General features: G+C 37.2%; 82 protein-coding genes. 35 read left to right on the top strand and 47 right to left on the bottom strand.

Annotation, left to right across the window (positions count from 1 at the left end; genetic code table 11):
• From D7V20_RS08410 to msrB, 3 genes are all read right to left on the bottom strand, one after another.
• Positions 1-745: AraC family ligand binding domain-containing protein (locus D7V20_RS08410; protein WP_213072504.1), on the bottom strand; the 745-nt coding region annotated here is incomplete at its 3' end.
• Between the two features lie 42 nt (positions 746-787).
• A complete protein-coding gene (locus tag D7V20_RS08405; protein WP_120383852.1) occupies positions 788-1270 on the bottom strand; it encodes a glutathione peroxidase in 483 nt (160 codons plus the stop codon).
• Complete coding sequence (gene msrB, locus D7V20_RS08400) at positions 1267-1686, bottom strand: peptide-methionine (R)-S-oxide reductase MsrB (RefSeq protein WP_120383851.1); 420 nt, start codon at positions 1684-1686, stop codon at positions 1267-1269. The genes D7V20_RS08405 and msrB overlap by 4 nt, the downstream gene beginning before the upstream one ends.
• 229 nt (positions 1687-1915) lie before the next feature.
• Here msrB and D7V20_RS08395 point away from each other — a divergent pair, with 229 nt between their 5' ends.
• The gene (locus D7V20_RS08395; RefSeq protein ID WP_120383850.1) at positions 1916-3346 is read left to right on the top strand and encodes a pyridoxal phosphate-dependent aminotransferase; all 1431 of its coding nucleotides are present in this window, start codon (positions 1916-1918) and stop codon (positions 3344-3346) included.
• Between the two features lie 417 nt (positions 3347-3763).
• Positions 3764-4822, top strand: a complete 1059-nt coding sequence (locus tag D7V20_RS08390; RefSeq protein WP_120383849.1) for a type II asparaginase — start codon at positions 3764-3766, stop codon at positions 4820-4822.
• A 100-nt stretch (positions 4823-4922) separates the two neighbouring features.
• Here the strand turns inward: D7V20_RS08390 and D7V20_RS08385 are convergent, their stop codons facing one another.
• Together D7V20_RS08385 and tsaD are read right to left on the bottom strand one after the other, a co-directional pair.
• Positions 4923-6275: an esterase-like activity of phytase family protein gene (locus D7V20_RS08385; protein WP_235831611.1), complete on the bottom strand. Its 1353-nt coding sequence runs from the start codon at positions 6273-6275 to the stop codon at positions 4923-4925.
• Positions 6276-6419: 144 nt separating this feature from the next.
• Positions 6420-7430, bottom strand: coding sequence for a tRNA (adenosine(37)-N6)-threonylcarbamoyltransferase complex transferase subunit TsaD (gene tsaD / locus D7V20_RS08380; RefSeq protein ID WP_120383848.1), 1011 nt, complete (start codon positions 7428-7430; stop codon positions 6420-6422).
• 146 nt (positions 7431-7576) lie between these two features.
• Between tsaD and rpsU the strand changes: the two genes are divergently transcribed.
• On the top strand, positions 7577-7792 hold the full coding sequence (rpsU, locus tag D7V20_RS08375; protein ID WP_001136722.1) for a 30S ribosomal protein S21: 216 nt from the start codon (positions 7577-7579) through the stop codon (positions 7790-7792).
• A 38-nt stretch (positions 7793-7830) separates the two neighbouring features.
• Positions 7831-8277 (top strand): GatB/YqeY domain-containing protein, encoded by a 447-nt coding sequence (locus D7V20_RS08370; RefSeq protein WP_120383847.1) that lies wholly within the window; start codon positions 7831-7833, stop codon positions 8275-8277.
• Between the two features lie 148 nt (positions 8278-8425).
• Here D7V20_RS08370 and D7V20_RS08365 read toward each other — a convergent pair whose 3' ends face one another.
• The 14 genes from D7V20_RS08365 to D7V20_RS08300 form a co-directional block, all read right to left on the bottom strand.
• A complete protein-coding gene (locus tag D7V20_RS08365; protein WP_120383858.1) occupies positions 8426-8992 on the bottom strand; it encodes a GNAT family N-acetyltransferase in 567 nt (188 codons plus the stop codon).
• A gap of 26 nt (positions 8993-9018) precedes the next feature.
• Positions 9019-9378, bottom strand: coding sequence for a hypothetical protein (locus D7V20_RS08360; RefSeq protein WP_120383846.1), 360 nt, complete (start codon positions 9376-9378; stop codon positions 9019-9021).
• Between the two features lie 106 nt (positions 9379-9484).
• Positions 9485-10930, bottom strand: a complete 1446-nt coding sequence (locus D7V20_RS08355) for a M48 family metalloprotease (protein ID WP_120383845.1) — start codon at positions 10928-10930, stop codon at positions 9485-9487.
• A gap of 94 nt (positions 10931-11024) precedes the next feature.
• Entirely contained in the window at positions 11025-11993 is a 969-nt protein-coding gene (locus D7V20_RS08350; protein WP_120383844.1) for a 2-hydroxyacid dehydrogenase, read from the bottom strand.
• 57 nt (positions 11994-12050) lie between these two features.
• Complete coding sequence (locus tag D7V20_RS08345; protein ID WP_235831610.1) at positions 12051-12845, bottom strand: hypothetical protein; 795 nt, start codon at positions 12843-12845, stop codon at positions 12051-12053.
• Between the two features lie 52 nt (positions 12846-12897).
• On the bottom strand, positions 12898-14787 hold the full coding sequence (locus D7V20_RS08340; protein ID WP_120383843.1) for a M48 family metalloprotease: 1890 nt from the start codon (positions 14785-14787) through the stop codon (positions 12898-12900).
• Between the two features lie 134 nt (positions 14788-14921).
• Positions 14922-16466: an amidophosphoribosyltransferase gene (gene purF, locus D7V20_RS08335; protein ID WP_120383842.1), complete on the bottom strand. Its 1545-nt coding sequence runs from the start codon at positions 16464-16466 to the stop codon at positions 14922-14924.
• 24 nt (positions 16467-16490) lie between these two features.
• A complete protein-coding gene (locus D7V20_RS08330) occupies positions 16491-17084 on the bottom strand; it encodes a CvpA family protein (protein WP_120383841.1) in 594 nt (197 codons plus the stop codon).
• 4 nt (positions 17085-17088) lie between these two features.
• Positions 17089-18093, bottom strand: a complete 1005-nt coding sequence (locus D7V20_RS08325) for a quinone-dependent dihydroorotate dehydrogenase (RefSeq protein ID WP_120383840.1) — start codon at positions 18091-18093, stop codon at positions 17089-17091.
• Between the two features lie 90 nt (positions 18094-18183).
• Positions 18184-18663, bottom strand: coding sequence for a type II secretion system protein GspM (gene gspM / locus D7V20_RS08320; RefSeq protein WP_120383839.1), 480 nt, complete (start codon positions 18661-18663; stop codon positions 18184-18186).
• A complete protein-coding gene (gene gspL / locus D7V20_RS08315) occupies positions 18663-19805 on the bottom strand; it encodes a type II secretion system protein GspL (RefSeq protein ID WP_120383838.1) in 1143 nt (380 codons plus the stop codon). Before gspL ends, gspM begins: the two co-directional genes overlap by 1 nt.
• A 38-nt stretch (positions 19806-19843) precedes the next feature.
• Positions 19844-20299 (bottom strand): phosphoglycerate mutase family protein, encoded by a 456-nt coding sequence (locus tag D7V20_RS08310; protein WP_120383837.1) that lies wholly within the window; start codon positions 20297-20299, stop codon positions 19844-19846.
• Between the two features lie 93 nt (positions 20300-20392).
• The gene (locus tag D7V20_RS08305) at positions 20393-21466 is read right to left on the bottom strand and encodes an NAD(P)H-dependent glycerol-3-phosphate dehydrogenase (protein WP_120383836.1); all 1074 of its coding nucleotides are present in this window, start codon (positions 21464-21466) and stop codon (positions 20393-20395) included.
• A gap of 75 nt (positions 21467-21541) precedes the next feature.
• Positions 21542-22117 (bottom strand): nitroreductase family protein, encoded by a 576-nt coding sequence (locus D7V20_RS08300; protein WP_120383835.1) that lies wholly within the window; start codon positions 22115-22117, stop codon positions 21542-21544.
• 233 nt (positions 22118-22350) lie between these two features.
• Here D7V20_RS08300 and D7V20_RS08295 point away from each other — a divergent pair, with 233 nt between their 5' ends.
• Positions 22351-22731: a putative periplasmic lipoprotein gene (locus tag D7V20_RS08295; RefSeq protein WP_120383856.1), complete on the top strand. Its 381-nt coding sequence runs from the start codon at positions 22351-22353 to the stop codon at positions 22729-22731.
• An 85-nt stretch (positions 22732-22816) separates the two neighbouring features.
• On the opposite strand, the gene rhlB is transcribed toward D7V20_RS08295, so the two are convergent.
• Together rhlB and D7V20_RS08285 are read right to left on the bottom strand one after the other, a co-directional pair.
• Positions 22817-23968, bottom strand: coding sequence for an ATP-dependent RNA helicase RhlB (gene rhlB, locus D7V20_RS08290; RefSeq protein ID WP_120383834.1), 1152 nt, complete (start codon positions 23966-23968; stop codon positions 22817-22819).
• A gap of 106 nt (positions 23969-24074) precedes the next feature.
• Positions 24075-24287 (bottom strand): cold-shock protein, encoded by a 213-nt coding sequence (locus D7V20_RS08285; RefSeq protein ID WP_004822370.1) that lies wholly within the window; start codon positions 24285-24287, stop codon positions 24075-24077.
• Positions 24288-24668: 381 nt separating this feature from the next.
• On the opposite strand from D7V20_RS08285, the gene D7V20_RS08280 reads away from it, so the two are divergent.
• The 7 genes from D7V20_RS08280 (at position 24669) to D7V20_RS08250 (ending at position 29041) form a co-directional block, all read left to right on the top strand.
• Positions 24669-24908, top strand: coding sequence for a sulfurtransferase TusA family protein (locus D7V20_RS08280; protein WP_120383833.1), 240 nt, complete (start codon positions 24669-24671; stop codon positions 24906-24908).
• A 138-nt stretch (positions 24909-25046) separates the two neighbouring features.
• A complete protein-coding gene (gene rpoH, locus D7V20_RS08275) occupies positions 25047-25916 on the top strand; it encodes an RNA polymerase sigma factor RpoH (RefSeq protein WP_120383832.1) in 870 nt (289 codons plus the stop codon).
• 149 nt (positions 25917-26065) lie between these two features.
• Positions 26066-26431 carry a DUF423 domain-containing protein gene (locus D7V20_RS08270; RefSeq protein ID WP_120383855.1) on the top strand — a complete coding sequence of 122 codons (366 nt, stop codon included), beginning with the start codon at positions 26066-26068 and terminating at the stop codon, positions 26429-26431.
• Between the two features lie 44 nt (positions 26432-26475).
• Positions 26476-26673, top strand: coding sequence for a sulfur carrier protein ThiS (thiS, locus tag D7V20_RS08265; protein WP_120383831.1), 198 nt, complete (start codon positions 26476-26478; stop codon positions 26671-26673).
• A gap of 14 nt (positions 26674-26687) precedes the next feature.
• Positions 26688-27473 carry a thiazole synthase gene (locus D7V20_RS08260; RefSeq protein WP_120383830.1) on the top strand — a complete coding sequence of 262 codons (786 nt, stop codon included), beginning with the start codon at positions 26688-26690 and terminating at the stop codon, positions 27471-27473.
• A 171-nt stretch (positions 27474-27644) separates the two neighbouring features.
• Complete coding sequence (locus D7V20_RS08255; RefSeq protein WP_120383829.1) at positions 27645-28340, top strand: hypothetical protein; 696 nt, start codon at positions 27645-27647, stop codon at positions 28338-28340.
• Entirely contained in the window at positions 28337-29041 is a 705-nt protein-coding gene (locus D7V20_RS08250; RefSeq protein ID WP_120383828.1) for a hypothetical protein, read from the top strand. Before D7V20_RS08255 ends, D7V20_RS08250 begins: the two co-directional genes overlap by 4 nt.
• Before the next feature lie 86 nt (positions 29042-29127).
• On the opposite strand, the gene D7V20_RS08245 is transcribed toward D7V20_RS08250, so the two are convergent.
• The 3 genes from D7V20_RS08245 to D7V20_RS08235 form a co-directional block, all read right to left on the bottom strand.
• Positions 29128-29448, bottom strand: a complete 321-nt coding sequence (locus tag D7V20_RS08245; protein WP_120383827.1) for a putative quinol monooxygenase — start codon at positions 29446-29448, stop codon at positions 29128-29130.
• Between the two features lie 60 nt (positions 29449-29508).
• Positions 29509-30090, bottom strand: a complete 582-nt coding sequence (locus D7V20_RS08240; protein WP_120383826.1) for an NAD(P)H-dependent oxidoreductase — start codon at positions 30088-30090, stop codon at positions 29509-29511.
• Between the two features lie 269 nt (positions 30091-30359).
• On the bottom strand, positions 30360-30971 hold the full coding sequence (locus D7V20_RS08235; protein ID WP_120383825.1) for a glutathione binding-like protein: 612 nt from the start codon (positions 30969-30971) through the stop codon (positions 30360-30362).
• 486 nt (positions 30972-31457) lie between these two features.
• Here D7V20_RS08235 and D7V20_RS08230 point away from each other — a divergent pair, with 486 nt between their 5' ends.
• The 3 genes from D7V20_RS08230 (at position 31458) to D7V20_RS08220 (ending at position 36117) form a co-directional block, all read left to right on the top strand.
• Positions 31458-32150: a LuxR C-terminal-related transcriptional regulator gene (locus D7V20_RS08230; protein ID WP_120383824.1), complete on the top strand. Its 693-nt coding sequence runs from the start codon at positions 31458-31460 to the stop codon at positions 32148-32150.
• Positions 32096-34042: a sensor histidine kinase gene (locus tag D7V20_RS08225; RefSeq protein WP_120383823.1), complete on the top strand. Its 1947-nt coding sequence runs from the start codon at positions 32096-32098 to the stop codon at positions 34040-34042. The genes D7V20_RS08230 and D7V20_RS08225 overlap by 55 nt, the downstream gene beginning before the upstream one ends.
• A gap of 161 nt (positions 34043-34203) precedes the next feature.
• Complete coding sequence (locus D7V20_RS08220; RefSeq protein WP_120383822.1) at positions 34204-36117, top strand: sensor histidine kinase; 1914 nt, start codon at positions 34204-34206, stop codon at positions 36115-36117.
• Positions 36118-36171: 54 nt separating this feature from the next.
• On the opposite strand, the gene D7V20_RS08215 is transcribed toward D7V20_RS08220, so the two are convergent.
• The gene (locus D7V20_RS08215) at positions 36172-38631 is read right to left on the bottom strand and encodes an ExeM/NucH family extracellular endonuclease (RefSeq protein ID WP_120383854.1); all 2460 of its coding nucleotides are present in this window, start codon (positions 38629-38631) and stop codon (positions 36172-36174) included.
• Positions 38632-38817: 186 nt separating this feature from the next.
• On the opposite strand from D7V20_RS08215, the gene trmB reads away from it, so the two are divergent.
• A complete protein-coding gene (gene trmB, locus D7V20_RS08210) occupies positions 38818-39537 on the top strand; it encodes a tRNA (guanosine(46)-N7)-methyltransferase TrmB (RefSeq protein ID WP_120383821.1) in 720 nt (239 codons plus the stop codon).
• Positions 39538-39611: 74 nt separating this feature from the next.
• Here the strand turns inward: trmB and D7V20_RS08205 are convergent, their stop codons facing one another.
• The 6 genes from D7V20_RS08205 to D7V20_RS08180 form a co-directional block, all read right to left on the bottom strand.
• Positions 39612-39965: a fatty acid desaturase gene (locus tag D7V20_RS08205; protein WP_235831609.1), complete on the bottom strand. Its 354-nt coding sequence runs from the start codon at positions 39963-39965 to the stop codon at positions 39612-39614.
• A gap of 33 nt (positions 39966-39998) precedes the next feature.
• Complete coding sequence (locus tag D7V20_RS08200) at positions 39999-40778, bottom strand: Rossmann-like and DUF2520 domain-containing protein (protein ID WP_120383820.1); 780 nt, start codon at positions 40776-40778, stop codon at positions 39999-40001.
• A 222-nt stretch (positions 40779-41000) separates the two neighbouring features.
• Entirely contained in the window at positions 41001-42545 is a 1545-nt protein-coding gene (locus D7V20_RS08195) for an OmpA family protein (RefSeq protein WP_120383819.1), read from the bottom strand.
• Between the two features lie 189 nt (positions 42546-42734).
• Positions 42735-43970, bottom strand: coding sequence for a dihydroorotase (locus tag D7V20_RS08190; protein WP_120383818.1), 1236 nt, complete (start codon positions 43968-43970; stop codon positions 42735-42737).
• 16 nt (positions 43971-43986) lie between these two features.
• Positions 43987-45003: an aspartate carbamoyltransferase catalytic subunit gene (locus D7V20_RS08185; protein ID WP_120383817.1), complete on the bottom strand. Its 1017-nt coding sequence runs from the start codon at positions 45001-45003 to the stop codon at positions 43987-43989.
• Positions 45004-45191: 188 nt separating this feature from the next.
• Entirely contained in the window at positions 45192-45551 is a 360-nt protein-coding gene (locus tag D7V20_RS08180; RefSeq protein ID WP_120383816.1) for a hypothetical protein, read from the bottom strand.
• A gap of 472 nt (positions 45552-46023) precedes the next feature.
• On the opposite strand from D7V20_RS08180, the gene rlmKL reads away from it, so the two are divergent.
• The gene (rlmKL, locus tag D7V20_RS08175; protein ID WP_120383815.1) at positions 46024-48228 is read left to right on the top strand and encodes a bifunctional 23S rRNA (guanine(2069)-N(7))-methyltransferase RlmK/23S rRNA (guanine(2445)-N(2))-methyltransferase RlmL; all 2205 of its coding nucleotides are present in this window, start codon (positions 46024-46026) and stop codon (positions 48226-48228) included.
• On the opposite strand, the gene D7V20_RS08170 is transcribed toward rlmKL, so the two are convergent.
• The 7 genes from D7V20_RS08170 to epsC all read right to left on the bottom strand — a co-directional run bounded on the left by D7V20_RS08170 (position 48225) and on the right by epsC (position 55632).
• The gene (locus tag D7V20_RS08170) at positions 48225-48698 is read right to left on the bottom strand and encodes a hypothetical protein (RefSeq protein ID WP_120383814.1); all 474 of its coding nucleotides are present in this window, start codon (positions 48696-48698) and stop codon (positions 48225-48227) included. The genes rlmKL and D7V20_RS08170 overlap by 4 nt on opposite strands.
• Positions 48699-49206: 508 nt before the next feature.
• Positions 49207-49554, bottom strand: coding sequence for a hypothetical protein (locus D7V20_RS08165; RefSeq protein ID WP_120383813.1), 348 nt, complete (start codon positions 49552-49554; stop codon positions 49207-49209).
• Between the two features lie 303 nt (positions 49555-49857).
• The gene (locus D7V20_RS08155) at positions 49858-50199 is read right to left on the bottom strand and encodes a hypothetical protein (protein ID WP_120383812.1); all 342 of its coding nucleotides are present in this window, start codon (positions 50197-50199) and stop codon (positions 49858-49860) included.
• Positions 50200-50949, bottom strand: coding sequence for a hypothetical protein (locus D7V20_RS08150; RefSeq protein WP_120383811.1), 750 nt, complete (start codon positions 50947-50949; stop codon positions 50200-50202).
• Complete coding sequence (locus D7V20_RS08145; RefSeq protein WP_120383810.1) at positions 50943-51461, bottom strand: PAAR domain-containing protein; 519 nt, start codon at positions 51459-51461, stop codon at positions 50943-50945. The genes D7V20_RS08150 and D7V20_RS08145 overlap by 7 nt, the downstream gene beginning before the upstream one ends.
• A 276-nt stretch (positions 51462-51737) precedes the next feature.
• Complete coding sequence (gene clpB, locus D7V20_RS08140) at positions 51738-54317, bottom strand: ATP-dependent chaperone ClpB (protein ID WP_120383809.1); 2580 nt, start codon at positions 54315-54317, stop codon at positions 51738-51740.
• Between the two features lie 406 nt (positions 54318-54723).
• On the bottom strand, positions 54724-55632 hold the full coding sequence (epsC, locus tag D7V20_RS08135; RefSeq protein ID WP_120383808.1) for a serine O-acetyltransferase EpsC: 909 nt from the start codon (positions 55630-55632) through the stop codon (positions 54724-54726).
• A 329-nt stretch (positions 55633-55961) separates the two neighbouring features.
• Here epsC and D7V20_RS08130 point away from each other — a divergent pair, with 329 nt between their 5' ends.
• The 3 genes from D7V20_RS08130 (at position 55962) to D7V20_RS08120 (ending at position 59571) form a co-directional block, all read left to right on the top strand.
• Entirely contained in the window at positions 55962-56450 is a 489-nt protein-coding gene (locus D7V20_RS08130; protein WP_120383807.1) for a rhodanese-like domain-containing protein, read from the top strand.
• A 177-nt stretch (positions 56451-56627) separates the two neighbouring features.
• On the top strand, positions 56628-57560 hold the full coding sequence (locus tag D7V20_RS08125) for a family 2A encapsulin nanocompartment shell protein (protein ID WP_120383806.1): 933 nt from the start codon (positions 56628-56630) through the stop codon (positions 57558-57560).
• Entirely contained in the window at positions 57535-59571 is a 2037-nt protein-coding gene (locus D7V20_RS08120; protein WP_120383805.1) for a family 2A encapsulin nanocompartment cargo protein cysteine desulfurase, read from the top strand. Before D7V20_RS08125 ends, D7V20_RS08120 begins: the two co-directional genes overlap by 26 nt.
• Before the next feature lie 227 nt (positions 59572-59798).
• On the opposite strand, the gene ppsR is transcribed toward D7V20_RS08120, so the two are convergent.
• The gene (gene ppsR, locus D7V20_RS08115) at positions 59799-60635 is read right to left on the bottom strand and encodes a posphoenolpyruvate synthetase regulatory kinase/phosphorylase PpsR (protein WP_120383804.1); all 837 of its coding nucleotides are present in this window, start codon (positions 60633-60635) and stop codon (positions 59799-59801) included.
• A gap of 155 nt (positions 60636-60790) precedes the next feature.
• Here ppsR and ppsA point away from each other — a divergent pair, with 155 nt between their 5' ends.
• The 9 genes from ppsA to D7V20_RS08070 all read left to right on the top strand — a co-directional run bounded on the left by ppsA (position 60791) and on the right by D7V20_RS08070 (position 72194).
• Entirely contained in the window at positions 60791-63169 is a 2379-nt protein-coding gene (gene ppsA, locus D7V20_RS08110; RefSeq protein ID WP_120383803.1) for a phosphoenolpyruvate synthase, read from the top strand.
• An 88-nt stretch (positions 63170-63257) separates the two neighbouring features.
• Positions 63258-64022 (top strand): RDD family protein, encoded by a 765-nt coding sequence (locus D7V20_RS08105; RefSeq protein WP_120383802.1) that lies wholly within the window; start codon positions 63258-63260, stop codon positions 64020-64022.
• A 304-nt stretch (positions 64023-64326) separates the two neighbouring features.
• Positions 64327-65388 carry a ubiquinol oxidase subunit II gene (gene cyoA, locus D7V20_RS08100; protein WP_120383801.1) on the top strand — a complete coding sequence of 354 codons (1062 nt, stop codon included), beginning with the start codon at positions 64327-64329 and terminating at the stop codon, positions 65386-65388.
• Positions 65389-65391: 3 nt separating this feature from the next.
• Positions 65392-67383: a cytochrome o ubiquinol oxidase subunit I gene (gene cyoB, locus D7V20_RS08095; RefSeq protein ID WP_120383800.1), complete on the top strand. Its 1992-nt coding sequence runs from the start codon at positions 65392-65394 to the stop codon at positions 67381-67383.
• Positions 67384-67387: 4 nt separating this feature from the next.
• Positions 67388-68008, top strand: coding sequence for a cytochrome o ubiquinol oxidase subunit III (gene cyoC, locus D7V20_RS08090; RefSeq protein ID WP_120383799.1), 621 nt, complete (start codon positions 67388-67390; stop codon positions 68006-68008).
• A complete protein-coding gene (cyoD, locus tag D7V20_RS08085) occupies positions 68005-68331 on the top strand; it encodes a cytochrome o ubiquinol oxidase subunit IV (protein ID WP_171407784.1) in 327 nt (108 codons plus the stop codon). The genes cyoC and cyoD overlap by 4 nt, the downstream gene beginning before the upstream one ends.
• A 6-nt stretch (positions 68332-68337) precedes the next feature.
• The gene (gene cyoE / locus D7V20_RS08080; protein ID WP_120383797.1) at positions 68338-69216 is read left to right on the top strand and encodes a heme o synthase; all 879 of its coding nucleotides are present in this window, start codon (positions 68338-68340) and stop codon (positions 69214-69216) included.
• Positions 69217-69337: 121 nt separating this feature from the next.
• On the top strand, positions 69338-71440 hold the full coding sequence (locus D7V20_RS08075; RefSeq protein WP_120383796.1) for a hypothetical protein: 2103 nt from the start codon (positions 69338-69340) through the stop codon (positions 71438-71440).
• Between the two features lie 7 nt (positions 71441-71447).
• A complete protein-coding gene (locus tag D7V20_RS08070; RefSeq protein WP_120383795.1) occupies positions 71448-72194 on the top strand; it encodes a DUF3142 domain-containing protein in 747 nt (248 codons plus the stop codon).
• Positions 72195-72212: 18 nt separating this feature from the next.
• On the opposite strand, the gene D7V20_RS08065 is transcribed toward D7V20_RS08070, so the two are convergent.
• Positions 72213-72698: a hypothetical protein gene (locus D7V20_RS08065; protein WP_120383794.1), complete on the bottom strand. Its 486-nt coding sequence runs from the start codon at positions 72696-72698 to the stop codon at positions 72213-72215.
• A 281-nt stretch (positions 72699-72979) separates the two neighbouring features.
• On the opposite strand from D7V20_RS08065, the gene rpsF reads away from it, so the two are divergent.
• The 4 genes from rpsF (at position 72980) to dnaB (ending at position 75702) form a co-directional block, all read left to right on the top strand.
• The gene (gene rpsF, locus D7V20_RS08060) at positions 72980-73366 is read left to right on the top strand and encodes a 30S ribosomal protein S6 (RefSeq protein WP_010115947.1); all 387 of its coding nucleotides are present in this window, start codon (positions 72980-72982) and stop codon (positions 73364-73366) included.
• 11 nt (positions 73367-73377) lie between these two features.
• A complete protein-coding gene (gene rpsR / locus D7V20_RS08055) occupies positions 73378-73605 on the top strand; it encodes a 30S ribosomal protein S18 (protein WP_004719336.1) in 228 nt (75 codons plus the stop codon).
• 9 nt (positions 73606-73614) lie between these two features.
• Positions 73615-74061, top strand: coding sequence for a 50S ribosomal protein L9 (rplI, locus tag D7V20_RS08050; RefSeq protein ID WP_120383793.1), 447 nt, complete (start codon positions 73615-73617; stop codon positions 74059-74061).
• Positions 74062-74256: 195 nt separating this feature from the next.
• Entirely contained in the window at positions 74257-75702 is a 1446-nt protein-coding gene (gene dnaB, locus D7V20_RS08045; protein WP_120383792.1) for a replicative DNA helicase, read from the top strand.
• A gap of 45 nt (positions 75703-75747) precedes the next feature.
• Here dnaB and D7V20_RS08040 read toward each other — a convergent pair whose 3' ends face one another.
• On the bottom strand, positions 75748-76170 hold the full coding sequence (locus tag D7V20_RS08040) for a DUF4259 domain-containing protein (protein WP_120383791.1): 423 nt from the start codon (positions 76168-76170) through the stop codon (positions 75748-75750).
• A 298-nt stretch (positions 76171-76468) separates the two neighbouring features.
• Between D7V20_RS08040 and alr the strand changes: the two genes are divergently transcribed.
• Entirely contained in the window at positions 76469-77542 is a 1074-nt protein-coding gene (gene alr / locus D7V20_RS08035; protein ID WP_120383790.1) for an alanine racemase, read from the top strand.
• 45 nt (positions 77543-77587) lie between these two features.
• Here the strand turns inward: alr and D7V20_RS08030 are convergent, their stop codons facing one another.
• From D7V20_RS08030 to D7V20_RS08010, 5 genes are all read right to left on the bottom strand, one after another.
• Entirely contained in the window at positions 77588-78010 is a 423-nt protein-coding gene (locus tag D7V20_RS08030; RefSeq protein WP_120383789.1) for a BLUF domain-containing protein, read from the bottom strand.
• A gap of 133 nt (positions 78011-78143) precedes the next feature.
• Positions 78144-78878, bottom strand: a complete 735-nt coding sequence (locus D7V20_RS08025) for a proteasome-type protease (protein WP_120383788.1) — start codon at positions 78876-78878, stop codon at positions 78144-78146.
• A 107-nt stretch (positions 78879-78985) separates the two neighbouring features.
• The gene (locus D7V20_RS08020) at positions 78986-79765 is read right to left on the bottom strand and encodes a transglutaminase family protein (RefSeq protein WP_120383787.1); all 780 of its coding nucleotides are present in this window, start codon (positions 79763-79765) and stop codon (positions 78986-78988) included.
• Entirely contained in the window at positions 79762-80370 is a 609-nt protein-coding gene (locus D7V20_RS08015; protein ID WP_120383786.1) for an alpha-E domain-containing protein, read from the bottom strand. Before D7V20_RS08015 ends, D7V20_RS08020 begins: the two co-directional genes overlap by 4 nt.
• A gap of 79 nt (positions 80371-80449) precedes the next feature.
• Entirely contained in the window at positions 80450-81982 is a 1533-nt protein-coding gene (locus tag D7V20_RS08010) for a circularly permuted type 2 ATP-grasp protein (RefSeq protein ID WP_120383853.1), read from the bottom strand.
• A gap of 370 nt (positions 81983-82352) precedes the next feature.
• Between D7V20_RS08010 and D7V20_RS08005 the strand changes: the two genes are divergently transcribed.
• Positions 82353-83348 carry a helix-turn-helix transcriptional regulator gene (locus tag D7V20_RS08005; RefSeq protein ID WP_120383785.1) on the top strand — a complete coding sequence of 332 codons (996 nt, stop codon included), beginning with the start codon at positions 82353-82355 and terminating at the stop codon, positions 83346-83348.
• 407 nt (positions 83349-83755) lie between these two features.
• On the opposite strand, the gene D7V20_RS08000 is transcribed toward D7V20_RS08005, so the two are convergent.
• On the bottom strand, positions 83756-84090 hold a 335-nt coding region (locus D7V20_RS08000; RefSeq protein WP_120383784.1), incomplete at its 5' end, for a PoNe immunity protein domain-containing protein.

The following is an 84090-nucleotide window of genomic DNA, read 5'->3' as shown; positions in this document are numbered from 1 at the left end:
TCTTTTTGAGTAAATTTCGCGCATGATTTATTTTCTGATTGAGCTGATATGCATGCGGTGTTAATCCAAAATAGTGTTTAAATAAACGGATTAAAGTATATCGACTTATATTCATTTTTGCAGACAAAGACTGTAATGATAAATTTTCCATATCATCTTCAATACATTCAATGAATTTACATGAAAATTGCTGATAATAGTCTGAATGACTTATTTTCTCCCAGTCAAAACTGGGTAATAAAATACTCGTTAAAATTTCAATTAAATATTGTTCTTTATGAAGTGTAGAAATATTTTTATTAAATAACAGCGTATTCAAGTTGGTAAATGCTTGATAAAGTAATGGGCTATTGATGATACTTGGTTTCAACAGCGGAATTGGTGAATTAACCGTTAAAGAACTGATCATTTTTGGTTTAAGCATAATATCCTGCTCTAGCTCTTGCATAAGTTGAGTTAACCATTCTGCATCAAGATGCATCATTTGGTAACTCCAAGCTTGATTGGGCAATGGATTACATGAATGTTCTACATGTGCAGGAATGACAACAAGACTCCCCTTTTGTATCTTTTGGTCATTTATAAAAAAACTAGAAAAATGACTCATTCCACAATCAACCGCACCTATAGAAAATGTCGGATGGCTATGTGATTTATAGCAAATTCGGCTTTGGCATGCCCTACGTGTTTCAACATAGGGCATTTTTGAATCACTCCAAAACTCAACACTAGAATCTAAGGTCATTACATTCTCGTTGTAGATTTTGGAGCTTTAATGAAGTGATCATTAGCCTGCCAAAGCAGCTTCAATATCTTTTTCAATATCTTCTGGCTTTGTAGTAGGCGCATAGCGGTTAATCACATCACCTTTTTTATTAATTAAAAATTTAGTGAAATTCCACTTAATTCCATTACCTAATATGCCTTTACTGTTATTGGTTAGGTAGCGGAAAATCGCATGTGCTTCTGGGCCTTTTACATCAACTTTCGCAAACATTGGGAATTTAACCCCATAATTACGTTGGCAATATTCTCCAATTTGCTCATTTGAACCTGGATCTTGTCCCCCAAATTGGTTACAAGGAAAGCCAAGTACTTCAAAGCCTTGGTTATTATATTTTTCATAAAGCTTTTCTAAGCCTGCAAATTGGGGAGTAAATCCACATTTACTTGCAGTATTGACGATCAATAAAACTTTTCCTTCATAATCAGAAAAAGATTTATTTTCGCCTTCTAACAATTCAGCTTCAAATTGGTAAATATTAGTCATGGATAGGTTTCCTCATCGCCTTTTTCTTCTGTTTTTAAGTCTAAAGAAGCTGAATTTACGCAATAACGTAAACCCGTTGGTTGTGGGCCATCTTCAAAAACATGCCCTAAATGTGCATCGCAATGGTGGCAAATAATTTCCGTTCTTTGCATACCATGTGATGTGTCGTCGTGTTCTTCAACAACAGCAGAATTAATCGGTTTATAGAAGCTCGGCCAACCGCAACCACTGTCATATTTATTTTCTGAGGAGAATAATTCTGCACCACAACAACGGCAAACGTAAGTTCCATGCTGTTTGGTGTTCCAATATTTACCAGTAAAAGCGGGTTCTGTCCCCTTTTGTCGAGTTATCTTAAACTCTTCTGGTGTTAGTTCTCTTTGCCATTCTCGGTCTGTTTTATTGAGCTTTCCCATGATTACTTCCCTTTCTATCTTGCTATTTAAAATAGGATAATTCCATATTTACGTGATTCATCTTAAAATTTCTAGTCTTTCGTTAACAATTTACAAAAGATTAATAATTCCCATAAAAGCAAAAAGTAAGCAAATATATTAAAATTGGTAAGCAATTTTATTCATCCAATGCTTTTTTGTGAGCATATTTAATGTTACTCTTATTGGCATTCTTGCTTAGGATTAAAAAATGTCGCAAAAAAAGAGCGTTATTTTTAAACATCTACTGCCTGTGATTAAACAATATCAACAGGTAGGATATACGCATGAAAAAATTGTTGCTTTACTGAGAGATGAACATGATCTCGATCTTGTAACAACTGAAACATTTAAAAGTTATTTATATCGTTATGCAAAAGTGACCCCCACTCTTTCCGAGAACATCAAAATGCCGAACACTCTCCACACCCCACGCGAAATAAAAAAATCGTCTAAGCTCGAGCATGTTTGCTACGACATCCGTGGTCCTGTGTTACGCGCGGCCAATGAGATGGAAGAAGCCGGCCACAAGATTATTAAATTAAATATTGGAAATCCTGCCCCATTTGGTTTTGAAGCCCCTCAAGAGATTATTAATGATGTCGCTTTAAATTTACCGAATGCCGTAGGTTATACAGATTCTAAGGGAATTTTCCCTGCACGTAAGGCTATTTGCCAGTACTACCAGCAAAAAGGCATTTTAGATATGCACGTCAATGACGTGTATATTGGCAATGGTGTTTCTGAACTAATTGTGATGGCAATGCAAGGCTTATTGGATGATGGCGATGAAATGCTGGTTCCAATGCCTGATTATCCGCTATGGACTGCCGCAGTGAATCTTTCAGGTGGTACAGCGATTCATTATAAATGTGATGAAGAAAATGCTTGGTATCCAGATATTGCCGACATGGAAAGTAAAATCACCCCCAATACTCGCGGTGTGGTGATTATCAATCCTAATAACCCAACAGGTTCTGTTTATCCACGCCATGTACTTGAACAGATTGTTGCTTTGGCAAAAAAATATGATTTGATTTTATTTGCCGATGAAATTTACGACAAAATTATCTATGACGGTATTGAGCACGTTTCTGTAGCGGCATTGGCTGGTGATCAACTTTGTGTTTCTTTCAACGGTCTATCTAAAGCGTACCGAATCGCAGGTTATCGCTCAGGCTGGATGGCAATTACTGGTGATAAATCACGTGCTGTAGATTATATTGAAGGCTTAGACATGCTGGCTTCAATGCGTCTGTGTGCAAACCATCAAGCACAGTATGCGATTCAAACAGCACTCGGTGGCTATCAGTCTATTAATGACTTGATTCGTCCGGGCGGGCGTCTATATGAACAACGTAACATCGCATGGGAAATGTTAAATGATATTCCCGGTGTTTCATGCGTAAAACCTGAGGGGGCAATGTATTGTTTCCCAAAACTTGATCCTGAAATTTATCCAATTGAAGATGATGAAAAGTTTATGTTGGATTTTTTAAAGGCAGAAAAAGTTCTTCTTGTCCAAGGCACTGGTTTTAACTGGCCTACACCTGATCATTTCCGTGTGGTGTTCTTACCTGCCGAAAATGAATTACGTGAAGCAATGAACCGTTTAAGTCGCTTCTTGGCCAAAATTCGTTAAGAATTTAATCAGATTTAAGCTTCAAAATAAATCATATTCAAAGAAAGGCATTCAATTGGTTGAATGCCTTTTTATGTAAAATGACTTATAAATAACCTATTGAGAATATTTTGAAGCATAGTCAATCAATCCTCATCCATATGAATTTTCGTTTAATTTTTACACTATAAAGTATATTCACTCACACAATATTTGTTCTCTTGGTACACAGCTAAAATAATGAATACCTTTGCAATTCTGAATATTATTGATAAACATACCATTTAAAATTTCAAAGTCGCCACATTATAAATTTCAATGATTATTTAAAAAAACACATTTTCAAATCGGTATAGGCAAATCAAGACACTTTATATTAAGTTAAAAGTGGAACAAAAATTGCTTAAAACGGCAATAGATTTCTTTTAAGGATGATTTATGAAAAAAACATTTACGGCTCTCGCTCTTTCTATCGGTTTAATCTTACCTATCGCATCATTTGCTAAAAGTAATGTTGTTGTGGTTGCGACTGGTGGAACAATCGCAGGAGCTGGTGCAAGTTCAACCAACAGTGCAACCTATACCGCGGCTAAAGTTCCAGTGGATGCGCTACTCAATGCTGTACCCCAAATTCAAAACCTTGCCAATGTGACAGGTGTACAAGCCTTACAAGTTGCATCTGAAAGTATTACAGATAAAGAGTTACTCACGATTGCTCGTAAGGTCAATGAATTGGTTAAAAAGCCTGACGTCAATGGCGTTGTGATTACTCACGGAACAGATACTTTAGAAGAAACGGCTTATTTTTTAAGCTTAACTGTTCACACAGATAAACCAATTGTCGTGGTCGGTTCGATGCGTCCACCTTCAGCGCTTTCTGCTGATGGCCCTTTGAATTTGTACAGTGCGGTTGCATTAGCAGCTGCTGACAGTGCAAAAGGCAAAGGGGTTTTTGTGCTGATGAATGATGACATTTTTGCAGCACGAGATGTATCAAAAACCATCAATATTCATACGGATGCTTTTGTAAGCCAATGGGGTGCTTTAGGAACTTTAGTTGAGGGCAAGCCATACTGGTTTAGAAATGTCGCTAAACGATTTAACAATAACTCTGAATTTAATATTGAAAATATTCAGGGTGATGCATTGCCTTTAGTTCAAATTGTGTATGGTTCTGGCAACATGCTACCAGATGCATATTTAGCTTATGCAAAAGCAGGCGCTAAAGCGATTATTCATGCGGGAACAGGTAATGGTTCTGTTGCCAATTATATCGTACCGACATTGAATGAATTACAACAACAAGGCGTACAAATCATTCGCTCTTCACGTGTCCCACAAGGTTTTGTATTACGTAATGCTGAACAGCCTGATGACAAATATGGTTGGGTGGTTGCACACGATTTAAATCCTCAAAAAGCTAAACTTTTAGCGGCTTTAGCACTGACTAAAACCAAGGATGCCAAAGAAATTCAACGTATTTTCTGGGATTACTAAATCCTGATTGATTCAATTTATTTGGATTAAAAATACACAAAAACCGTTCATTAATCTGAACGGTTTTTTTATGCAACAGAAAAACCATTCGATAGCAAAACTATTCAATCGGTCTTAAATCTAAACCATTAATAATATAAAGCGTATTCGCGTCAATCACCTGCTGATCACGATCCAAATATTTTTGTTCAAGAACACCATCTGTTTCAGAAAAGGCATAGTCATCATCATTTAAAACGGCTAAATGCTGCTCATCAATGACCCACAAACCTTCAACCTTATCATGTGGATATTGTAATCGCTCAACCAAATCTACAACCAATGTTTTAGCGACAGGATAAATATGATATTGCGCAAGCCCTTGCCATCCTTTCTCCAAAACATATTGCTCTAAGGTTTGCCCCTCTATTAACAATCCTAAATACTCATCCTGTTTGAATTGTTCGGTTTCTTGCACAGACTCAAGCTCAGTGGCTTGCGTTAAATCAATTTTATAAACACGTTTGAAAGCGTTCGGATTATCTTTGTAGAAATCATCATCACGCTCTGAGACTAAAAAACTGTTGTTATTGAGTGCCACGATTGCGGTATTTGAGTGCACTGTTGTATTGGCTTCTTGACGATACAAATATTGTGAAGCCGCTTTTGTTTCAAGATCGATCACGACTATGCGTGTTACATCTGAATTGATTACTGATTTATTAGGATTACTCATTGTGGATTGCATAATACCAACCAGCTTTTTTTGATCTGGGGTAATGGTTAAGCCTTCCATTCCTCGATTTTGACGGCGATTGGCATATTCCAAAGGCAATAAATAACCCGATTTGCGACGATCATCTTGTGTATAAGCATTGATTCGATCTATTTCTATACCTTCAGCATTAAAATGCACGATATGCGGACCATATTCATCACTAACCCAAAAAGTACCATCTTTTAGTGCGACTAAGCCTTCCGAGTCTAGACCAAATTCGTCTGTTCCATTTTGCAAAATTTGACCATTTTGATCGTAAGCAATCTCTTTGGTTGCACCAAAATGTTGATTGGGTAAGCCTGTAATGGTTTTACCTGTCGGATCCTTGAGTAGAATTTCTTTTATTTTGTGAATAGTGCCATCTGTCTGTAGCTCAAACAAGCCAATCTTTGGGGTATAGCTTGGATCTAGAAATATTTTTCCATGATCCCCATTCACATCATAAGTTGTATTTGGCCCACGGTCTGTCAATGCATAAAATTGATGCTTTTCAGTTGGATGTGCTGAGATTTCCGAACCAAAACCACCACAATGAATTTCAATAAAATGACCCTGTTTTGCACCATCAGGAATATTGTGAATATTTAAAATGTCGTAAGGTAAACGAACACCATGTTTAAATTTTTTATAAAAATGATCAAATGAATGATTTCCAATTTCTTGCTGATTCATTTGATCCAATTCTGAATGTTTCATTGTTTACTCTAATTTAATTTTAATCTTTTCATCATATATAAATCTAAGCATAACCACACTGATACATTTGTGAATACATCTATAAAAAAAGAGGCTTTCGCCTCTTTTACACACTAATCCATTGATAAACACAAACTTTAAAAATCATTCAGGCTTAGTCAATTCGGTCATCGGCCAACGTGGTGTAGTCGTGACAGACAAACCATCCTTTTGCCCTGCTTTTAAACGCTGATACCCAGCAAATGCAATCATTGCACCATTATCAGTACATAAAGCAGGTTCAGCATAATAAACCGTGCCTTTAATCTTTGCCAAATCAGCTTCTAAACGCTCACGTAAACGTTTATTAGCACTCACACCACCTGCAATCACCAAACGTCTTAAGCCTGTTTGTTTTAAGGCTTTTATAGACTTTTTCACCAAAGTATCAACCAAGGCTTCTTGGAATGAAGCTGCAATATCTGCATCCCGTTGTTCTTCACCCAGTTTTTTTAATTGCACAGAGACTGCGGTTTTTAAACCACTAAAGGAAAAATCTAAACCTTGATGTAACATTGGACGTGGGAATTCAAAAGCTTGTTTATCACCTTGATCTGCTAATTTTGAAATATTTGGTCCACCCGGATAGGGTAACTTCAACATTTTAGCAACTTTATCAAAGGCTTCACCCGCCGCATCATCAATTGATTCACCAAGAATTTCATATTCACCAATACTGTGCGCTGCCATCAATTGTGTATGACCACCTGATACCAACAAAGCGACAAACGGAAATTCTGGTGGATGTGCAGATAAAAGTGGCGCAAGCATATGACCTTCCATATGATGCACCCCAATCGCAGGTTTATCCAATGCAAAAGCCAAAGTACGACCAAATAAAGCACCTGTCATCAGTGCGCCCATTAAACCTGGCCCTCGGGTATATGCAATTGCATCAATCTCAGATTTTTTTACATCACTTTGCTCAAGCAGTTGATTAATTAAAGGAATTAACTTACGCACATGATCACGTGATGCAAGCTCGGGAACAACACCACCATATTCTGCATGCAATTGAATTTGACTATAAAGCACCTGTCCTCTTAAGCCGACTTCACTATCATAGAGCGCCAATCCTGTTTCATCACATGAAGTTTCTAAGCCAAGAACGATCATTAAACTGCCTTTTACACATTTCAAAATATTGCTATCGACATTATAGACTTGTGGTATGAGATGTAAATGAGTAAAATACTGCACTTCACTTGTGATCTTGGGTAATTCGACCCGAGATCTTATCCATAACTTAATGAGGATTCTTCATGCCACAAGTTAAATTGAAAGAAGGCGAACCAGTTGACGTAGCTATCCGTCGTTTCAAACGTTCATGCGAAAAAGCGGGTGTTTTAGCAGACGTTCGTAAGCGCGAATTCTACGAAAAACCAACTCAAGAACGTAAACGTAAAAAAGCTGCTGCTGTTAAACGCTACCAAAAGAAATTGGCGCGCGAATCAGTACGTACTACTCGCCTTTACTAAGATTAATTTGTGATTGATTGACTCACTGGACAATATAAATGACTACTTTAAAAGACCAAATCACTGAAGTTTTGAAAGCAACTATGCGTGCTAAAGAAATGGATAAGTTAACGGTCATTCGTAGTCTACAGGCAGCAATCAAGCAAATCGAAGTCGATGAGCGCATAGAGCTTGATGATAGTCGAGTTCTTGCGGTCATTGAAAAGCAAGTCAAACAACGTAAAGAATCGATTAAAGCCTTTGAAGGTGCTAATCGACAAGACTTAGCTAGTAAGGAACAAGCCGAAGTTGAGGTTTTATCTCAATTTCTACCAGCAGCTATGACTGAGGAAGAACTTGATTCAATCATTGCGCAAACGATTACTGCGCAAGAAGCTACTAGCATGAAAGATATGGGTAAGGTGATGAATTCTCTACGTCCGATCATAGCCGGACGTGCCGATCCTGCACAAGTTTCTGCAAAAATTAAAGCAAAACTTGGCTAAGCCCTAAATTCTATCGTCTTTATTTGTTTGGTTTGGTCTGTTTAATTTTTCACATAAAACTATTTTGCAATAAAATGGTTTAGAACGATTAAATAGCCCAAATGATCTCAACACATTCCTTTATTCTCTAATCCCCTCACTATCTATTTTATTTATCTTTATTTTCAATCATATAAAAACAAATATCTCTCCATGTAGCATCTACGGGATTTTGTACAGACTGATATTCAATGTCTAATAATTGGAAATTTGCTCGCTCACATAAATGACGTGCTGAAACATTTTCCATATCCACATACGCTTTTAATTGTTTAAAAGACCACCTTATAAATAACGTATCCACAAACAAAGAAAGCGCCTGACGCATATAGCCCCGCCCTTGAAAATGAGCACTCCCCCAAAAACCGACAGAGGCTGTATTTTCACCCCAATTTATTTTATGAATATCAATTACACCAATAAAGGCATTATTTTCTTTTAAACGGATTGTGAATACAAAATTCTCATTCGTTAATAATGCAGCAATTCTTGAACGACAAAAAGCCTTTGATGCTTCTAAATCAGGCTCATCCAAAGCCCAAGGCAGACTGGCAGGGAATTTACGCAAATCATGTAATGTTTGTTTTATTGCGATATAAATATCTTTAGCATCAGATTCTTGAACAATACTGAGCACTATCTGTTCATTTTCAATTTGAAATTGTGTTAAATCCATAGGGTCATACATTTATGATTTTGCTTTTAGTGCAGATTACACTGAATATTATATTTTTTAAGAATCTGCATTTCAGGTGAAACCATGACTTTATCAATAATATTTTGCTTAGTCACAGACATGAGAGAGGGTGGTAAATCTGCACGATTTGCATCTGTGGTTTTATACATATCATCCACATATTTTTGGATCATTCCACAAAATTGAGACTGCTGTAGTGGACTAAATTGATTGGTTTGCGGATCCAAACTACGTAAAAAAAACTTCATGTCTGCATTGTATTGGTTTGAAATTCTTTCTACATCACGTACATAACGTTCAGACACACCTGCCATTATTTGACTTGAAGAGAAAACCAATACCATTGCCACAAAGATTTTTTTCATTTTTAATCAATTACATTCAACAAATATATCGCATAAATTCTAACTTTTTAATTTCAAAATAAACAGTTAAATTTGTTTAATTGCTCAATATTACAGATAAAGACACTTATATTTTTAACCGACGTTCTTGTTGCATCGTTTTTAATCGAACATCTATCTTAGCACTCATTGCATTGTTGTCTTTAGCCAAACGTTGCGCATGCAATAAAGACTTAATCGCATTTTCTTCATCTCCTGACCAATATTGAACTTCAGCTCGATTACGCAATACATTCACTGTTCGCATTGGATTGGTTTTATCCAAATTGGCAGCTTGCTGTAACAATTGCCATCCAGTGATATCACGATCATTTTTAAAAATAAAACGATTCACCAATTGCTCTGCTTCTTTGGGTTTATTTTGACGAATATATACTTCAGCCAATTTATAACTGAGTGCACGATTTTCAGGGGTAACTCTTTGTTTGGATATAATGGTTTGATATGCTTCATTGACTTTATTCTGCCCCAGATAAATATCAGTTTGTATCAATGTCGTTAGAGCATGTTCCGCATTAATCTTTTTAGCTAAATTAAGTTGAATTTGTGCATTGTTATAATCACCCTGTTTTAAATAAAACTCACTTAAAGCCAATATTCCCGCAAAATAATTTCGCTGTGCTAAAACCTGCAACTCTCGCTCATTGGTTTGATCTGATACCACAGCGGTATACCATTTGATGGTTTCAAATTCCTGCTGATCGTGACTATACGGCACTCGAGGGAATTGATTTGCACGTAATCTTGCTTCACTCATACGTTCTGTAGTCAGTGGATGGGTTAACCAAAAATCAGGCAGAAAACTTAAACGGCTTGTAGAACGATGCATTGTTTCAAAAAAATCTGCCATGCTTTCAGGGTTATAGCCTGCTCCATACATAAACTGCATACCAATACGATCAGCTTCACGCTCTTGATTACGGCTATAGCTCAGTTGCTTCCCCATCAATGCAGCTTGTGTTCCCATCATCACTGCCCCACCGACATCACCATCCGCCTTTGAAGCAATCACAGCCCCAGCAATAATACCTGCCAATGCAAGCAAGCTTTGCCCTTTAAAGTCCTCTTGCGAACGACTGTAATGACGTTGTGTAACATGCGCAATTTCATGCCCCATCACCCCTGCAACCTCATCCATTGTTTTAGAAGAAGTCACCATACCTGTATTGAGTGCAAATAAACCACCAGGTACTGCAAATGCATTAATTTGTGGGTCTTTGACAATAACTAAACCAATCGGTTGCCCAAGTTGGGTTTGACTAAGGATTTTAGAGAAAACCATCATAAACTGATCTTCTAACCACGGATCTTGCAAAATTGGGAGTTGATGTTGCACTTGACGATAAACTTTCTCACCAATCATTTTTTCTTTTTGTTGATCAATAAAACCTATACCACTTCCAATTTCAGGCACTTCAGTTTGTTGCGAAGTGCTCGAACCAAAGGAAAAGTCATCAGCTAAGCTTAACGAACTGCTTAAACAAAGGCACAGGCTAAGTAAAGTCTTCTTCAAAGGAATGCTCAATCATGGTTAACACATCGAATATAACATTGAATTTGGAACAAATTTGCAATGAAGTGTTATATTGTTTTAACCAAATTTAGCATCAATTAAAATTTGAATTGACCAAATATCGCGGGGTGCGATCTTCCAAAGCATCAATCAAATTTTGGTAAGCCAATTCAGCCATTTTCTTTCTTGTTTCAGCTGTCGCTGAACCAATATGCGGCAATGTCACAACATTATCGAGTTGAAATAATGGAGACTCTTGCAAAGGTTCTCGTTGGTAAACATCTAAACCTGCTGCAAAAATTTGCTTTTGTTGTAAAGCTTCAATCAATGCTTGCTCATCGACCACTGAACCACGTGCAATATTGATAAAGACTGCATGTTTTTGCATGAGCGCAAATTCTTTTTTACCCATTAGAGCCTGAGAATCCTGATTTAAATCCACAGCAACCACAACAAAATCAGACTGTTGCAGCAGTTCTTCCAAACTTTTATATTGTGCATTGAGTGGTTGCGCAATGTCTAATTTTTCACGGCGATTATGGTAAATAATATTCATATTAAAACCATAAAAACCACGCCGAGCAATTGCTGCGCCAATATTTCCTAAACCAATAACCCCTAAAGTTTTACCAAAAACATCCTGACCAAACTGAGCAGTTCCAACCGTACGCTTCCACTCACCCTGTTTAGTCCATTGATCTAAAGACGCTACTTTTCTAGCAGCACTCATGAGCAATGTAAATGCTAAATCCGCTGTCGATTCTGTTAAAACATGAGGTGTATTCGATAGCCAAATTTTCTTTTGATTTAAATATTGAACATCATAATTGTCATAGCCCACACTAACCGATGAAATAATTTTAAGTTTTTGTGCAGGTTCAAGATTAGATTCATTCAATAAACGTCCCGCACCTATCATTGCATCAGCATCTATAACCTCTTGGCGAATCTGTTGGTTAATATCACCCGCCTTAGGATTTAATACCACCACTTGATAACGGGATGCTAAACGTGCTTGAATTTCTTGATCAAATTGACTAAATACAATAACTTTTTTACGCATATCCCTTCTCTATCACTTTTAAAATACAGGCTTCTGAATAGCCTTAGCCTTAAATCCTTAATCCACTCTATTTTGCATAAATTGCCATAAGCGACGTTTTAAAACAGGCTGATCAATCATCTCTTGCAAACTTGCCAATTGAATCATATCTGTAGCTTGTACATGAGGAAGTTGCCCAAGGCAAATCACTTGACGTTCATTTTTCAAAGCATCAATAAAACCTTGAATATAAATATTGGCCCCTTTTCCATCTTGCAGTTGCAAGATTGGAAATGGCCACTTCAATTCATAATATTGCCCAACAACTGCGTGTTGAATATTTAGCCACAGTTTAAGTTGATCTGCTGTGAGTTGGGTACAATTCACAACAATCACACAACTTGTAATACAAAATGCTTGTATTTCGAATGGTGCTAATTGAATCGAAGGCTCTGTTTGATCATCAATTTTTTTAGGAATCTGGGCTAGGCTGGAAGTCTCATTTTGTTGTGTAATTTGAATATTGCTCTTCAATAAAGCAACTTCAGTATGTTCTATGATGCTGGTTTTATCTGCATGGATTGAATCTTGTCTGGTCGGCTGTTGAGTCGTTTGATTGTGCTGAATATGAGATAAATCAAACTCAACAACACCTTGCTCGAAAGAAGAAATCTCAGGAGCAATATCACGATATATATTATTTTGATACGGACGTGTTTGCACATCAGACCGTGGGATCCATAGGTCGATTCCCATGGCAGCCATTAGACTGCGCTGATGTTCTTGCAAATTCACACTCATCACGGATTCAATATATTCGATTTCAGCCAATATTTTAACGATCTTTTCACAGTTTTGCTGAGCTTCCAACAAGAAAATAGCCAAATGCTTTAAATTTATGCATAGATGTAGAGGAATAAATCAATCACATAATCATCACGCTATTTTTCTTATGCATTTGATCGACAATTTCAGCTGTCGTAAAACCAAAACGCCAGTACAATAACTCTAAAACATCCAATTCATCTTGAGTGATAATACGATCATTCCATAAACAAATTTCTGCCACGCCTAAAATACTTAAACGATCACGTAATAAAAGCCCTGCAATATCATTCAAAATCTCACCTAAATCTATAGGTTCATCTGAAATTTCTTCAAATAATTCTACTTCTGTCTTTGACAATACACGCTCTAGAATTTGATAACGCACTTCAAGCTGATTTGCACTGTTGATTTGCTGGACATGTAATAATGCATCAATTAAACGTACAATTTGTGGTTTCACTGTTTCTAGTGATGATGGCGTATGCATCGGTAGCAACTGTAGCTCTGATTTCACACGTTCAATTAATAATGCATCGAGTAGCCCAATTTCCCCATCTTCTTGAATAATCTTGGCAAGCTTAGTCACAAACTGCCTAGCACTCGTCGCAGGCATATTGCCTAAATTTTCACAAGCATCATGAAAAATCTGAATATGAAACCGACCATCAATATTTAACAATGAATCGACAATTGCACGACTCACTTCTGCATTAGATGGGATAAATTCACGATATTGACGAATCATTAAAATCGCTACCATCACTTCTCTAGAGCCTGTTGCTGTCTGCATCGCTCTCTGGATTAAATCAGGACGCTCAATTTGCCGACGCACTTCAGGATTTAATGGCTTAATCGCATCATTTAATGCAAAACTAATCGGTGATAAACGCAATAGTGGCAAAGGCTGCGGAGAAACCCACGGATTATACACTTCACCACTCGACTCCTCTAAAGGGCGCAATAAACTAAATAAAGGCTGATTACGTAACTTCTTTAAATTTTCCAGTTGTAAATCTTGTAATAATGTCGGATTTAACTCATAAATTCTGTCTTCAATACTCGGATGAATATTCAACCAACTTTGGGGACTGAGTGAATTGGCAAAACACATATGCGCAATCGCTTCCGAATATTCACTATGAATTTGTGAACCCGCATGGTGCACATAAATACGCAATAAAGTTTGCACATTGGCATTATTGAGCAGCAATCTTTTGGTTTTATAATCGTTATAAAAAGTACGCCCACCGAGGATAAAATATTTAGTTAAACGATTAACCAAGATTCCCATACTTCCGATTAACCAAATTACACCACCAACAGCAACAAAACTGGTTTCAAATTTATGCTGTGTACGATTGGAATAACGATTATAACCTTGCTTGGCAATCTTACTTCCTAACTGACTAAAAGTGGTTAAGCCACTATATAAAATTTTTAGTCGAGTATTTTCTTTGGCTTCACCAGATAAAATTTGATTAAACTCATGCCCCAACAATCCGTAAAGCTCTAATTCATCTAAATTTTGTAATGCACCCCAAGTCAAAATAATAACCGTATCGCGTGGATGAAAACCTGCTGTAAGTGCATTGACACCGACCTCATCAGGAAGCACATAAAGTGTTGGTGGTTCAATTTCAAAAGTCTTCGCCAGTTTATCCGCTAATTTTAATGCTACGCTTTCTTCTGGCGTACTTTCAATTTGACTTAAACGTCGTGCTCTTAATTGCTTTGCTAGAGAATGCCCACCTGAACGAAACACGTAGAACTCATAAGCGATTGACCAGCCAATTACAATCACCAATAACCCAACAAAAAAAGGGCTTAAATTATGCCAAAAGATAGATTGCTCAGGTTCGAAGTAATTAATCAATAAACCCAGAACGGTATTGAGTATAAAAATCGCCAAAATGACCGCCATGAAGCAAATGCTTGCAGTCCATAACATGTTCTTATTTTTAATCAAATAATGATTGACATCTTTCAATGTAAATTTCCTCATTACATTGTTAAACAATCATAAATGAAAAAAGCAGGAAATACCCGCTTTTTCAAAATGCTTTTTATTCAGACCAAACTAAAGCATGCGTAAAACACACTTTAGCTTGTTGAATCATTCAATTACATCTCTTCTTTAATACCGCTTAAATCAACAGATGCAGCATCGATATTGACATCGATATAACCATCTTTTTGTTTTTTCGCAGTATCACTTCGGCTTTGTTCAAGGTCTGTTAAATATTGCTCATCAATATCACCCGTCACATAAATACCATCAAATACAGAACAATCAAAATCCTGTACTTCAGGGATCTTCTTGGTGCGTACCGCAGCAATAAGATCATCCAAATCTTGGAAAATTAAACGATCTGCACCAATAATTTCTTGAATTTCATCTACGGTACGGTGTGATGCAATCAACTCAGCTTTTGCTGGCATATCAATACCATACACGTTTGGATATTTCACCATTGGCGCAGCTGAAGCAAAATACACTTTTTTAGCACCTGCATCACGTGCCATTTGAATGATTTCATTACACGTGGTACCACGTACAATTGAATCATCCACCAATAAAACATTCTTATCTTTAAACTCAAGTTCAACTGGGTTTAATTTTTGACGTACTGATTTTTTACGTTGCTGCTGACCTGGCATAATGAAGGTACGACCGATATAACGGTTCTTCATAAAGCCTTCGCGGAATTTAACGCCGAGAATATTGGCCAACTCTAAAGCTGAGGTACGACTGGTGTCTGGAATTGGAATCACAACATCAATATCATGCTGCTCACCCCATTCACGAAGGATTTTATGTGCCAAAGTTTCGCCCATTTTCAGACGTGCTTTGTATACAGATATTCCATCAATCGTTGCATCTGGGCGTGCAAAATAAACGTATTCAAAAATACATGGACGGTAACGAGGATTTTCAGCACATTGTTGCGAAAAGAAATTACCCTTTGCATCAATAAAGACTGCTTCGCCTGGTGCAATATCACGCTCAACTTTAAAACCTAAAGCCGTGATCGCTACAGACTCAGAAGCAATAACATATTCTTTCTCACCATTTTCAGTGATGCGTGAACCGTAAATCAGTGGGCGAATACCATTCGGATCACGAAAACCCACTAAACCATGTCCAGTGATCATAGCAACCACACCATAAGCACCTTTACAACGCTCATGTACACGTTTTACTGTATGAAAAATATCTTCAGGTGTAGGCGTTAACGATGCAGATTTTTGCAACTCATGTGCAAAAACATTTAACAATACTTCTGAGTCAGAGTCAGTATTCATATGACGCAAGTCAGTTTTGAATAAATCATCATGAATCTCAGCAGCATTGGTCAAGTTACCATTATGCGCTAGCGTGATCCCATAAGGGGAGTTTACATAAAATGGTTGTGCTTCAGCACTGCTTGACGATCCAGCAGTAGGATAGCGCACATGACCAATACCATAATTACCTAACAAAGCACGCATATGACGAGTATGGAATACATCACGTACCATACCATTGTCTTTTCTCAAAAACAGCCGCCCATTGTGGCAAGTCACGATCCCAGCTGCATCTTGCCCACGATGTTGTAACATCGTTAAAGCATCAAATAACATTTGGTTCACAGGTGATTTACCGGCTATACCAACGACTCCACACATAACTACCTCGCAGACCAGCTAGGACTAATAAAACGGATTCTTTGTTGAATGTGCTGATTGATCATCATTTTTTGAATTTGATGATGAATCAGAATCACCCATAGAAGTATCATCAGGACGATCTTCTGAATGTATATGATGCAATGCTTCATTGGCCGCATCTTTAGAAATTTCAGATGCTAAAGGCGCAAATGGCAATAAACTTTGGATAACTTTGGATTGTTTCCACGTTGGAGAGCTTTCAACCCAAGGCCCTATTCCCTGCATTGTTATGAGGACGATAAACAAACCTTTCAAGGTGCCTAATGCACTTCCTGCTAAACGATTGACGGGGCCAAGTTTTAAGGTTTTCAAAATTGAGTTGAGTAATGCTGTTACAAGCCATGTTAGAACAATAATCACCAAGACAATAAATGCAAATGCTGCAATTTTTTGCACGACAGGATCTTGACTGAGCGCAGACATGGAAGGCGCAATGATATTCGCATATTTCGCACCAACAATCAGTGCAAATATCCATCCTATCAAGTTCGCAAAGGCTTTAACGAATCCTTGTCGCAAACCGTTTAGCCCTCCAATGAGCAAGATAATCAGTAAGATAATGTCTAAGGTGTTCATGTTTTTATGTCATAGCATTTACACAATCTTGAATTAAAGTAGGACCTGTATAGATCATACCACTATAAATCTGAACTAAAGTTGCGCCTGCTTGCTGTTTTGCAACAGCTTGTTCACCCGCTAGAATTCCACCGACACCGATAAGTGGTACTTCACCTTTTAACTGTTTTGAAAACTCAGCCAAACACGCTGTACTTTTCTCAAAGACTGGCGCACCAGACAAACCACCCGCCTCATCACCAAAGGCTAAGCCTTCAACACCTTCACGAGACAACGTTGTATTGGTGACGATTAGTCCATCAATTTTAAACTGTATGAGCTGAGATGCAATAAATTGAATATCTGATTGCTCAAGGTCAGGAGCAACTTTTAACACCAATGGCACATAATGCTGATGTTCTTCAGCAAGCTCCAGTTGGCGTTTCTTTAAGGTTTCTAACAATTCAGTTAAAGCATGGCCGCTTTGTAATGAGCGTAAATTTTTGGTATTCGGTGAAGAAATATTGACTGTGATATAAGAAGCGTAATTATATACTTTTTCCAAGCAGATTAAATAATCAGAAACTGCATCTTCAACTGCTGTTGTCGCATTTTTCCCAATATTTATACCTAAAATGCCTTTAAATTTTGAAGCTTTAACATTCTCAACCAATTGATCTACACCATCATTATTAAATCCCATACGGTTAATAATGGCTTTTGCTTGAGGAATACGAAACAGTCTAGGCTTAGGATTGCCCTCTTGTGGTTTTGGTGTAATTGTACCGATTTCGATAAAACCAAAACCCAAAGCAGCTAAAGCATCAATATATGCACCATTTTTATCCAAACCTGCTGCCAAACCAACAGGATTTGGAAACTCGATCCCCATACATGTTACTGGTTTTGCAATAACAGGCTGGCGTATCGCACCCATTTTATGGGCAGATTTAAGCATGGATAAGGTGAGTTCATGTGCACGCTCTGGTGCTAAAGAAAATAACAACGGGCGGGCAAGTGAATACAACATATCTATAAAAGTCTACTGCTTTTTAAGTTGCCACATTATAGGCACAGTCGCTTGAAAAGGCTATGCTTGAAGCAGGTTTATTTTCAATGCTTATTGTACTGTCGCTGTTAATTTAATCTGAGCACCTTCTTTCAACAACTCTAGCTTTTCAACACTAACCCCCATTTGCGCAAGTTGTGTTAAAAAATTAGCTAAAACTGCATAATTCTGATGTTGAGCTACAATTTGCAATTGCTCACCGACCTGTTGTGATGCAACAGAAAGCCCTTGTTGTTGTGCAACTCGTTGTATTTTGTCCGATGTGGTCAGCGCCAAATCATCTGTAGGCTTCATGGTGACAACATTACTTTGCATCCACACCACGAGATCTTTCATTTCATTTAATCGAACTTGTTGTTTCTCAGCAGCTTTATGCATAAACCACAAAGCAGAACCCACAGCCACGACAATAACGAAAACTGTGGTAAAAATTACCATTACTTTTTCACGCGGAGACATTTTATCTAAATGATCAGAAATTTTTTCAGACCATGCACCTAAGCGATTTTGTACATTTTCAATTGTTTTCATTATTGTATTTTCACCAAACCGACAACACTTGAACCTTGAGTTTGCACACTCCCCAATTCAGCTTTAAAGCCTTGTTCATTCAACTGCTTAACCAAAACTTGTAGCGCATCTGAAGATTTTGCAAGCAAGTCCATACTCAAAATCGCATTGTCATAATTAACACGATTAGCAATAATTTGATGCTGCATCAAAATTGGGCCGACACGACTCAGCAATTGTAAAGCCTGCGTATTTGCAGCCTGACTCAATGCCAATTTATTTTTAAACTGTCGCTCAACAGATTCTTCCGTGATTCGCTGTTCATTTGGAAACCATTTTTTATATTGGTCAACCGCAATTAAGGCTGTTTGATCCGCTAGTTTTTTCAGTTTAAACCAACGTAGCGCATCATAACTCAGCTGCGTGACAATCAGTGCAATCAATACGATTGCACATGCTTGCCAATAACGTGAAACACCCGCACTTTCCTGCTTAGCTTTAGGCAGCACATTATAAGGATGTTGTTTCGGCTTTTTAATTTCAACAAACTGATAATTAAATGCTTCTCGACGATCCGTTGTCGCTACTGCAAATAGACTCATCGCTTGCTCATTGGTTAATTCACTGTATTTATAAATCTTGTTTTGATCTGCAAAATCAAGATATAAACCAAAATCATCAATCGAATTACCTAAAAATTCATTTTCACGCACCAATAACTGACCATTGATATTGGCGAGGATGCTTTGCCCATGTTCAGGTATTGGCAAAATTAAAAAATCGGGTAATAACGACACAATTTTAACAGGAATTAACGACAGTGAATGCTGCATCGTCGTTACTGTATATTGGTTAATGCCAAGTACAGAAACTTGGTCAGGCTGTTGAAAATGTGAAAACACCTTCATCTGGTCTATCGGTACAATCACATATTCTTCTAGTAAATATTTAAGACCATCTACACCCAACTGTTTATATTGAGTTTTATTAAATTTCTGCTGAAGAATTTGCACTTCACGACTCGGGAAGAAAACAACCGCTTCTTCACCTTGGTAAAGTTTAATATCTTGAATTAATTGTTCCAGACTCGAAGATTTAGTCCAATCATCCCCTCTAGACCACTGCCAAACCCCATTGGCCTCAGGCATCCATAAGTACAACATCTATCGTATTCTGCCGTTCATTTATTGTGTTTATGCTTTTATACAGTTGGAATAAAGGCTTTGGTTTGTGTTGAAAGCCCATCAGCAATCACGCTTTGTTCATACAATCGTGCTTCTGCCAAAGCAAAAGGATGAAAATGTTCATGTGTTAATTGCTCTGCAATATGCGCAACAACATTCATATGACACACCACCACAATACTTTCAAATGGAAGTTGTGACAACCACTCAATCGCAAGTTTTGCATCATCATCAGGTTTTATTTTATCACAAATCAACACTGGGACATCTGCAAAATACTTTTGTACATGTGCCAAAGTTTCTTGCGCTCTCAGTAAAGTACTCACGACAAACACATCAGGTTGAACATTATTTTTTATAAATTCAGCTGTTTGCTGTGCTTGTAAATGTCCACGTTCCGTCAAAGGGCGTTTACTATCCACACCATTAATTGGCGCTGCTGCTTCACCATGACGAACTAAGGTCAGTTGCATAAGATTTCCCTATTTTATATCGCACTGATTATAACCATGCTTTATGACAAATCCATCGTTATCATTCCAAATACTGTCTGCTTTTTATACGACTCACACTTCATTATGCGGCAATACAAACTCTACATCACTACGATGTCCATTTTTCATTAAAGACACAGCAATATTTAACGGTGGCGCACCTTCAAAAATGACTTCATACAATGCAGTTGTAATTGGCATATACACATCCAGTTCTTTGGCACGTGCATTCACCTGCACAATGGTATTGATCCCTTCTGCGGTCTGTCCAAGTTCAGTTGTGGCTTGTTCCAATGTCTTCCCTGAACCCAAAGCAAAACCAACTTGATAATTACGACTCAACGGACTATTACACGTTGCGAACAAATCCCCAACCCCAGATAAACCTAAAAAGGTCAATGGATTTGCCCCTAGTTTTACTGCGAAACGGCTCATTTCAGCCAAAGCACGGGTTAAAATCATACTTTTGGTATTTTCACCCACGTTATAAGCTGCCGCTATCCCCATTGCAACGGCATAAATATTTTTCAATGCCCCACCCAACTCAACACCATGTACATCATCACTTGCAAAAACACGGAATAATGCACTATGTAAAGCTTGCTGAACTGCATAACGAACCAATTCAGACTCACTGGCAATTACTGTTCCAGCAGGTTGACCAGCAACAATCTCTTTGGCTAGATTTGGCCCAGAAAGTACACCATATGGCACTTCAGGTAATTCTTCACGGATAATATCGCTCATAAAGCTAAATGTTTTAGCCTCGATTCCTTTGGTTAAAGAAATCACAGCTTGAGCCGTAATAAACGGTTTAATTTGACGTAAAACATCTCGAAATGAGTGACTCGGAATTGCCACGAAAATAATGTCACGATCACAAACTGCTTTTTCTAAATTAGATTCGGCCCGTAAAGCTGTTTCTAATTGAAAATCAGGTAAATAGCGCTTATTAACATGCGTTGTATTGATTTCAGCAGCAATTGCTTCATCACGAATCCAAATCATGGTATCGCAACCATTTCGTACAGCTGTATTTGCCATTGCCGTCCCGAAACTACCACCACCTAAGACAGTTACTCTTAACGCTGTTTTGTGATCAACCGCGATAGGCTCAACCAAATCTTTAAATTGTAAATCTGACATTATTGTTATCCCAAGGATTCAACTTTTTAAAATAGCTTTTTAAAATATTACTTTCGATGTATAGAGCGTGCTTATTTACACACGCCAAAATTCAACATACTGTTTTATATCAATTTCAGAACGTGGTGCTATTTCTTTAGCTGCTGTACCGACGTAAATAATGCCAGAAATCAGATCTCGCTCAGCCAGTCCAAATGCTGATTTTAATAATTTAGATTCCACCACAGCCCCACTACGCCACATGGTTGAAAAACCTTGCGCTTGTAATGATAGTAAAAAGTTTTCAATTGCAGCACCAGAACTTAAAGTCTGTTCAAAAAACGGAACTTTTGGATGATCTTGAAATTTAGTGACAGCAAGTACCAACAAGGGCGCGCGGAAAGGATGGTTTTTCACACGATCAATTTGTGTAGCATCCAATTCACCTAAATCAGCAACAGCATTTGTCAAAAGCTCACCAAAAGCAACACGTTGCTCGCCTTCAATCACAATAAATTGCGTTGGTTTTAGCCGATGATGATCAGGTGCAGCCAAAGCTGCCTTAAATGCAATATTCAGTTGCTCATGTGTGGGTGCAGGTTCAATTAATTGCCCAATTGATTGACGTTGATGGATATTGTCATGCACTGCTTTAAAGTTCGAATCTGACATTAACCTTCTATAACCCATTCCGTTTTATTCATGCACAAGATTAGCATAATCTAAAATCATTACGCTATCTCAGCCGAGGTTTACTTCGTTCTCTCGTATGTTTTTTCACATTGAAACAATATAAAAAAGCAAATTTTATACATGATTTTCAATATTTAGCTGAATGTATATGTTCCAATCATCACTTAAGCTATTTCTTTTAATGGCGTTTTTAATTGAGTTTGAGAATGAATATGAAAAAATTAACAGCAATTCTAGCACTATCTACTACAGCATTGTTTTTAACGGCTTGTGCCTCAAATCCAACACAAACTTTAGCAATCCAAAAAGCAGATAATCAATATGAAGTGACTGGTTTGGGTAAAACTCAAATTATTGCCAAAAATAATGCGATTGTTGCTGCCAATAATACCTGTGGCAAAAAGGCGACGCCTGTAGTCAACAATGAAAAAACAGAATATAACGGCGCCTTAAAAGGTGTAGTTGATGAAGAAACTGGAAAAATGATTACAGCTGCGGCAGGCGTACTCGGCTCAGTGATAGGTAAAAGTAATGGTATAGAAAAAGATACCGACTACCAAACAACATTAACGTTTAGCTGCAAAGCGAATTAATTCTTTGAATTTGTTTTGAATTCACCTTAAAAACAAAATCCCCTTCTAAAGGGGATTTTGTTAAATCATTTGGATCATATAAAATTTAACAATAACCATCCAAGCGAGTTAAAGGCAACTTTTGACCAATTGCTTTTTCAATTTCTGGTAAATAGAAAGCATCATCTTCAGATAAGAAACTAATACTCACCCCTTGTGTACCTGCACGACCAGTACGACCAATACGATGTACATAATCATCTGATTGTTCAGGTAAGGTGAAATTCACGACATGCGACACACCATCCACATGGATCCCACGACCAGCAACATCGGTTGCAATCATAATATTGTGCTGACCATTTTTAAATTGATCTAACATTTTCAAACGTTTATCTTGTGCGATTTCACCCGAAAGCATAACCACTTTATAACCATCCGCTTTTAAATGATCATATAATTTACGTACTTGGTCACGACGATTTGCGAAAATCATGACCTTTTCAATCGGTTCATCCGCCAGAATCTGACGCAATAACTTATACTTATCTTTCTTTTCAACCACATAGACACGTTGTTCTACATCAGTATTGGTTTTCTTTTCAGGTTCAATTTCAACCGTAACTGGTTCAAATAACCACTGCTGTGCAAGATTTAAAACATCATAACTAAATGTTGCTGAGAACATTAAGGTTTGACGTTGTTCTTTGCGTGGAGAAAAGCGCACAATGCGCTTTACCGATGGAATGAAGCCCATATCCAATAATCGGTCAGCTTCATCAATCACCAAAAATTCAATTTGATCCAACCAAACTTCTTTTTGTTCAGTAAAGTCAATTAAACGACCTGGTGTTGCCACCATAATATCGACGAAATTTTGATTGAGCTGTTTCTTCTGTTTATCGAAATCTACACCACCAACCAGTGTTACAACATTCAAATTACTATATTTCACCAAATCTTTGGCATCGTTTTCAATTTGAATGGCAAGCTCACGCGTTGGTGCGAGAATCAGAGCACGTGGCTCACCACGAAACCGTTGTTCTTTTATTGGATTGTTGAGCAAATCATTGATAATACTCACAAGAAATGCAGCAGTCTTACCCGTGCCTGTTTGGGCACGTCCAATTGCATCATGACCAGCTAAAGTATATTTCAACACTTTTTGCTGAATCGGGGTCATTTCTTTAAACCCTAAAGCATCAATCGCTTGTTTAAGTTGCGGATGTAAATTAAGGGTTTCGAAACCTGATGACATAAATAGGAGCTCTAACTGTAGGCACTTTAAATTGCGACCATTATAAACAAAAAACGCCCCAATTTATCAAAAATTGGAGCGCCACTTAAATTTTTAAAATTTAAGATTAGTCTAAAGGCTGAACTTCTTCAGCTTGAAAACCTTTTTGACCTTGAACAACACTGAATTCAACGCGTTGACCGTCACGAAGTGAACGGTGGCCGTCACCTTGAATAGCACGGAAATGAACGAATACGTCATCACCGCCTGCGCGTTGGATAAAGCCGAAGCCTTTAGTGTCGTTGAACCATTTAACTACGCCTTGTTCACGAGCTGTCATAAGTTAATCCTCAGTTATTAAGAAAAAGGGACCACCCGGTGTTGCAAACAGCAGAGCAAACAAAGTTTTAAAATATTTTGTAATTTCAAAGCTTGTAATCATTCTGTAAAACTATTAACAAAATCCCGGTTACATCCATTTGTAATAGGGTCTAAAACAACAATTGTTTCTGATAAATCCTAAATACGCAACGAGCTTAACATGGGTTTATGACAATTAATAGAATTTTTTTAGATAAATATGCCCTATTTTTTGATTAATTTTTAAACCGCATGTTTTTTTAGCTCAAATGAATCAGTAATATGACAAATCTATTGGGTCGTTTTATGATTTTTTGCTACACTAGTTTCACTATCAATCATATTTCGTTTCTAAATAAAGATGACCAATGCTTCGGCTAACGTGCCTATAGAAATAAATAGTATAGGTAAACCTTGTCCCATGCCTTTACTGATGTTGAAACGTGCATTAAAAACGGCTGAACCACATCAAATATTTTTACTTAAGTCATCAGACCCGCATAGTGAAATTGATATTACTCGTTATTGCACAATCAACCACTTGTCGTGTCAATTCACGCAGCCATCTGCAACTGAATATCATTACTTAATTGAATCTTAATTATTTTCAATTAAAATTTATTTTAGCAATTTTGCATAAAATTTTACATTTCTATACCCAAATTTCCTTACTTATGTATGATATTCGAATTAAGATGAATACATCTGTATTAGAACGTAATTCCTATAAGGAGAACACATGAGTGACAGCAGCAATCAATTGATGCCCCTGTCCTTGTCTGCGCCTGGTGTAAATCTTGGTGCTTATATTAGCACTGTAAATCAGATTCCAATTTTGACGGCTGAACAAGAAAAAGAGTTAGCTGATCGTTATTATTATGATCAAGATTTAGATGCTGCAAAAATGTTAGTGATGTCTCACTTACGTTTTGTAGTTCATATCGCTCGTAGCTATGCAGGTTATGGTTTGCCTCAAGGGGACTTAATCCAAGAAGGTAACTTAGGATTAATGAAAGCCGTTAAACGTTTTGATCCAAACATGGGGGTACGTTTAGTGTCCTTTGCCGTGCATTGGATTAAAGCTGAGATTCACGAATATGTGATTCGAAACTGGCGTATTGTCAAAATCGCAACCACCAAAGCGCAACGCAAATTATTTTTTAACTTACGTAGCCTTAAAAAATCAAGTAAGAAATTAACGCTCGAAGAAGCAAAATCGATTGCCAATGATTTAAATGTTACTCCCGAACAAGTTTTAGAAATGGAAGGTCGTTTAACGGCCTACGATGCTGCTTTTGAAGCGCAAGGTGACGACGACGACGAGGGCTCAACTCATGTTGCACCTGCACTTTATTTAGAAGATAACCGTTATGATCCAGCACGCTTAATTGAAGAAGAAGACTATGAAAACCAAAGTACTTCTGCTCTACATGATGCGATGGAGCAACTCGATGACCGTTCGCGTAATATTTTGCAACGTCGTTGGTTAGATGATGATAAGTCAACACTACATGAACTTGCTGCTGAATATAATGTATCCGCAGAACGTATTCGCCAGTTAGAAAAAAATGCCATGGATAAAATTAAAGTGGCGATGTCATCTAATTAATTTTTTAAATTCAGGTGTGAAGTGATTTTCATAAAAGGGCGAAATGCCCTTTTATTTTGCGCAAAGTTTGATTCTGTAAAGATTTGTCCTTTAATCAAGCTTTGAAATTATGTTATGGTTGTGCGCAAATTTATGCGGATGGTTGGCTTATGTGGATCGCAATTTCAGCCTTAAATTTAGCTATTGCAGTCATCTTAGGTGCTTTTGGTGCACATGGTTTAAAAACAAGAGCTACCGAAGCGCAATTGGCATGGTGGCAAACCGCAACAGACTATTTTTTCTATCATGCTTTGGGACTTTTGGCTTTGGCAATACTGAGTAAAGTGATTCCACAGCTCCCAATTAAAGTCAGTTTTTGGCTGATTCAGTTTGGAATTATCTTTTTCTGTGGTTCACTCTATGTGATGGCACTGGGCTTACCTCGTGGATTAGGTGCAATTACACCTATAGGCGGTGCTTTGATGATTGCAGGTTGGTTAATGTTAGCGTGGAATGCTTTCAAATACGCAAAGTAAACATTTTAAAAACATTATCATTTGCTCTATTGAATGGAATTTATATGCAAATTTTCTTAAATGGTGAGTCTCAAGAAACCAATTGCCAAAATCTTTTGCAACTTATTCAAGAACTTTCATTAGAAGGTAAACGATTTGCTGTCGAAATGAATGAAATGATCATTTCCAAAAGTAAGTTGCAACACACCCCTATTTCTGAACAAGATCGTATTGAAATTATCCAAGCTGTCGGTGGCGGCTAATTCGGAGCTCTCTCATGCAAGATTCCCCTCTCATCATTGGTTCTCGTACCTTTCAATCACGCTTACTGGTGGGAACTGGTAAGTATAAGGATATGCAAGAAACTGATGCTGCTATTCAGGCTAGTGGTGCTGAAATCGTGACAGTAGCGATCCGTCGAGTCAATATTGGGCAAAATCCTGATCAACCGAATTTACTCTCAGTCATTCCACCTGAGAAATATACGATATTGCCAAATACGGCGGGTTGTTTTGATGCCAATAGTGCTGTGCGTACCTGTATGTTAGCACGTGAGTTATTAGATGGTCATAACTTGGTTAAACTTGAAGTTTTAGGGGATGAGAAAACCCTTTATCCAAATATAACAGCGACTTTGGCAGCAGCACGTACTTTGATTGATGATGGTTTTGAGGTCATGGTTTATACCTCAGATGATCCTATTGTTGCACAAGAGCTAGAAAGCATGGGCTGTGTAGCCATTATGCCTTTAGGCAGTTTAATTGGTTCTGGCTTAGGTATTTTAAATCCACATACCATTTCTATTATTAAAGAAAATGCCAAAGTTCCAGTGCTTGTCGATGCAGGTGTCGGCACCGCAAGTGATGCTGCTATTGCAATGGAATTGGGTTGTGATGGTGTGCTGATGAATACCGCAATTGCTGCTGCACAACACCCAGTACTGATGGCATCTGCCATGAAAAAAGCAGTTGAAGCTGGGCGAGAAGCCTATTTGGCGGGTCGTATGCCACGTAAACGTATGGCAAATGCAAGCTCACCTGAAACTGGTTATTTCTTTAAATAATTGCCATGACCTAGATCTGCTATACCAGGGATTCTTCGGAATCCTTTCAAATAGCGTATTCTTCGGAATCCTTTCAAATAGCATGTTCTTCAGAATCCTTTTAGCAGTGAATTTCTTGAAAGTTTTTTAATATGTTAGGATCATAAAACAGTTTGATCACTGATATATGTCATGTTTAAAAGAATAAACGCTGTCTTTCTCTTAACCATTTGCTCATCCATTTGTGTTGCAAATCAAACACCTTCTGCTTTAAAAAAATTTATTCCGAATGATTGGGAAATCCTATCTCAAGCCAATGGCGATCTTAATCAAGACGGAGCACAAGACACGGCACTCATCATTCAACCAAAACATAAAAATCAACAACAACGAAAGCTTTTAGTGCTGTTTCAATCAACTCAGCAACCTCAACAGCAATTGCAACTCAAACTCGCTCGAAATATTCCAAACTGGACATATCGTGCCAATGAACAATGTGTCGAAGATGCTTTAGATGAATCTGCTTTGACCATAAAGAATCAACGTTTAGACTTACAGTTCAACACCTCACCTTCCTGTGCAAATACCTATGGTTTCATACACACCTATGGTTTTAAGCTCAAAAATAAGCAATTCCACTTAGTCGGATTTGATACTTATTCACTTGATAAATTAACAGGTAAGCAAGATCAAATCAGTCTTAATTTTCTTACAGGTAAAGCCAAACTCACCACTATCCCCAATATCTTTGCTGAAATTGAAACACCTGCAAAAGTCATTTGGAAAACATTAAAATCAACTTCAAACGATACTTTAGAGAATATCTCTTTTGCTAGTGATGAGTTTAATCACCAATTTAGTATGCAATACATCGGAGAAAAACCATGAATATTTATAAACATTTGCTTTTCTCCAGCATTTTAGCCGCCAGCTCAAGTTTGGTCTCGGCAGATTTTAATATTAAAGCTAACTATCAATCCTTTATAGCCAAAAACTGGAAAGTTCTAGCAAAAGCACAAGGTGATTTAAATCACGATCATCTTGCAGATTTAGCCTTAATTATTGAAGACACTGACCCGAAAAATATCGTCAGTAATGATCATTTAGGCAGTTCCAAACTGAATCTCAACCCACGCAAACTATTAATTTTATTTAAGAATAATAATGGTTATCAGCTCATTGCAACCAACACCTCACTTCCGAGTGAAGGTGATATTGATTCACCCTGCTTGGCGGACCCATTGGGTGAGAATGATCCATTGGAAATTAAAAATGGCTTAGTTAAAATTGCTTTACACTATTGGCTCAGTTGTGGCTCTTGGTATGTCACAAATCATACTTATACTTTTCGATATCAAAACCAAGCATTTAAACTGATTGGTTATGATAATGATGATTTTCATCGTGCTTCAGGTGCAATCACCGAACAAAGTATTAACTTTCTCACGGGAAAAGTGAAAAATACCTCGGGTGGGAATGAGTTTGCTGAAGGAAATCAGCCTATTGACATAAAATGGAGCAAACTAAAAAAAACCTACTCCCTCCGCTTAGAACAAGTAAAATTTAATGAATACTATGAGTTTGAATAAAAAATACAGCCTCAAATGAGGCTGTATAAAAACGTTGTACGTCTTGATCACGATTATTCAATAAAGAAGCATTAAATAAAAAGCTGTTAACTAAACAGACTTTTTTCTAAAATACGTATTTTCACATCAACAACGGCATCTTTGACTTCTGCTTGATAAGCTTGCATATGCGCAGTCTGCATATGAGCATTTAAGTGTTCTATGCTCTCCCAATACTCCAACATCGTAATGACATTGGCATCTTTGGCTTGATAATTCACATCAAGATCGGCGTCTACAAGTAATTCATAGCCATGACAGCCGTGTTCTGCCAAAACGGTGGGAGTAATTTTTTCAAAAGCATGCATCACTTTTGTTTTATGTTGCTGTCCTTCATGCACACGGATTTCAGCGATAATCGTTAACATAGAATATTCCAACTTAAATATTTATCTTTCAATAACAATATAATGCTTAAGCAGTATTGTTTAAGAAAATAGCTTTTTCAGATGATCACGATATTGATCTTCATAAAAAGGCACATTGGGTTGTTTAATCACATCATTAGCAATAAATGTATCTAGAGTTTGCATGCCTAAAAATTGGTTAGCTTTATGAAAAGGCAAATAAACACCATCTACTCCCACACCATGGAAAAACTGTTCAGGATCATCAAAGGCTTGCATCGGTGCATTCCATGTCAAAGACAACATATATTTTTTACCATGGATCAAACCACCTGAACCGTATTTTTTCTCAGCATCTGAGCGTGTCCGACCATCATTGGCATATAAACTGCCATGCCCTTCAGTGAAGACATCATCAATATATTTTTTGACAGTCCAAGGCGCACCCATCCACCAGCCGGGCATTTGATAAATTACAACATCAGCCCATAGGTATTTTTGCACTTCTTCTTGAGCATCATAATCACTGTCAGCACGAGTTACTTGAATGGTGTGACCAAGATCAGACAAAACCGACTCAGCAAGTACAGCCAAAGTATCGTTTAATTCACCATTTGAATGTGCGAAAGTTTTAGCGCCATTTACAATCAGGATGTTACTCATTTTAAATCTAACTCTATTTATCAATGGCGCAACTATAGTGATTATTTTTATTGTTAAAAACGCAAGTTTGAGCAAAAGATTATTGCTAAAAAATCAATAATATTGTTTATTTTCCAACAACCACAAATATTTATACAAAACTATTTATTCAATAAAAAATGGAGCTTAGCGCTCCATTTTTAAACAATACTAAAATCTAAATGCTGTTGAAATAAAGCAAGACTTTAACTCAGCTTCTGCATCAATTTTTAGCAATTAAGCATTATCCATTAAGGAATCAAACCTTCATCACGCATTGCGATTTGCACAGATTGACGCTCAGCAACTTTATTGCGTAAAGCGACAATATTGGTGAATGGTGTAAGATCATGATGAATTACATTCGACCAATTTGTCAGTACAAATAAGTAAGCATCTGCTGGACCAAAACGATCATTTACCAAATAATCATATTCAGATTCACCTAGATAATCATCGACATAGCGCAACATTTTATCGATAGTTTCATAACCTCTTTGTTTTTCTTCTTCTGTAACTGTAGGTACAAAGAAAACAGCATATTCATCATGTAGTTCAGAGTTGAGATAACCTAACCATTCCAACACTTTGGCACGTCCTAAGCCTGATGGAGGAATTAAATCTTGCTTTGGATCATGTTGTGCGATGAAAGGAAGCACAGCAACATTTTCAGTTAAAACCAAACCTGGATTAATCTCCAAAGCAGGGACATATCCTTTTGGGTTAATTTCGTAATAATCTGCCCCTTTTTCTGTCTTATGGGTTTTTAAATTGACACGTTCCAAATCAAAATCAACATTAATTTCGTTTAGTAAAATATGGGCAGCTAAAGAACATGCACCTGGAGAATAATACAACTTCATATCTAATCCTTGTTATATGACTGTTTCAGTTTTAAATGGCTTATGAGCCAATTTCAAGTTTAAAAACGTGAAAATTGCAAATAAGCGTAAAATTTATTTATAAATAAAATACAACTTGAATATTCAATAAAATAAATACTTTTTCAAGTCAAAGTTGTCTAAATGTTGTTTTAACATACACATCTTTAAAAATGATGAAAACTTAAAAAAATACGTTGAATAAACCAATGTTTTTGTCGTTTATTGTATGCAATTTTTAAATAGTGAAGTTTGCTATCAAAAAAACCATAAAATTGTTAAATTTTTCTCACAAATTAATAATATCAATGTTTAATTATCAATTAGATCCATATAATTAGAATGTCTTAACACAACATTCCTTTAGAAAAACTTACATTTTTAAGTAAAAATACCCATTATCAGGTATAGCTAAACCTGCCAATACCTGAAAAAATGTGAGAATAAACATTGATGAGTTTTTGCATCATGAACAATGAGTTAAGTTTACCTGTCCCTGTCATCATTGTAGAAGATGAACCTCTAATACAAAAAAGACTTACGGATATATTGATCAATATTGGCTATTCGATATCAGATTTATATTTTGCGCAAAATTTGGCTCAGGCCAATATGCAGCTAGAACGTTATTCAGCATCATTTGCACTTGTGGATTTAGGTCTCCCCGATGGCAGTGGTATTGATTTTATTGAAACATTAAAAAACTATGATCCAACTATCACTATTCTTGTGATTTCAGCATGGAGTACAGAAGATTCAATTCTAAATGCATTAAGTGCAGGTGCTACAGGTTATGTCTTGAAAGAAAGAGATAATTTGGAAGTTTCATTATCCATACGTAGTGTTTTACGTGGTGGTGCCCCTATTGATCCTTTTATTGCTCAAAAAATTCTAAAACAATTACAATTTAATGAAAAAAAATCTGTTAATAAAAGTTTAAGTGATTCAAAATTAACAAATAATAATGATGTCCTTTCAAAACGAGAATTGGGAATATTAGAACTTGTCGCACAAGGTTTAAGTAATAAAGAAATTGCGGATCAACTGACATTATCACGCTACACAGTTGAATCTCATATTAAACATATTTATCGGAAACTTGCGGTATGCAACAGAGCCAAAGCTATCGACACTGCTCGAAATCTTGGAATACTCGACTAGTATTACATTGCATTTTTATTTTCTGTGTAGCTTGTAGTTTTACACAAAATTTATTTGCCGAAACATTATTAGAAACTGATTTTAATCATCATCATAATCTATGTACTGTAAAATTTTTAACAACTCAAGTCGTTAAAGCAGATGAAAACTTAGCCAAAGTTCCCAAACAGGGCTGGCAGGATGTTCAGTTACCTGACAATTGGGAAACACGCTGGCCCGACTACTCAGGTTCTGCTTGGTATCGTATTGTCTGGGAATATCAATGTCTTGAAGGCCAAGAAAACCGCCCTTTAGCTTTACTGATAGACCGAATCATTATTGCAGGCATTGTATATAGCAATAATGAATTGATTTGGCATGATAAATCTTTAGTCAAACCTTTATCACGTAGCTGGAATATGCCACGTTATTGGGTTTTGCCTTCCACGTCATTAAATCAGGGACGTAATGAAATTTTAGTCAGAGTCGTTGATATTGCCTCACAAAATTCAGGTTTGGGAGCAGTAAGTATTGGTCAGGTTGAAAAAATCAGTAACATTCATGAAAAGCTTATGTTCCAACGCAGAACACTGTATTTAGTTAATTTACTCCTTACCTTCGCTTTTGGGACAACCAGTTTTTTAATTTGGGTATTTAGACGTCAAGAGGTTGCTTTTGGCTGGTTTGCTTTGAATTGTTTTTTCTGGGCACTGTTTATTTGTAATGCACTGATTACCGAACCCTTTCCATTTACTGACAGTTTAACTCATTCACGGTTAAATCTTATTTTTTTAGTGGCCTATGCCTATACACTTTGCTTATTTGTATGGCGATTTGCCAATGTTATATTTGTTACTTTAGAGAAAATTCTGTTTGCACTCACCCTTGTATTTACGGGCATTTTACTCTTTACGCCAAAACACTATCTCCTGTTCGCGTTAAGCAGTGCTTTTTTATATAGCACTTTCATTTTTATTGCTAATTGTATTTTGATTCAATGGATTGCATTTAAAAAACGTAAATTTGATGTCTCTTTACTTGCAGCAGTCTTCTTTTCTTTCATTATCATTATTTGCCATGATTTGTATTTGCTACATTTAAAACTCTACAATGAAATGGCATGGACGCCTTTTGCTGCACCAATTACAAGTTTGGCTATATCGTTCATTTTGGCATGGCGTATTTCAAAGAATATGCACCATATTGAAAAATTTAATCGAACCTTAAAAGAAACGATCGAGACTGTCACATTTGATCTAGAACAGTCCTTAGATAAAAAACATCAGCTAGAAATAGAGAATATGCGTTTGCAAGAACGTTTAAACCTCGCACATGATTTGCACGATGGCTTAGGCGGTTCAATTGTTCGGTCCATGATTTTATTGGAACATTCAGAAAAAGTTGAAAAACCACAAGTTATGTCTATGTTTAAACTATTAAGAAATGACTTAAGGCAAGTCATTGATTCTGGTTCTAGCATTGGCGCCAAAGTTCCAGAGAACCCGATCTTGTGGGTTGCACCACTACGCCATCGCTTCGTACAATTATTTGAAGAAATGGATATTCAATCCACTTGGACACTTGCAAATCATTGGAAGAATATTCCCCATCCGTTACATTGTTTAACGTTATCTCGTGTTGCTGAAGAAGCACTGACCAATATTGTCAAACACAGTCAGGCAACAAAAGTGACGATTTCTTTAGTTGAAGATGATGATCAAAGACTTATTTTAGAAATCACAGATAATGGTCAAGGCTTTATTGTAACTACGGTTCAACAAGGTTTACATGTCGGTCTACAAAGCATGCAAGTTCGTGTAAAAAGAATTGGTGGCGAGTTTGAAATTCACTCTGAGGCTGGTTTAACCGTGATTCGTGCTACTGTACCGCACAAACCTAGAGCTACTGCATAAAAAAACTTAAAATTTTCATACAATAAATGACAAGTCATCCATTATTTCTATAAATTGTGTATATTATAGACAAAATGTGATAATAATCATGTTTTATTGATGCCATATAGCAATACAACTTAAGCATTTTCAAGACTTTTGCATCTTTGGAGAAAAGTTAAATGCCTAAAGATCAGCGTAATATAAAATGTAGTTTATACCATTGGATGATTTATATAAGTTTCATTACGCTATCTTTGTTTGTCGTTAAACATGCACATGCCAATGATGCCACACCTCAAAAAAACAGCCACTGCCAAGCTTTAATTTCCTCCGTACAAGTGATCAAATCTAATGTGGATAATATTAGAGCACTGCCCAAATCAGGTTGGGTCAATGTGATCACCCTGCCCGATTATTGGGATAAAAGATGGGGAGAATACAGTACAAGTGCTTGGTATAAAATCAATTGGCAATATCAATGTCCAACCAAACAAAATGACATGCCAATCACTCTCGTCATTCAAAATATTAATATGGCAGGCGAAATCTACTTAAACCATGAGTTTCTTTGGAAAGATCAAAATTTAACAGAACCACTTTCACGTAGTTGGTATACCCCGCGCTATTGGGTTTTGCCTGCCTCAAGTTTAAAACAAGGGACAAATCATCTTTGGATCAAGGTCATCGGGACATCCACTCAAAAGTCAGGCTTAGGTCAGATTTTCTTGGGAGAACATTCCCAAATGAAGAAGATTTATGATCGAAATTTACTTGAAAAACGTATTTCCCCTGTCCTCAGTTTTATCATTAATTTTATTATGGGTATTTTCTGTTTGATGGTTTGGGCTGTTAATCCAACAGAAAAAGCTTTTAAATGGTTTGGTTTTGTGGGAATAGGTTGGATGATCTATGTATGGGGCATGATGCGACAAGAACCCATATTTGGGCTATCAAGTATCAATTTAGATCGTATTTGTATCGCTATTTTTTGTTTTTCCACAATATCAGGCTGTATTGCTGCTTGGCGCCTTGCCAATAAAAAGTTCCCATATATCGAATCGTTTTTATTTATTTTTTGCGGCTTAGCGATATTTTGTATTTTTTTCTTACCTGAGCAATATACCCCTAAGTTATTAAACTTTATCTTTGTAAGTTGCGTGATTATTTTCTTATTGAAGTGCCTAAGCTACCCATTTATCGCTTATCAATCAAAATTAAAAGAAACCTATGTTTTAGCTGTCCAATATTTAATTTTTATTCCCATCGTGGTGAATGATGCAATTTATATCATGACATTAAAGGGGCATATTTTGTCACCCTACACCTCACCGATTGGTACCTTATTAATTGGTTTTATACTGGCTTTTAGACTTGCCAATAATGCAAAAAGTATTGCTCATTTTAATCAAACGCTAGAGAAACGTATTATTCAAGCTAAAAATGAACTACTCAATTCATTAAACAATCAACATCAACTGGCTTTGGAAAATGCAAAATTACAAGAAAGAATCAACCTATCGCATGACCTACACGATGGTTTAGGCGGGTCAATCTCTCGTTCGATGATGTTACTAGAAAACCACGATCATATTGAAAAAAAGCAAATGCTTTCGATCTTAAAATTATTACGTAATGATCTGCGTCAAACTATTGATTTTGGATCAAGCTTAAACGCAAAAGTACCACTCAACCCTGTCCAATGGGTGGCGCCATTAAGACATCGTTTTGTACAAATGTTCGAAGAATTTGCGATTCAATCTAAATGGATGTTGGCTGAAAGCTGGCAAACTCAGCCAACGGCACTGCAATGCCTAACTATGGCCCGTATTGCAGAAGAAGCGCTAACCAATATCATTAAACATAGTCGTGCAAGCCAAGTGGAATTTTCCTTAACTGAAAATGAACAGTTTTTGATTTTAAAAATTTCCGACAATGGTATTGGCTTTGATCCTGCTCAAGTAGAGGCTGGGTTACATGTCGGATTACATAGCATGCAACAACGAGTGAAGCGACTTGGCGGATTATTTGAAATTGACTCAAAAACGAATCAAACCGTATTGAAAGTGAGTATTCCATTTACTTTAGCAACATAACAAAGAGAAGTGTTAACGCTTCTCTTTGATCATGCTTTCAATTTTGAGGTCAGGCTATTTTTTATAACGTCTTAGCGTTGCAGCAACAGTTAACAATATTAGCCCCAATACTGACCATAAACTTGTACTACCACCACTGCTACGTTTTGTATCAGCCTCAGTAGAGTTTGAATCATTCAAATCAAGATCAACAATCACAGGGTCATGATCAGAAGATCTAAATGCATCAGCATTATAAAATGTACGGATTTGCTCATCGGTTTTATATTCCTCATTATAGTCCAGTGCAGTAGGCTCATCTGCATTGATATGCCATGCAAAAGCACGTTTAACCATTGGATATAAACTTGAATCTGCAATCGCGTGATCTAAATTACCTGCACCACCATGACCATTTGCATCACTTGCCACACCAAAAACATAGCTATAAGCCATTTTCCCTTGTCCAATTTTTTCATCATTGAGCAGTGTTTTATAGTTGGCTTTTTCCAGTGCTAAAATCGGATCTTCTTTAGCATAACTATTCATATCACCAACCAATAAATAGTTCGGTTTTTCAACCTTGGTTGGATTGGTTGCGATCCATTGCATTAACTTTTGCACAGCTGTTAAACGTGTGGCATTCCAGCACCCCTGCCCATCGCCTTGATCTGCATCTGCTAAAGTCTTATCTTCAGGGCAACTTCCTTTAGATTTCAAATGATTTGGTACAATCGTAAAGATTTTCCCGCCTGTTAAAGCTTGGAAACTTTGTGCCATCGTGACACGATTTTTCTGGGTTAAATCATCATAAACTACGGCTGCACCTACAGGTTTTACTCGCTTACTGTTATAGATAATAGCGACAGCAATCACATCAGTTCCCAATTTTGCAGTATTTGGTGGAATCACATATTTCCAATCCGCACCTAATGCTTTTGTTAAATAAGCAATTGCACTATTTTCATCATAACCATTATTTGCAATTTCCATCAAAGCAAAGACATCGGCATCTATGGTTTTGAGTGCATTCACCGTTTTTAAATGCTGACGATTAAACTCTGAAACAGTATTGGCACCACGGTCAGGTTTAACCCCAATTAAAGGTGAATTATCATAATTAAGAACATTAAACGCAGCTACACGAGTTTGTTTTGCTTCTTTTGTAATGACAGTTGAATGACGTGGATTGGTATCACTTACCAATTCTGGAGTCTTATTTGGAATAGGCTGAATACGCCACGCATTGAAACGGTATTCTAAAATCCCTTCTACATTTTTCAGTTGATAACCTGTTCTTAAGGTATTCAATGCATTAAAACTTTGTGGTAACCACGGCGTTCTATTTTGATTGTTATAACCATCATCTAAAATAATTTTTGACAATAGATTCTGTTTTGCCAAATTTACCGCTTCAACAGACTTGGCAGGATATAAATTGGTTGGAATATATAAGCGTCCTAAACTGAGCGATAATTCTCCAAAACGTGCATAATTGTAGTTTTCACTGACCGTTAAAGTTTGCGGTATTTTTACCAACATACCTTGATAACGCTTAGGTGCATGACCTTTTGCATCTGTTAAACTTGAGAATGGAAGTTGCAATGGTATTGCACTCACGAGACTGGCAGCTTGGGTATTACAGGTCTGAATATTACTGCTCAGCTGATCAATTTGTAATTGGTTTTGGTAGCTTGTTAAACGCCCTTTGAGAATAACTTCCTCACCAAGCTTGCCACCTGTAACTGAGCTTCCCGCAGGTAAATAAACAAATATTGCATTGCTTAAATCCGCTTTAGCTTTGCTGTCAGGTGTTTGGATATATATACCAGAGAAACCATTTTCATAACGATAATCTGCGGTAATGACACCTCGAATCACATATTGTTGACCCTGAACTGCTGTTTGCAAATCCACGATTGGTGTATCCGCGGTACTACAACTGATTGAAGTTAATGGTGGTGATGTTGTTGCATCGACCAAATATGAGTTAAATGCATTACGGTCTGTCCACTTAGACCACTCACCATCTAAATCAAAGGCTGAGGATGGGTCTATCGACGTCACATCATTTTTGCTTTTAATTCTGCTTAGGCTATTTTGATAACTGGTTATTGTCGTACCCCAGCCATTATTAGTAGGCTTCTCTCCGACCCGACCAAAACGATCAACAGGCATGCCTTTATAGAGCAACACCAATGCATCATCGCCATTAAAAGATAAGCCTGCTACTTGATTGACTTTATTGCCAATCTCTGCTTGCAGTTCTGAACGACCAATCACAAATTTAGCCTGACTAGACAATGAACCTTGTAAAGTTACAGAAAAACTTTTACTGGTGGACCCATTACTAAATTGTTGAATTTCATAATCAGATAAATTGACGGCACTCGCATCAGGATTATAAATTTCTAAGCCTTTGCGGTTTGACGTGCCATCGATATATTGGCTAAACATCAACTGTGCATGGCTGGGAAATGAGTAACCTAATAACACTAAGCTTAGGTATAAAGAATGTGGTTTTAATATTTTCATCATTTTTAACGTTTGTTGAAATTTAAAGCAGATTAATTTTTATTAATGACAGCATGGTGAATATTTTATGACAATTTAACACCTATACTGAATAGATTCAATTTAGCTAAAGATTGGATAAAAAATTTGACTTGCTTCACTCAGGTCTTACAATACGCCTTTTAGATTTTTAGTATTGCCAAAACGATGTCAAACGATCAAATTGAAGCACAACAAGTTGTAGATTTAGATAATTTACAAGAACACCGTGAAATTGTGACATTTATGCGTAGGTCTGCTCCGCTCAATACATCACAACGTACTGCGCTTGAACAGCATCGTGATTTAATTTTGGAATACCCTGTTGCAGATTTACGTCAACATTTTGAACACCCTGAACGCCCACTAACAGTTGAAATTGGCTTTGGTATGGGACGCTCATTGGTTCTTATGGCAAAGGCTCACCCTGAACGTAACTTTGTTGGTATCGAAGTACATGTTCCAGGTATTGCACAATGCGTATATGAAGCGGGAATGGCTGAAGTCAAAAACTTACGTGTTTTAGATGCAGATGCGATTCAAGTGCTTCGTGAAATGCCTGACAATAGTATCAATACCGTTCAATTGTACTTCCCTGATCCATGGCAAAAGAAACGTCACTTCAAACGTCGTTTTGTTTCACATGACCGTATGCCTTTGGTTGAAGAAAAGTTGGAAATTGGGGGTACATTCCATGCTGCAACCGATTGGGAACCGTATGCTGAATGGATGCTTGATGTTTTGGACAACCGTCCGCGTTTAGAAAATTTAGCAGGTAAAGGCAATAGTTATCCACGTCCTGAATGGCGCCCTCAGACTAAATTTGAGCGTCGTGGTATCGAGTCAGGTCACAAGATCAATGACTTTATTTTTAAGAAAATAAGTTAATACAATAATTTAAATTTGAAAAACACTTAAAAGCTGCAATATAAATTGCAGCTTTTTTATAAGCAAAATAATAATCAAAAAACTTCCCGAATCTCGACACCTGAATCATATTCAGCCAAACGCTTAGCCAAAATATGCAAATGTTGTGTAGGCACAGCAGGAAATAAATGATGTTCAACATGGTAAGACATGTTGTAAGTCACGACGCGTTTAAATTTATTACAGACTGTTCGGGCCATATAAACATGATCTTCTGTATCGTAATGTACTGTCCAAACAGCAAAAAAAGCGGTCATGCATTGACCGATGAACATGGCAATAAAGTAATACTTTAAAACAGTAACATCTAAGAAAATAAAAACGGCGATTAAAACAACAATATTGGCAAATAATTCAGCAATCATCCATTTGTCGGTGATCAAACCCATTGTTGATTTACCCAATAAATGATGCAACTTGCACTATTGAGATGATTGTCTAGTTTGAATGCCTTGGCTCAATATCTCATACACTTGTTTTAAATCCCCCCTGCCTGCTTCTGCTAACATCTTCATATGCATATTCAAGATATTTTGGTCCCCACGCATCGCAGGGCCTGTTTGCATTGTTTTAGGATTATTCAGTGTTGCTTTATTGGCTGTTTCTAAAATTAAAGGATACAGCAAACTAAAATCAACCTGTTCAGCATCTACTACCTGTTTTGCCATGTCATAACAATAATTACTGAAATTACAAGCAAATACCGCAGCCAAATGTAAACTTAAACGTTGCGCAGAATCATAAGTATAAACACGATTACTTAGGCTATTTGCAAGTGCAACTAATATTTGCAAATCATCTACTTGTGTCGCTTCTACAAATAATGGCGTATTCGACCAATCGATGTCTCGCTCTAAACTAAATGTTTGTAAAGGATAAAACACACCTGAACGTGCATGCTGTTGACTTAGTACATTTAAATGCGTGCTGCCTGAGGTATGTACAATCAGCACATTTTCAAAATAACGCCCCATATTTACAATCACTTCAGCAATCGCTTGATCACTGATAGCAATCATTAATAGATCAATATTATGATCAAATTGTGAATAATTTTGAATGGCTTGCGCATGACATTGTTCAGCCAATTTTTGGGCATGCGTTAAATCACGACTATAAATTTGTACAATTTGATGCTGTTTTGAAAGTTGCTTAGCGAAGTGATGTGCGACACGGCCTGAGCCAATAAAACTAATACGCATATTTAATCTAAATAATAATTTAACCTAATCAGTTTACAGCATGCCAATAAAAAGCACATGAATCAACGTACTCAAGAATATACACGTTATAAATCATCCCAAAGGATATAAACCCATCGATTCATATTTAACCTAAATCAAATCATTTACCGAATAAATAAATTAAACATGCAAATTTAAAAGGCCCTTAATTGATTAAGGGCCTTTATGCTAGAAAATTATTTATTGTTTTTTCTCAATACCTTCTTCAGAGACTTCACGGGTGATTCCTGTTTCAGTATTGGTGACTTCAAATTCAATCCGTCTATTTTTAAATTGCCCTTCTTTGGTCGCATTATTCGCTACAGGATTTTCTTGTCCAAAACCTTGCGCCAATAATTTATCTGGAGAAACACCTTTACTCATTAAATAATCTGCAACGGCCTGTGCACGTTTTTGAGATAAAATTTTATTGGCATCTGGATCGCCCACAGAATCCGTATAACCTTTAACGAGTAATTGTACATTAGGTAGATGATTCATAAGTGCCGCAGCTTGATCGAGAATAGGCTTATTCACATCAGGAATTGTATTTGAACCGCTGGCAAAGTTAATAATTTGCATATTCAATGCTGTTGCAATATCTAACGCTTTTGCTTTACTCGGATCAATCCCTTGCAATGCTTGCTTCGCTTGGTCAATACTGGATGAAACCGCCTCACTTTCACTTAAAGGATGTTGCACCACAACATTCATGTCTTTGACTAAAGGTTTAATCTTTTCAGCCAATGCTTGTAATGTTGCTTGATCTGCACCTTGTAGAGAAATTTCACTCCCCGTCCAAGTCAATGAAGCATTTGGAATACCTTTCACCAGTTTTAAAACGCTTACTAATGAGTTTTGATCAATTAATTCTGCATTAAACGTTTGACTTGAATCAATTCCACAGCCAACACTATGGCTAAATATTTGTTTTACTTCGTTTTGTAAAGCTGTCGTAAATTCTTCATTCCCAATTTTGGCTGAGCATGTTACAAGTCCACCTTGTGGATCTGTAGTCATTTGAAAATATGCAGGTTGTTGGGCAGTTGCAGTCGCCTGATTGAGCGGTGCAGTCGCATTGTCATCATTTTTACAGCTTCTTAATAATAAAAATGCCAAAAGGATTAAAATTAATAAAGCGATCAAAGCAGTTAAAAGAAGATTTGATTTCTTAGGCTCTGGTTCATTCGTCACTTGATGATTTGACGGAGGTTCTGGTGGTGCAGGCGCAGCAACAATAGGCTCTACCGGTGGTGTAGGAATAATTGTTTCAACCACAGGTGCAGCTTGAGCTTGCGAGGCAAAACTTAAGCCAGCAACACTAATTCCAACTGCCGAGAACAAGCCTGAAGCCCATGCTGGCAATGCTGCTTGAATATTTGGCAATTGCGATTGAATGAGATCAAAAATTGCCAATTGATCATCTGTACCTGCTTGATCTTCAAGTAAAGATAAAGTCGGTGCAATTGCATGGTTCAATGTCTTTTCAATTTCGTTAGGTGGTGCATCTCCGCTAACCAACCCTAATAAATGACCAACAGACTCCGAATTATTATTAAAAATATCGCCCAAACGTGGATTCAAACTTTGTTGCAATATACTCATTAATTCAGGTTTAGATTCTAAAACCGTGAGTAAAATAGGATAAAAAGCAGATAGTGCACCTATTTTCTCATCTTGAAACTGATTATCACCCTGTAATAATTTTGATGTCACTTTTTCTTTTAACAGCTCAATAATATTCATAATACTGAACACTCCTGTATCATTGTTGTTTTGTAATAATAGAATCAGTTATTGACCGTTTTTCATTCTAATTATTAAATAAGCAAATTTATAATAGTTTTTTGTAGTTAAAACATATTTTAAGACAAATAAAAATACACAAAAAAGCCAGCCGAAGCTGACTTAAAATGAATACAAGGATAATTAAAATTATGCAATAAAAGTTTGGATCACTTTACCACGGACTTTTTGGTTAATTAACGGCGTATTTTTACCCTGAGAAATAATACTTTCCTTAGAAACAGTCCATTCTAGTTCAGGATCAACCAATATCCATCCAGACTCTTGAGTCCAACGATCCAGCATATTGGCAACTTTTGCAGGTGCAAGGGTTACTTTTTCAACCCATTCTAAAGGTTCAAAAACACCCTCATTCACCAATTGCACCCCAAACGGGACGTAAGTATCAAATGCTGTCATTCCAGGCAATGTTTCTGCAAATGGTGCCAGTTTCGCTGAGCTGCTCAAAGGCTCGTGATGTGTACAAATCGAGTCAATCACGCCATCTTTTACACCTTGACGTAATAATGCTTTATCTTTTTCAGCACGTAACGGCGGACGCACATGTGCTAAAGAATTAAAACCATCAATCAACTGGTCGGTAAGATGTAGTTGATGCATTGCAACATCTGCGGTTACAGCCAAACCTTTGTCTTTGGCAATTTTAATCAGTTCGACAGATGCACCTGCTGAAATGAGTCCAAAATGTGCTTTGACACCAGTCATTTCAACCATCAACAGATATTTAGCAATGGCAATGGTTTCTGCAATTGCAGGGATCATCGGCAAGCCTTGACGTGATGCAACAAAACCTTCATGCACACAGCCATCTTTGGCAATTTGAGGTTCTTCTGGATAGAACACAACAGTCATGTCCAAACCTGCTGCATATTCCAATGTGCGAATCACCACATCATCATTTTCAAAAGGTGCATAGGCATTTGAAACAGCAGTACAACCACCCTTTTTTAAACCTGCCATATTTGCAGGTTGTTTACCATTTAAACCCTGTGTTTGTGCACCAATCACATGTAAATAAATACCGCCATCTGACATGGCTTTTTCAACAAGCCCATGGATCAAAGCACCATTGTCTTGCACGATTGGTTTTGAATCAGGTGGTGTAATGACATGTAAAATTCCATTATCACGTGCAGCTTTACCTTCAGACTTTAATGTTCCATGTTGTTGTTGCCCTGGCTCACGCAAACGAGCGCATAGATCAACCATGGTTGGCATTAACCATTTACCTTGGCCATTCACCGTTTCAGTTACGGCATCTGAAGCAGCAACGATCTTCCCATTTTCAATATAAACTGTTTCTACGCTGTCAGTTTTTTTGATCGGATCTAAGACACGTACATTTTCAATTTTTACAATACTCATGACTTTATCCTTTGCCTTATACCACAATCGCTTCTAACAAACCTTTTTCTTGTAACTGACCTTGCATGGATAGAGCTAATACAGCCATGCGCACAGCAATACCATTGGTCACCTGATGCAGAATCACCGACTGCGGACCATCTGCGATGCTAGAATCGATTTCTACACCACGATTCATTGGTCCTGGATGCATCACGATGCAATCTGGTTTTGCCATGGCCAAACGTTCTTTATTTAAGCCATACATCTTGTAAAACTCAGCTTGAGAAGAAAGTGCTGGTGAATCTATACGCTCATTTTGAATACGTAAGGTAATAATCACATCACAGTCTTGAATGCCTTGTTCCATATGATTAAATAAGCGCACGCCTTCTCCAAACTCGCTAAAACCCAGAGGCAATAGCGTATTTGGTGCAATCACACGAATATCTTTACATCCTAAAGTTTGCAACGCAGCAATATCAGAGCGTGCCACACGTGAATGTTTAATATCACCAATAATGGCTATGCTCATGTCTTCAAATTTTTTCTGGGTTTCACGGCGAATAGTGAGCATATCCAACATGGCTTGGGTTGGATGCGCGTGGCGTCCATCCCCTGCATTGATGATTGCGACATGCGGACAAACGGTTTGAGCAATAAAATGCGCCGCACCCGACGAAGAATGGCGCACCACAAAAATATCTGCTGCCATCGCTTCAAGGTTCCAAAGCGTATCACGCAAAGTTTCGCCTTTTGAGGTACTTGAACGTGCAATATCTATATTTAAAACATTGGCTGATAAACGTTTTGCAGCAGCCTCAAAGGTTGTTCTAGTACGTGTAGAATTTTCAAAGAACAAATTCATCACGGTACGACCTTCTAAAAGGTTATTGGTAATGAGTTGATTTTGGTCATTAAAAAAGGACTGTGCAGTGTCCAATATTTTTGTAAGCGTTTGTTTTGAAAGACCTTCGATGGTGAGGAAGTGTTTTAAATGCCCATCTTGGTTGAGTTGAATCTGACTCGGAGTATGCAATGCTGCCAAGTGCATGAGAGATTCCTTACATGTTAAGTTAAGGTATTATACAGATTTTATTTTTCTTTGGCAGATGAAGATTTAAGCAAATAATCATTATTTTCATACATGAAAATAATTGATTAATATTCATGATATTAAGTTTATTTTAATCACAGGTAGACTCTAAATTTAACAAAACTTAGAGTCTAATTAAATGAACATTATCTTAATGCACCAATATAGTGATGTGAAACTTGTGCACGATAAATTTCTTCTTCAGTTGCACCAGAAACATATTCTTCTTCCTCTGTTTTGACCTGCATGGTTCTCACAGACTCAACAGGAGCCTTCGCTTCTTCTTGATCTAATAAATGTTGTAAACGCAAAGCATGTCGCTTTAACTCAGAATCTTCGGTTTTCAAAGACATATCTACAACATACTTTGCATAGCTTTTATTTTCGACCAAATACATCACATCAATCACACGCCCTGCCACACGTCTTAAGCGTGCTAACATCAATGTCGCAATTGAAAAAGCCTCTGAATGTGCCTCAAAACCATTAGGTGATACTGTTTGCATAAAAACCCCAAAATAAATTAAGTTAAATTTCAAATAAAAAACAAATCAATTTACCAACCAATACAGTAAGTGATTAAGCAAATTGCATACCAAAAAGTAAAACTCAGTAAAATAAAAAATGAATATTTATATGAAATTTAAATACTTATTAGCTTTATTTAAGAATATTTAATAATTTAGAAACTCATTAAATTGTTCAAGATTATTTTATGCATAGGATGCAGATCGATTTTTATGTACTATTTTTAATGTGATTTATTTTGTATTTGATATTTTTAATGTGATTTATTTTGTATTTTAAAAGTCTTCAAAAGCTTTATTGTCACAGCATAATTTCAGTTGGATATTTTCAATCCCCGCCAAAACTAAGCCAAATTATTCAAAAATTTCCTATTCATCAATCAAACCTCAAGTTTTCGTCATCAAAATACGTTAAAATATTAGATTGCTTTACTGTCTTTGGAAATTGTTCATGAATTCGAAACCACGTCTTTCTACATATTGGGTCACCTGTGCGGATGGACTAGAAACCTTACTACAAGAAGAAATTGAAGGTTTAGGTATTCAAAATATCGAACGATTCCCTGGAAGACTCGTTTTTAAAGGCAAATTAGAAGATGCTTATCGCATATGTATGTGGTCTCGTCTTGCATCTCGTGTACTTACTCCTATTCATGTGCATGAGCTTGAATTTACTCACGATGCTCGTGATGTTGCCGAAGAGCTATATGAAGGCGCAATCAACTTTGATTGGTCACTTATTTTTGCACCACAAAGTACTTTTGCGATCCGCTTGCACGTAGAACGTGAGATTAAGGTGAATACCCAATTTGCTACTTTACGGGTAAAAGATGGTGTGGTTGATTCATTTATGGAGGCTGTGGGTAAACGCCCAAGCATTGATATTAAACAACCTGAAATCACTTTATACGTCCTTGCAGGTAAAACAGCACATACCTACTGTTTAGATTTGTCAGGTGACTCATTACATAAACGTGGTTACCGTCGTTATATGACAGATGCACCGATCAAAGAAAATCTCGCTGCTGCCATTTTGCAAAAAGCCAAGTTAAAACAACGCAATCCTGACATTATTTTAGATCCAATGTGTGGTTCTGGTACGTTTATTATTGAATCCCTTATGATTCTCACCGATCGTGCGCCAGGTCTGGTTCGCCGCTTTGGTTTTAATGGCTGGAATGGACATGACCATGAGTTATGGATGTCGATTAAAGCTGAAGCTGCTGAACGTCATCAAAAAGCTTTACAAGGCAAATTACCTAAGTTTTATGCTTATGATGCAGATTGGGAAGCCGTTAAAGCCACAAAACAAAATATTATTGCCGCTGGTTTCGAACAACAACTTGATCAAATTCAAATTGAAGAACGCACGCTAGCAGATTGGCCAGATTTTCAAGCTGTAGGTAAAACTTCATTTATTGTCACCAATCCGCCTTATGGTGAGCGTTTAGGTGAAAAAGCATCTAATCGTGCCCTATACCTAGGTTTATCTGCCCTCTTACAAAAGAATTTTCCAAATCAATATGCTGCGGTGATTGCAGCGGCTGTTGAGCAAGCCGATGTTTTGGCCTTGAATAACCCGCAAATTTTACGTTTGATGAATGGTAAATTACCGATTTACATCCGTTTCGGTGACATTAAACCTGCAACTGTGGTGAAACCATTTCTTGAAACATGGCAACCTCAACAATTTGAAAAAATTGAAGGTGCGGAAGACTTTACCAATCGTTTGCAAAAAAATATGCAAACTTTGAAAAAATGGGCTGTCAAAGAAAACATCTATTGCTTACGTCTATACGATGCTGATTTACCAGATTTTAATGTTGCTGTTGACTTGTATGGCGATCGTTTACACGTCCAAGAATACGCTCCACCCAAAACCATTGATCCTGAAAAAGCGAAAAAACGCTTTAACCTTGCCTTATCCGCTATTCGAGCAGTAACAGGTTTAGGTCGTGATGCGATTTTCATCAAAACACGTGCTCGCCAAGAAGGTAAAACCCAATATACCAAGCAAAGTACCGCTTCTAAACGCTTTATTGTTCAAGAAGGTAAAGCCAAAATACTGGTCAATTTAACAGATTATTTAGATACGGGCTTATTCTTAGATCATCGTCAAATGCGTTTACGTATAGCTGCCGAAGCGAAAGGTAAACATTTTTTGAATTTGTATAGCTACACATCGACTGCAAGCTTACATGCTGCTTTAGGTGGCGCTGCAAGTACAACCAGTGTCGATTTATCAAACACATACCTAAACTGGTCGAAAGAAAACTTTGTTTTAAATGGTTTGACTGTAGACCATGCAGATGAACAACATCAATTCTTCTCAAGCGATTGTTTTGAATGGTTAAAAGAAGGTCATGAACAATATGACATGATCTTTATTGACCCACCTACATTCTCTAACTCCAAAAAATTCCACGGTACCTTTGATGTGCAACGTGATCATAACTCATTGTTAAAACGTGCGATGAACCGTTTGACATCTGAAGGAACTTTATACTTTTCAAACAACTACCGTGGTTTTGAAATGGATGAAGAAGTCCAAGCCATGTATGACGTTCAAGAAATTACCAATGAAACAATTGGTCTAGATTTCAAACGCAATACGAAAATTCACAGAGCATGGAAAATTAAACACCATCCTGTTTAATGCCCTACAAAACCAACACCGTCAATTTCATGACCGATATAGATCGTAACGCGATCATCGGTTGTGATTGTGACGTTATGGCGCTGGTATGGATTGTAGCCAATCTCTATCACCTTATATTTCTCATACGGTTTTAGATATTTGTCTGAAGCTTTATTTGAGTTTGGATCTTTTTTCTGCCATTCATAATCTGTTAAAACAGTCGAATAAATTTCATCTTTTTTAGCTTTGTCTGATTGTTGTTTAGCAATTTGTTGTTGCACTTTGTTTTGTTCTTCTATCGATTGTTGCAAGTCTTGTTTAACTGCACTAATAATAATCGGTGATAGTTTAGCCATACTATCAGCCTGATTAGACAAACTATTATCATCTAGTTTGCTTTTTGCGTGTGCTTGCGATATCCCGAATACAAGTAACATGCTCCCTATAACTTTTAAATAATCAGATTGTTCCATATCATTGATCAACATGATCTCACTCCCTTTTTTTATTATTCCTGTACAAAAAAGTATCAATTTTTATCGTTCGTTGCAATAAATTGCTAAAAAACCCGATAATAGGTAAATTTATTTTTTAATTTTTACTACACAATTTCCTTACTCACTTTCAGTCTCAATAAATCAATTAAAGAAAGTTTTAATTCTAGTTATCTATTTCACTTGAAAAGTTAATTTCATAATAACTTAACTTCAATTAAGGTTTAGATGGATAAGGTAATCTACAATCATTATCGAGCATCTTTTTACCCAAATACTCTTCAATTTGACTTTTCCATATCTGTTTTATCAACCCATATGTAGGACGAATTCAAACATGAAGTATGACAGTTTTAAAAGATTGATGATAATCAACACGCTGTACGAATTTTCTCTAATTTAATATTATTTTCATAACCACAAGCAGAAATACCATTAGAAAAGAGAACCAATAAGCATACATTCCACAACATTTTCATAGCGTTACTTATTTTAAAGTAGATCAAATATTATTTTTTCTTTTATAAATTAATCTTGCAATTAAAATAATTAAAGCAATTAGAGAAATACTAAAAGGTACTATTCCAAAAAAAATATTTTTTTCAAAACCTAAATTAATGAAGGACTCTAATGGATATTGTTGTTCATACCCTAAACGAGAAAGACCAAAAATATTATAATTTAAGAGAAAACATATTATTGTGACGAATACAATTATTGATAGAATACGATTAACTTTATCTTTGATAAAAAATGTACAGTTGATTGCCAGTGAAAGAATTAAAATTGAAAATGTAAAAGCATATACATTAATCCAGTGTAAAACTTCTTGGGAGTCTAAATTGATCATCTCATTTTCCTAAAGCAGATTTAATAACACTGGCAGCTATGCGTCCAGAACTAGTGACTATTTTGATAGCTTTACCATTGTGATAAATAATCCGAGTTCCATGCCTATAATCTTGTTTAGTGACCGATGTTGTTCCATCAATATTAGGGTTCGCTTTGGATGCATGCCCAATTACCACACTGCTTCTTTTCCTTGCATTAAACAATTGTTTTGATAACTGATACTGACATAAAACATTTATACCAATAGCTCGTAGGGCTGATAATTCTTAGGTGAAATCCACCCTTATTCTTTTCTATTATGTTAAATTTTTTTCCTTTTATAAATTAACCTTGCAATTAAAATGATTAAAGCTATTAGAGAAATACAGAAAGGGATTAGTCCTGAAAAAATATTTCTATCAGTTCCCTTAAAAATAAATGTCAATAATGGTTGTTGTTCCATCAAGCCAATATAAGTAATAGCAAAAACTCGATTTATGATACGAGTAATAATTGTTGTACATATCAAAATTAATAGAAGCCTATTAATTTTATCTTTAATAAAAAAGGTAAAATTAATAGATAGAGATATAACTAATATAGAAAAAATAATTCCATAAACATTAATCCAATGTTCTACTTCACTTAGTTCTAAACCTAACATTTACCCACCTAATGCTTCTCTTATGATGCTTGCAGAAATACGCCCAGAACTTGTTATAGTTTTTACAGCTTTACCTTTGTGATAGATAATTCGAGTTCCATGACGATAGTCTTGTTCTGTAACTTTCGTAGTTCCATCAATATTAGGGTTAGCAGATGTTGCATGTCCTATAACAACACTTTGTTTTTTCGCTGCTTTATATAACTGTAATGATAATTCCGAAGCAAAGCAGTCATCCCCTCGCCCAGTATTACACCCATGAATTTCAATTTTAGATTGTATTGTAAATACACTAAGCCTTAGGCTTGAGATAGCTGATTGATTCTTAATTTGATTACCATCAAAGTCATAGCCTCGCCAAATAGCCATCATTACAGTTTTATAAATATTAGCGGCCAACTTACCCTGGAAAACTTCTTCGCACGTTATAGTCTTATCTAAAGATGCACCCAAAATATAGTAAAGTCCATCAGGATCTCCATGACAAAATAGATCAAGAGATTGAATAGTATTATCTTCTTGATTTGCTAATGCACTAATAACAGACCTAGAACCATTATTTATAAAGAAACTTTTGATAGGTAAATCATTTTGATAATCTTTAATTACGTTTTTAGACGCATGTAAAAATGCTGAATTATCACCAGCTTTTCTTGACCCACCATACACAACCAACCTGACAGGTGATTTTAATTTTACAATTTCTACTTTTGCGGTTTTAGTCGTTGTTGTTTGGTATGTATCTACCATGAATCAGCCTCAAAAAGTTGAATTTTGATGTCTTCTGAATTTTCTGTGCTTTCTAATTTATCAGTCATCCCATTTTCATCAGTTACACCTTCAACTGTCCGACCATCGGCATAGGTCACAATGTATTTAACCTTGCTATAAGGCTGATTATTTGAATGATTTACTAACTGATATTGACCAGAATATAGCGTTAAACCTTTAGCTAAATAGCTTGAAGAATTTGCACTACCACTATAATTCTCACCCTGACTATCCCCCACAACATGATCTTGTTTAGGTAGAATTTTAGCACCACAAGTCAATAAATCATCAACATAAGCAACAGGTCGACCATCCATAATAATATGATCATGACTTTTAATAATTTTAGACCAACACTGACATTGAGGACAAAAATGCCCATCTCCCGCACGTAGAAATAAATTTCCCATCTGAGAGATTCCTTGTTGTGTTGCTTGAATAATTCCACCGTGACTCGTCATAGAGTTATGGATTGCAAAACCTTTGGCCATTATATTTTTCCTTTATTCTTAAAAATTCTTTTTGTAAATGGTGATATAAAATTAGCTTTTATATTTATTACACACTAGAAGCATAACCACAATTAAGAACAACTATAATTATTTCTTACATTAAATAAACACAACTCATTTAATACTCGTCAATATTTCAACAAGTATTTGATATTAATTAATATTTATAAATTATACTCAACTATCACAACATTCACTTAAATAGTAAATATAAAAAAACCTAGCCGAAGCTAGGTTTTCTATTTAAGTCATGAATTAACTTAACTTTAATTTTCCAAAATTCAAATGACCATCTTCAGCACTAATCAAAATGGTGTCTCCTACAATAAAGTCACCTGCTAAGATTTTTTGTGCCAATGGATTTTCAATCTGTTGTTGGATCGCACGTTTTAATGGACGCGCACCATAAACAGGATCAAAACCAGCATCGATCAAAATATCAAACGCTTGATCATCAACTTTTAAACCAATATCACGATCATTCAAGCGTGAGCGTAAACGATCCAATTGAATATCGGCAATGCCACGAATTTGTGATTTTTTCAACGAATGGAAAACCACCAATTCATCAATACGGTTAATAAACTCTGGACGGAAATGTTGAGATACAGCATTCATCACTGTTGCTCGAACGTCTTCATCACTCGCACCCTCACCCAACTCACGTACATCATTTGAGCCTAAGTTTGACGTCATCACAATCACCGTGTTCTTAAAGTCAATCACTCGACCTTGAGAATCCGTTAAACGACCATCGTCCAAAACTTGAAGTAGGATGTTAAATACATCTGGATGCGCTTTTTCAACTTCATCAAATAACACAACGCTATACGGTTTACGACGCACTGCTTCAGTTAACACGCCACCTTCTTCATAGCCTACGTATCCCGGAGGCGCACCCACTAAACGGCTAACCGAATGTTTTTCCATAAATTCAGACATATCGATACGAATCATCGCATCATCACTGTCGAACAAGAAATTCGCCAAAGCTTTGGTTAACTCAGTTTTACCTACACCTGTCGGCCCAAGGAATAAGAATGAACCACTTGGACGGTTTGGATCAGATAATCCTGCACGTGAACGACGCACAGCATTGGAAACTGCAACAACGGCTTCATTCTGCCCAACCACACGATTATGTAAAAACTCTTCCATGTGGAGTAGTTTTTCACGTTCACCTTGAAGCATTTTTGAAACAGGAATACCTGTTGCAGCACTGACCACTTCAGCAATTTCATTTTCAGTGACCTTGGTACGAATCAATTTCGGTTCTTCATTCGTTTCAGCCACTTCTTCTTCATTCAAGCGTTTTTGTAACTCTGGAATGATGCCATATTGCAGACGACTTGCTTCAGCCAAATCACCTTCACGTTGTGCTTTTTCAAACGCTGTACGCGCTTTATCCAACTCAACCTGTGCTTGATTGGTACCATCAACTAAGCGTTTTTCCGCAATCCAAACTTCTTCCAAATCACTATATTCTTTTTGCACTTCTTCAATTTGCTTCTCAAGATGTGCAACCTCAGCCTTACTGACAGAATCAGCATCTTTTTTCACTGCTTCCAACTGCATTTTCAATTGGATTAAACGGCGATCCAAACGGTCTAATGGCTCAGGTTTTGAGTCAATTTCCATTTTAATACGTGATGCAGCCTCATCAATTAGGTCAATCGCTTTATCTGGCAATTGACGATCGGTAATATAACGATGCGACATTTTCGCAGCTGCAATAATCGCAGAGTCTAAAATTTGCACACCATGATGCGTTGCATATTTATCTTTTAAACCCCGTAGAATCGCAATAGTATCTTCTACACTTGGCTCATCGACCAATACTTTTTGGAAGCGACGTTCCAAAGCCGCATCTTTTTCAATGAATTGGCGATATTCATCCAGTGTTGTTGCACCTACACAGCGCAACTCACCACGTGCCAATGCAGGTTTCAACATATTCCCTGCATCCATTGCACCATCGCCTTTACCCGCGCCGACAAGCGTATGTAATTCGTCAATAAATAGGATGATTTCACCATCATATTTTGCCAAATCTTTCAGTACTGCTTTTAAACGTTCTTCAAACTCACCACGGTATTTTGCACCTGCCAGTAATGAACCTAAGTCGAGTGATAAAACACGTTTACCTTTCAGGCTCTCTGGCACTTCACCATTGACAATACGTTGTGCTAAACCTTCAACAATTGCCGTTTTACCCACGCCTGGTTCACCAATTAACACTGGGTTATTTTTAGTACGACGTGACAATACTTGAATGGTACGACGGATTTCTTCATCACGACCAATCACAGGATCAAGTTTGCCTGACAATGCACGTTCAGTCAGGTCAATGGTATATTTATTTAACGAATCACGTTGATCTTCATGGTTATTTGCCATAACTTGTTCGCCACCTCGAATGTTTTCAATTGCTTTGCGTAGTTTGTCAGTCGTTACACCAACGCTACTTAATAATGTTTTGGTTATACCTGTTTCAGCTAAAGCCAATATCACCCAGTCGGTTGATAAAAACTCATCTCCTGCTTTTTGGGCAAAACTATCTGCCAAATTTAAAGCACGCACGGCTTCAGGATTAAGATTGATATCCCCCGTTGGATTGCTCAAAGTTGCTGCATTATTCAATGCTTGTTGCAGTTTATTTTTTAACTCAGGTAAGTTCGCACCTGCTTGTTGTAATAAACTCAAATTAGAGGGTTCTTCTAATAATGCAGAGAGAATATGAATACCCTCTATTGCAGTATGATCTTTACCCATCGCTAAAGATTGAGCATCTGATAAAGCTTGCTGTAGGCGGTTCGTAAATTTTTCAAATCGCATTCTTGTTATTCCTCACAACAAATTCTGTACTTGAACAATAAATGGGAACAATTTTTTTAATTTCAATGATAATATTAAATTATTTTTATATTTTTCAAAAACTTATTTAGCTTTAATGAAGATAAAAATCAGTGTTAACATGGGGGCTGATTGATTCTTTTTCAAGTCCGTGATTCTGAAAAATAACAGATTTAATATTATCTTTTTCAAGTTGGTTATTTATACTTAGAGTAAGCAAATTAGAAATATTTTAGAATAACAACAGTGTTGAATTTCGGTAACTTTTTAATCACTTTCGCTCTAGTTCAATTGATCAGCATATTCATCTGAAAATGTGTGAATCGTGTCATCTTATATACAGTTTTTAGGTGATTTCACGATTCTAAGCATTTTTATCTAACTATATCTATACCAGCGACTTGGTTGCAGAACTTTGAGAAACGGCACTGTTCGGTGCAATACTTTGAGTGATCCAAACATTCCCACCAATCACAGCACCATGACCAATCGTAATACGTCCAAGAATAGTTGCTCCTGCATAAATCACCACATTATCTTCAACTATTGGATGCCGAGCATATTCCTTTTGCAAACGCCCTGATTCATCCACTTCAAAACGTTTCGCCCCTAGAGTGACCGCTTGGTAAATACGTACATTTTTACCAATTACACAGGTTTCACCAATCACAACACCTGTTCCATGATCGATAAAAAAGCCTTGATCAATTTGAGCCCCGGGGTGGATATCTATCCCTGTTTTAGAATGCGCAATTTCCGCAATTAAACGCGCCAATAAAGACAGCTCTTTTTTATAAAATTCATGGGCAATCCGATGATAAATAATTGCAAAAATCCCCGGATAGCACAGTAAAACCTCATCCACACTGCGTGCCGCAGGATCACCATCATAGGCAGCAATTACATCGGTATCTAAAAGGCGACGTAATGCTGGTAATTTTTGTGCAAATTCGCTGACCATGCTTTGTGCAAGCACTTCAATCACATCTGCATTTTCATGATGTTTTTTATATTTATAATCATAAGTCAAATTCAGCTTCACCTGTTCTTGCAAAGCGTATAAGGTTTTTTCAAGCGTATGAGCAATATAGAAGTTTTCACTTTGTTGACGTAAATCAGGTGGCCCCAAACGCATTGGAAATAAAATACCGCACAAGTCATTCATGATTTTTTGAATTTCTTCTTTCGACGGTAATTCTCGCCCCCCAAAATCTTTGAGACTTTTTTGTCGTGTCCGCCACTCATTACGCGCTTGCTGTAATTCTGTGACGATATTTTGAATATTCCACTGGGTCATGGGTTTACCTGCGTTTTAATTCTTTATTCAATTCTACTGCCTAAATCTTATTTTATTCGCACAGATTTAGATAAACATTGTTTGTATAATCATATCTCAAATTTGGATTTAGCTTTTTAAAACCTTCTTCAAATGATCATTCAAAACAACGATCAATCCACTTAGATGAGTTTAAGCAACATTGAAGGTCTTTCCAAAAATAAGAATATGCAATGCAAATTTTATTCATTTTCAATATATAAATAATCATTATATTTAATATCAACTTTTCAAATATATTATTTCAAATTCAGAAAAGCTTTTCCAAGAATTTGATTAAGGTGTGTCATATGAATAGCGTAACTCAAATTAATTTTATCCAATTGGATAACGGCAAAATCAAACAAATCTTTGAACAAGCCAAACAACGCGTTGAAGACCATTATCTAGAATTTACAGGTACTGTTTTACCACATGAAGCATGGGCATTATTTCAAACTGGGCATGCAGTCATTGTGGATGTACGTACCAATGAAGAACGCAAATTTGTCGGCTATGTAGAAGAGACCATTCACATTCCTTGGGCGACTGGAACAGCTTTGAATCGAAACCCACGCTTTGCTAAAGAACTCGAAACTAAAGTGGGTAAAGAGAAAACCATTCTGCTGCTTTGCCGTAGTGGTAAACGTTCAGCTGCTGCTGCCAATGTGGCGTTTAATGCAGGTTTTGAACATGTGTATAACATCGATCAAGGCTTTGAAGGTGATTTGGATGAGAATGATCACCGTGGTGTGTTTAATGGTTGGCGCTTTCATCAACTACCATGGAAACAAGAATAAAGTTCAGTATTTCATCACTTAAACCGTGATATTTAGCGCTCAACGCTAAACCTTTCATTTACTCACAATTCAATTTTATAAAACTTCAATGCGATGGAGAGGATCAGTATTGCCGAAAAAACATAAATTTAACTTTACCCTACTTTCATTTTCATTATTTTTAGGATTTATATAAACATGGCTAAACACCAAGAAGTTGCACGACAATCTTTAAGCGATCAAGCTGCCCGCCAGTTAGCAAATGCAACAAAAACCGTTCCTCAGCTGTCTACAATTACACCACGCTGGTTGACACATTTACTGCAATGGACACCTGTTGAAGCAGGGATCTATCGTGTTAACCAAGTGAGCAATACCGATGATATACAAGTGGCATGTACACAACGTGATGAAGCTACCCTCCCACAAACGTTTGTGGATTATGAATTAAATCCAAGAGAATACTTTTTAAATGGCGTCTCCACGGTCTTAGACATTCATACCCGTGTTTCTGACTTATATAGTAGTCCACATGATCAAATCAAAGAACAATTACGCTTAACCATTGAAACAATTAAAGAACGCCAAGAAAGTGAACTGATCAATAATCCTGAATACGGCTTACTTGCCAGTGTGGCAGATCAGCAACGTATTTCAACATTGACTGGCGCACCAACCCCTGATGATTTTGATGATTTACTGCGTAAAGTTTGGAAAGAACCTGGTTTTTTCCTTGCGCATCCAGATGCGATTGCCGCTTTTGGTCGTGAATGTACCCGTCGTGGTGTTCCGCCACCAACTGTAAGTTTATTTGGTTCTCAGTTCATTACTTGGCGTGGTGTCCCCCTGATTCCGTCGAATAAAATTCCTGTTGAGGATGGTAAAACCAAAATCATTTTGTTGCGTGTCGGAGAAAAACGTCAAGGGGTTGTTGGCTTATTCCAACCCGGCTTAGCAGGTGAACAAGCGCCAGGACTGTCTGTACGGTTCATGGGAATTAATCGGAATGCGATTGCATCTTATTTAATTTCTTTATATTGCTCTTTGGCTGTATTAACTGAAGATGCCTTAGCTGTACTTGAAGACGTGGAGGTAGACAAATACCATGACTATCCAACAACCTACAAATAATATAAATCCAACCGATTCAGCATCTGCAATTGCAGATGCACCTTTTAGTGAATCTGTGATGACTCAATTGGCAGCAGCATTTTTCTCTGCTTTGCCAAAGCACAATCCTCAAGGGTTAAATTTGGATTTACCTGAATACGCAAATCAAGGTATTAGCCATCCACCTCAGCCTAAAGACCCTGTGGCAGCATTGAGTGGACGCATTCCTGCGATTGTGCAACAAAGCAATCTGAATCCAAACTTGGCTCAACATTATATAGAACCAACAACAGACCATCCTGAACGTAGAGTTTTATCGTCTTCGCCAGTGATCGGTGGTGCTCACCATCCTGATCCGTTTGCACTTTTGAATCGTTTAGATATTCCGTCAACCAACAGTGAGTTAAAATATGTAAGCCCCTTAAATAGCCAAAGTCTTGTACCGAAATTACAACGACCAAACTCGCAAAATGTAACAACAGGATCATCTGACTATTATTTTTTAGATATTGCCAAACCAATAACGACGGATTTAAATACTCAAACCACACCATCATCTGAGCCTTTTCCCGTTGATGGCTATTTTAACAACGATTTTAATGGCCCGTTTGATACTTTCCATACTGATCAATACCATGTTATTCAGGATCATCAGCTCAAAGGCTTACTTAAAGATCGCAATGATAAACCTGCAACCACAGAATCGGGTTATTACTTTGCAGAGTATTCGAAGTTTGATCAGCCGCAACAACATCAAGATGTGCAAATTCCAATCACACGCCACAATGACCAACCGATTGATATTTGGAAAATTCGTAGGGATTTTCCAATCTTACAAGAACGTGTGAATGGCAAACCATTAATCTGGCTAGATAATGCAGCAACAACGCATAAACCACAGGCTGTCATTGACCGTATTTCTTATTTTTATCAACATGAAAATTCGAATATTCACCGCGCTGCGCATGAACTTGCTGCTCGTGCCAGTGATGCTTATGAACATGCGCGTAATGTTGTTGCTCGCTTTATTGGTTCGCCATCCGCTCAAAATATTATCTTTGTACGAGGTACCACTGAAGGAATTAATTTAATTGCAAAATCATGGGGTAAACAAAATATTGGTGCGGGTGATGAAATTATTATTTCGCATTTGGAACACCATGCCAATATTGTCCCGTGGTATCAATTAAGCCAAGAAACAGGTGCGAAACTGCGGGTCATTCCTGTAGATGATACAGGTCAAATTCGTATTGATGAATTTATAAAGCTACTCAATCCTAAAACCAAACTGGTTTCAATCACCCAAGTTTCAAATGCACTAGGTACTGTTACCCCCACTCAGGAAATCATTGCCTTAGCACATGCAGCAGGTGTTCGTGTACTCATCGATGGAGCACAATCAGTTTCACATATCCCGACTAATGTAGCGACTCTAGATGCAGATTTCTTTGTATTCTCAGGTCACAAGGTTTTTGGCCCGACTGGAATAGGTGCGGTTTACGCAAAATCTGAATTATTAGCAAGCATGCCTGTTTGGGAAGGCGGCGGCAATATGATTCAGGATGTTACTTTTGAAAATGTCATCTACCAACCTGCACCAAACAAGTTTGAAGCAGGTACAGGAAATATTGCAGATGCTGTGGGATTAGGCGCTGCTTTAGAATATGTAGAAAGTATTGGAATCCACAACATTGCACGTTATGAACATGATTTACTTGAATATGGACAGCATGCTTTACAAAGTGTTTCGGGTTTAAAACCAATTGGTACGGCATTAAACAAAGCCAGTGTGATGTCCTTTACCCTTGCTGGTTATGAAACAGAAGAAGTGGGTAAAGTATTAAATCAATACGGAATTGCTGTACGTACTGGACATCATTGTGCCCAGCCAATTCTAAGACGATTTGGCGTAGAACGTACAGTTCGCCCTTCTTTGGCTTTTTATAATACCACGGAAGAAATTGATCTCTTGGTTTCAGTTTTACATCAATTACGTCGTGCAAAACCTTTCAAGGCACGCTCTAATTTCTAAATACTTGATCCGAGGATAATCAAATTTCTAAATAGTAGCTTAAAAAACAATCAAAATGATGCGCGAATTTTGATGGTTTTCCATCCTTTTCCTTCACATTTTAAATCGGAAAAATATGAGCATGAACCTATCAATCAAATAAAAAAAAGCAAAAAGGCTGAATCCAAATTCAGCCTTTTTTGTCATCACACTATCATTACAATATGACTTGAAAATTCTGAGGTTATTTAACCAATACGACGCTTTAAACCTGTCATTTGTAAAACACGAGTAGAAATTTCCTCAATTGACATTTCTGAAACATTGAGATATTTAATGCCTTCTGAAATGTAAATACCTTCCACCGCACGAAGCTCCATTTGGCACTGGCTAAAACTTGCATAACGGCTATTCGCCTTACGTTCCGAACGAATAGCAACAAGGCGCTCAGCATCAATCATTAAGCCAAATAATTTGTGCTTATGCTCTTTAAGCACTGCTGGCAAACGGTTATCATCTAAGTCTTCTTCGGTTAAAGGATAGTTTGCAACACGAATCCCAAACTGTAATGACAAGTAAATAGAGGTCGGCGTTTTGCCTGAACGAGATACACCAATCAGGATCAAATCTGCTTTGTCATAATGTCGTGTTCTAGCCCCATCATCATTGTCTAAAGCGAAATGAACAGCATCAATACGGGCTTTATATGACTCAGAATCGGTCACTGCATGGGTTTGTCCGACTAAAGTTGTAGGTGGCGTCCCCAAAACATCAGATAACTTACTAATAAGTCCTTCAAAAACATCAAGATTTACTGCATTTGCAGTATTAATAATATCACGTACATAAGGGTCAACTAAAGTATCGAACACCAAAGGCTGTTGCCCATCTTTTTCAGCACTTTTATTGATTTCTTCGACGACATTCATCGCTGCTTCTTCAGACGTTATATAGGGAATAATATGAATATCAAACTTTACATGAGGGAATTGCGCTAATAATGAATGCCCAAGAGTTTCTGCCGTGATCGCGGTACCATCTGAAATGAAAAAAACGCTGCGCTTTATCTGGTTACTTTCTGACATTAAAATTCTCCTCAAAAATTTGTCTTAGCGATGTATAATCTTTATAGTAACCCCCATCTTACATGACTATCACTTAGTTGAATCAAAATGCTAAGTTTTTTGTTATAATTTCATGCCAAGATAGTGATTAATACTGCAAAAGTGGAGTAACAACTTTGGAAGCACGCGTAATCGGTCTGGAAAAACTAGGGAAACACGACGTAGAGATCGTGGGTGGTAAAAATTCTTCACTTGGGGAAATGATCAGTCATTTAGCAAATGCTGGCGTATCTGTACCCGGTGGATTTGCAACGACTGCAGAAGCGTATCGCGAATTCCTTGAACAAAGCGGTCTTAATGCAAAAATTAATGCTGAACTTGCAGTATTGAATGTTGATGATGTCAATGCACTTGCAGAAACTGGCGCAAAAATTCGTCAATGGATCGTAGACACTCCACTTACAGCAGGACTTGAAAAAGAAGTTCGTGAAGCTTTCGCTGCGCTTTCAAATGGTAACCCTGACATTGCAGTTGCAGTACGTTCATCAGCAACTGCTGAAGATTTACCAGACGCTTCATTTGCTGGACAACAAGAAACCTTCTTAAATATTCGTGGTATTGACAATGTCCTTATCGCAATTAAAGAAGTGTTTGCTTCACTTTATAATGACCGTGCAATTGCTTACCGTGTACATCAAAACTTTGCGCACGATATTGTTGCACTCTCTGCGGGCATCCAACGTATGGTTCGCTCTGAAACAGGTGCTGCGGGTGTAATGTTTACCCTCGATACAGAATCTGGTTTCCGTGAAGCAGTATTCATCACTGCCTCTTATGGTTTGGGTGAAATGGTTGTACAAGGTGCAGTAAACCCTGACGAATTCTATGTTTCTAAGCCTTTGCTCAGAAATGGTAAACATGCCGTTATTCGCCGTAACCTAGGTTCTAAGCACCAAAAAATGATTTATGGTGATGAAGGTGCTGCGGGTAAATCAGTTGTTGTCGTGGACGTAGAAAAAGCAGATCGTCAACAATTTGCACTGAATGATTTAGAACTTCAAGAACTTGCTAAACAAGCGTTGATCATTGAAGAGCATTATGGTTCTCCAATGGATATCGAATGGGCGAAAGATGGTGACGATGGTCAAATCTATATCGTTCAAGCACGTCCTGAAACTGTAAAAAGCCGTGAAAATGTCGGCACAATGGAACGTTACCTGCTTAAACAAAAAGGCACTGTACTTTGTGAAGGTCGTTCAATCGGTCAACGCATTGGTTCAGGTAAAGTACGTATTGTCACTTCTATTAAAGAAATGGACAAAGTACAAGAAGGTGATGTTCTTGTTTCAGACATGACTGACCCAGATTGGGAACCAGTAATGAAACGTGCTGCTGCGATTGTCACTAACCGTGGTGGTCGTACTTGTCACGCTGCAATTATTGCACGTGAACTTGGTGTTCCTGCGATCGTAGGTTGTGGTAATGCCACTGAAGTCTTGACTGACGGTCAAGAAGTCACTGTCTCATGTGCTGAGGGTGATACAGGGTTCATCTATGAAGGTTCGTTGGATTTTGAAATTCAGCGTAATTCAATTGAATCTATGCCAAAACTTCCGTTCAAGATCATGATGAACGTCGGTAACCCTGATCGTGCATTTGACTTCGCTCAAATTCCAAACGAAGGGATTGGCCTTGCACGTCTAGAGTTCATCATTAACCGTATGATTGGTGTGCATCCAAAAGCATTATTAAACATCGACAGCCTACCACGTGAAACACGTGCTGCTGTTATGGCGCGTACTGCGGGTTATGCATCTCCAATCGAATTCTATGTTGAAAAACTGGTTGAAGGTATTTCTACTCTTGCGGCTGCATTTTCGGATAAACCCGTCATTGTGCGTATGTCTGACTTTAAGTCAAATGAATATGCAAACTTGATCGGTGGTAAACTTTACGAGCCAGAAGAAGAAAACCCAATGTTAGGTTTCCGTGGCGCAAGTCGCTATGTATCTGACAACTTCCGTGATTGCTTCGAATTAGAATGCCGTGCATTGAAAAAAGCTCGTGATGAAATGGGCTTAACCAATATTCAAATCATGATTCCTTTCGTACGTACTGTGACTGAAGCGAAACGTGTAATTGAGTTATTGGCACAAAATGGCTTAAGACGTGGTGAAAATGGTCTTAAAGTGATCATGATGTGTGAACTACCAACGAATGCATTATTGGCTGAACAGTTCCTTGAACATTTTGATGGTTTCTCTATCGGTTCAAATGACTTAACTCAGTTAACACTTGGTTTAGACCGTGACTCTGGTATCGTTTCTCACCTGTTTGATGAGCGTGATCCAGCTGTTAAAGCATTACTTTCAATGGCAATTCATGCTTGCCGTAAAGCAGGTAAATATGTCGGTATTTGTGGTCAAGGCCCTTCAGACCATCCTGATCTTGCAAAATGGTTAATGGAGCAAGGAATTGAATCTGTTTCACTTAACCCTGACTCAGTTTTAGATACTTGGTTCTTCTTAGCTGAAGAAAAGACTAAACAAGTTTAATAAAACGTGTTAAAAAAGACCCTCTCGTAGGGTCTTTTTTTCATCTACGTTTTTTGTATGTTTGGATTTATTTTGAGAATTTAGTTTTATGCAGATTTACTTGGCGAGAAATAATCAACAAGCTGGGCCATATACCATTGAACAACTCAATCAAATGCTTGCGAGTCAACAAGTCTTATTGACGGATTTAGCTTGGCATCAAGGTATGACTGAATGGAAGGCACTTGGTGAACTTACACAAGGTCAGCTTGTATATACACCTGTTGGGTATGTTGCGCCATCAATCACTACACCTGAAAGTCACCATCAGAATAATACCATTCAGAATGTTCGCGTAGAAAAAAAAGCGCCACAAGAGCTGGCTAGCTTTGGATCACGGATCTCTGCTAAATTTTTAGATCTTCTACTGTGGTTACCTGCAGCAGCCATTCCTTCATTCTTTTTAGAACCGAATCAAATTACTCAGCTCAATGCATTACAGCAAAAAATGCAAAATAGCACCAATTCAAATCAAATGGTGCAATACCAACAAGAATTGCTCAATTTAATCCCTGTAGAAGCTTGGCAAAGCGTTTTCTTTTACATCATTATCATGTTAGCAGTACAAGCCTTTTTCCTTGCGAAATCTGGACAAAGCTTAGGTAAGAAAATCGCAAAAATCAAAATCGTGGATGCCAACACAGATGAAAAAGTCAACTTAACTCGAGTTTTTCTAGTGCGTAGTGTTATTTTCATCTTCTTGAATATGATTTTCATGCCATTTATCACCATCATCGATCATGCTTTCGCCTTGAGTTCAAAACGTCAAACTTTGCATGACAAATTAGCCAGAACCAAGGTGATAAAGCAATAAATTTGCAAATCTTATTCGGGATGATTCGTCATCCCTTTTTATTTCCATAATATTGATTTTAAAAATAAACATACTGATCGGTCATTAATTCCGAGTAAAAAATTTGGTTTTTATAACAAACATTTAAAGCAACGTTATCTATAGATAAGTTTGTCTAGATGAGGCATAATGCCCTACAACGTAGCGGTGTCAGATCATTGAGAATGCTTGTTATTTGTAAATAATAGTCATTTTCAATCATGCGACACTTTAATCGCTATCCCATATTTAAATAGGGAATGGGACTCTTCACCGAGGTTGTAAAATGAGACAAACGATTTTAGCTGTATTGTCTTTATCTACGCTAGCTGCGCTCTTAACTGGGTGTGGTGGTGATATAGTACTTCTAAACTCTAAAGGTCCAGTAGCTTCAGGTCAAAGTGACTTGATGATGAAAGCGATCTATTTAATGCTTTTGGTGGTGATTCCATCAGTTATTATGGCATTGTGGTTTGGTTGGAAATATCGTGCGTCAAATAAAGATGCAGACTATAAACCTACATGGGCACACTCTACTGCAATTGAAATTGTAGTTTGGGGTATTCCTTGTATTATTATTGCTATTCTTGCGTATTTAACATGGTGGGGTTCACATCAATATGACCCATACAGACCATTAACAAATGCTCAAGGTGAAATGGAAGACCATTTAAAAATTCAAGCCGTTGCTGAACAGTTTAAATGGGTATTTATCTATCCTGAACAACAAATAGCTACAATTAACGAAGTTCGTTTCCCAGTCAATAAACCGATTGAATTTCAAATCACTTCTAACTTTACAATGAACTCTTTCTTCATTCCTAAGTTAGCAGGTCAGGTTTATGCTATGGCGGGTATGCAAACTAAATTGCACATGCTTGCAGATCAACCGAGCCCAGCTGAGGGTTACCGTGGATTCTCTGCAAACTATAGTGGCTATGGTTTCACTCAAATGCGTTTTAGAGCGCATGCAGTGTCTGACGCAGATTTCAACACTTGGGTTGAAGCTGTTAAAGCAGGCAAAGGTACTTCAATCAATCCAGAAGCAGTTCAAAAAACTGTTTTAGATCAAGCTGAATTTGCCACTCTCAAAGATGGTGACCGTTCTAAACATCAGATTGAAGCAATGGTCAACAATGCTCATACTCCAGAAGAAATAGCACTTGCACATGAAGCTGAACGTAAAGGTCCATTCCCTACTAAGCCTCACGTTGTGACTTATTATTCTTCAGTAGAGCCAGACCTATTCAAGCGTATTATCAATACATACATGAGCAACTACCATGGTGCAGACCATGCGGCAGCTGGACATGCATCTGTTGAACACACCGCTGCTGTAGGGGAATAAGACATGTCTTTGTTATTAGGTAAACTCAACTGGGATGCGATCCCTAAAGAGCCTATTGTACTTGTGACCATGGTTATTATGGCTCTTGGTGCAATTGCAGTTATTGGTGGTATCACCTATTTTAAAAAATGGGGCTACCTTTGGAATGTATGGTTCAAATCTGTAGACCATAAAAAAATTGGTATCATGTACATTTTTGTATCAGTCATCATGTTATTACGTGGTTTCGCCGATGCAATCATGATGCGTCTTCAACTGTTCCTTGCAAAAGGTGGCGGTGAAGGTTACTTACATCCTGACCACTACGATCAGATCTTCACCGCACATGGTGTAATCATGATCTTCTTCGTAGCAATGGGTCTTGTTGTAGGTATGATGAACATCACTGTACCTCTTCAAATTGGTGCACGAGATGTTGCATTCCCATTATTAAACTCTGTGAGCTTCTGGTTATTTGCTGGCGCTGCAGGTCTGATGATGGCTTCACTTGTATTGGGTGAATTTGCTGCGACTGGTTGGATGGCTTACCCTCCTCTTTCAGGCATTCAGTATTCTCCTGGTGTTGGTGTTGACTACTATATTTGGGCACTACAGATTTCAGGCCTAGGTACGCTTTTAACGGGTGTTAACTTCTTTGTTACCATCATTAAAATGCGTGCACCAGGTATGAAACTGATGGACATGCCGATTTTTACATGGACTGCACTTTGTACAGCTGTATTAATCATCGCGGCATTCCCAGTATTGACTGCAACAATTGCAATGTTAACCCTTGACCGTTACTTCGGTTTCCACTTCTTCACCAATGAGCTTGGCGGTAGCCCAATGCTTTATGTGAACTTGATTTGGACATGGGGTCACCCTGAAGTATATATCTTGGTATTGCCTGCATTTGGTCTTTACTCAGAAATCGTTTCAACATTCTCTCGTAAAACATTGTTTGGTTACAAATCAATGGTATACGCGACTGTTGCGATTACAGTTCTTTCATTCGTTGTATGGCTTCACCACTTCTTTACGATGGGTGCAGGCGCAAATGTCAATGCCTTCTTCGGTATCATGACAATGATCATCGCGATCCCAACAGGTGTGAAGATCTTCTCATGGTTATTCACCATGTATAAGGGTCGTATTACCTTTACATCACCTATGTACTGGACACTAGGTTTCCTTGTGACTTTCGGTATCGGTGGTTTAACAGGTGTATTGATGGCTGTTCCACCAGCGGATTTCCTTGTTCATAACTCTTTATTCCTTATTGCTCACTTCCATAACGTTATTATTGGTGGTGTAGTATTTGGTCTATTTGCAGGTATCACTTTCTACTGGCCGAAAATGTTTGGTTGGAAGTTAAATGAGACTTGGGGCAAAGCGTCTTTCTGGTTCTGGTTCTTCGGTTTCTATTTTGCATTCATGCCGTTATATATCCTTGGTTTCATGGGTATGACACGTCGTTTGAATACTTATGACAACCCAGAATGGGATCCATACCTTGCAATCGCATTATTTGGTGCTGTTCTTGTTGCAATCGGTATTGCATGTTTCATCATGCAAGTCGTCGTAGGTTACCTACAACGCAATGAAAACATGGACCACACTGGCGATCCTTGGGATGGTCGTGTCCTTGAATGGTCAACTTCATCTCCGGCTCCATTTTATAACTTTGCTGAAATTCCAAAAATCAATGGTATTGATAGTTTCTGGAATGACAAAGAAAATGGTGTAGCGTATGCACGTCCTGCGAAATATGAAGACATTCATATGCCAACTGACCGTGCTGCTGGCTTTGTCATTGCAATGTTCATTACTGTTATGGGCTTCGCTTTAATTTGGCATGTTTGGTGGCTTGTTGTGGTAACTTTCCTTGCAGCTGTAATTAGCTTCATCGTAAGTTCATTCACTAAAAAAGTGGATTACTATGTCCCTGCTGCCGAAGTAGAACGTATCGAAAACGAGCGTTATGCTTTACTTGAAAAATACTTGAAGAAGGACTAAAGACATGACTGAAGTACTTCATCACGACAACCACGGACACGACGAGCATCATCATCACGATGATACAGACATCACCGTCTTTGGTTTTTGGACTTACTTGATGAGTGACTTGATTTTATTCGGTACACTCTTCATCGCGTTCGCTGTATTAAGCAGTCATATTCCGCCTGGTACTCCAAGTCCAAAAGAGTTATTCGGTGAGTCTTTAGGTTTCGTACTTGTTGAAACCTTTGCTCTCTTGATCTCTTCTGTAACTTTTGGTTTTGCGGTTCTTGCTTCATACAAGAAAAATGTAAATCAAGTTCTATTGTGGTTAGTGATCACATGGCTCTTCGGTGCTACATTTATTGGTATGGAACTTTATGAGTTCAATCATTTAGTTCACGCTGGTCATGGTCCTAGCCACAGTGCGTTCTTATCTGCGTTCTTCACTTTAGTTGGTACGCATGGTATTCACGTAACTTCTGGTCTCGTATGGATGATCGTGTTGATGATTCAAATCAAGAAATATGGTTTGACTCTTCCTAACACTCGCCGTCTTGCATGCTTAAGCTTGTTCTGGCACTTCCTAGACATCGTTTGGATCTGTGTATTCAGCGTCGTTTATTTACTGGGAGCTTTATAATGAGTCATGATCATAATGCTGCTGGTGCATCGCACGGTAATATCAAGCAATACACAATTGGTTTTATTCTTTCTGTTTTACTCACCATCATCCCGTTCGGGATGGTGATGAGCGGAATGACTGGCGGTGTAGTTGTTGCAACGATTGCAATTACTGCGATTGCTCAGGTTCTTGTTCAATTGGTATTCTTCTTGCACATGAACTCATCTTCTGAACAGCGTTGGAATGTGATTGCTTTTATCTATACGATTCTGACCATTGCAATCCTTCTAATTGGTTCTGTTTGGATCATGAACTACTTACATTCAAACATGATGCTCTAGGGTGTCATGTTGAAGAAATATCTATTCCTGACTAAACCAGGAATTCTCTTCGGTAACTTCGTTACCACTTTGGGCGGCTTTTTCTTAGCCGCTCAAGGTTCAGTAGATTTCCTATTGCTTCTCATTACCCTTCTTGGAACAACACTTGTGGTTGCTTCAGGTTGTGTTGTCAACAATGTCATTGACCAAGACATTGACCAAAAAATGCAACGCACAATGAATCGTGCCCTTGTCAAAAAAACCATTCATCCTACAGTTGCTTTAATTTTCTCTGCAGTATTGGGTTTAATTGGCTTTGCCTTGTTGTGGTTTTTTGTCAACGCCTACGCTTTTGGCTTTGCAGTACTCGGTTTTGTGGTTTATGTCATTTTTTATAGTCTTTGGAGTAAACGTACCACCATTCACCAAACAGTAATTGGTAGTATTTCTGGCGCAAGCCCTCCTGTCATTGGTTATACCGCTGTTTCTCATGAGTTTGATGTTGCTGCATTATTGCTTTTTTTAGCTTATGCACTTTGGCAAATGCCGCATTCTTGGGGAATTGCAGTCTATCGCTTTGATGATTATAAAAATGCGAATATTCCAATTTTACCTGTTGCACGCTCTATATATCGCACAAAAGTTGAAAGTTTAATTTATGTGTTGTTATTTGCCGCAGTGTTAAATGGCTTATATTGCTTTGGCTATACCAATATTTTCTTCTTAATTACCTTTAATGCTCTATGTGCCTACTGGGTGTATTTGTCTATCATTGGTTTTAAAGCAGAAAATGACCAGCTTTGGGCGAAAAAATATTTCTTATATTCTGTAATTTTAATTACCGCTTTAAGTTTTAGCTTTAGTTTTAGCTACATCTCCCCTGCACCACATTTACCGCTTTTCTAAAAAGATAGAGTTCAACTCTATCTTTTTTCTTTCTCAATTTCTTTACTTTAATTGTTGTTTTCTATTTTTCTCATTGCATTCCCTTGTTATCATCTAACTAAGAATTACAAATTTTAAGCCCATGATGATATCTAAAAAATCTTTCCTCTATACCGTATTATTCAGTTCTGCTTTACCTTTATTTTCATATAGCTCAGCTACACATGCAGGAGTTGAAGATATCTGTAATCCTGACTTTAGCATGCAAGGTAAAGTATATTCTGACTGTAGTAATTTACCTGTATTCGTCCCTGCCAATGATAATCATAGCAATATGATTTTATTGCTCAGTGACCTTGGTTTAGCCAAGATTAAACCGTACCAAGGCGATTTAAACTTGTGGGATTCAACTTATGCGACTGTACCGTTTGATTCCACAACCTTAACCAGCATGGCTGAAAATAAAATCACAAATAACCGTACACAATTTAAAGAAACTGAGGGTTATTATGATGAACGTTGCGCAACTTTAGCGAGTGGACAAATCAGTTTTATCGAGCAAGTCAAAAATAATAAAAATCTTTCTGCTCAAGAAAAACAAAGCCTCATCGCAGAACGTAAGAAAATTTCTGAATGCAATCATAAAATTCCACTACTGTCTGTTGACTCGCAATGGTCAACTACTGCTCGCCAATACGCATCTTACTTAAATGCAACTATTGCTTTTTACAATACTAACCTTTCTACAGCAACTAAGATATATTCAGTATTAAGTACTGTTGATGACGCATGGTTAAAAGAAACCTCTCAATATATGCTCATTCGTTCAAGTTTAAATATGGCTTATGCGACGGGGACAAATCAGTATGGCGATGTAGATTTAGATAAAATCAATCAAAATCTTCTAAAGCAATTCCTAGACAATATCACCAGTTATTTAAAAATTTATCCAAATGGCCAATACGCGGCTAGCGCACGTGGCTACATGCGCCGTGGTTTTTGGCTCACAGGTCGTCAAGATTTACTGGTCAATGAAATTGTATGGCAAATACAAAATCCTCAATCTAAATACTATAATTTAGAAATAAATCAAATCCCTGCGGAAATAGACCGCCGTGTATTTGGTAGCCAATACTTCAATGTAAAACATTTAAAAGATCCTTTCTTTTTAGCAACTTATGATTTGATGCAAATGCGTGAATCATCATCGGAAAACGATAAACCAATCACTTGGGCACAGTTGAGTGCACAAAAAGATATTTTCAAAAACCACGCTGAGTTATTTCAATATTTACAAGCTGTACATCTTTTTTATGTTCAAAACAAAACTCAAGAAGCTTTAAATTACTTACCAAAAGACATTTCTTCCGCCAATAACTATCTACAACTCAGTCAGGTCTTTTTGAAAGGGCAAATTTTAGAAAAAAATAATCCAGCTCAAGCTGAACAATATTGGTCACAATGGCTCAGTAAATCAAAAAATAACTACCAACGCGGTTTGTTTGAAACTGCGCTGTCAAATCATCTCAATTCTAAACAAGAGGTCAATGCCTTTATTGGTAAAAATCTAACCATCAAACAAATCAATTTACAAAAACGCTTTATCATTTCCAAAGCCAATGAAGCATCTTTACAAAAGATCATACAAAGTAACGAGGCCAATCTTGATCAAAAGCAAGCTGCTATTTATACCTTACTCAACAAATCTTTAGCGCATAAAAATTATGCGTTATTTAATCAATATTATAAATATTTACCGAAAGATGCAGCACAATATAAAAACTATGAAGGTGCAGAAAAACTGAAGAACAAACCACCATTTGCAGATTTTATTTGGAATGGTTCAACTATCACGACACAACTCAAATGCTCAGACTTGGCAACACTGACTGGACAATTAGAAAAGTCTCCGTCAGATCCTTTATTGAATATCTGTATGGGTGAATACGTTCGTAGTCCACATTATGGGCTCCCCTACCAACTCAATGAAGAGAATGACCTGAGCTCATTTCAAGGTAAACCATTTACTCGTGGGGAAGTTTATAAGCGCTTAATTAAATCAGGCCCTAAAGGTGATTTACAGGCTTATGCACTTTATCGTGCAATCATGTGTTATTCACCAAGTGGCATTAATGATTGTGCTGACCAAGAGGTTGCAAAAAGCGTGCGTAAACAATGGTATGACCAAATAAAAAGTGATTACCCAAATACAACTTGGGCAAAATCTTTAAAGTATTACTGGTGATCCATTGATGTTTAAGCAGATTTGTTCGGCTCTAATTGCTACCAGTTGTATGTTGAGCTTAATTGCCTGTCAACCGAGCCAATCTGCTGCATCATCATCTTCATATCACATAGATGCCAATGACTATGATGCCTTTTGGATTTGGGGGGAGATTAAATCTGCACCCTATTTAAACAAAGCCAAACACGTTTATGTTTTACAAGGCGAAATTAGAATTGATAAAGCTTCAAAACAATCCATTCTGATGCCTCAAGGTGTTTCAGTACTAAACATTCCACATCAAAAAGTATGGTTAGTCTTTCGCAATCACCACTTGAATTGGCAACACCACGAATTGGATAAAATTCTAAAGCGTGTTCTACAATGGGAAAACTCAGGTAATCATATTCAAGGGATCCAAATAGATTTCGATGCAAGAACAAAAAATCTTCATGAATATGGCTTATTTTTACAACAACTTAGAAAACAGCTTCCACAGCAATATCAACTCAGTATCACCAGTTTAATGGACTGGACGAATATTCAAAATAAAGAAACACTGAGGCTATTTCGTGAAAATATTAATGAAATGGTCATTCAAACCTATCAAGGTTCTACGACTATTCCTCACTATCACATGTATTTAAGAAAAGTTTCAGCAATGAAACTACCCTACAAAATAGGCTTGGTACAACATGGTGAATGGGATCGGCAACTTAAGTTTGACACCGATCCAAATTTTAAAGGTTATGTAGTTTTCTTATTGCGAAAATAATGCTTTTTAATTATACACTTAATCACCAAAGAACACTGAATTCTCTGTAAATCGTTCAAATAGCTCATCCATTTTCCCTGCATATTTCATATCTAAACGATGCCATAGAATTTTCGGAAGCGGAATAAAATCTAAGGTATCTGAACCATCAGATACTTTACAAAAGCGAATTTCATAATCAGGTTGCAAAATTTCATTCAAGGCAAACAATGTGGTATCTCGATCTGCACCTTCCCCTTGATAAGGGATGACTAAAGATTTATCTGCATAATGAATCGTAATGGTAAAACCTTGCTGATTATCTACATCTTCAATTTCAGCAGATAAGTGCCCTGTTTCTAAAATATTTTCACAATAACCAATAATTTCCTCATCGTCCTCTTTCCAATCCACAACCATAACGATGTCATAACGACCATCAAAAACATCATAATAAAAATCTGATGTTGGATTTTCAATATAACTTTCAATCGTTTCGAGTTTTTCTGTACTGTAATTGAGCATGGTGAAATTCCAGATATTATTTGTATTCATCTTGATCTTAATTTAGTGATTCGCTCAATCCTATTCTGTCGTGAATCTGTAAAAGTCATTGTATAGATTCACCGATAAATATTTGAATATTAAATTGTGTTTATGGCTAAACTTTCCTATAATAGGCGCTCGCAATTTTTGCGACACAATCTGTTAACTGTTTAAGTTAACGTTGATTGTGACTCCTTGCTTCGATCTTTTCTTTAACGAATTAAATAGATTGGGGCTGCATAAACCGTAAGGAGCTGACAATGCGTCACTACGAAATCGTAATTCTGGTACACCCAGACCAAAGCGATCAAGTGGTAGGTATGGTAGAACGCTATATCTCTCACATTAAAGATGCTGAAGGTCAAATTCACCGTCTTGAAGATTGGGGCCGTCGCCAATTGGCATACCCAATTAACAAAATTCACAAAGCGCACTACATTTTAATGAACATTGAATGTAACCAAACTACGCTTAATGAATTAGAAGAATTGTTCCGTTATAACGATGCAATCCTTCGTAACGTTATTATTCGTCGTGAAAACGCGATCACTGAAGAGTCATTATTGGCGAAAAGTGCTGAAGAAAAACGCGCGCGTAAAGCACAGCGTGAAGAAGCACAACACGCTCAAGACTCTGCTGAAGCTTAAGGAGAACATCAATGGCACGTTTTTACCGTCGTCGCAAGTTCTGCCGCTTTACAGCTGAGAACGTTACGTACATCGACTACAAAGATATCGACACTTTAAAACAGTACATCACTGAAAATGGCAAGATCGTTCCTAGCCGTATTACAGGTACTAAAGCTCGTTATCAACGCCAATTAGCACTTGCGATCAAGCAAGCTCGCTATTTAGCATTGATTCCTTACACTGACAATCATAAGTGAGGTTGAGCCGTGGATATTATTTTATTACAACGCATTAAAAACCTTGGTAAATTAGGCGATAAAGTATCAGTTAAAGCTGGTTACGGCCGTAACTTCCTTATCCCTCAAGGTAAAGCAGTTGCAGCGACTGAAGCGAATACTGCTGCTTTTGAAGCTCGTCGTGCGGAACTTGAAAAGCAAGAAGCTGAAATTTTAGCTGCTGCTCAAGCACGTGCTGACCAATTGAACGAAGTTAACATCGTAATCACTGCTAAAGCTGGTGACGAAGGTAAACTATTCGGTTCAATCGGTACACGTGACATCGCTGACGCGTTAACGAATGCTGGTCTTACTGTAGACCGTGCTGAAGTTCGTTTACCGAACGGTGCGCTTCGTCATACTGGTGAATTCAACATCGCAATCCAATTGCATCATGATGTTGTTGCAGAAGTTCTCGTTACTATCGTATCTGAGTAATTTCTTCATCAAAAAAGAGCATGCAATCGCATGCTCTTTTTTTATCTTTACGATTTAGCTTTTCGCTGTGTTTTTATTATTTCACCTGAATAATACGCCCTTCTTGCGCATTCTGTTGTACACTTAAATAGATCGATGTAAAGTTTAATCAATATTGTTTTTATTTTACTCAACATTTAAAAATCAAGGTTTTATATGTCTCAGGCTACTGCCAATGCTTCTACAAATACTTTTAAAGCTGACGCAAAAAATAATGAAAATGCACAGTTAAAGGAATTTCGTACGCCTCCTCATAATTTGGCGATTGAACAAGCTGTACTTGCTGCATTGATGACCGTTGCTGAATCTTTTGAACAAGTCAGTGATACTTTAAATGAAAATGATTTTTATGCGACACGTCATAAATACATTTTCCGTGCAATTGAAAAACTTGCACAAGAGAACTCACCTTATGATGCTGTCTTGGTCAATGATTGGCTAATCAAACAAAACTTACTCGATGCAATCGGTGGTGAAGAATATTTGATGCAGCTAATGGCAGATTCACCATCAAGTTTCTATAATCTTGAAACTTATGCGGGGAAAATTAAAGAATTTTCAACACTCAGAAGCATGATTAAAGTCAGCAATGAAATTCTTCAAAATGCCTATGACACCAAAGGGCGTGATGTCAGTGAGATTTTAGATCTTGCTGAAACCAATATTTTCTCAATTGCAGAACAACATAATAACAATGCCAAAGCGCAAGGGCCAAAACCGATTACCTCTGTTGTTGCTGATGTTTTTGATAAATTAAATGAACTTTCTCAACTTGATGGCAATATTACAGGTTTAACCACTGGCTTTATGGAGCTGGACAACAAAACCTCGGGGATGCAAGCAGGTGACATGATCATTGTCGCAGCACGTCCATCGATGGGGAAAACCACTTTTGCCATGAATTTAGTCGAAAGTGTTTTATTTAACTGTGACTTACCTGCTTTGGTATTCTCCATGGAAATGCCCGCAGATTCGATCGCTATGCGTTTGATTTCTGCCTATGGTAAAGTGCACCAAGGACATTTGCGCTCTGGAAAGCTGGATGGCGATGAATGGTCTAAAGTCACAGGCACAATTCTGCAATTACAAGAAAAACATTTATATATTGATGATTCTTCAGCACTTCCACCCACGGAAGTACGCGCACGTGCTCGACGCATTGCCAAACAACATGGTGGCAAACTCGGTTGCATCATGATTGACTACCTACAATTGATGAAAGTTCCTGGTATGGGTGACAACCGTGTAGGTGAAATTGGTGAAATTTCTCGCTCACTCAAAGCTTTAGCAAAAGAAATGATGTGCCCTGTGATTGCACTTTCTCAGTTAAACCGTTCTCTAGAGAATCGCCCGAACAAACGCCCTGTCATGTCAGATTTACGTGAATCTGGTGCCATCGAGCAGGATGCCGATTTAATTATGTTTATTTACCGTGATGAAGTTTATAACAAAGAATCAAAAGAAGCGGGAACAGCAGAAATTATCATTGGTAAGCAACGTAACGGTCCAATTGGTACAGTTCGTTTAGCTTTCGAAGGGCAATATACACGTTTTAGTAACTTGTCACCTGAGTATTATGCCCAGTATGAAGATGAAGAATAAGACTATTCCAAATTTATTTATTGAATAAAAAAGAGATTTTTAAATTCAAACTTTTGAACTTAAAGTCTCTTTTAATGCATCTATATTCTGTATCCATTGCTCATAATCATCTGAATCTCGCCACAGCTCATCCAATTCTGAATTTTCACTGGTCAATAAATTCAAGGCACGCTTTGCTTTGGGAATAAGCGCATAATTGGTTTTATTTTTATTCTGTTCTAACCACTTTTCTACGGGTTCGGGATAATCATCTTCTTCGCCGATAGCATCAGCAAAAGATTTTACCAAAACATCTGCGGCGGCATGTGCAATACAGCCAATATCAGCATCGATAAATTCTTCTTTTGCCATTTCTATGATTTGATTGAAAGCATCTTCAATCACCACATAACCATCACCTTCTTCAAACTCATAAGCCCAATCACAGGCAGTATCATTTCCAAAAGGTTCATGTGACCATGCTCCCATATTCCCCTCTCAAATAAATTGATAAATTTGAATATAAAATGTACGATTTTATATAAAAAATAAAGTTCTATATTTTTACAAATTATGTGCAAGACGAATGGTACATATCAGGTCATGTAAATTTTATCGATACTAAATGTGATCTTGATTCAAAACACAAATGTTTATGTTTATTTGGGCTTGATAGGTCTAGAATATTCACCGTTTTATATCGTTCTACAGATTTAAAACCTTTATTTTATTCACAATCTCAGTTTTAAGCACAATTCAATATTTGTGTTCCCAAAGGAGTACTAGGGTGCGCCAAGCAACAGTTTATATTGACAGTAAAGCACTGCAATATAATTTAAACCGTGTCAAACAACTTGCCCCAACCGCTAAAATTGTAAGTATGGTCAAAGCCAATGCTTATGGACATGGAGTAAAAGACTGTTTGGCCGCCTTAAGTTCAACGGATGCATTTGGTGTTGCCTGTCTACAAGAAGCTTTAGAAATACGTGAATTGGGTTATCTACAACCCGTGACCTTAATTGAAGGTATTTTCAATGCGGACGAGATGACAACCGTGATTGAAAATAACATTGAAGTTCTTGTGCATCATTCCGTTCAAGTTGAATGGTTACTCGAGTATAAACAACAATATATAGCCAAAGACTTAAAAGTATGGGTAAAACTGAATAGCGGTATGAACCGTTTAGGTTTTAAAGCATCGGAAATTGTTGATGTAATTCACTCACTCAAAGCAGCAGGATTTACGTGTGTTTTGGCAATGCATTTTGCCAATGCAGATGCAGAAGACCATCCGTTAAATGAACAACAAAAAAATCAATTCCTACAGGTAAAACAAGCGTGTGAACCTATCTTGGCTTCATGTTGTAATTCTGCAGCGATCTTTAAATGGCCTGAGCTGAATTTCGATTATGTTCGCCCAGGTATTATGCTTTATGGTACATCACCATTTGCAAACAAGTCCGTACATGACTTAGACATTCAGCCTGTAATGACTTTTACCGCTGAAATTATTGCACTGAATCATATTCAGGCAGGTGAATCAGTTGGATATGGCTCCACATTTACTGCTGAGCAAGCCATGGATATTGCTATAATATCAATTGGTTATGGTGATGGCTACCCACGCGCCTTCCCAAAACAAAACTATGTATCCATTCAAGGACAAAAGACCCGTGTAATTGGCCGTGTGTCGATGGATATGATTGCCGTGGATGTCACAAATTTAAATGTAGCATTGGGTACAGCAGTTGAACTATGGGGCAAAGATCGCTTAGTCGATGATGTTGCTGAAGCAAATGGGACCATTGGTTATGAATTATTGTGCCGTTTAAGCGCTCGCCCAGTCCGTAAACAGATTTAGTTTTTGCGATAAAAAAATCCAAGCACATGCTTGGATTTTTATGATTTATACTTCTACTTGTTCAATTTCATACAATAAAGCTAATAATTCAGGAATTTCTTCATCTTTTAAACTTAATGGCTGAAAACTGTCATAACCTTTATCATTAAAATATTGCTGAATTTGGCTATTGCGTCTTACATATTTCATTGACCATTGTGAAAAATGTCCCTCTTCAACTACAGCAGTTGTTTTAAAGAGTTTGATTTGATGATGTCTTGGATCACGAATCAATTTTTCAAACAAAAACTTTATTGAAGCTTCTTCACCTTCTAAACACTGAAAAAAATACTCATCTGCAAAATACAAAACACCGTGAATATTATGCTGAGTATTAAAATTTCGAGCTTCGCTTAAAATTTCTCTTAAATCATTTAAAACTTCATGCTCAGATGACGAGGTTCGACTTGCATAACATAGCTGAATCATTTATGTATTTTCTCAAATATATTTTAGCTGCTTTATGAATGATATAATCTAAATTAAATTGATGATTAATACATCTTATTAATCTACTTATATGAGAATTAAAATTAAATAACTTCAAATATTGTTTGAAATATTACTTAAAATAATCATCCGTTGGTTTTGGTAAATCCTGTAAACCTTTTTTTAGTGTCTCAGACCATTGTTTACTGATATGTTGGAAATACGGGTCATCTTCAGTAATTCTTTTACCACTTGGATGAGTTAAAGAATCTTTTAAATAAATCATTGCATCCAAAGGTAAACCCACGGAAACATTTGAACGTAAAGTTGAGTCAAAAGAAATTAAGCTACAACGCAATGCTTCATCTAAAGGCATATCGTAACTCAATGCACGGTCTAAAATTGGTTTACCATACTTACTCTCACCGATTTGAAAATACGGTGTATCGCTGGTTGCAGAAATAAAATTCCCTTGCGGATAAATATTATAAAGTTGCATTTCTTCGCCTTTGATTTGACCTCCGACCAACAAGCTACAGAAATAATTACTTTGTTCTTGAGTATCATTTGTGACATCAGCGATCACTTTCCGCAAGGTTTGCCCAACCAAACCTGCAACCTCAAACATGGTATTCACACTATATAAGTTAGGTTCCTGTTTCAAAGCAAGATGATTTTCTAAATGACCAATGACAGCCTGAGTCGTTGCTAAATTCCCAGAAGTTTGAATACAAATAAAACGTTCACCCTCAACCCCAAAAGTATAGAGCTTTCTGAAAACAGAAATATGATCTACCCCTGCATTGGTTCGTGTATCACTAATGAACACTAAACCCTGTTTGAGTCTTAAAGCACAACAATACGTCATGGAACTACCTTTCAAAGCATTTGAAAATTCAAACCCGCAGCTGGTCTAAAAATATGGTTTTATACATACGATACATAATTCAAACACATTATTTACCATTCAATTTTTCAACATGCAAGTACTTGAACAATCGAGTACATGGTTTCAATGCCACCTTGCTCTCTTATGCCTCGTACTGGTGCAACATCCCAGTAATCACGACCTATTGCCACATAAACATGCGCATCAGGTCGGAAAATTTGATTACTTACATCAATAACATGCCATTGACCGTCTAAAAAAATCTCGGCCCATGCATGACTGGCTAAATGAGATTGATTTTGTACATATAAATACCCAGAAGCATAACGAGCAGGAACGTCAAGTGCTTTGGCCATCGCAATAAATACGTGACTATGATCCTGACATACGCCTTGACGCATCGAAAATGACTCTATTGCCGTATGTGTCACCGAAGTACTCGCTGTGGTATACGGCATATAATTCAATAAAGCTTCTGCTAATTTCTGAAAATTCAATACAGTCCGTTGATCTACATAACACTTTGCAAACGCCAACATTTCACTATTACACAGCGTTGTTGTAGTTGGTTGTAAAAATAATGCTGGCGATAACGAGTTTGTGATACCAAACTGATTTTCAAAATTAACTTCTACAATACCTTGAGCCATAATCAACATTTGCTGATAAGGCTCTCGCTGTGTACTGGTCAACCAAATATTATTAAATGCATCTTTTTTAATGTGCTTTTGACCTGGAACACTCACATCCCATGTGTGAATCTGCTGATGCTCATTAGTTTGAGGCATCATTTTGATGTATTGAATACTATTTTTCGCCCAGTCTGAATATTGATAATGGGTTTGATGATTAATCATGAGCTTCATAAGCGAACCATTTCAAATAAAGAGTCAATATGATCACTAAAATGATAATAACGCATACTATCAGGCTGCTTTTTAAGTTCCCCCCATGCATCTGGCAAACTGGCCATACCCTGCTGGTCCAAGCGCTCTATTAACCCATCTAAGGCGTGTAAAGTTTGCACACTCGTTTGTTTTAAGCGAATTTGACGATCTAATTGTTCCATTTTCTGACCTAAACTAAAAAATAAAAACAACAGCTCATCTTCTTCTGCCTCTAAAACATCATTACATTCATCACAAACATCGCAAATAAAACCAGCATTTTTTTCAGCTTGTTGTAATAACTGGTTTAACTCTGCAAAAGACTGCGCAGAAATAACGCCACGTAAATCATAAATATTATTCTTTGCATTTTGAAATTGTTGATGAAAAGACGCTGGCTGTTCTGAATCCAAAATCATTTCATTCAATGAAGATGCATCGAATGCAGGCAAACAAAATGCATGCGCATAATCCAATGCTGAAGTATTATTTTTGAATGGAAACTGGCTACATAAATATTGTATACGGGTCAAATAACGACCTAACCAAAATATATTTTGTGCATTCGTACTTAATAAAATCATGTTCACTCCCCTTTGGTTCGTTAGAAATTATTGGTAACTCATTTCTGCAATACCAACCGTCCCTACGGATATGAATGTTCTAATAAGAAAATTCATCAATCACCCATGTATCCTTAATCCCACCACCTTGCGATGAATTGACCACCAAGGAGCCCTGTTGCATCGCTACTCGGGTTAAACCGCCTGGTACAATTTCAATTCGCTCAGGTGAACTCAAGATAAATGGACGTAAATCAATATGACGCTCCACAATTCCTTGTGAAGTTAAAGTAGGCGCAACAGACAAATCTAAAGTCGGTTGTGCAATATAAGCCGATGGCGAGGCGATTAATTTCATTCTAAATAAATCAATATCCTGTTCAGTCGCTTGTGGGCCGATTAACATACCGTAACCACCAGACCCCTGAGCTTCTTTCACCACCAATTGATCTAAATGGCTCAGTACATAATCCAGTGCATAAGGTTCACGACATTGATACGTTGGCACATTGGATAAAATTGGCTTTTCATTCAGATAATAGCTGATCATTTGATCAACATAAGGATAGATTGACTTATCATCTGCTACACCTGTGCCAGGTGCATTGGCTATCACGACATTATGACTTAAATAAGCAGACATTAATCCTGCTACGCCGAGTGTGCTATCAGGTCTGAAACTCAATGGATCCAAAAAACCATCATCCAAACGCCTATAAACTACATCAACTTGTTTACATCCACGGATGGTTTTCACATAAACCTTATCGTTCTCAACAAAAAGATCACGTGATGTTACCAAAGGAACACCCATCTCTCTTGCAAGGAAAGCATGCTCATAGTAAGCACTATTATAACGACCAGGACTCAGCACAACGATCAATGGCGCATCTGCTTTAGAATTTTCAGCCAATATTTCACGCAGTAATTGCGGGTACTGTTCAATCCCTGCCCCATATTGATGACACAATTCAGGCATAAGTTTTTGACTCATCTTACGACTTTCTAACATATACGACACACCTGATGGCGTACGTAAGTTGTCTTCTAAAACAAAAAACTCTCCTTTACTGTCCCGAACGATATCAATACCACTAATTTGACTATAAATATTGCCATTCAATCTATGATTTAACATCACAGGTTGATAGGCTTCATGGGTTAACACTTGAAGTTCAGGAATCAAGCCGTCTTTTAAAATACTTTGCTCATGGTAAATGTCAGCTAAAAAAAGGTTTAATGCCTTAATCCGTTGCGTACACCCAGCTTCTATGGTTTTCCATTGCTGCTTGGCAATCACTCTAGGAATGAGATCAAACGGAATAGTTCGTTCAATACCCGCTTTCTCACCATAAACCGCAAATGTAATACCTTGATATAAAAAATGCTCCTGTGCCAATGTATTGAGTTGTTCAAGCTCATAGATACTATGCTTAGACAGCCAATCTTCAATTTTATTGACAACCGTAGGGGATAAAACCTGATCATCCGTCAATTCATTAAAAAAAATAGAGTTGGTTTGTTTCAGCAAATGCTGTGCAGCGTGTTGTTTTTCGATTTGCATACTCAACTGATTAGTTTGGTTTTTTAAACCGTGATGGAGGGATACTTGTTCAGGTAAGGCTTGTTTCATCTGCGATGTTTGATCGCTCCCTACAGCCTGCTCTTTTGCTTCTATAACAGGCAAAATGGTTTGTTCTGTATAACTTGTAACGCTTGAATGTGTATCTATAGTTTCTTTTAGCATACATACCTCTTTTAGGTACTTTAGTGGCAAAATTAAATTAGCAATTTAAATGCCAATACTATGTAGGTTTTCTAAATAGTTTTGTCTATCGTATGGGGATTGATTGAGCAAATATAAATTCTTAACGCATATTTTTGTTCTGATTATCAATACTTAAACACTTTTTTAAGGATATAACTTGCGAAATGTGCCGTAATTTTCTATTGTGTTAGAGATTCTGCTCCCATAAACTTTTACCATTTTATTGATATCCAACATGCCTGCACAAGAAAAAGAAACGTCAAATAGCCTGTATCGCCAATGGCAAATCCTTTCCCGTCTTTCTACTGGAAAATGGATGGGTACACGCGAATTACAAGAAGTATTAGAACGTGAAGGGATTGAAATCAGTTTAAGAACAATTCAACGTGACTTAAATCAAATTGCGCAACGCTTCCCAATTGAAAGCAATAAAACGGTTCCACAAGGTTGGCGCTGGCGCTCAGATGCACCAATTCAAAGCTTGCCACATATGACCAGTTCACAAGCGGTCACATTTATGATGGTTGAAGAGCATCTAAAACACTTGCTACCCCCTAGCCTGATTGACGAAATGAACCCATGGTTTGACTTGGCTAAACGTAGCTTATCAACCCAAAACAATGTTCGACAATGGATTAATCGTGTACGCATCGTCCCTGCAACACAACCTGTGATTCCCCCCTTGGTTGAACGCCATGCACAACAAGCGATTTATGAAGGTCTATTACAAGACAAACAAATTGAATGTATTTACCGTTCTCGTGGGCATCTAGGTGAAGACAAATCTTATTTGCTCAATCCTTTAGGCCTCGTTCAAAAAGGTGCAATTATTTATCTGATTTGCACGCGTCATGATAAATCTGACGTACAAACTTTTGCTTTGCATCGTTTTAAATCAGCAACAGTTTTGGATACACGTGCTTTGCATCCTGTTGATTTTGATATTGATACCTATATCGACTCTGGTGCTTTGGGTTTCCGAGTAGATTTTTCAAAACCGACCGAGAATGTCGAGTTAAAACTCATTATGCACGAAGATGATGCACAATATTTTACCGAAAGCCAACTCAGTAAAGAACAAAAAGTTGAAGCACTGAATGATCAACTTTATCAAATTAGTGCGGTTGTTCCTTTTACCTCTCAACTGGTTTGGTGGCTCAGAAGTTTTGGTAAAAAATTAGTCCGTATCGAACCTGTTGAAGTCTTTAATGCCGTGCATGAGATTGAGTAATTAAATACTTATCTAAATATCTCACTCTTCTATAAACCTATAAAAAAAGAGCCTTTACGGCTCTAGAGTTTATAGTTTAATCTTTTTGTTTTATCTATTTTTGCTGATTGTTTTATTGCTGATTTAAACCATTGATGTTGTATAGCCACACCTCTACAACATCAATTTTTAATTGGAGAATACTGAACAATTACAACATACAGCATGCTAATTCGCCTGCGTTATAACGGATTGTTTTCAGTGTCATATCAATTTACCTCTTGTTTTGAATGTAAATTTAATTTAGCTCATCATATTTATATTGTGAAATAAGCAATTCAGCATCGTTTTTCTTAAATTCTGTTTAGGAGTTATTTTGATATTGTTATTCAATATTAAATAAGTCATCTACATCTATTTATTTCAAGTTATTCTTCACCACTAAAATACCAAAACACGATACCCCAATCCGCATTTGGAAGTGTTGGCAATACATCTCCTTGAGTAAAGTATCGACGAGTTCCAGGTTGTGCAGGTGTGCTCCAATAACCTGTTTTTAAACATTGCCCTCCTCCTTGAACTTTTATTCTTTCGACCACACTTTCTTCTGTCAGTTGTTGATCTTGTGCTTTGGCAAAATCCACCAAGTCTTTAGGGTAAAATTGATGTTCTCGATAGCTACTATCATCGATACCAAACCAAGTTACAGCAGCAGCCTCCCATGACCAATAACCGAAATAGCTGATACCTGATCTTAAATCTG

Source organism: Acinetobacter rongchengensis, from assembly GCF_003611475.1.
Taxonomy (GTDB): domain Bacteria; phylum Pseudomonadota; class Gammaproteobacteria; order Pseudomonadales; family Moraxellaceae; genus Acinetobacter; species Acinetobacter rongchengensis.
Note: the sequence above shows the minus strand (reverse complement) of the source record. Positions and strands in the feature narration are given on the sequence as shown.

Excerpts from the sequence above, each read along its gene's own strand:
- D7V20_RS08130 (WP_120383807.1), top strand. The coding sequence starts at position 55,962 with ATGAATAGCGTAACTCAAATTAATTTTATCCAATTGGATAACGGCAAA.
- rpoH (WP_120383832.1), top strand. The coding sequence starts at position 25,047 with ATGAGTGACAGCAGCAATCAATTGATGCCCCTGTCCTTGTCTGCGCCT.
- epsC (WP_120383808.1), bottom strand. The coding sequence starts at position 55,632 with ATGACCCAGTGGAATATTCAAAATATCGTCACAGAATTACAGCAAGCG.
- D7V20_RS08230 (WP_120383824.1), top strand. The coding sequence starts at position 31,458 with ATGAACAATGAGTTAAGTTTACCTGTCCCTGTCATCATTGTAGAAGAT.
- D7V20_RS08225 (WP_120383823.1), top strand. The coding sequence starts at position 32,096 with ATGCAACAGAGCCAAAGCTATCGACACTGCTCGAAATCTTGGAATACT.
- D7V20_RS08220 (WP_120383822.1), top strand. The coding sequence starts at position 34,204 with ATGCCTAAAGATCAGCGTAATATAAAATGTAGTTTATACCATTGGATG.
- D7V20_RS08285 (WP_004822370.1), bottom strand. The coding sequence starts at position 24,287 with ATGACAGCTCGTGAACAAGGCGTAGTTAAATGGTTCAACGACACTAAA.
- rpsF (WP_010115947.1), top strand. The coding sequence starts at position 72,980 with ATGCGTCACTACGAAATCGTAATTCTGGTACACCCAGACCAAAGCGAT.
- D7V20_RS08215 (WP_120383854.1), bottom strand. The coding sequence starts at position 38,631 with ATGAAAATATTAAAACCACATTCTTTATACCTAAGCTTAGTGTTATTA.
- D7V20_RS08405 (WP_120383852.1), bottom strand. The coding sequence starts at position 1,270 with ATGACTAATATTTACCAATTTGAAGCTGAATTGTTAGAAGGCGAAAAT.
- D7V20_RS08150 (WP_120383811.1), bottom strand. The coding sequence starts at position 50,949 with ATGGTAGATACATACCAAACAACAACGACTAAAACCGCAAAAGTAGAA.
- D7V20_RS08235 (WP_120383825.1), bottom strand. The coding sequence starts at position 30,971 with ATGAAGTTGTATTATTCTCCAGGTGCATGTTCTTTAGCTGCCCATATT.
- D7V20_RS08015 (WP_120383786.1), bottom strand. The coding sequence starts at position 80,370 with ATGATTTTATTAAGTACGAATGCACAAAATATATTTTGGTTAGGTCGT.
- ppsR (WP_120383804.1), bottom strand. The coding sequence starts at position 60,635 with ATGTCAGAAAGTAACCAGATAAAGCGCAGCGTTTTTTTCATTTCAGAT.
- trmB (WP_120383821.1), top strand. The coding sequence starts at position 38,818 with ATGTCAAACGATCAAATTGAAGCACAACAAGTTGTAGATTTAGATAAT.
- D7V20_RS08065 (WP_120383794.1), bottom strand. The coding sequence starts at position 72,698 with ATGCTCAATTACAGTACAGAAAAACTCGAAACGATTGAAAGTTATATT.
- D7V20_RS08030 (WP_120383789.1), bottom strand. The coding sequence starts at position 78,010 with ATGATTCAGCTATGTTATGCAAGTCGAACCTCGTCATCTGAGCATGAA.
- D7V20_RS08075 (WP_120383796.1), top strand. The coding sequence starts at position 69,338 with ATGATGATATCTAAAAAATCTTTCCTCTATACCGTATTATTCAGTTCT.
- D7V20_RS08395 (WP_120383850.1), top strand. The coding sequence starts at position 1,916 with ATGTCGCAAAAAAAGAGCGTTATTTTTAAACATCTACTGCCTGTGATT.
- D7V20_RS08370 (WP_120383847.1), top strand. The coding sequence starts at position 7,831 with ATGACTACTTTAAAAGACCAAATCACTGAAGTTTTGAAAGCAACTATG.
- rhlB (WP_120383834.1), bottom strand. The coding sequence starts at position 23,968 with ATGTCATCAGGTTTCGAAACCCTTAATTTACATCCGCAACTTAAACAA.
- D7V20_RS08125 (WP_120383806.1), top strand. The coding sequence starts at position 56,628 with ATGGCTAAACACCAAGAAGTTGCACGACAATCTTTAAGCGATCAAGCT.
- tsaD (WP_120383848.1), bottom strand. The coding sequence starts at position 7,430 with ATGATCGTTCTTGGCTTAGAAACTTCATGTGATGAAACAGGATTGGCG.
- D7V20_RS08010 (WP_120383853.1), bottom strand. The coding sequence starts at position 81,982 with ATGAAACAAGCCTTACCTGAACAAGTATCCCTCCATCACGGTTTAAAA.
- cyoA (WP_120383801.1), top strand. The coding sequence starts at position 64,327 with ATGAGACAAACGATTTTAGCTGTATTGTCTTTATCTACGCTAGCTGCG.
- D7V20_RS08260 (WP_120383830.1), top strand. The coding sequence starts at position 26,688 with ATGCAAGATTCCCCTCTCATCATTGGTTCTCGTACCTTTCAATCACGC.
- dnaB (WP_120383792.1), top strand. The coding sequence starts at position 74,257 with ATGTCTCAGGCTACTGCCAATGCTTCTACAAATACTTTTAAAGCTGAC.
- D7V20_RS08205 (WP_235831609.1), bottom strand. The coding sequence starts at position 39,965 with ATGGGTTTGATCACCGACAAATGGATGATTGCTGAATTATTTGCCAAT.
- cyoB (WP_120383800.1), top strand. The coding sequence starts at position 65,392 with ATGTCTTTGTTATTAGGTAAACTCAACTGGGATGCGATCCCTAAAGAG.
- clpB (WP_120383809.1), bottom strand. The coding sequence starts at position 54,317 with ATGCGATTTGAAAAATTTACGAACCGCCTACAGCAAGCTTTATCAGAT.
- D7V20_RS08200 (WP_120383820.1), bottom strand. The coding sequence starts at position 40,778 with ATGCGTATTAGTTTTATTGGCTCAGGCCGTGTCGCACATCACTTCGCT.
- D7V20_RS08280 (WP_120383833.1), top strand. The coding sequence starts at position 24,669 with ATGACCAATGCTTCGGCTAACGTGCCTATAGAAATAAATAGTATAGGT.
- D7V20_RS08240 (WP_120383826.1), bottom strand. The coding sequence starts at position 30,090 with ATGAGTAACATCCTGATTGTAAATGGCGCTAAAACTTTCGCACATTCA.
- D7V20_RS08145 (WP_120383810.1), bottom strand. The coding sequence starts at position 51,461 with ATGGCCAAAGGTTTTGCAATCCATAACTCTATGACGAGTCACGGTGGA.
- D7V20_RS08190 (WP_120383818.1), bottom strand. The coding sequence starts at position 43,970 with ATGAGTATTGTAAAAATTGAAAATGTACGTGTCTTAGATCCGATCAAA.
- D7V20_RS08270 (WP_120383855.1), top strand. The coding sequence starts at position 26,066 with ATGTGGATCGCAATTTCAGCCTTAAATTTAGCTATTGCAGTCATCTTA.
- D7V20_RS08330 (WP_120383841.1), bottom strand. The coding sequence starts at position 17,084 with ATGAACACCTTAGACATTATCTTACTGATTATCTTGCTCATTGGAGGG.
- D7V20_RS08070 (WP_120383795.1), top strand. The coding sequence starts at position 71,448 with ATGTTTAAGCAGATTTGTTCGGCTCTAATTGCTACCAGTTGTATGTTG.
- D7V20_RS08365 (WP_120383858.1), bottom strand. The coding sequence starts at position 8,992 with ATGGATTTAACACAATTTCAAATTGAAAATGAACAGATAGTGCTCAGT.
- rpsR (WP_004719336.1), top strand. The coding sequence starts at position 73,378 with ATGGCACGTTTTTACCGTCGTCGCAAGTTCTGCCGCTTTACAGCTGAG.
- D7V20_RS08185 (WP_120383817.1), bottom strand. The coding sequence starts at position 45,003 with ATGCACTTGGCAGCATTGCATACTCCGAGTCAGATTCAACTCAACCAA.
- gspM (WP_120383839.1), bottom strand. The coding sequence starts at position 18,663 with ATGAAAACAATTGAAAATGTACAAAATCGCTTAGGTGCATGGTCTGAA.
- D7V20_RS08310 (WP_120383837.1), bottom strand. The coding sequence starts at position 20,299 with ATGCAACTGACCTTAGTTCGTCATGGTGAAGCAGCAGCGCCAATTAAT.
- cyoE (WP_120383797.1), top strand. The coding sequence starts at position 68,338 with ATGTTGAAGAAATATCTATTCCTGACTAAACCAGGAATTCTCTTCGGT.
- rlmKL (WP_120383815.1), top strand. The coding sequence starts at position 46,024 with ATGAATTCGAAACCACGTCTTTCTACATATTGGGTCACCTGTGCGGAT.
- D7V20_RS08165 (WP_120383813.1), bottom strand. The coding sequence starts at position 49,554 with ATGATCAATTTAGACTCCCAAGAAGTTTTACACTGGATTAATGTATAT.
- D7V20_RS08195 (WP_120383819.1), bottom strand. The coding sequence starts at position 42,545 with ATGAATATTATTGAGCTGTTAAAAGAAAAAGTGACATCAAAATTATTA.
- D7V20_RS08105 (WP_120383802.1), top strand. The coding sequence starts at position 63,258 with ATGCAGATTTACTTGGCGAGAAATAATCAACAAGCTGGGCCATATACC.
- thiS (WP_120383831.1), top strand. The coding sequence starts at position 26,476 with ATGCAAATTTTCTTAAATGGTGAGTCTCAAGAAACCAATTGCCAAAAT.
- D7V20_RS08295 (WP_120383856.1), top strand. The coding sequence starts at position 22,351 with ATGAAAAAATTAACAGCAATTCTAGCACTATCTACTACAGCATTGTTT.
- D7V20_RS08390 (WP_120383849.1), top strand. The coding sequence starts at position 3,764 with ATGAAAAAAACATTTACGGCTCTCGCTCTTTCTATCGGTTTAATCTTA.
- D7V20_RS08120 (WP_120383805.1), top strand. The coding sequence starts at position 57,535 with ATGACTATCCAACAACCTACAAATAATATAAATCCAACCGATTCAGCA.
- D7V20_RS08360 (WP_120383846.1), bottom strand. The coding sequence starts at position 9,378 with ATGAAAAAAATCTTTGTGGCAATGGTATTGGTTTTCTCTTCAAGTCAA.
- D7V20_RS08025 (WP_120383788.1), bottom strand. The coding sequence starts at position 78,878 with ATGACGTATTGTTGTGCTTTAAGACTCAAACAGGGTTTAGTGTTCATT.
- rpsU (WP_001136722.1), top strand. The coding sequence starts at position 7,577 with ATGCCACAAGTTAAATTGAAAGAAGGCGAACCAGTTGACGTAGCTATC.
- purF (WP_120383842.1), bottom strand. The coding sequence starts at position 16,466 with ATGTGTGGAGTCGTTGGTATAGCCGGTAAATCACCTGTGAACCAAATG.
- D7V20_RS08350 (WP_120383844.1), bottom strand. The coding sequence starts at position 11,993 with ATGCGTAAAAAAGTTATTGTATTTAGTCAATTTGATCAAGAAATTCAA.
- msrB (WP_120383851.1), bottom strand. The coding sequence starts at position 1,686 with ATGGGAAAGCTCAATAAAACAGACCGAGAATGGCAAAGAGAACTAACA.
- D7V20_RS08245 (WP_120383827.1), bottom strand. The coding sequence starts at position 29,448 with ATGTTAACGATTATCGCTGAAATCCGTGTGCATGAAGGACAGCAACAT.
- D7V20_RS08170 (WP_120383814.1), bottom strand. The coding sequence starts at position 48,698 with ATGTTGATCAATGATATGGAACAATCTGATTATTTAAAAGTTATAGGG.
- D7V20_RS08020 (WP_120383787.1), bottom strand. The coding sequence starts at position 79,765 with ATGAAGCTCATGATTAATCATCAAACCCATTATCAATATTCAGACTGG.
- D7V20_RS08155 (WP_120383812.1), bottom strand. The coding sequence starts at position 50,199 with ATGTTAGGTTTAGAACTAAGTGAAGTAGAACATTGGATTAATGTTTAT.
- D7V20_RS08325 (WP_120383840.1), bottom strand. The coding sequence starts at position 18,093 with ATGTTGTATTCACTTGCCCGCCCGTTGTTATTTTCTTTAGCACCAGAG.
- D7V20_RS08250 (WP_120383828.1), top strand. The coding sequence starts at position 28,337 with ATGAATATTTATAAACATTTGCTTTTCTCCAGCATTTTAGCCGCCAGC.
- cyoC (WP_120383799.1), top strand. The coding sequence starts at position 67,388 with ATGACTGAAGTACTTCATCACGACAACCACGGACACGACGAGCATCAT.
- D7V20_RS08255 (WP_120383829.1), top strand. The coding sequence starts at position 27,645 with ATGTTTAAAAGAATAAACGCTGTCTTTCTCTTAACCATTTGCTCATCC.
- gspL (WP_120383838.1), bottom strand. The coding sequence starts at position 19,805 with ATGTTGTACTTATGGATGCCTGAGGCCAATGGGGTTTGGCAGTGGTCT.
- D7V20_RS08305 (WP_120383836.1), bottom strand. The coding sequence starts at position 21,466 with ATGTCAGATTTACAATTTAAAGATTTGGTTGAGCCTATCGCGGTTGAT.
- D7V20_RS08040 (WP_120383791.1), bottom strand. The coding sequence starts at position 76,170 with ATGGGAGCATGGTCACATGAACCTTTTGGAAATGATACTGCCTGTGAT.
- D7V20_RS08180 (WP_120383816.1), bottom strand. The coding sequence starts at position 45,551 with ATGCAAACAGTATCACCTAATGGTTTTGAGGCACATTCAGAGGCTTTT.
- D7V20_RS08385 (WP_235831611.1), bottom strand. The coding sequence starts at position 6,275 with ATGAAACATTCAGAATTGGATCAAATGAATCAGCAAGAAATTGGAAAT.
- D7V20_RS08005 (WP_120383785.1), top strand. The coding sequence starts at position 82,353 with ATGCCTGCACAAGAAAAAGAAACGTCAAATAGCCTGTATCGCCAATGG.
- D7V20_RS08300 (WP_120383835.1), bottom strand. The coding sequence starts at position 22,117 with ATGTCAGATTCGAACTTTAAAGCAGTGCATGACAATATCCATCAACGT.